The sequence below is a fragment of the Sphingobacterium arenae genome, assembly GCF_014692505.1.
GTDB classification, from domain to species: domain Bacteria; phylum Bacteroidota; class Bacteroidia; order Sphingobacteriales; family Sphingobacteriaceae; genus Sphingobacterium; species Sphingobacterium arenae.
Window position 1 is genome coordinate 57,672 of the sequence record NZ_JACNYK010000002.1, and the last position, 115,343, is coordinate 173,014.

At 40.7% G+C, this 115,343-nt stretch carries 103 protein-coding genes, 3 tRNA genes and 1 other RNA gene (1 of these 107 only partly in view); 49 read left to right on the forward strand and 58 right to left on the reverse strand.

Annotated features, from left to right (window positions below; translation table 11 throughout):
- The 5 genes in view from cysD to H8B17_RS06685 are tightly spaced (at most 26 nt apart) and all read right to left on the reverse strand, a layout consistent with a single transcriptional unit that may run on beyond the window.
- Positions 1–626: the 5' portion of a sulfate adenylyltransferase subunit CysD gene (cysD, locus tag H8B17_RS06665; protein WP_190308436.1), read on the reverse strand. The gene continues 265 nt to the left of window position 1, outside the view; only the first 626 of its 891 coding nucleotides appear in the window; it begins with the start codon at positions 624–626; its stop codon lies off the left edge, out of view.
- A 26-nt stretch (positions 627–652) separates the two neighbouring features.
- Positions 653–1,348 carry a phosphoadenylyl-sulfate reductase gene (locus H8B17_RS06670; RefSeq protein ID WP_190308437.1) on the reverse strand — a complete coding sequence of 232 codons (696 nt, stop codon included), beginning with the start codon at positions 1,346–1,348 and terminating at the stop codon, positions 653–655.
- Positions 1,332–1,925: a precorrin-2 dehydrogenase/sirohydrochlorin ferrochelatase family protein gene (locus H8B17_RS06675; RefSeq protein ID WP_190308438.1), complete on the reverse strand. Its 594-nt coding sequence runs from the start codon at positions 1,923–1,925 to the stop codon at positions 1,332–1,334. Before H8B17_RS06675 ends, H8B17_RS06670 begins: the two co-directional genes overlap by 17 nt.
- Position 1,926: 1 nt before the next feature.
- The gene (cobA, locus tag H8B17_RS06680; protein WP_190308439.1) at positions 1,927–2,706 is read right to left on the reverse strand and encodes a uroporphyrinogen-III C-methyltransferase; all 780 of its coding nucleotides are present in this window, start codon (positions 2,704–2,706) and stop codon (positions 1,927–1,929) included.
- A 2-nt stretch (positions 2,707–2,708) separates the two neighbouring features.
- A complete protein-coding gene (locus H8B17_RS06685) occupies positions 2,709–4,817 on the reverse strand; it encodes a HEPN domain-containing protein (protein ID WP_190308440.1) in 2,109 nt (702 codons plus the stop codon).
- A gap of 173 nt (positions 4,818–4,990) precedes the next feature.
- Here H8B17_RS06685 and H8B17_RS06690 point away from each other — a divergent pair, with 173 nt between their 5' ends.
- From H8B17_RS06690 to H8B17_RS06705, 4 genes are read left to right on the forward strand one after another with little or no spacing between them, the layout of a single operon-like run.
- The gene (locus H8B17_RS06690) at positions 4,991–5,959 is read left to right on the forward strand and encodes a PstS family phosphate ABC transporter substrate-binding protein (RefSeq protein ID WP_190308441.1); all 969 of its coding nucleotides are present in this window, start codon (positions 4,991–4,993) and stop codon (positions 5,957–5,959) included.
- The gene (pstC, locus tag H8B17_RS06695; protein ID WP_190308442.1) at positions 5,956–6,843 is read left to right on the forward strand and encodes a phosphate ABC transporter permease subunit PstC; all 888 of its coding nucleotides are present in this window, start codon (positions 5,956–5,958) and stop codon (positions 6,841–6,843) included. Before H8B17_RS06690 ends, pstC begins: the two co-directional genes overlap by 4 nt.
- Positions 6,843–7,697, forward strand: a complete 855-nt coding sequence (locus H8B17_RS06700; protein WP_190308443.1) for a PstA family ABC transporter permease — start codon at positions 6,843–6,845, stop codon at positions 7,695–7,697. The genes pstC and H8B17_RS06700 overlap by 1 nt, the downstream gene beginning before the upstream one ends.
- A complete protein-coding gene (locus H8B17_RS06705) occupies positions 7,652–8,461 on the forward strand; it encodes a phosphate ABC transporter ATP-binding protein (protein ID WP_190308444.1) in 810 nt (269 codons plus the stop codon). Before H8B17_RS06700 ends, H8B17_RS06705 begins: the two co-directional genes overlap by 46 nt.
- A gap of 61 nt (positions 8,462–8,522) precedes the next feature.
- On the opposite strand, the gene H8B17_RS06710 is transcribed toward H8B17_RS06705, so the two are convergent.
- Positions 8,523–8,822, reverse strand: a complete 300-nt coding sequence (locus H8B17_RS06710; RefSeq protein WP_190308445.1) for a YgaP family membrane protein — start codon at positions 8,820–8,822, stop codon at positions 8,523–8,525.
- Positions 8,823–8,913: 91 nt separating this feature from the next.
- On the opposite strand from H8B17_RS06710, the gene H8B17_RS06715 reads away from it, so the two are divergent.
- Positions 8,914–9,765: an ATP cone domain-containing protein gene (locus H8B17_RS06715; RefSeq protein ID WP_223816410.1), complete on the forward strand. Its 852-nt coding sequence runs from the start codon at positions 8,914–8,916 to the stop codon at positions 9,763–9,765.
- 157 nt (positions 9,766–9,922) lie between these two features.
- Positions 9,923–10,069, forward strand: a complete 147-nt coding sequence (locus H8B17_RS06720) for an LPXTG cell wall anchor domain-containing protein (protein WP_190308446.1) — start codon at positions 9,923–9,925, stop codon at positions 10,067–10,069.
- A 37-nt stretch (positions 10,070–10,106) separates the two neighbouring features.
- On the opposite strand, the gene H8B17_RS06725 is transcribed toward H8B17_RS06720, so the two are convergent.
- From H8B17_RS06725 to argS, 5 genes are all read right to left on the reverse strand, one after another.
- Positions 10,107–11,492, reverse strand: a complete 1,386-nt coding sequence (locus tag H8B17_RS06725; protein WP_190308447.1) for a sigma-54-dependent transcriptional regulator — start codon at positions 11,490–11,492, stop codon at positions 10,107–10,109.
- A 49-nt stretch (positions 11,493–11,541) separates the two neighbouring features.
- An RNA gene (gene rnpB, locus H8B17_RS06730) (RNase P RNA component class A) lies at positions 11,542–11,931 on the reverse strand.
- Positions 11,932–11,950: 19 nt separating this feature from the next.
- Positions 11,951–13,144: a BaiN/RdsA family NAD(P)/FAD-dependent oxidoreductase gene (locus H8B17_RS06735; RefSeq protein WP_190308448.1), complete on the reverse strand. Its 1,194-nt coding sequence runs from the start codon at positions 13,142–13,144 to the stop codon at positions 11,951–11,953.
- A complete protein-coding gene (locus tag H8B17_RS06740; protein WP_190308449.1) occupies positions 13,145–14,224 on the reverse strand; it encodes a Gfo/Idh/MocA family oxidoreductase in 1,080 nt (359 codons plus the stop codon).
- A 200-nt stretch (positions 14,225–14,424) separates the two neighbouring features.
- Complete coding sequence (gene argS, locus H8B17_RS06745; RefSeq protein ID WP_190308450.1) at positions 14,425–16,209, reverse strand: arginine--tRNA ligase; 1,785 nt, start codon at positions 16,207–16,209, stop codon at positions 14,425–14,427.
- A 109-nt stretch (positions 16,210–16,318) separates the two neighbouring features.
- Between argS and H8B17_RS06750 the strand changes: the two genes are divergently transcribed.
- On the forward strand, positions 16,319–17,710 hold the full coding sequence (locus H8B17_RS06750; RefSeq protein WP_190308451.1) for a type III PLP-dependent enzyme domain-containing protein: 1,392 nt from the start codon (positions 16,319–16,321) through the stop codon (positions 17,708–17,710).
- Between the two features lie 366 nt (positions 17,711–18,076).
- Here the strand turns inward: H8B17_RS06750 and H8B17_RS06755 are convergent.
- Positions 18,077–18,150: transfer RNA gene (locus tag H8B17_RS06755), tRNA-Arg, on the reverse strand.
- Positions 18,151–18,319: 169 nt separating this feature from the next.
- Between H8B17_RS06755 and H8B17_RS06760 the strand changes: the two genes are divergently transcribed.
- Positions 18,320–19,144 carry an alpha/beta fold hydrolase gene (locus H8B17_RS06760; RefSeq protein ID WP_190308452.1) on the forward strand — a complete coding sequence of 275 codons (825 nt, stop codon included), beginning with the start codon at positions 18,320–18,322 and terminating at the stop codon, positions 19,142–19,144.
- On the opposite strand, the gene H8B17_RS06765 is transcribed toward H8B17_RS06760, so the two are convergent.
- Together H8B17_RS06765 and H8B17_RS06770 are read right to left on the reverse strand one after the other, a co-directional pair.
- Positions 19,134–19,919: a patatin-like phospholipase family protein gene (locus H8B17_RS06765; RefSeq protein WP_190308453.1), complete on the reverse strand. Its 786-nt coding sequence runs from the start codon at positions 19,917–19,919 to the stop codon at positions 19,134–19,136. The genes H8B17_RS06760 and H8B17_RS06765 overlap by 11 nt on opposite strands.
- Positions 19,920–19,952: 33 nt before the next feature.
- Entirely contained in the window at positions 19,953–21,410 is a 1,458-nt protein-coding gene (locus tag H8B17_RS06770) for an aminoacyl-histidine dipeptidase (protein WP_190308454.1), read from the reverse strand.
- Between the two features lie 170 nt (positions 21,411–21,580).
- Between H8B17_RS06770 and H8B17_RS06775 the strand changes: the two genes are divergently transcribed.
- The gene (locus H8B17_RS06775; protein ID WP_190308455.1) at positions 21,581–22,162 is read left to right on the forward strand and encodes a sugar O-acetyltransferase; all 582 of its coding nucleotides are present in this window, start codon (positions 21,581–21,583) and stop codon (positions 22,160–22,162) included.
- 1 nt (position 22,163) lies between these two features.
- On the opposite strand, the gene H8B17_RS06780 is transcribed toward H8B17_RS06775, so the two are convergent.
- From H8B17_RS06780 to H8B17_RS06795, 4 genes are read right to left on the reverse strand one after another with little or no spacing between them, the layout of a single operon-like run.
- Positions 22,164–22,979 (reverse strand): alpha/beta hydrolase, encoded by an 816-nt coding sequence (locus H8B17_RS06780; RefSeq protein ID WP_190308456.1) that lies wholly within the window; start codon positions 22,977–22,979, stop codon positions 22,164–22,166.
- Positions 22,980–22,984: 5 nt separating this feature from the next.
- Positions 22,985–24,640 carry an ABC1 kinase family protein gene (locus H8B17_RS06785; RefSeq protein ID WP_190308457.1) on the reverse strand — a complete coding sequence of 552 codons (1,656 nt, stop codon included), beginning with the start codon at positions 24,638–24,640 and terminating at the stop codon, positions 22,985–22,987.
- A gap of 3 nt (positions 24,641–24,643) precedes the next feature.
- Positions 24,644–25,306 (reverse strand): hypothetical protein, encoded by a 663-nt coding sequence (locus H8B17_RS06790; RefSeq protein ID WP_190308458.1) that lies wholly within the window; start codon positions 25,304–25,306, stop codon positions 24,644–24,646.
- 58 nt (positions 25,307–25,364) lie between these two features.
- Positions 25,365–25,973: a WbqC family protein gene (locus H8B17_RS06795; protein ID WP_190308459.1), complete on the reverse strand. Its 609-nt coding sequence runs from the start codon at positions 25,971–25,973 to the stop codon at positions 25,365–25,367.
- 205 nt (positions 25,974–26,178) lie between these two features.
- On the opposite strand from H8B17_RS06795, the gene H8B17_RS06800 reads away from it, so the two are divergent.
- The 7 genes from H8B17_RS06800 to H8B17_RS06830 all read left to right on the forward strand — a co-directional run bounded on the left by H8B17_RS06800 (position 26,179) and on the right by H8B17_RS06830 (position 35,281).
- On the forward strand, positions 26,179–27,045 hold the full coding sequence (locus tag H8B17_RS06800) for a lysophospholipid acyltransferase family protein (protein ID WP_190308460.1): 867 nt from the start codon (positions 26,179–26,181) through the stop codon (positions 27,043–27,045).
- On the forward strand, positions 27,042–28,073 hold the full coding sequence (locus H8B17_RS06805; protein ID WP_190308461.1) for a glycosyltransferase family 2 protein: 1,032 nt from the start codon (positions 27,042–27,044) through the stop codon (positions 28,071–28,073). Before H8B17_RS06800 ends, H8B17_RS06805 begins: the two co-directional genes overlap by 4 nt.
- Before the next feature lie 170 nt (positions 28,074–28,243).
- Positions 28,244–30,268: an NAD-dependent DNA ligase LigA gene (ligA, locus tag H8B17_RS06810; protein ID WP_190308462.1), complete on the forward strand. Its 2,025-nt coding sequence runs from the start codon at positions 28,244–28,246 to the stop codon at positions 30,266–30,268.
- Positions 30,269–30,288: 20 nt separating this feature from the next.
- Positions 30,289–31,173, forward strand: a complete 885-nt coding sequence (dapA, locus tag H8B17_RS06815) for a 4-hydroxy-tetrahydrodipicolinate synthase (protein ID WP_190308463.1) — start codon at positions 30,289–30,291, stop codon at positions 31,171–31,173.
- A 117-nt stretch (positions 31,174–31,290) separates the two neighbouring features.
- A complete protein-coding gene (locus H8B17_RS06820) occupies positions 31,291–31,989 on the forward strand; it encodes a hypothetical protein (protein WP_190308464.1) in 699 nt (232 codons plus the stop codon).
- A gap of 12 nt (positions 31,990–32,001) precedes the next feature.
- Positions 32,002–33,969, forward strand: a complete 1,968-nt coding sequence (locus tag H8B17_RS06825; protein WP_190308465.1) for a hypothetical protein — start codon at positions 32,002–32,004, stop codon at positions 33,967–33,969.
- 16 nt (positions 33,970–33,985) lie between these two features.
- The gene (locus H8B17_RS06830) at positions 33,986–35,281 is read left to right on the forward strand and encodes a hypothetical protein (RefSeq protein WP_190308466.1); all 1,296 of its coding nucleotides are present in this window, start codon (positions 33,986–33,988) and stop codon (positions 35,279–35,281) included.
- Here the strand turns inward: H8B17_RS06830 and H8B17_RS06835 are convergent.
- Positions 35,199–35,705, reverse strand: coding sequence for a hypothetical protein (locus tag H8B17_RS06835; RefSeq protein ID WP_190308467.1), 507 nt, complete (start codon positions 35,703–35,705; stop codon positions 35,199–35,201). The genes H8B17_RS06830 and H8B17_RS06835 overlap by 83 nt on opposite strands.
- A 239-nt stretch (positions 35,706–35,944) precedes the next feature.
- Between H8B17_RS06835 and H8B17_RS06840 the strand changes: the two genes are divergently transcribed.
- A complete protein-coding gene (locus tag H8B17_RS06840) occupies positions 35,945–37,222 on the forward strand; it encodes a DEAD/DEAH box helicase (protein WP_317171018.1) in 1,278 nt (425 codons plus the stop codon).
- 7 nt (positions 37,223–37,229) lie between these two features.
- On the opposite strand, the gene H8B17_RS06845 is transcribed toward H8B17_RS06840, so the two are convergent.
- Genes H8B17_RS06845 through H8B17_RS06860 form a run of 4 tightly spaced genes read right to left on the reverse strand, consistent with a single transcriptional unit; the run spans position 37,230 to position 39,423 of the window.
- The gene (locus tag H8B17_RS06845; RefSeq protein ID WP_190308469.1) at positions 37,230–37,589 is read right to left on the reverse strand and encodes a DUF4180 domain-containing protein; all 360 of its coding nucleotides are present in this window, start codon (positions 37,587–37,589) and stop codon (positions 37,230–37,232) included.
- A gap of 22 nt (positions 37,590–37,611) precedes the next feature.
- Entirely contained in the window at positions 37,612–38,079 is a 468-nt protein-coding gene (gene coaD / locus H8B17_RS06850; protein WP_190308470.1) for a pantetheine-phosphate adenylyltransferase, read from the reverse strand.
- 19 nt (positions 38,080–38,098) lie between these two features.
- Positions 38,099–38,638: a 16S rRNA (guanine(966)-N(2))-methyltransferase RsmD gene (gene rsmD / locus H8B17_RS06855; RefSeq protein WP_190308471.1), complete on the reverse strand. Its 540-nt coding sequence runs from the start codon at positions 38,636–38,638 to the stop codon at positions 38,099–38,101.
- Positions 38,626–39,423 (reverse strand): DUF3822 family protein, encoded by a 798-nt coding sequence (locus H8B17_RS06860; protein ID WP_190308472.1) that lies wholly within the window; start codon positions 39,421–39,423, stop codon positions 38,626–38,628. Before H8B17_RS06860 ends, rsmD begins: the two co-directional genes overlap by 13 nt.
- Before the next feature lie 76 nt (positions 39,424–39,499).
- Between H8B17_RS06860 and H8B17_RS06865 the strand changes: the two genes are divergently transcribed.
- Both H8B17_RS06865 and H8B17_RS06870 read left to right on the forward strand, forming a co-directional pair.
- On the forward strand, positions 39,500–40,924 hold the full coding sequence (locus H8B17_RS06865) for an ATP-dependent DNA helicase (protein ID WP_190308473.1): 1,425 nt from the start codon (positions 39,500–39,502) through the stop codon (positions 40,922–40,924).
- The gene (locus H8B17_RS06870; protein ID WP_190308474.1) at positions 40,914–41,468 is read left to right on the forward strand and encodes a hypothetical protein; all 555 of its coding nucleotides are present in this window, start codon (positions 40,914–40,916) and stop codon (positions 41,466–41,468) included. The genes H8B17_RS06865 and H8B17_RS06870 overlap by 11 nt, the downstream gene beginning before the upstream one ends.
- On the opposite strand, the gene H8B17_RS06875 is transcribed toward H8B17_RS06870, so the two are convergent.
- The 11 genes from H8B17_RS06875 to H8B17_RS06925 all read right to left on the reverse strand — a co-directional run bounded on the left by H8B17_RS06875 (position 41,465) and on the right by H8B17_RS06925 (position 52,412).
- Complete coding sequence (locus H8B17_RS06875) at positions 41,465–42,526, reverse strand: AI-2E family transporter (protein WP_190308475.1); 1,062 nt, start codon at positions 42,524–42,526, stop codon at positions 41,465–41,467. The genes H8B17_RS06870 and H8B17_RS06875 overlap by 4 nt on opposite strands.
- A 60-nt stretch (positions 42,527–42,586) precedes the next feature.
- Entirely contained in the window at positions 42,587–43,609 is a 1,023-nt protein-coding gene (gene ruvB, locus H8B17_RS06880) for a Holliday junction branch migration DNA helicase RuvB (protein WP_190308476.1), read from the reverse strand.
- 16 nt (positions 43,610–43,625) lie between these two features.
- Positions 43,626–44,351, reverse strand: coding sequence for a polyprenol monophosphomannose synthase (locus H8B17_RS06885; RefSeq protein ID WP_190308477.1), 726 nt, complete (start codon positions 44,349–44,351; stop codon positions 43,626–43,628).
- A gap of 27 nt (positions 44,352–44,378) precedes the next feature.
- Positions 44,379–45,962: a peptide MFS transporter gene (locus tag H8B17_RS06890; protein WP_190308478.1), complete on the reverse strand. Its 1,584-nt coding sequence runs from the start codon at positions 45,960–45,962 to the stop codon at positions 44,379–44,381.
- A 150-nt stretch (positions 45,963–46,112) separates the two neighbouring features.
- Positions 46,113–46,997: a sugar phosphate isomerase/epimerase family protein gene (locus tag H8B17_RS06895; RefSeq protein WP_190308479.1), complete on the reverse strand. Its 885-nt coding sequence runs from the start codon at positions 46,995–46,997 to the stop codon at positions 46,113–46,115.
- Between the two features lie 17 nt (positions 46,998–47,014).
- Positions 47,015–47,743, reverse strand: coding sequence for a (Fe-S)-binding protein (locus tag H8B17_RS06900; protein ID WP_190308480.1), 729 nt, complete (start codon positions 47,741–47,743; stop codon positions 47,015–47,017).
- On the reverse strand, positions 47,740–49,047 hold the full coding sequence (locus H8B17_RS06905; protein WP_190308481.1) for an MFS transporter: 1,308 nt from the start codon (positions 49,045–49,047) through the stop codon (positions 47,740–47,742). Before H8B17_RS06905 ends, H8B17_RS06900 begins: the two co-directional genes overlap by 4 nt.
- A gap of 35 nt (positions 49,048–49,082) precedes the next feature.
- Positions 49,083–50,387, reverse strand: a complete 1,305-nt coding sequence (locus tag H8B17_RS06910; protein ID WP_190308482.1) for a D-alanyl-D-alanine carboxypeptidase/D-alanyl-D-alanine-endopeptidase — start codon at positions 50,385–50,387, stop codon at positions 49,083–49,085.
- The gene (locus H8B17_RS06915; protein WP_190308483.1) at positions 50,380–51,105 is read right to left on the reverse strand and encodes a ThuA domain-containing protein; all 726 of its coding nucleotides are present in this window, start codon (positions 51,103–51,105) and stop codon (positions 50,380–50,382) included. The genes H8B17_RS06910 and H8B17_RS06915 overlap by 8 nt, the downstream gene beginning before the upstream one ends.
- Entirely contained in the window at positions 51,102–52,172 is a 1,071-nt protein-coding gene (gene aroB / locus H8B17_RS06920; RefSeq protein WP_190308484.1) for a 3-dehydroquinate synthase, read from the reverse strand. The genes H8B17_RS06915 and aroB overlap by 4 nt, the downstream gene beginning before the upstream one ends.
- A gap of 33 nt (positions 52,173–52,205) precedes the next feature.
- The gene (locus H8B17_RS06925) at positions 52,206–52,412 is read right to left on the reverse strand and encodes an RNA-binding S4 domain-containing protein (protein WP_190308485.1); all 207 of its coding nucleotides are present in this window, start codon (positions 52,410–52,412) and stop codon (positions 52,206–52,208) included.
- 259 nt (positions 52,413–52,671) lie between these two features.
- Here H8B17_RS06925 and H8B17_RS06930 point away from each other — a divergent pair, with 259 nt between their 5' ends.
- Positions 52,672–53,859: a proline dehydrogenase family protein gene (locus H8B17_RS06930; RefSeq protein ID WP_190308486.1), complete on the forward strand. Its 1,188-nt coding sequence runs from the start codon at positions 52,672–52,674 to the stop codon at positions 53,857–53,859.
- A 9-nt stretch (positions 53,860–53,868) separates the two neighbouring features.
- A complete protein-coding gene (locus tag H8B17_RS06935; RefSeq protein WP_190308487.1) occupies positions 53,869–54,480 on the forward strand; it encodes an HAD family hydrolase in 612 nt (203 codons plus the stop codon).
- A gap of 19 nt (positions 54,481–54,499) precedes the next feature.
- On the opposite strand, the gene H8B17_RS06940 is transcribed toward H8B17_RS06935, so the two are convergent.
- Positions 54,500–55,801: an outer membrane beta-barrel protein gene (locus H8B17_RS06940; protein WP_190308488.1), complete on the reverse strand. Its 1,302-nt coding sequence runs from the start codon at positions 55,799–55,801 to the stop codon at positions 54,500–54,502.
- A 14-nt stretch (positions 55,802–55,815) separates the two neighbouring features.
- Positions 55,816–56,427, reverse strand: a complete 612-nt coding sequence (locus H8B17_RS06945) for an RNA polymerase sigma factor (protein WP_190308489.1) — start codon at positions 56,425–56,427, stop codon at positions 55,816–55,818.
- Positions 56,428–56,622: 195 nt separating this feature from the next.
- Between H8B17_RS06945 and H8B17_RS06950 the strand changes: the two genes are divergently transcribed.
- On the forward strand, positions 56,623–57,483 hold the full coding sequence (locus tag H8B17_RS06950) for a universal stress protein (RefSeq protein ID WP_190308490.1): 861 nt from the start codon (positions 56,623–56,625) through the stop codon (positions 57,481–57,483).
- Here the strand turns inward: H8B17_RS06950 and cmk are convergent.
- The 3 genes from cmk to H8B17_RS06965 form a co-directional block, all read right to left on the reverse strand.
- Positions 57,480–58,163 carry a (d)CMP kinase gene (gene cmk / locus H8B17_RS06955; protein WP_190308491.1) on the reverse strand — a complete coding sequence of 228 codons (684 nt, stop codon included), beginning with the start codon at positions 58,161–58,163 and terminating at the stop codon, positions 57,480–57,482. The two genes, H8B17_RS06950 and cmk, sit on opposite strands and share 4 nt — an antisense overlap.
- Before the next feature lie 15 nt (positions 58,164–58,178).
- Positions 58,179–60,557 carry a type I DNA topoisomerase gene (gene topA, locus H8B17_RS06960; protein ID WP_190308492.1) on the reverse strand — a complete coding sequence of 793 codons (2,379 nt, stop codon included), beginning with the start codon at positions 60,555–60,557 and terminating at the stop codon, positions 58,179–58,181.
- Between the two features lie 116 nt (positions 60,558–60,673).
- Positions 60,674–62,011, reverse strand: coding sequence for a PDZ domain-containing protein (locus H8B17_RS06965; protein ID WP_190308493.1), 1,338 nt, complete (start codon positions 62,009–62,011; stop codon positions 60,674–60,676).
- Positions 62,012–62,123: 112 nt separating this feature from the next.
- Here H8B17_RS06965 and H8B17_RS06970 point away from each other — a divergent pair, with 112 nt between their 5' ends.
- On the forward strand, positions 62,124–63,158 hold the full coding sequence (locus tag H8B17_RS06970) for a L,D-transpeptidase (protein ID WP_190308494.1): 1,035 nt from the start codon (positions 62,124–62,126) through the stop codon (positions 63,156–63,158).
- Between the two features lie 73 nt (positions 63,159–63,231).
- On the forward strand, positions 63,232–64,005 hold the full coding sequence (locus tag H8B17_RS06975) for a murein L,D-transpeptidase catalytic domain family protein (RefSeq protein ID WP_223816411.1): 774 nt from the start codon (positions 63,232–63,234) through the stop codon (positions 64,003–64,005).
- 42 nt (positions 64,006–64,047) lie between these two features.
- Here the strand turns inward: H8B17_RS06975 and H8B17_RS06980 are convergent, their stop codons facing one another.
- The 3 genes from H8B17_RS06980 to H8B17_RS06990 all read right to left on the reverse strand — a co-directional run bounded on the left by H8B17_RS06980 (position 64,048) and on the right by H8B17_RS06990 (position 66,284).
- Positions 64,048–65,232, reverse strand: coding sequence for a calcium:proton antiporter (locus H8B17_RS06980; protein WP_190308495.1), 1,185 nt, complete (start codon positions 65,230–65,232; stop codon positions 64,048–64,050).
- 74 nt (positions 65,233–65,306) lie between these two features.
- Positions 65,307–65,879, reverse strand: a complete 573-nt coding sequence (locus H8B17_RS06985; protein WP_223816412.1) for a Crp/Fnr family transcriptional regulator — start codon at positions 65,877–65,879, stop codon at positions 65,307–65,309.
- Between the two features lie 331 nt (positions 65,880–66,210).
- Positions 66,211–66,284, reverse strand: a tRNA-Ile gene (locus H8B17_RS06990).
- Positions 66,285–66,670: 386 nt separating this feature from the next.
- On the opposite strand from H8B17_RS06990, the gene rpsU reads away from it, so the two are divergent.
- On the forward strand, positions 66,671–66,862 hold the full coding sequence (rpsU, locus tag H8B17_RS06995) for a 30S ribosomal protein S21 (RefSeq protein ID WP_190308496.1): 192 nt from the start codon (positions 66,671–66,673) through the stop codon (positions 66,860–66,862).
- Between the two features lie 49 nt (positions 66,863–66,911).
- On the opposite strand, the gene H8B17_RS07000 is transcribed toward rpsU, so the two are convergent.
- From H8B17_RS07000 to H8B17_RS07010, 3 genes are read right to left on the reverse strand one after another with little or no spacing between them, the layout of a single operon-like run.
- Positions 66,912–68,063 carry a glycosyltransferase family 4 protein gene (locus H8B17_RS07000; RefSeq protein WP_190308497.1) on the reverse strand — a complete coding sequence of 384 codons (1,152 nt, stop codon included), beginning with the start codon at positions 68,061–68,063 and terminating at the stop codon, positions 66,912–66,914.
- A complete protein-coding gene (locus H8B17_RS07005; protein WP_190308498.1) occupies positions 68,044–69,048 on the reverse strand; it encodes a flippase-like domain-containing protein in 1,005 nt (334 codons plus the stop codon). The genes H8B17_RS07000 and H8B17_RS07005 overlap by 20 nt, the downstream gene beginning before the upstream one ends.
- Positions 69,048–70,223: a glycosyltransferase family 4 protein gene (locus H8B17_RS07010; protein ID WP_190308499.1), complete on the reverse strand. Its 1,176-nt coding sequence runs from the start codon at positions 70,221–70,223 to the stop codon at positions 69,048–69,050. The genes H8B17_RS07005 and H8B17_RS07010 overlap by 1 nt, the downstream gene beginning before the upstream one ends.
- Positions 70,224–70,416: 193 nt before the next feature.
- Here H8B17_RS07010 and H8B17_RS07015 point away from each other — a divergent pair, with 193 nt between their 5' ends.
- Positions 70,417–71,376: an endonuclease/exonuclease/phosphatase family protein gene (locus H8B17_RS07015; protein WP_190308500.1), complete on the forward strand. Its 960-nt coding sequence runs from the start codon at positions 70,417–70,419 to the stop codon at positions 71,374–71,376.
- A 21-nt stretch (positions 71,377–71,397) separates the two neighbouring features.
- On the opposite strand, the gene H8B17_RS07020 is transcribed toward H8B17_RS07015, so the two are convergent.
- Complete coding sequence (locus tag H8B17_RS07020; protein ID WP_190308501.1) at positions 71,398–71,643, reverse strand: hypothetical protein; 246 nt, start codon at positions 71,641–71,643, stop codon at positions 71,398–71,400.
- Between the two features lie 105 nt (positions 71,644–71,748).
- On the opposite strand from H8B17_RS07020, the gene H8B17_RS07025 reads away from it, so the two are divergent.
- From H8B17_RS07025 to H8B17_RS07035, 3 genes are all read left to right on the forward strand, one after another.
- On the forward strand, positions 71,749–72,210 hold the full coding sequence (locus H8B17_RS07025) for a hypothetical protein (RefSeq protein ID WP_190308502.1): 462 nt from the start codon (positions 71,749–71,751) through the stop codon (positions 72,208–72,210).
- An 88-nt stretch (positions 72,211–72,298) separates the two neighbouring features.
- Entirely contained in the window at positions 72,299–72,676 is a 378-nt protein-coding gene (locus H8B17_RS07030; RefSeq protein WP_190308503.1) for a hypothetical protein, read from the forward strand.
- Positions 72,677–72,750: 74 nt separating this feature from the next.
- On the forward strand, positions 72,751–73,695 hold the full coding sequence (locus tag H8B17_RS07035) for a helix-turn-helix transcriptional regulator (RefSeq protein ID WP_190308504.1): 945 nt from the start codon (positions 72,751–72,753) through the stop codon (positions 73,693–73,695).
- 72 nt (positions 73,696–73,767) lie between these two features.
- Here the strand turns inward: H8B17_RS07035 and H8B17_RS07040 are convergent, their stop codons facing one another.
- Positions 73,768–74,244 (reverse strand): DinB family protein, encoded by a 477-nt coding sequence (locus H8B17_RS07040; protein ID WP_190308505.1) that lies wholly within the window; start codon positions 74,242–74,244, stop codon positions 73,768–73,770.
- 172 nt (positions 74,245–74,416) lie between these two features.
- Between H8B17_RS07040 and H8B17_RS07045 the strand changes: the two genes are divergently transcribed.
- Positions 74,417–74,504 (forward strand) — tRNA-Ser (locus H8B17_RS07045).
- Between the two features lie 118 nt (positions 74,505–74,622).
- Here H8B17_RS07045 and H8B17_RS07050 read toward each other — a convergent pair.
- Positions 74,623–75,156, reverse strand: a complete 534-nt coding sequence (locus H8B17_RS07050; RefSeq protein WP_190308506.1) for a lipocalin family protein — start codon at positions 75,154–75,156, stop codon at positions 74,623–74,625.
- A gap of 122 nt (positions 75,157–75,278) precedes the next feature.
- Between H8B17_RS07050 and H8B17_RS07055 the strand changes: the two genes are divergently transcribed.
- A complete protein-coding gene (locus H8B17_RS07055) occupies positions 75,279–75,743 on the forward strand; it encodes a DUF4268 domain-containing protein (protein WP_190308507.1) in 465 nt (154 codons plus the stop codon).
- Here the strand turns inward: H8B17_RS07055 and H8B17_RS07060 are convergent.
- Positions 75,736–76,704: a bile acid:sodium symporter family protein gene (locus tag H8B17_RS07060; RefSeq protein ID WP_190308508.1), complete on the reverse strand. Its 969-nt coding sequence runs from the start codon at positions 76,702–76,704 to the stop codon at positions 75,736–75,738. The genes H8B17_RS07055 and H8B17_RS07060 overlap by 8 nt on opposite strands.
- A 73-nt stretch (positions 76,705–76,777) precedes the next feature.
- Entirely contained in the window at positions 76,778–77,923 is a 1,146-nt protein-coding gene (locus H8B17_RS07065; protein ID WP_190308509.1) for a pyridoxal phosphate-dependent aminotransferase, read from the reverse strand.
- 273 nt (positions 77,924–78,196) lie between these two features.
- Here H8B17_RS07065 and H8B17_RS07070 point away from each other — a divergent pair, with 273 nt between their 5' ends.
- Together H8B17_RS07070 and H8B17_RS07075 are read left to right on the forward strand one after the other, a co-directional pair.
- Positions 78,197–79,183, forward strand: a complete 987-nt coding sequence (locus H8B17_RS07070) for an isoaspartyl peptidase/L-asparaginase family protein (RefSeq protein ID WP_190308510.1) — start codon at positions 78,197–78,199, stop codon at positions 79,181–79,183.
- A 2-nt stretch (positions 79,184–79,185) separates the two neighbouring features.
- A complete protein-coding gene (locus H8B17_RS07075) occupies positions 79,186–79,854 on the forward strand; it encodes a copper homeostasis protein CutC (RefSeq protein ID WP_190308511.1) in 669 nt (222 codons plus the stop codon).
- 26 nt (positions 79,855–79,880) lie between these two features.
- On the opposite strand, the gene H8B17_RS07080 is transcribed toward H8B17_RS07075, so the two are convergent.
- The 3 genes from H8B17_RS07080 to leuS all read right to left on the reverse strand — a co-directional run bounded on the left by H8B17_RS07080 (position 79,881) and on the right by leuS (position 84,154).
- Entirely contained in the window at positions 79,881–80,615 is a 735-nt protein-coding gene (locus H8B17_RS07080; protein WP_190308512.1) for a DUF3307 domain-containing protein, read from the reverse strand.
- On the reverse strand, positions 80,612–81,202 hold the full coding sequence (locus H8B17_RS07085; protein WP_190308513.1) for a hypothetical protein: 591 nt from the start codon (positions 81,200–81,202) through the stop codon (positions 80,612–80,614). Before H8B17_RS07085 ends, H8B17_RS07080 begins: the two co-directional genes overlap by 4 nt.
- 171 nt (positions 81,203–81,373) lie before the next feature.
- Positions 81,374–84,154, reverse strand: a complete 2,781-nt coding sequence (gene leuS, locus H8B17_RS07090; RefSeq protein ID WP_190308514.1) for a leucine--tRNA ligase — start codon at positions 84,152–84,154, stop codon at positions 81,374–81,376.
- A 201-nt stretch (positions 84,155–84,355) separates the two neighbouring features.
- Here leuS and H8B17_RS07095 point away from each other — a divergent pair, with 201 nt between their 5' ends.
- The 5 genes from H8B17_RS07095 (at position 84,356) to H8B17_RS07115 (ending at position 88,270) form a co-directional block, all read left to right on the forward strand.
- Complete coding sequence (locus H8B17_RS07095; RefSeq protein ID WP_190308515.1) at positions 84,356–85,234, forward strand: cell division protein FtsX; 879 nt, start codon at positions 84,356–84,358, stop codon at positions 85,232–85,234.
- A 110-nt stretch (positions 85,235–85,344) separates the two neighbouring features.
- Entirely contained in the window at positions 85,345–85,587 is a 243-nt protein-coding gene (locus H8B17_RS07100; protein WP_190308516.1) for a DUF3098 domain-containing protein, read from the forward strand.
- A 2-nt stretch (positions 85,588–85,589) separates the two neighbouring features.
- Positions 85,590–86,384, forward strand: coding sequence for an undecaprenyl-diphosphate phosphatase (locus H8B17_RS07105; protein WP_190308517.1), 795 nt, complete (start codon positions 85,590–85,592; stop codon positions 86,382–86,384).
- Positions 86,385–87,131 carry a tRNA pseudouridine(55) synthase TruB gene (gene truB, locus H8B17_RS07110; RefSeq protein ID WP_190308518.1) on the forward strand — a complete coding sequence of 249 codons (747 nt, stop codon included), beginning with the start codon at positions 86,385–86,387 and terminating at the stop codon, positions 87,129–87,131. It abuts the gene before it with no gap.
- Between the two features lie 155 nt (positions 87,132–87,286).
- Positions 87,287–88,270 carry a bifunctional riboflavin kinase/FAD synthetase gene (locus H8B17_RS07115; protein WP_190308519.1) on the forward strand — a complete coding sequence of 328 codons (984 nt, stop codon included), beginning with the start codon at positions 87,287–87,289 and terminating at the stop codon, positions 88,268–88,270.
- Here H8B17_RS07115 and ispE read toward each other — a convergent pair.
- Entirely contained in the window at positions 88,267–89,082 is an 816-nt protein-coding gene (gene ispE, locus H8B17_RS07120) for a 4-(cytidine 5'-diphospho)-2-C-methyl-D-erythritol kinase (protein ID WP_190308520.1), read from the reverse strand. The genes H8B17_RS07115 and ispE overlap by 4 nt on opposite strands.
- Positions 89,083–89,611: 529 nt before the next feature.
- On the opposite strand from ispE, the gene H8B17_RS07125 reads away from it, so the two are divergent.
- The 9 genes from H8B17_RS07125 to H8B17_RS07165 all read left to right on the forward strand — a co-directional run bounded on the left by H8B17_RS07125 (position 89,612) and on the right by H8B17_RS07165 (position 108,148).
- Entirely contained in the window at positions 89,612–92,464 is a 2,853-nt protein-coding gene (locus tag H8B17_RS07125) for a helix-turn-helix and ligand-binding sensor domain-containing protein (RefSeq protein WP_190308521.1), read from the forward strand.
- 274 nt (positions 92,465–92,738) lie between these two features.
- Positions 92,739–95,741, forward strand: coding sequence for a SusC/RagA family TonB-linked outer membrane protein (locus H8B17_RS07130; RefSeq protein WP_190308522.1), 3,003 nt, complete (start codon positions 92,739–92,741; stop codon positions 95,739–95,741).
- Positions 95,742–95,760: 19 nt separating this feature from the next.
- Positions 95,761–97,251 carry a RagB/SusD family nutrient uptake outer membrane protein gene (locus H8B17_RS07135; protein ID WP_190308523.1) on the forward strand — a complete coding sequence of 497 codons (1,491 nt, stop codon included), beginning with the start codon at positions 95,761–95,763 and terminating at the stop codon, positions 97,249–97,251.
- 33 nt (positions 97,252–97,284) lie between these two features.
- Positions 97,285–98,652, forward strand: coding sequence for a glucoamylase family protein (locus tag H8B17_RS07140; RefSeq protein ID WP_190308524.1), 1,368 nt, complete (start codon positions 97,285–97,287; stop codon positions 98,650–98,652).
- A 12-nt stretch (positions 98,653–98,664) separates the two neighbouring features.
- Positions 98,665–100,224, forward strand: coding sequence for a sulfatase family protein (locus H8B17_RS07145; RefSeq protein ID WP_190308525.1), 1,560 nt, complete (start codon positions 98,665–98,667; stop codon positions 100,222–100,224).
- Entirely contained in the window at positions 100,199–101,968 is a 1,770-nt protein-coding gene (locus H8B17_RS07150) for a family 43 glycosylhydrolase (RefSeq protein ID WP_223816413.1), read from the forward strand. The genes H8B17_RS07145 and H8B17_RS07150 overlap by 26 nt, the downstream gene beginning before the upstream one ends.
- Before the next feature lie 57 nt (positions 101,969–102,025).
- Positions 102,026–104,284, forward strand: coding sequence for a beta-glucosidase BglX (gene bglX / locus H8B17_RS07155; protein ID WP_223816519.1), 2,259 nt, complete (start codon positions 102,026–102,028; stop codon positions 104,282–104,284).
- A 473-nt stretch (positions 104,285–104,757) separates the two neighbouring features.
- Positions 104,758–107,532 carry a DNA gyrase/topoisomerase IV subunit A gene (locus H8B17_RS07160; protein WP_190308527.1) on the forward strand — a complete coding sequence of 925 codons (2,775 nt, stop codon included), beginning with the start codon at positions 104,758–104,760 and terminating at the stop codon, positions 107,530–107,532.
- 91 nt (positions 107,533–107,623) lie between these two features.
- Complete coding sequence (locus H8B17_RS07165) at positions 107,624–108,148, forward strand: YceI family protein (RefSeq protein ID WP_190308528.1); 525 nt, start codon at positions 107,624–107,626, stop codon at positions 108,146–108,148.
- Between the two features lie 49 nt (positions 108,149–108,197).
- On the opposite strand, the gene H8B17_RS07170 is transcribed toward H8B17_RS07165, so the two are convergent.
- From H8B17_RS07170 to H8B17_RS07180, 3 genes are read right to left on the reverse strand one after another with little or no spacing between them, the layout of a single operon-like run.
- Positions 108,198–109,103, reverse strand: a complete 906-nt coding sequence (locus tag H8B17_RS07170; protein ID WP_223816414.1) for an aldo/keto reductase — start codon at positions 109,101–109,103, stop codon at positions 108,198–108,200.
- 46 nt (positions 109,104–109,149) lie between these two features.
- Complete coding sequence (locus tag H8B17_RS07175) at positions 109,150–109,842, reverse strand: FKBP-type peptidyl-prolyl cis-trans isomerase (RefSeq protein WP_190308529.1); 693 nt, start codon at positions 109,840–109,842, stop codon at positions 109,150–109,152.
- Complete coding sequence (locus tag H8B17_RS07180) at positions 109,839–110,828, reverse strand: glycosyltransferase family protein (RefSeq protein WP_190308530.1); 990 nt, start codon at positions 110,826–110,828, stop codon at positions 109,839–109,841. Before H8B17_RS07180 ends, H8B17_RS07175 begins: the two co-directional genes overlap by 4 nt.
- A gap of 117 nt (positions 110,829–110,945) precedes the next feature.
- Here H8B17_RS07180 and H8B17_RS07185 point away from each other — a divergent pair, with 117 nt between their 5' ends.
- The gene (locus tag H8B17_RS07185) at positions 110,946–111,887 is read left to right on the forward strand and encodes a zinc dependent phospholipase C family protein (protein ID WP_190308531.1); all 942 of its coding nucleotides are present in this window, start codon (positions 110,946–110,948) and stop codon (positions 111,885–111,887) included.
- On the opposite strand, the gene H8B17_RS07190 is transcribed toward H8B17_RS07185, so the two are convergent.
- Entirely contained in the window at positions 111,884–113,371 is a 1,488-nt protein-coding gene (locus H8B17_RS07190) for an aminotransferase-like domain-containing protein (protein WP_190308532.1), read from the reverse strand. The genes H8B17_RS07185 and H8B17_RS07190 overlap by 4 nt on opposite strands.
- 52 nt (positions 113,372–113,423) lie before the next feature.
- Between H8B17_RS07190 and H8B17_RS07195 the strand changes: the two genes are divergently transcribed.
- Positions 113,424–115,292 (forward strand): TonB-dependent receptor plug domain-containing protein, encoded by a 1,869-nt coding sequence (locus tag H8B17_RS07195; protein ID WP_190308533.1) that lies wholly within the window; start codon positions 113,424–113,426, stop codon positions 115,290–115,292.
- The last annotated feature ends 51 nt before the right edge of the window (positions 115,293–115,343 follow it).

Consider the following 115,343-nt stretch of genomic DNA (forward strand, 5'->3'; position numbering starts at 1 on the left):
CGTTCGTGACTAAAATATATAGAAGGTAATGCTATATTTTCTCTTTTAATATAGTTCCAAACATCCAATTCTGTCCAGTTTGAAATCGGAAACACACGCACATTTTCTCCTTTATGAATTTTACCGTTTAGGATACTCCATAGTTCAGGACGTTGACGCTTTGGATCCCATTGTCCAAATTCGTCACGTACAGAAAAAATACGTTCTTTTGCTCTCGCTTTTTCCTCATCTCGACGAGCCCCTCCTATACATGCGTCAAAACCGTATTTCTCAATCGTATCCAAAAGTGTAACGGTCTGTAAAGGATTTCGACTTGCGTTTTTCCCCCTTTGCTCTACAGCTTTTCCTTGATCGATACTTTCTTGAACCAATCCGACAATGAGTTTCTCTCCTAACTGTTCAACCAACCAGTCTCTAAACTCTATTGTTTCTGGAAAGTTATGTCCGGTATCGATATGCACAAGCGGAAAGGGAAATTTACCTGGGCGAAATGCTTTTTTAGCCAAATGGACTAACGTTATTGAATCTTTTCCTCCTGAGAACAAAAGTGCAGGATTCTCAAATTGTCCGGCTACCTCACGCAGAATATATATTGCCTCCGCTTCTAAATGATCTAAATAATCCATTTTCTATTTATAATCTGTTGACTGTTTTATTGTGTAACATGTAGACCACATTCTTTTTTACTCTTATCTTCCCACCACCATCGACCAGCACGGAAATCCTCCCCTTCACGTATGGCCCGTGTACAAGGCTGACAGCCTATACTCGGAAAACCCTTGTCATGTAAAGGATTATAGGGTATGCCATTTTTTCTGAGAAAGTCTTCTACCTCTTTTAATGTCCAATGGAACAAAGGGTGTATTTTAATGATATTGTTCGCCGCATCCCACTCCACGTTTTCCATATCTTCTCGATTGGAAGACTGTTCGGCTCGGATGCCTGTAAGCCATATTTCAAACCCTTCTATAGCTCGACGTAAAGGCTCTATTTTACGGATATAGCAACATTCCTTTCTATTTTCTACTGATTCATAGAAACTGGATGGTCCCTTTTCTGTGACCATTTTCTCTACATTGGCGGTATTTGGATAGTAAGCTTGGATCGGAAGTTTGTATTTTTCCAACGTTCGGTTCCATACATAATATGTTTCGGGGAAAAGACGCCCAGTCTCCAATGTAAAAAGAGAAATTTCTTTACCTGACTGCGCAATGAGGTGTGTTACAACCTGATCTTCTATCCCGAAAGATGTAGAAAAAACTGTTCTTGAACCATATTTTCGTTGCACATGTTCAATGATTTCTGCGGCATTCAAACCCTGTATTTCTCGCTTAATTTGTGCTATCATACGATTTCTTAACTAAAACGTCCTTTGTATGCTCATTTAGGGCACGTACTTTTTCTTGGAAGTCCCCCTTTAAATTATCCCTTAACTGTCCCATTAATTCGAGTGTTTCATCGATTTCTTCGGGAAGTAGGTCGTAGAGAAACTCCTTGAGTCGCTTGGCCATTGTGGGGGATTTACCATTTGTGGATATTCCTATTTTTAGATTACCTTTTTGGACTACTGAACCTAGATAGAAATCGCATAGTGCAGGTTTATCCGCTACGTTCAATAAAATGTGATGTTTGCTAGCTATCCGACGGATTTGCGCGTTCAATCTCGTGTTGTTTGTTGCTAGCATGATTAAATCTACGTTTTCAACATCGCTTTCATCAAAAGCCCGCTCCGAGACTTGGATATTCAACTTCTCTTTAACGAGCGCATGCACCTCCGGACTCACTTCTGTTGCCACAATATGTATTTTCGCCGCAGGTGAATTTGCTAAAATTGCCTCTAATTTTTCCAATCCAACATTGCCAGCGCCCACCAATAACATTTTGATCTGATGAAGTTTTACATATATGGGAAACAAGTTGTTCATGCTAAACAGAAAGTGACGGAAGTTCTTTTTTTAAATTTTCAAATGCATGGTGTTTAGCTACGACCTCGCCCAAAACGATAATCGCCGGAACACCAACTAGACTCCGCTCGGCTTCTTGTAAGATATTATCTATTCGTCCTAAAGCAATTCGTTCGTTTGGTAATGATCCATTTTGTATTAGTGCTATCGGTAGTTGGCCTTTGTCATGTTGTTGATAAAAAGCAACAATCTGCGCTAATTTAGCATATCCCATAAGCACTACAACTGTAGCATTGGTGTGTACAGCCGATTGCAGATCGTCCGACAAACGTCCATCCGATGTAGCGCCCGTAATCACCCAAAAACTTTCACTGATTCCGCGATATGTTAAAGGAATCTGTTGTAATCCTGTCAAACCTACAGAAGAAGATATGCCCGGTATTACAGCTGTAGGGATGTCGAACCGTCTGACGTAATCTATCTCTTCTCCTCCCCGTCCAAATACAAATGGATCTCCCCCTTTTAAACGTACGACATGGCCATGAGTCAGTGCATAATCGACAAGAAGTTTATTAATGTAATCTTGCGACGTGGATATTCTTTCCGCTCTTTTTCCTACATAAATCAATGTACAAGATGACTTTGCATAAGATAATAGTTCTTCGTTCACCAAAGCATCATATAGGATAACATCAGCTTCTCGTATGGCCTTTATTCCCTTCAAGGTGATCAATTCTGGATCTCCCGGACCCGCTCCTACCAACGTCACTTTTGGTACTATATGTTTGTTTTCTTGTTGCATGACTATTTTTCCAACACAGCTTCTCGCTGTGATTTAGTTTGTTCTAAAAATTGTTGTGCTTGTATAAAATATGCTTGCGCAAATTCTAACGTCGGCTCGTTTTTGCTGATCTGAAGAACTACATCTGCAAAACTCTTTTGTTCAAAATCAAATTCTCCGGTTTCTACAAAATGGGTATCAAAGTCTTTGATAATACCAATCTGTGTGCTGCTGTGTATTTGTTTATCCAATAATAATGCTTTTGCGCTATTAATAAAGGAACTGTACGTATGGTAGATCCCATCAGCATATGCTCCCTCCTTTATGGATAAATCCGCATAATGCAATTTCTCTTGTGAGTCCACTAACAGGGCGGCAACAAGGTCGATAATCACACCGGCACATTCGCCTACACCTATCGCACGTATGAATTCTGAATCTTGTCCCCAGTCCACATACTCGTCGTCCACTACTGTACTTTGATCCGCCAATGGTTTCAAAAGCTGATAGAAATAATCTTTGCCTAAACCATCGTAATAGTCTAAGAAACTCTTATAATCATTTGCCTTGGCGCTATAATCATCAAGTACGGTTCGTAATACCTGCGGGGCACGTTTAGACGGAACTTTGATTACTTTATCGGCAGCGCGGCCCTCGCCATTGCCAACAGCGCCGCCTCCCAACAATACTTGTACTGTAGGCATAATCTTTCCGTTGACTTTCATAGAGCTACCATGAAATCCGATATGCGCAATACCGTGTTGGCCGCAACTGTTCATACAGCCCGAAATTTTTATCTTGATTTCTTTGTTGTGAATAAAATCGATATATTCTTCATAAATAACAGATTCCAGCACACGGGACAACTCCATAGAGTTCGATATACCTAGGTTACAGGTGTCGGTTCCCGGACAGGTGGTTACATCGGCAACGCTATCATGTCCAGGCTCTGTCAATCCTAATGTGTCTAATGCGAGAAACAATTCAGGAAGGTTGTCATATGGAACATATTTAAGCAACAATCCTTGGTTGATCGTAACCCGCATATCATCCGCGATAAGATGACGTACAGAGGCCACCAGCTTACGAGCGATATCGGTAGACATATCTCCAGTTTTAGCCTTTATGAATACGCCATAATATCCCGGCTGCTTCTGCTCAAAAATATTTGTTGTTCTCCATTGTTCATAGGCCAATTGTCTACTAGCAGGAATTTCTACTTTAATTACTGCAGGAGTAGGTGGAATAGGCTCTAGGACAGTATCTCGATCAATTTTATATGTCTTTACTTTATTCGCGACCTGTTCTTCGGCAGCCATTTTTACAAATTCATCAAAACCGACTTTATTCAATAAGAATTTTAAACGCGCCTTATTTCTGTTAGAACGCTCTCCATATATGCCAAATACACGTATAACCGACTCCGCGAAAGGAATAATATGATCCTCGTGCATAAATTCCGAAACCGCTTGTCCGATATAAGGTTGTGCCCCTAGACTTCCTCCAAGTACGACTTTGAACCCTCTAATTTCTTGGTCATTTTCGTATTGCACTTTTGGAATAAAGCCAATATCATGAATAAAAGAAAGTGCCGTATCCTCTTCACTGGACGAAAAACCAAATTTGAATTTTCTTCCTAACTCCGTACTAACGGGGTTGCCTAAGAAATACTTAAAGAAACCATGTGCATAGGGAGCGACATCAAACGGCTCATTGGGATCTATACCTGCTACACAGGAAGCAGTGACGTTTCGCACCGTATTACTACATGCCTCACGAATGGTGATATCATCTTCAGATAATTTAGCCCATAACTCTGGTGTTCTATCCAAACTCACATAGTGTATCTGAATATCTTGACGGGTCGTAAAATGCAGGTTTGAAGAAGCATATTCATCAGACACATCAGCAATCTTAAGCAGTTGCTTAAATGTCAACTTACCAAATGGAATTTTGATGCGTACCATCTGTACACCGGGTTGACGTTGTCCGTAGATACCACGTGCCAGTCTTAAAGATTTAAATTTATCTTCGACTATCTGCCCTTCCCTATAGGCACGAATATTCTTTTCTAAATCGATAATCTCTTGTGGAACAACCGGATTTTCTAACTCTGTTCGGAAACTTTGCATGAACCTAAACTCTTTTCTATTTACGAATTCTCTAATTTACTCCTCAATATGGCTACATTTTATCAATAGCACATGGGCAAAGTTATAAAATTTTTATCTATTAATAATACAAAATCTACCAATTTAGTATATATTTGTGTGAAGTTTTCTGAAGCGATTCAAATGCAAGTTCAGTGAAAATACATAATTATTTAATATACAGCATTTTATATATATTTCTATTCATTTCATGCGCCCCCAAAATTAAAGAAGGGTACGACGAAAAAAAAGGTTATATCGGGAATATATCTATTTCGGGAGCATTTGCTCTATATCCTATCGCGGTATTATGGAGTGAAGATTTTAAAAAGGAGAACCCGCACGTACGGTTTAATATTTCGGCAGGTGGTGCTGGCAAGGGTATTTCCGACGTATTATCCAATATGGTGGATATCGGTCTGGTATCCCGCGATTTACATAAACAGGAACTTGAACGCGGTGCTTATCCTATACAGGTAGCGAAAGATGCTGTAGTAGGTTCTTTTAATTGCAATCATCCGAATTATGCTCTTCTTAAGGAACGTGGGTTGACACGAGCGGAATTAGAAGGGGTTTTTGTACATCGTCGATATAAGCTTTGGAGCGACATCGATGATCGTTTCATCAATAAACCGATCGAAGTTTATGTACGTTCGGATGCTGCGGGAGCTGCGGAAACTTGGGCAAAGTTTCTCGGCGTACACCAAGAGGGGTTAAAAGGTGTGGGAATATTCGGAGATCCCGGCTTGGTACAGGCGATTAAGGATAAGCCTCTTTCGATCGGCTTCAGCAATGTCAATTTTGTTTATAACCTCAAAACAAAGAAAACAGTCGAAAATATAGCTGTTCTCCCACTGGACCTGAATGGTAATGGGTATGTTGATAAAGAAGAATATTTCTATGATCACCTAGATTCCTTAACGCAAGCTGTTGCCACCAATCATTACCCTTCGCCCCCCTCCCGGGATCTGACATTTGTCATCCGGGCTGATAACAAGACAAAATTATTGGCTGCTTTTATACGATTTGTCCTCGAAAAGGAGCAACAGGGCTACTTACTCGAAAATGGATACGTTCCTTTGAACGATGAGATAAAGAATAATGAATTAACTAAATTAAAGTGAGCTGGAGATTATTAAAAGATAAGCTTATACGACAGAGTTTTGCTGCGATGTTGATTTTATCCCTCGTCGTTATCGCCGTTATACTTATCGGGCTGGGATTAAAATCAATACCGTTGCTGCGTGCGGAAGATTTAGGAACTATACTTACAGAAAGTGTATGGTCGCCATTGAATGGCAGTTTTGGTTTTTTCCCTTTCATTATGGGGACGGTATGGGTAACTTTTATTTCGCTCATTATTGCCGTACCGCTTTGTATTTTGGCCTCGACTTATCTGGTAGAGTATGCTGATGATGCACTGCGGAAGATGGTTTTACCTTTAGTGAATGTTTTGGCGGCCATTCCGCCTGTGCTATATGGCGTTTGGGGGGTATTGTTTGTCGTGCCTTTTTTGAGCGAATATATTGCTCCTATTGTGGGGGCTGAAACTACAGGCTATACCGTATTCGCCGGCGGAATTGTTTTGGCCGTAATGATTTTCCCCATCATGGTGAGCATTATGGTGGAAGTACTCCAAACTATTCCTTATGAACTGAAAGCTGCCTCGCTATCATTAGGCGCAACCAAATGGGAAACGATCGTCAAAGTAATCTTGGTGAAATCAAGACCGGGATTAGTTGCGGCGGTTGTTTTAGGGATTTCTCGTGCCTTTGGCGAAACAATAGCCGTTCTCATGGTCTGCGGAAATATCCCGCAGGTTCCGAAATCGTTCTTCGATGCTGGCTATCCATTACCGGCTTTAATCGCGAATAACTTCGGGGAGATGATGTCTATACCCTTGTATGATTCTGCATTGATGTTTGCAGCTTTATTGTTATTTACACTCATTTTTGGATTCAATTTAATATCGCGCATAATTCTCAATAGACTGGAGGGAAAAGCATAATGTCAAATGTAAATAAACGACTATTTAAAGAAAAAATAGCGAAGGTAGCTATGCAGGTTTCGGGTATAACTATTACGGGCTCTCTTTTCTTTATCATAGGTACAATTCTTTACAAGGGAATTCCGTATCTGTCTTGGGATATCATTAGCCAGGTGCCAAAAGGGGGATTTTATATGGGTAAAGAAGGCGGTATTCTAAATGCTATTTTAGGTTCGTTATATTTGGCAACCTCTTCTACTATACTCGCGACGCTTCTCGGAGTTCCCATTTCGGTGTTTCTGAACGTTTATGTAAAGAGTGGCTCTTTTCTAGAACGTTCATGCAAATTATTATTTGATGTGCTTTTTGGCATCCCTTCTATTGTATATGGCGCCATCGCCTTCAGTATCATGGTTTGGGTGGGTATCCGAGCCTCCTTACTGGGTGGAATAATTACGATTACCTTATTAACTATCCCTATTGTCGTTCGAACCATAGATGAGTTGCTAAGAACGATTCCGATCGATTTGAAACACGTGACCTTTTCGTTAGGTGCAACCCGATGGGAAACGGCAAAAATATGTCTAAAATACATCAAGCCCGGTGTTTTCACCGCTATACTACTAGCTTTTGGACGTGCTATTGGGGATGTTGCCGGTGTTTTGTTAACCACCGGATTTAGTGATAACTTGCCCAAATATATAGACGAACCCGCTGCCACCTTACCCTTAGCTATTTTCTTTCAATTGAGCAGCCCCATTCCGGAAGTACAAGGACGCGCCTATGCTTCCGCTCTAGTTTTAACATTTATTATATTAGTTATCGTCATATGCACACACCTGCTGGCATCCAAGCAACGGAAACACAAGATTTAATGAACGCTTCCCGTCCTCATATTCAAATTAAAGATCTAAATGTTACCATTGAAGGTAAACGTATTTTAAAGAATATAAACTTATCTATCCCCAATAATTCGATTACCTCTATTATTGGCCCGTCTGGCTGTGGAAAAACTACCCTACTTAAGACCTTAAATCGTCTTGTAGACGATACAAAGGGACTGGAGATCAGTGGGTCTGTTCTGGTGAATGGGGAGGATCTCTATGCAGATGGCGCAGAGGTTATCCATATACGAAAAAAAATGGGACTACTTTCGCAAAAACCTTTCCCGTTGCCGATGTCCATTTTTGACAATGTGGCATATGGACCGCGGATACATGGCGAAAAAAACAAGCGTGTATTAGCGCAACTAGTGGAAACTCAATTGCGGAATGTCGGTTTGTGGGAGGAGGTCAAAGATCGTTTGGATGCCTCAGCAACTCGACTTTCGATAGGGCAGCAACAACGTTTATGCTTAGCTCGCGGATTAGCCGTAAAACCAGAAATTATTCTAGGAGATGAATCGACTTCGGCGTTGGATCCGGTGTCTACCCAAACCATAGAAAATTTATTGATTGAGCTCAAACAAGACTATACGATTGTGCTGGTGACTCACATTCTCCGCCAAGCCCGACGGGTATCTGATTATATCATATTTGTGTATGATGGAGAAATAATCGAATTTGGCAAAACAGACGAAATATTGTTGAATCCAAAGCAAGAAATCACACAACAATATGTAAAAGGTTTTATCAGTTGATAAAAAAAGCCAAACTATCATTTGATAATCTGACTTGAATTAGTATTAAATACGATATCTGTTATTTCTCAAAATATCGACGTTCGATTAATGTAAGATTACGTTCTTCCTCTTCCGCATGGTCTATTGCCCCCACTACCGGACATTTACCAGTTACTCCCCGAACGATCAAAGCTCCTCCCAACGTAACACCCGATAACGCTCTCAGCGGCTTTTTGATTATTTTCTTTAGACTATATCCCAGGATAAAGCCACCCGCAATAACAGAAAGCATACGTTCTGAACGCCCTATCGTACCATGTTCACAGGCATCATCCAGTTTAGTTTTCATTTTGTCTACCGCTTGATCTATAATTCCCATAACGTATTTTTTAATTAGAACAGTTTATTTGTCAAAAATGTTTTGTTGTCTATGTTAAAAGTTGTACTTTTTGGCATCCAAACAGATACAAATGAATATTCATGTAAAAAAACATTCCGGAGAATTGGTGCCTTTTGAACCGAAAAAATTGAGGCACTCTCTTTCCAAATCAGAGGCATCGGAAGAAGAAGTTGAAAAGGTCTTCCGAAGCATCCAGCCCCGCCTCTATCACGGTATAACCACACGCGAACTTTATGAATTGGCTTTTGATTTACTAAGAAATCACCGCGATTCCTATGCTGCCAGATATTCTTTGAAAAAAGCCCTACGCGATCTAGGGCCTGAAGGCTTTTATTTTGAAAAATGGATCGGTAAATTGTTTGCCAATGCAGGCTACCAAACGACTACGGGAAAAACTGTACAAGGTCATGCCGTGACACACGAAATCGATGTAATTGCCACAAAAGGAACAACGATGTTAGCCATAGAATGTAAATTCCGAAACGATGTAGATGCAAAAATATCCGTCACTACGCCTATGTACTTCCTTTCGAGAGTAAAAGATATTAAAGAGCTATCCTTTTCTTTTTTTGAAACTTCTCAACAATTTACGGATGGTTGGTTAGTGACGAACGCCTATCTTACAACAGATTCTATTCGTTTTGGCGAATATTATAATCTGAACATGTTAGCCTGGGATTATCCCGCACAGAATAGTATTAAGAACCAAGCAGACGATTTAGCGCTTTATCCTATAACCTGTTTAACGAACTTAAGTAACGCAGAGAAGTCGGCCTTACTCAAAAATGGTTGTATCCTTGTCCGCGACCTGGTGGAAAACCCCGAATATCTACAGTCCTTGCAAACCGCATCTTCTCAAAAAAAGCGAATTTTAATCGAAGCTCAAGAATTAATTCACCAACCGGTTGAGAGCGAGAAATAGTTTCTTGTCAACGTTATTTTCTTCTAAAAATAAAATAATTTTAACACATATTTAACATTATTTAACGAAAAAGACGCCATATTTGTACTAATATATTTGGTTTTTCAGAATAAAAACATTACATTAACTCAAGTGTATTATTTAAAATAATGAAGTTATGAGAACGATGGGGTTTGTTATTCAAGATATCCCGGCAGAAGGGAAAGAAACATCGCCTACGGCAGCGATTATTGTAGGAGCTATCATACTGCTTGTTATTATTATTGTGCTGTATAGGAGACAAAAGCGAAGATTTAATGATTAAAAAAGCGGTAGAAAGTTGTCTACCGCTTTTTTAATCATTAGTCTGCTCGTTTTAAACCAAACTTTTCAATTTTATGATATAAGTGACTACGTTGTATCCCGATATCATCGGCAGTTTTTGAAACATTCCATCCATTTTTATCTAATTTAAAGTTGATAAACTCTTTTTCCGCATAATCTTTAAAGTCTTGAAAAGATTCAAATTTATCAAAATGTAGCGTTTGATCTGTCTTACGATTCGGGCTTTCCACCACCGCTATATGGTTATTTGACGGATTAGCATACAATGCCACTTCCTTTTCCGTAATTTTTTTATCACTTAGGATAATCAACCGTTCAATCATATTCCGTAATTCACGGATATTTCCTGTCCAAGGCAATTCTTGTAAGGCTTGCATTGCTCCTTCTGTGATCTCTTTTGTAGGCGTATTATACCCTCCACATATTTCTTCACAGAAACTGGACGCTATAATCGGAATATCTACGGTACGTTGCTGCAGGGATGGCACATGAATTAAGATAACACTTAAACGATGGTAAAGGTCCATCCGGAAATTGCCATTCTCGATTTCTTTTAGGAGGTCTTTGTTCGTCGCGGCAATGACCCGAACATTCACGTCAATTTCCTTTTCTCCACCTACACGTGTTATTTTGTTTTCTTGCAATGCACGCAATACCTTCGCTTGTGCCGAAAGGCTCATATCACCAATTTCATCTAGAAATAACGTACCACCATTGGCTTGCTCAAACTTTCCGATACGTTGCTTTACGGCAGAGGTAAACGACCCTTTTTCATGACCAAATAATTCAGATTCGATTAATTCGGAGGGAATTGCGGCACAGTTGACCTCGATTAAAGGTGAACTTGCTCGAGCAGACTTCTCATGAAGCCAGTGTGCTACCAGTTCCTTTCCAGACCCGTTTTCTCCAGTTATCAAAACACGTGCTTCTGTTGGCGCTACGCGATCTATTGTTTCCTTTATAATACTGATTGTTGGCGATTCACCTAGTATCTCCTTGGTTTTGGAAACTTTTTTCTTTAACACTTTGGTTTCTTTGACCAAGACACCTTTTTCAAGGGCATTACGCACGGTAATCAACAGTCTGTTGAGATCGAGTGGTTTTTCCAAAAAGTCGAAAGCCCCTTTTCGGGCGGCTTCCACCGCTGTCTCGATGGTACCGTGACCGGAAATCATGATAAAGGGTGTATCACTGATATTTTGCGCCTCTGTCAGGACTTCCATGCCGTCCATCTTATTCATTTTGATATCACATAGAACGAGATCTATTTTTTCCTTTTTCAGAATATCCAATCCATCAAACCCGTTATCGACGTCTAGCACTTTGTAATCTTCGTATTCCAATATATCGCGTAACGAGCTCCTTATAGGTCGTTCATCGTCGATGATTAAGATTGTGGTCATTTATATGTTCAACTTGGTGAATAACTAATATAAGTATCTTTATTAAAAAAAAGAAGCAAACCTTGTAAGCCGGGTTCTGTATCCGTATTTTTTGGACTTCTATCATTTATCTAGGCCTGCATTCGCACACAGGCTCCATCAACCTACCCATTACGAATCTCGACAGGTCGAGAGAAGACGAGCAGCCTTCGAATTTCGTAATCTATTTGGTCTTTCAACACACGAGGTTTACCGTAATGCATGTCACCATACAATACCGTGAGCTCTTACCTCACGCTTTCACCCTTACCTCGAACGTGTCGAGGCGGTATCCTTTCTGTGGCACTTTCTGTCTCTTATTTACATAAGAGCCTTCCCGTTAGGAAGCGTGTTGCTCTATGTTGCCCGGACTTTCCTCTCTCCTGCCCAAGGGCAAGACAGCGATAGAACCAGTTTGCTTCGCCACAAAGTTAAGAAAATTATAAATCTTGCGCAATTAGGTAACCGGAAGCCCAAGCCCATTGAAAATTATAACCACCGAGCCATCCGGTAATGTCCACAGCTTCTCCTCCAAAATAAAGCCCGGGATGCTTTTGAACCTCTAGTGTACGCTGATGAAGTTCTTTCGTCGAGATTCCACCCCGCATCACCTCCGCTTTATCATAACCTTTATCCCCGGCCGGTTTCACCTCAAACTTATGTATAGTGTCACACACAGATTTGGCATCCGCTTTACTAAGCGATGCAATCTTCAGGTCAAGAGGGAGGTATTTTCTCAAAGCTTCCACCATCTTTTTTGTAAAATAGTTGTTCAACAGTTGTCCTACAGTGCGTTTTCCTCCCGTTGCCCGTTCGTTTTTGATTATTTCATCCAGATTGAAATTGGGCAGTAGGTCTATCGTGAAGGTCTCGCCGGCACGCCAATAAGATGATATTTGTAAAATGGCCGGACCACTCAGCCCCCAATGGGTGAACAGGATATTTTCTTCAAAACTGATTCTATCGTTATAAACACGAGCAAAAACACTGTTCCCTGCCAACGACGCATACCATATCGCATCTTTTCCCGTTATGGTTAATGGCACCAGTGCTGGTGCGGTATCCACCACAGACAAACCGAATTGACGAGCCGCTTGCAACGCAAAATCGGAAGCACCTAATTTGGAAACAGGCAAACCTCCTGAAGCAAAAACTACTTTCTTACAAAAAAGTTGTTGCTCCGTTCCTTCCCGTACAAAAGATACTGTGTATCCTTCTCCGTCCTTTAAAACAGATTTCACCTCGGTGTGCATCCAAATATCTTGTGCAGTTTCATAGAGCAATTTCATAAATACAGCGACGATATCTTTGGCCTTATTTGATCTCGGAAAAAGTTGTCCGAGTGTCTTTTCCTCCCCTTGAATCCCACCGAAGGTGTCAAAGAAGGAAATGGTGTTCTCCACTGTCCATCGGGAGAATACCGTGTGTAAAAAATGTTGGTTTTCTGTTACAAAGTTCTCAGATGACGTATAGAGGTTGGTGAAATTACAGCGCCCTCCTCCCGAGATTAAAATTTTGGCACCGGGTTTATCATTTTTTTCCAGTACCAACGTACGTTTACCTAATAATCCGGCCTGCGCTGCACACATCAGTCCGCAAGCGCCCCCTCCGATGATGATTGCGTCGTATTTCATTTAATAAGCGATCAATTCGTCTTTAAGCGAAATAACACGTTGTTCTGTCCAAGATTGTTCTGCTGCCTCTAAGATACGGATAACGTCTCGGGCCTGTTGCGGTGTTATCAGGAGTTCTGCATCACCATTTAATACATCTACTAAGTTTTGGTAAAAGTCTTGTCCCGCCCCTATTTCACTGGGTATTGTCTCACGTATATCCTGTCTATTTTCCAGTATGTTCAGCACACCATGTAGGTGTTCCGATTCCACTCCCCATTTGGGATGCTCGTGTGGAAAAGCCCCCTTGCGTAGTAACTCTTCCTGCGGATCTACGCCTCGTTTCACGAACGAGCCTTTCAGGCCATAAAGTGAAAATCGTGGTGTAGGCTCCTTTGCCAACATGTGTCCGAACAAAGAAACCTTGCGCGTAGGATAACTTAAAATAATCTCAAAATCATCAACTGCTTTGGCATGTTCGCGTTGTTTTCGCAAATCGGCAAAGACAGTCTCAGGCTTCCCAAACAGTTGCAACGCTTGGTCTATTAAATGTGCCCCCAAGTCGTAATGAATACCGGAACCCGGCAAATCTTGTTCTCGCCAAGCCCCCTCTCGTAGGTAGTTTCTAAAGCGGTCAAAACGTGCTTGATAATTCACAACCGAACCTAATCTTTTCCTTTCTATTATTCGTTTAACTGTTTTGAAATCAGAATGAAATCTGGCATTATGATGAACAGTTAGTATTCGTCCTTTCTGTTTAGCCAGGGCAATCAACTCATCTGCTTCGGCCGTGGTGTTAGTAAACGGTTTTTCGACAACAACGTGCTTTCCCGCATTCAGTGCTTGCTTCGTTAAAGAGAAATGTACATCATTGGATGTGGCAATGACCACGATATCCACTAGCGGATCATCGATGATTTCATCCGGCGTTTGTACAGCAACAGCTGTTGGGTATTTATTAGCCAAAATCTGCTGTTGCTCCGGTTTTCTCGCCGTTACTTTATACAATTCCAACGACGTGTTACCGATAATGAAGGGCGCATGGAACACCTGTCCTCCTATCGAAAATCCGATTAATCCTATTTTATATTTTTTTTGCATCGTTTCCATATTGTACTATCCATCCGTTAACACTACATGTCGCCTCTGGATCTTTAACAACTGTAGAAATACATCCTTAGTATTATCCCTGATGGCAAAGATCCGAAGCGACGATTTTTTATCAACATGTGTTTATTTTAGTGTTCATGAGCTCACTTCGTTTTGTTTCTTTTCTTGAGGTAAAAAAAGAAGAGAAAAACCTACATCCTCTCTGGCACCTGGATACCTAATAACCGCATACTTTCCGAAATAACCCGTGCCGCTATCGCCGACAAGTGTAAACGGAAATTCTTCACCGTTTCGTCCTCGGTTTTTAAGATGCTTTCTTCGTGATAAAATTTATTGTAAGATTTCGCTACTTCATATACGTAATTCGCGAGCTGCGCAGGCGAGAACTCTTTTGCCGAGGCTTCCAATACGTCCGGATATCTGCTTAACGATTGTATTAAGTCTTGTTCATAAACAGATAATTCAGACGGTGTCCCTAAGGTAACAGAAGAGTCGAACGGTGCTTTGCGTAAGACGGACTTAATACGTGCATGGGTGTATTGGATAAAAGGCCCTGTATGCCCCTGAAAGTCAACAGACTCATTGGGATCGAACAACAACCGTTTCTTGGGATCTACCTTGAGCAAGAAGTATTTTAAAGCGCCCATGCCGATGGTATTATACAACGAAGATTTTTCCTCTTCCCCTAATCCTTCGGTTTTTCCTAGTTCTTCCGTACGCGTTTTGGCCGTTTCTAGCATTTCGTCCATCAAATCGTCTGCATCAACCACCGTTCCTTCCCTCGATTTCATCTTTCCTGAAGGTAAATCCACCATTCCGTAAGACAAATGGTATAATCCTTCTGCCCAAGATTTTCCTAATTTCTTTAAGATGAGAAATAAGACCTTAAAGTGGTAATCCTGTTCATTACCCACGACATAGATCGATTCATCCATTCGAAATTCGTCGTATTTGAGTTGGGCAGTACCTAAATCTTGGGTTATATATACCGAGGTACCATCTCCCCGTAAAACCAGTTTCTCATCCAATCCTTCATCCGCTAAATCAATCCACACCGAATTGTCCTCTTTTCGAAAGAATACGCCTTTGTCTAATCCTTCTTGGATAATATCCTTGCCCAGCAGATAAGTGTCCGATTCATAATAAAACTTATCAAAATCAACCCCCAACTTATTGTAAGTTTGCTCGAACCCCTCGTATACCCACCCGTTCATCGTTTTCCACAACTGGATGACCTCCTTCTCACCAGCTTCCCATTGTTGCAACATCGCCTGCGCTTCTTTTATCAAAGGAGCATTCTTTTTCGCTTCCTCTTCTGTCTGCCCCTGCTCTTTCAGTAAGTGGATCTCTTTTTTGTATTCCTGATCAAAGATAACATAGTATTTGCCAACCAAATGATCGCCCTTCAATCCAGAAGAGGTTGGCGTTTCCCCATTTCCATATTTCTGCCAGGCGAGCATCGACTTACATATATGGATGCCACGATCATTGACTAGGTTGGCTTTCACAACATCATACCCATAAGCTTTTAATATTTCTGCAACCGAGTAGCCTAATAAGTTATTTCGTATGTGGCCTAAGTGAAGCGGTTTATTGGTATTGGGGGAACTGTATTCCACCATGAGTTTCTTCCCATTCGACGGAAAAGAACCGAAAGTAGGACTCGCTAATGTCGTGTTGACCAGTGTTACCCAGTGTTGATCCGAAAGACTAATATTTAAAAAGCCTTTTATCACATTGAAATCCGATATCTCGTGCACAGAGGCCTTTAACCACTTTCCGATATCTTCACCTGTCTGCTCAGGCGATTTCTTGGAGAAGCGTGTTATCGGGAAAACGACCACTGTAATATGCCCTTCAAACTCCTTCCGGGTTTCCTGTAAAGTCACCTGCGATTCGGGAATATCCGCGTTATAAAGCTCCCGCACTGCTTGAATTGTCTGTGCAATTAAAGTCTGTTGAATAGAATTAGCCATGTAATTATTTCGTAATTTTTATAACTTTCTGATAATGAGATAGAAAAATATACCCCTATATAGCAGGGTATTCATCATGAAAGTATATCTTTGCCAAAAATAATAAAAAATGCAGAGCTATCAGGAATTTCTTGACTTAAGTGTTGGTTTTCCACAAGACGGGTTCGAGGTTATCGACGACGAATTGTATTTCCATGATTTGAATTTGATGGAGATGATAGAGACGTATGGCACGCCATTGCGTTTTACCTATTTACCTATCGTCAGCAAAAAAATCCAACAGGCAAAAATTTTGTTCCAAACAGCCATTTTAAAAAATGACTACAGAGGAAGTTATAAATATTGTTATTGTACCAAATCATCCCATTTCAAGCATATTGTAGAGGAAGCGCTTAAAAACGACATCCACTTGGAAACATCGTCTGCTTTTGATATGCCGATGATTGATTCCTTAGAGCGTGCTGGCACGGTGACCAAGGACATTACAGTGATTTGTAACGGGTTTAAAACTTACCAATATAAGCAATACATTGTCGATATGATTCATGATGGGTATACGAATATCATTCCCGTTTTGGATAATAAAGAGGAATTTAATCTTTATGACGATGAGATTGAGTTGGATGAACCCTGTGCATTGGGTATCCGCATAGCATCCGAAGAGCAGCCTGATTCTCAGTTTTATACTTCGCGCTTGGGTATCCGTTCAGAGGATGTTATTGATTTCTATAACAGTAAAATCGCTGCTAATCCTAATTTCAAAGTTAAGCTGCTACACTTTTTCATTAATTCGGGTATATCTGATACCCCTTATTATTGGAACGAGCTGGAGAAATATGTTACCCTTTATTGTAAGTTTAAGAAAGTAAATCCGGAACTCGACACCTTAGATATCGGTGGTGGTATGCCATTCAAAGATTCTTTGGAGCACAATTTTGACTATGAATATATGGTGAATGAAATCGTTAACCGTATCAAGCAAATCTGTGCACACCATGAGGTGATGGAACCGGATATCATCACCGAATTTGGAAAATATACCGTTGCTGAAGCATCGGGTATCCTGTATAAAGTTCTAGGTCGTAAACAACAGAACGACCGAGAGAAGTGGTTTATGATCGATGGATCGTTTATCACCAACCTGCCTGACGTATGGGCGTTGAACCAAAAGTATATCCTATTACCGATAAACAATTGGGATTTTGAGTATGAAAAAGTGAATTTAGGCGGTATTACCTGTGATGGTCAAGACTATTATAGCCAAGAAGCCCACATGGATTCTATCTTTATGCCCAAAACACGTAAGGTGCAATATCTAGGGTTCTTTCATACAGGCGCCTATCAAGATGTTTTGAGTGGTTATGGTGGCATCCACCATTGTTTGCTACCTTCTCCTAAGCACGTCCTTATCCGTAGAAACCGGGATGAGACTTTTAATTTCGAAGTATTCGGAGAGGAACAAAACTCCAAACAGGTAATGAAATTGCTGGGGTATCAGTAAGGAATTAAGAAAAGCATCGGTCACCCCGATGCTTTTCGCTTTTTGTTCCTTTTTCCGATTTATCGGGCGGTTAGTCATTGCAAAAAAAATCGCGACAACTAATTCTGTTGTCGCGATAAAAGTCTTTTTGCTGCACCGGCCAGCCTAGGGTCAGTTTTCTTTCGGTTTTCAAGCTATTTCAGGAAACGAATCATGTCCGCTACAAGCATCCCCGTACAGGCTGAAGCTTGGTAGATCGTTACGTACCGTCGCTTTTCCAGTCCAAACAAATCGCGGATTTTTGTTGATTTGTGCCAGGAACTGAATGACTCCAGGATAGATAAAAAAAGTATGTCAAAATGTAATTAAGATTCGGTAAGAAAAAAGTGCGCTTGAAGGGAGTCGAACCCCTAACCTCCTGATCCGTAGTCAGGTGCTCTATCCAGTTAAGCTACAAGCGCGGACTTTTACGTCAATAGCAACGATGATTTATCGTTGTATTTAGTGATGCAAATATCGCCACTTTTTCCGTCTTTCCAAATTAATTTTAAAAAAAAGATACATTAAACACAGCTATGGTATGTATATTGTTGATTAAAAAATAATTACATTCGTATTAAATTTATAAACATGACCGAAAGCTTAATTAAAAGCAATAAAATACGTATTGGAGATATTAGTATCTCCTATTATATAAAAAAATCAGTAGTTACATCATCCAAAACCATTATATTTTTACACGGCTTTCCTTTTAATAAAAATATGTGGCGCGACCAATTACAGGTCTTGCCGGATGATGTTACTGGAATCGCGCTGGATATTCGTGGGCATGGTCTATCGACCAGCGGACATGGCTTTTTTTCCATTGATGTTTTTACAAAGGATATTCGAGTGTTTATGGAAAAACTGGATATCCAACAAGCGATATTCTGTGGAATTTCGATGGGGGGATATATTGCCTTGCGCGCCTATCAATTATTCCCGGAAAAGATATCAGGTCTTATCCTAGCCGATACACACAGCAAAGCAGATACCAATGCAGGAAAACAGAAGCGATTTGATAGTATCCAGGCCATCCTGAACCACGGACGCCGACCATTTTCTATTGGCTTCGTGGAAAATGTATTTTCGGCTCATAGCATACAAGAAAACCCAGAAGCGGTGGAGTATATCAAAAGCGCCATTCGCAGAAATAGCATACGTAGCATCTGTTCCACCTTATTGGCATTGGCAGCAAGAACAGATACGAGCGATACCTTGGGTGCTATTCGTGTACCTGTACTCCTAATTCGTGGTAGCGACGACCGGATTACCGCTGCACAGGATATGCGGGATCTAGAAGAAGCTATTTCGGATGCGCAGTTTGTAGAGATTGCTAGATGTGGTCATTTACCGAACATGGAAGCACCAGCAGAATTCAATGCGTTATTAGCGGATTTTTTGGTTAGGTTGTAAATGTTCTGCTTGCTATGTTATATCCCAAATCGATCAATTCCGAAGCCCGATGAAAATCCCAGATTTCCGCCGCGTTATGAGGAACGTCTACCACGTAATCAGGCGGGTACAGCTCGATCGTCAGCGCGGCTAACCGTCGGCGCATGGCGAAGTACGACTCTACCAATAGCGCCCGTGCGGTAAAGTTTGGAGCAGCATTCGTTTTGTCCTTAATGGGCATCCCGTCTAAATTTACGGCGATGACCAGATTTCTTTTTTTTGACACATAATTAAGAGGCAACGGATTTAAAACACCGCCGTCCACTAAAAAACGATCGTCGACAGATACGCCTGTAAAAACACCTGGAATAGCGATGGAAGCACGTATAGCGGCATATATGCTCCCTTTGCGAAACACCATTTCTTGCTCATTTTCCATATCTGTGGCTATCGCCGTATAAGTCAGGGGTAAGTCCTCAATGTTGATATCTTCAAACACCTCATGCAGGTTATTTAGTACGCGCTCACCTTTTAACAAGCCATAGCGGGGATTTGAAAAATCCATTAGTTTAAAGACTTGTCCTCTTGTCAAGGTTTTCATCCACTCCCCTAGTTCGTGCAAGCGCTTATTCGCATAGGCACCCCCAACGAGGGCGCCTATCGAACAACCAACAATCTCGTCGATCTCATAGCCCTGTTCTTCCAAGTATTGGATGACACCGATGTGTGCAAGACCTCGGGCGCCACCACCGCCAAGTACTAGGGATATTCTTTTTCGTTTTTTAAAACTCCTCATTTATGCAGTGGTATTATCCGGTCCTACTTAAAATCATTTTACGGGGATCTGTCGTAAGATTTCCAACAAGAATCTCCAGAACTTCTGTACAGAAGATATCGATACGCGTTCCTGTGGAGAATGTGCTCCTAAAATGGTCGGACCAAACGAAATCATATCCATTTCCGGGTAATGACTGCCCAATATACCGCATTCCAACCCAGCATGACAGGCGACAACATGTGGTTTTTCGTCAAACAGATTCGTATAGACTGATCGTAGGACCTCGAGAATATCTGAATCTGGATTTGGCGTCCAGCCCGGATAATCCCCGGAAAAGGTAACTTCTGCATCCATTAATTCGAAGCAACATTTTAGGGCATTTGCTAAATCTACTTTAGACGATTCTACTGAAGAACGCGTCAGACACTTAACTGTAATCTTTCCTTTCCCTACCTTGACACGTGCTATATTGTTCGATGTCTCCACAAGATCATCAAAATTGGCACTCATCCGGTAAACGCCGTTTGGTGCTGTATAGAGCGTCTGTATCAATTTCGTCTGTACCGCTAGCGGCAGTACGTCATCACTTGGCACTTCACAACGCTCCAATACGATTTCAAGATATTCATCGACTCCTGCCAACTCTTGTTTTATCGCCGCACTCTCTTGTGCTACAACTGATAGGAGCAGTTCTGCCGTTGTTTTCTCAGCAGCGAAAATTGCTACACTCTCTCTTGGAATAGCATTCCGTAGCCCTCCACCATCGATATTGGACAATCGAATGTCTAGCGGTAATAAACTATACAATAAGCGGTTGATTATTTTATTGGCATTGCCCAAGCCTTTGTGAATTTCCATCCCTGAATGTCCTCCATGCAAGCCTTTCACGGTTAATCTAAAACACACAGCGTCGTCGCCAATGGTTTCCGGGAGGTATGTGCGACGGGCTGTGACATCCACGCCTCCCGCACAGCCAACATCGATTTCTGTATCGTCTTCGGTATCGAGATTTAATAGAATTTCACCTTGTAGCAAATTGGGCTGTAACCCCTTTGCACCAGTCATACCGGTTTCTTCATCTATGGTAAACAACGCTTCAATAGCAGGATGTGCGATATCTTCCGATGCCAGTATGGCCATGATAGCGGCTACGCCCATCCCGTTGTCGGCTCCCAACGTGGTTCCTTTCGCCTTGACCCAGTCGCCGTCGACAAACATCGAAATGCCTTGAATGTCAAAATCAAATACAGTATCGTTGTTCTTCTGATGGACCATATCTAAATGGGATTGAAGGACAACTGTTTTTCGATTTTCCATTCCAGGGGTAGCGGCCTTTCGGATAATCACATTACCGACCCTATCCTGTATCGACTCCAACCCTAAACGGGCTGCGAAATCAAGCATAAACTGAATGACCTGTTCTTCTTTCTTTGAAGCACGGGGAACGGCGTTTAACGCTTTAAAATAAGTCCATACCGACTTTGGTTCTATTTGTTGTTCTAACATCATGTGTATTCTGTTATCGTTTTGTTCAAAAATAACGATTTTATCAGGATTATGGAACTCGCTAGTTTCGCCTATCTTTACTGAACGAAAAAATACTAGATTTAAAACATAATTTATAATCACGAAGAAAAGTGGCGACGATAATGGAGTAACGCGCACAAAAGAATAACAACATGAAAAAAACAGAAAAAGAAAAAATGATTACCGGGGAGTTATACCAAGCAATGGGAAAAGAGTTGATGGAAGAACGACAATACGCCAAAGAACAACTCTTTCAATATAATAATCTCGAACCGTCCAAAATAAAAGCACGAAATCAAATATTAAAAAAGCTATTCGGCGAGACCACCAGTCGCTTTTTTATCGAACCTCCGTTTCGTTGTGATTATGGATATAATATCTTTTTGGGAGATAACTTCTATGCGAATTACAATTTAATCGTCTTGGATTGCGCTCCGGTTATCATCGGCGACAACGTCATGATAGGCCCAAATGTTTCCCTTTTTACAGCTGGCCATCCTGTGCACCACGAACCTCGCATAGCCGGCTGGGAATTTGCAAAGCCTATCAATATCGGTGATAATGTTTGGATCGGTGGTCATACGGTAATAAATCCCGGCGTGACCATTGGGAAAAACACGGTAATTGGCTCTGGATCGGTGGTAACGAAAAATATCCCAGAAAATGTGGTTGCGGCAGGAAATCCCTGTCGGGTGCTTCGTGAAATCACCGACAAGGATAAAATAAACCGCTAAACTATTTTTTTCTTTTTTCGGATAGGCGTTTGACCTCCTGCAATAAAATTGGAAGACCTGGGTACACCATGCCGTGATTATAGCCTTGAAATTCGAAGAGGGTAACGTTTTCGTGCCCTACAATGGATAACATCCGTTTCAGATACGCATTTTCTTCATAACGCCCTAACATCTCCAGTTCACGGTCGCCTGTCAACAACGTAATGGGTGGGGCGTCTTTCCGTACCCAAAACAAGGGAGCTAACGCATCAATCGTCGGTTGTTCCTCTTTAATACCCTGTTCGTTACGCGCGGTAAAATGCGTAATGGTCTGTGCGCTGAACGGGATAATGCCCGCTAGTTGATCTGCATCCATTCCTTCTGTCGCTAAATACGTCTTGTTCAACGCGAGCATCAGTGCCAGATAGCCTCCTGCCGAATGACCAGAAATAAACATTTTTTCGGTATCGCCCTGGTATTTCCCGATATTTTTCATCACAAAGGATGTTGCCTTTGCGGCATCGCGAATGATATCTTCTACCTTCACCTTTGGGGAAAATCGATAACCTACACCGACGATCACAAGACCCTTTTCTTTTAAAAAAGCAGGTATTTCTTTTCCACCGCCCGTCAATCCGCCACCATGAAACCAGAGTACAACGGGCACATTACTGCCCGACGTAGGATAATGTATATCCAATTTACATTGTTCTTTTGCATAATCGGAGGCAGTTTCACCAACATAGCTTATATTTTCAACCGTTTCATAACGAATTTCCTGTGTATAACCGATAGATCCAATCCCGAGCGATATAAAAAGTAAAATTAAAAGTCTCATAACATTTATTTACTGCGTAATAGATAGATAATCAAAATAGTAGATAAGACAAAGCTAGTAATAAATCCCAACCAAGAAAGAATGGGCATTCCCCAAAGTAGGTATCCTACCCTGCCATGGGCCAAAATACTCGCGCCCACGCCAAATGTCATGGCGAGTATGGATAATAGAAATTTGTTGCCTATACGATGTAGAATCAATTGCATACGATCAAAATCGTGAATCTTATGGTTTAGTGTCAATTTATCTGCTTTCGTTTTTTCCAATAACGTAAGCAGATCTTGCGGAACTTCGGTAAGGAGCTCTTTCGCAAATTTTCCTTTTTCAAAGAGTTGTTTCCTCAGATAGTCGATTGACGTTTTTTCCTTTGCTATTTTCTTCGCGAAAGGCTTGATACTTTCCGGAATATTCAGCTGTGCATCAAGTTGTCTTCCCGTACCTTCCAACAAAGACACACCGCGCAATAACACATAGACAAAATCCGGTAGTAAAATGCTATTATACTGCAACACCTTATTTAGCTTCCGAAGCATCACCGAGATATCAATATCCTCCAACGAATTCTCTTCGATCATCTGAAATATTTCGTAGGCATCTCGTTCCAGCTGACGCTCGTCTTCAATATGATGGACCACAGCCAATTTTTTCACATTTCGGATAAGGTCCTTCGCGTCATTTGTCAAAAAATTGATAACCATTGCTTCGATAATATCACGATCGCGTGGTATCATAAACCCCATAGATCCAAAATCGATGAATGCAACCTGTCCACGTTTATTTATAAAGACGTTGCCCGGGTGTGGATCAGCATGAAAAAAACCGTGTTGAAGGACCTGCTCTAAATATAAATCCAAACAATTCTGTAAAATTGTTTTTGGCGAAATACCCAACGAATATAGTCCGTCGATATCATTGATTTTAACCCCTTCCACGAATTGCATGCATAATACCTCGTCGTTGGAATATGCCCGATAGGTTTGAGGTACGTATATATTCGCATCTCCTCTAAAATTTCGTCGAAAACGTTCGATATTATGTAGTTCGTTTGTAAAAGACAACTCACTGAGTAACGAATTGGCAAAAGATTGTACTATTTCATAAAGATTAATTTTCTGAATAACTTCATATTTATCGCGAAGTAGTTTTACCAGATCACGGATAAAATCTAAATCGGCATGTACAATGTCATTTATTCCTTCTCTTTTTACTTTTAAGACGACTACCGTCCCGTCTTTTAATATGGCACGATACACTTGTGCAATAGAGGCTGCAGCAAGCGGTTCTTCATCGATGTGACTAAAATGTGCATCTACATCTATGTCAAAAGCAGTACGAAGTTTAGCCCTTATGTCAATGGCATCCGTTGGTACGTCATCTTGTAACCTAATGAGCTCTTGTCTTAAATCTCGGGGAACGATATCTGCCCTATTACTAAGGAGTTGCCCGAGTTTGATGAAAGTAGGACCTAGCTCTTCTATAGCAGCACGGACACGGACGTTAAAATCATCTTCGAAAATTCGTCGTGTATGGGTGTTCCAAAGGAGAAAGCTATCCGGAATAATACGGTCAATATTAGAGCGAGATACGACTTCCGCCAATCCATGCTTAGATAATATACGAAGAATATGTCCTATACGCTTGAATTTATAGATACCATACATATGCTAATCTTTATAGGTGTCTATGCCGATAACTTCTGTAACCTTTTCACTTAAACGCGTAATATCCGATTTGAGTCCTACCATAATGGTTAGAAACTGTATAGGGTTACCTTCAATTTTTTTAAAACTATGCATATACCCTATTTCTCCACCGATAAAAAAGCCAGGAAACTTATAGTCTGCACCCGTTCCTATCTTGGCTGCCACCGTCAATGAATTTTTGTTAGCCATTCTTAATTTCTCTCCCACAATATTTCCTCTGGGCTCTACTACCAACCCAGCCACCGGTCCAAAATAGGCATACGTATTTAGTCGGCGGAATTGGTGTCTTCTCCCTGCCGCTAGACTAAGCATATAAAAGTTCGTGCGGCCATTCTCTATCATATAGTTATACTTCGGATCTTCTTGTTGCTGATCATAACGAAATGTTAGCATGTACAGTGTAGGGCTCAAGAAATAGCGTCTATCTTTCAAAGCTATATCCAAACCAGCACTGCCCGAAAACAACTTTGTCCCCAGTACATTCTTTGATTTTCCCAACGGAAATGAAAGACCGGTTCCACCCATATAGTAAATCTTACGATAATGTAAGCTATCTGCTTCTGTTTGGGCAGACACCATACAACCGACAGCACATAACAAAAGTAGAATAAATAAGACTCTCATGAAACGGATACATTTGTTTGTAAAACAATCAACGACTCAGAAATGTTTTACCGCGAGATTATAAGTAACTTTTACTCTGGGGTCCTTGATTAAACAATAGATCAACTACACTGAGATCAGGTAAAAAACCGTGCTTGTCTTCAAATACTTGATAATAAGGTTTTGGGCTTTTCAATATACTTGCTTTCTTTGGGTGAATAGTTTCCCGATAGTCCAGTCGTTCTACCCTGGGGGTATACGTTTCCGTGAATGTCAAGGAACGTTGTATTTTTAAGGATTTCAGGAGTAGTTGTAGCTGTTCTATATTGAAATCGAGAAGATAATCATACCGTTGTTCATAAAAGCGCACAAAATCGTCTTCATAATATTCAAAATACGCCGAACTACGATAAGCCGTCTGTATACTAAGCCAATGCAAACGTTGCCAGTTAAAATCATAATTAATTCGAATATCTTTCATACGAACATGGTCTTTTCTACCATGTAAAATCGGAACGATAAGATCTAAAACACCATTTGCCGTTGCTATCTTTGTACGTGTTCTATACGTCTGTTTGGGATAGTGTTCGTAACGCTCCATGACAAGTGGCTGTTCATTTTGCTGTATGGTATGAAAATAACTGATAGGAGGTAAATAAAATGCAGGTAAAAGCAACAGTGATTCCATGTATTTTAACTAATTTAGGCAAATTTAAACTTATTTTAGGAATTTCCTCTAAGAATAGGTTCTTAATGGAGAGGAGATTTATCTAAATTTGTAACTTATTCCGGAGGAATGACCGTATTTATGAGACCATCCTGATTTATTCGCGTTTAGTAATAGGACGGATAAATGGGATAGCTTCATCACATATAAAAGCAAAATGCTAAAAATGAAAAAAAGAAGTATAGATGTATTCCTATATGTGCTCTCGCTGCTGCCTTTTTGGGTATTGTACGGGATATCCAACGGAATGTATTATCTTCTTTTTTATATTATTCGATATCGCAGGGAGGTTGTATTACATAATTTAAAAAATTCGTTTCCTGAAAAATCCGTAAAGGAGCGAAATCAAATAACGAAAAAATTCTATCGTTTCTTTCCTGATCTAGTAGTCGAGTCAATTAAAATGCGGACCATGTCAGCAGAGCAGGTACAACGACGCATAGAGCTTCTTAACCCCGAAGAGGTGTATCGACATTTTGAGCAAAATAAAGGCGTTATTGGTGTAACGGCACATTACGGAAATTGGGAATTAGGCATTTACCGCTTATCGTTGATGACAGATCATCCCCGGTTGGTAATTTATAAACCGCTTAATGATAAAGCTTTTAATAAGGTTTACAACGGTTTACGTAGCCGTTTCGGAGCTACTATGGTACCGATGAAACAAATTTTGCGGCATATCGTTCGGTTGAAAAATACGGCTCATATCAGTATGTTTGTCGCCGATCAAACCCCAACCTATCAAGACTCCGACTATTTTATGGAATTCTTGAACCAAGAAACATTGGTATACACGGGTACAGAGCGTATTGCCCGACTGACCAATAACCCGATTGTTTATTGCCATATAGGGCGCAAGGAAAAGCGTGGGCATTACTTTTGTAAATTCACCACTTTGGTTGAGAATCCCAGCGATTATCCACCCTATGAAATCACGCAATTGCATAACCGTTTTACGGAAAAAATAATTAAAGAACAGCCGGAATACTGGCTGTGGACACATAGACGTTGGAAAAGAAAACGCAGAATATGACAAATTACCCCAAAGTCGCCGTTGTTATCTTAAATTGGAACGGGGAATTTTTTTTAGAAAAATTTCTCCCCTATGTATATAATAGCACTTATCCTAATATTGAATTTATCGTAGGCGACAATGGTTCTACCGACAATTCGGTAGCCTTTGTCCAAGAGACATATCCCTCTATTAAAATTATCAAAAACGATCAAAATTACGGTTTCGCTGGTGGGTATAATGAGATACTCAAAAAGGTGGATGCGGATTACTATATTCTTTTAAATTCCGATGTAGAAGTCACCCCTAGCTGGATAGAACCAGTTATTCGTTATTTGCAAACAGAACCCGGAATGGTAGCTGCACAACCCAAAATTCTCGCTTATCATGACAAGAGTCTTTTCGAACATGCTGGTGCCGCCGGAGGGTATATCGACGCACTAGGTTATCCTTTTTGTCGGGGCAGAATACTCCATGAGGTCGAAACAGACCGACAACAGTACGATGATAACCGGGAAATTTTCTGGGCAACGGGTGCCGCGTTGTTTATCCGAGCTGATATATGGCGGGAAGCTGGTGGATTCGACGACGATTTTTTCGCTCACATGGAAGAAATCGATTTATGTTGGCGACTGAAACGGATGGGCTACCGCATAGGATACGTAGCGGATTCTACCGTGTACCATGTTGGCGGTGGAACACTAAAAACAAGTAATCCCAAAAAAACCTACCTTAATTTCCGAAATAATCTGCTCATGGTGCAAAAGAATACTGGTTTTTTTGCTTGCTGGTGGATTATATTCGCACGTTTATGGTTGGATTTATTTGCCTTGATTAAATTTTTGATTGACGGTAAACCGCGTGATGCGTGGGCCATTAGCAAAGCGCACCAATATCTTTTCATTAATCTCTTCAAAAATGCTAAGAAGAGAAAACGATATGCAGCAAAGGAAAACCGAACGGGATTGTATAAGAAATCTATTATATGGGATTTTTATGTAAATAAAATACGGAAATTCTCTCAATTGAAAAACAGAAATTTTCATTAGGTTGATATGGTTATATGCTCTCTCTTGCTAACCTTGATCATATTTATTATCGCCAAATTCCGCAGCGTAGGGATGTAAACTTGCTGTCTTTTGTTTATGAATTTCCAGTGGTCGGTTTTTTTTGTTTACTTTTTTTGAGAGAAAAAAAGTAATAGCTAAGTTTGTCCACTATGTTTGCAGATATTCAGGAAAAAATAACGCAGCTAACAAAAGAGCTAAACGAATACAATTATCAATATTATGTATTGGCTCATTCTGCCATATCAGACTATGATTTTGACATCAAGCTGAAAGAGTTAGAGGCGCTAGAAAAACAGTATCCGCAATTTAAAGATCCCAATTCGCCTACCCAAAAAGTGGGTGGGGATATTACGCATAAATTCAATACTGTAAAACATCGCTGGCCGATGTTATCATTAGGGAATACCTATAATGAGCAGGAGTTACGTGATTTTGACGAACGTGTACGCAAGATTGTAGGAGATCAGGTACAATATGTCTGTGAACTAAAGTTTGATGGTCTTTCGATTTCTATCACCTATGAACAAGGTAAACTTGTTCGTGCTGTAACGCGTGGTGATGGAACACAGGGAGACGACGTGACCAATAATGTCAAAACAATCCGGAGTATTCCGCATTCCTTGAAAAAGAATAGCTATCCCGATATCTTTGAAATACGTGGCGAAATCTTTATGCATCACGCAGCTTTTGAAAGACTGAATAAGAAACGAGAGGAAAACGGTGAACAAATTTACGCGAATCCACGTAATTTTGCATCAGGCACCGTAAAATTACAAGATCCGAAAGAAGTTGCTAAACGTCCGCTAGATTGTTTTCTTTATTTTTTGTATACAGACCGGAGAAACCGGCTTTTCGACAGCCATTGGGATAGTATACAAGCGATTAAAAGCTGGGGATTTCCCATATCTGAACACACGAAGTTGTGCCAGAATATAGAAGAAATATGGGCTTTTATTAATTTTTGGGAAGAGATGCGTCATCAATTGACATACGATATCGATGGTATTGTGATCAAAGTGAACGATTACGCCCAACAAGAAGAGCTCGGTTTTACAGCAAAATCCCCGCGTTGGGCAATTTCCTATAAGTATAAAGCCGAACGAGTAGAAACGTTATTGAAAAGCATTACTTACCAGGTCGGACGTACAGGCGCGGTTACGCCGGTAGCTAATCTAGAGCCCGTGTTATTGGCGGGAACTACGGTGAAGAGGGCTTCTCTCCATAATGCGAATGAAATAGCGCGGTTAGACTTACATGTTAACGATACGGTATATGTAGAAAAAGGTGGTGAAATCATACCAAAAATCATAGGCGTCAACAATGAAAAACGTGCCGTAGGTACTTCTCCTTTCGTGTACCCAACGTTATGTCCAGAGTGCCATGAGCCACTTGTCAGGCAAGAAGGAGAAGCTGTGCATTATTGTCTCAACGAAGCGGGGTGTAAACCGCAGATCGTCGGTAAGTTACAACACTTTATCGGCCGGAAAATGATGGATATACAGGGTTTGGGAAATGAAACGATAGAGACTTTCTATTCTCTTGGGCTGCTACATAATATCAGTGATATTTATTCTTTGAAGGAACATCGGGAGGAATTGAAAACGCTTGATAGATTTGGGGAAAAATCTATCGAAAATATGCTGACGGGTATTGAAAACTCAAAGAGCAAGCCTTTTGAAAAGGTGCTTTTTGCTTTAGGCATTCGCCATGTTGGCGAAACTATTGCAAAAAAATTAGCGTTGCATTTCAAAAGTTTAGATAACTTAGCGCAAGCTAATGTTGACGAAATCGCTGATGTACCAGATATTGGGATACGGATTGCAGAAAGCGTTTATCACTATCTCCGAGACGAACGGCATGTGCAGGAACTCAACAGACTAAAGTTAGCAGGTCTGCGGTTTGAAATGGAGGAACAGGAAGTTGTAGCTGCCGGTAGCAATTTAACAGGCAAGACTTTTCTTATTTCTGGTGTATTTGCAGATTTTTCTAGGGAGGAATTGGCACAGCTTATCGAGTCTCACGGTGGAAAAATGGTATCTTCAATCTCGGCAAAACTGAATTATTTGGTAGCGGGTGATAAAATGGGACCTTCGAAATTGGCGAAAGCAGAAAAATTGAAAATACCGATTATTTCGGATAAGGAAATATTGGAAATGATTATTCAGAATACATAAATAATATATATCATAATACGATGAATGAGCTTCGAGGAGCGGGTGTCGCACTGATTACACCTTTTAATATGGATGGAACGGTTGATTATGGATCATTAGGCAATCTAATTGACTACCAAATCAAAGAGGGTATGGACTATTTGGTTGTTTTAGGTACTACAGGGGAAACAGCTACACTGACGGCCGACGAGCGAAAACAGGTTTGGGAATATACGGCTGAGCGTGTTTCAGGGCGACTGCCCTTAATTGCCGGCATTGGAGGCAATAATACACAGGAAATTGTAAAGCAAGTCGATCAATTTAATCATCACGGCTACTGTGCAATTCTTTCCGTGTCTCCTTATTATAACAAGCCTACACAAGAAGGTATTTATCAACACTATAAAGCTATTTCAGCGGTATCTAAATTACCGATCATTTTGTATAATGTACCCGGTAGAACAGGGAGCAATATCTTACCGAGCACTGCTATCCGTTTGGCTAAAGACTGTTCTAATATTATTGGAATTAAAGAAGCTTCCGGAAATTTTGCACAATTCAGTGAAATTATACGTGACAAACCGAACGAATTTTTATTGATTTCGGGAGATGACCCAGCTACTTTGCCTATGATGGCCTTAGGAGCAGTAGGTGTTATCTCCGTCGTTGGAAATGCCTATCCTAAGAATGTAGCGACCTTAGTCAAGTTATGTGCAGATGGGAACTACGTGACAGCACGCAAAATACATGGAACTTTATTAAAAATTACTGATTTATGCTTTGTGGAAAGCAATCCCTGCGGTGTTAAATATGTTCTAAAAAAACAAGGTATTATTGAGTCGGACGCTGTCCGTTTACCATTGGTACCAGTTGGTTCACAAACGCGTGAAGCAATTGAAAAAGAGATGGAGATAATCCCTAACTAGCATAGCCGCAAGAAAAACGAACGGTAATCTACATTGTATATACATCGAAAAAATAGCTGATTCTAGGGGTTTTTCCCCGCCAGCTAATTTATTACCTTTGCTCGACAAAAAATAAACATGAGCAAAAACACGGGTGTATATACACACAGATTCTTCTTCTTCCTATGCATGGTAGCTGGTTGTTTATTATGGAGTAGCTGTTTCGATTTGGTCGAAGAGATTGACATGAACCATCAAGGGGCCGGTACCATCAAAGCAACGTTGAATCTAAGTAAAAGTCGTACACAAGTTGCATCCCTTTTAAAGATGAAACGGGTCAACGGTATCGACATACCTTCAGAGGCTAAGATTAAACAGGAAATGGAAAAAACCGTTCGTACGTTGAAATCCACCCCGGGAATCAGCCACGTGCAGTATAATTTAGACTTCCATAATTATATCGCGAGTTTGTCCTGTCATTTCGATAATGTGCAGGCGCTAAATGAATTTAGTCAGACCTTGTCTGACCAATTCAAAATACAGATTACAAGTTACAACAGTTACCGATACGATCCCCCTTCCCACACATTTAAACGCTCATACAGCTACACAGACAACCTAGCAAAGGAATTTAATAAGATATCTTCGGAGGATCAAAACCTGTTTAACGAAGCCTATTATACCAATATAATGCGTTTCGATAAAAAAATTCAATCCCAAAGTCATAAACTCGCAAAGATATCTGCGAATAAACAAGCCGTTCTTTTAAAGATAAAAGCGATTGATCTGATTAAAGGCACAACTAGCTTAGCCAACAGAATTATCCTTGTAAAATAAGAAAATAGATAGATGAAATTGAAAAAAAAATATATCGGTACATTATTGGGGCTGTTTAGTGCTGTTAGTGGTTACAGCCAGCAAGATCTTATACAGCAGGTACCCGAAGAAGCATCGTTTGTAGTCGTCGTGAATAATCAGGCTATTGTGAAACATAGCTCTTTCGAAAAAATAAACCAAGTTTTGGATAAAGCCGGCTTATTCAAAGAAATCAACAAGGAGACCCTACAATTAGAAAGTATATCGGATTTGGATCTATCCTATGACAGAAATGCTTACGTTTATAAAACCGATACCGATAGCTCCTATTACATAGGTATTCTGCTACCACTAAAAGCCAACCATCAGATAGGCCAAAACCTATTCGGCAAGTTGCAGCCGCTTCCGGTATCACAAGGATATGAACGTCGTGTTAGTACCGACGGAAAAACACAGGTTGCTTGGAATAAGCATAGCCTTCTGATTTTAACTGGAGATGCACACCGTTATTATTTCGATAATGATTCCGTGGCACAACGATACGGTTTGGAAATCCCAGACTATGGCTATGCTTCGCCGACCACGTATGATTATGACTATGTATCTCCAGATACTATCGACGAAACCTATGCTTTAGCTGACAGCGTCGAGACGACTTGGGATGCCTATAATTTTGAAGAGGATACAATCCCTGATGGTGGGCACACTGTTGATAGCATCTTAATACCTCCTCCTGTAAAGATTGATACCGGATATACGGATTACCTCGCTTATGATACCTACTCCGATTCTACGTATCAAAATGAAATGGCTCGAAACGCTAAAAATGACTCCTTGCGTAACGCCGCTTTCGTGTCGTGGCTGGCACAGGATCTCGATCGTTATCTCTACCCTAACAAAAATGCCTCTTCGCATAGGTTTTTAAATAAGTTTGACAAAAAAAATACGTTAGTACATGTTTGGGTAAGAGACCTCGTTGGATTTTATAAAGAGGCGATGCCCTACTACATGTCGAGTATGCAGCTGGGCTATGGTATGGAAAACTTAATCTACGCATATCAAGATATAGTGTTCGATCTGGTACAAGATAAACATACATTAAAAATAACAGGCTCCATGGCGTTGAATGAGGAAATGGATAAGTTAGTCAGGCCGATATACAAAAATAAGATGAACCGTAAATTTGCGAAATATATTCCTGAAAATCACATTGGATATTTTTCTGCCAATTTTAACATGGAATCCTACCTTAAAAGTTTCCCCATCATGATGGAACGTTGGGGGGGATATTCATTGTATGCCTATCAGGATATTGCTGGTATTGTAGCAACAGCTTTTGATGTTATTTTGGACGAGAAGGCAATTGCAAATGTAATCGGTGGCGATCATCTTGTTTTTATAAATGAATTAAAAAAGGTAAAGAAAGAATATATTGATTACGAATACGATAACGACAGTTTTGATTATAAAGAGATTAAAAAAACGAAAGATGATTACATACCGACTTTTCTATGGATGTTCACGTCCAAAGATCAGCGGATTTATCAGAAAATATTATCTCTAGGCGAGTCTAAAGAAAAAGTTATGCAAACGAATGGCATTTATAAGATCGTAGACACGCCAAAGTCGGAAATTATCTATGTCTTATTTAAGAACGATATCGTATTTGTCAGTAATGATGCGGATCAACTTTCGGCAATCCGTACAAATAAATTTCGAGCATCGAAAGATAGAAATATTAAAAAACAAATTTTTTCCCATAACATGACGGCGGTTACCCATCTTTCCGAAATTCCGAAAACGATTAATAGGTTAGAGATTCCGGTTATTAAACGTTGGGACAATACCGTTAAAAATCTTTCTCAATATGGGGATGTGACCATTACTGCCGGGGCTGCAAAGAAAGGAAGAATAACGGGAGAGATTGCTGTTGACTTCCCTAAAAAAGAAGCGAATGCACTACAGTATCTTTTACAAGAATTGCTTCATATAGTAGATTAGCGATATAGCGATTCTGATGAAAAAAATTATATGGCTTTTGATCGCAATTTTACTATTGCTGGGAATTATCTTACTGACATGCTACTTTGTCAGAAAAAATGAAGCGCGGAATCAGTATGTGCACTCCAACAGTGAAGCGGTAGCAACTATCGCCTTCGACGATTTGCTATTCGATAACGTGGGACAGCTTTTTAAACGACATGCACCGGATACTGAAGCATCAAAACTCGATTGGTTAGACATGAAAAATTGGTGGCGTGCGGGGGTACACATACCCGCGCAAATCCATTTTTTCAGCATGAAAGATAAACCCCTTACATTTTTCACCATCCAAAAAATCACGAATGTTGAAAAATGGAATGCATTTTTAAAAGAACAACATATCGATTCCATAACGCATATTTCTCCACATGTTTCGATTTTATACGATGATAAATTTTTGTTGATCGGTTTGACGGCTTTTCCACAGAGCTTGAATACGGAAATACAAGCGATTTGGGACAGAAAGGACGAATGGATATATGTACGGGACCTTTCATTTCCTTCTTTCATAAATCAAAATGTTCATCACTTCTCTTACCGGCATACTGACGGAACTTTTCAGCTTTTTGCTGATAAATCTGGCAATGAAATTAGCCTAAACGGTGAATGGCATTTGACTACAGCCTTACCGCCTAATTTACAAATGCGGCAGCGAGAAACAAGTAATGCCTTTATTTGGCTACAAAGTAGTCTTCCCATCACTGAAACACCCTTTATCCTAAAAACCTTATCGATTTTTTCAACGATCGAACCCGATAGATGTGCAGCTAGCACGTATAGCTATACAGATTTACTAGTAAGTTCAGAAAGTACGCTTCAACATGATACGGTGATCATGTACGATTATGATATAAATTTTAATCGTATCGAGAAAACGGAAATACAGGAAATAACAGTACCTATTATCGAAAACACCTGGAAAGGAAATCAGCAATTCGCCACGTCTCTACCGAATAAATTATTTTACCGGTTTCATAAACAGATGACAGATAGTCTGATTTTATTGTCTACAAAAACAGACACGGAACTTCCTTCATCATTCGTGACGGCACCTGGTCCATTCTATGTTACAGTAGATTTTCGCCATCTCCCCCCTTCTTGGAAACGTGGCAGATTGCACACGCTACAAGAACAAGGTCTGCAAATCAATATAAAAACATCCGTTATCGATGAAAACAGGTTGGGAATTACGGGAACGATCTCCGGCTATAAACACCCGGTACAGCATGGTCGCCTTCTTCAAAATCAAAAGCAACATAACGGACATTAGACAACTCTGTAAAGGAATAAGTAGTAGAGGCCAAAAATTGTTTGGCTCCTGCGGTTCCCATTTGTTGTGTTAACACAGCACTTTCCGGAATTTCGATAAAAAGGGTATCACCGGAGATCTTTTGATACCGAACCTGCACATTAGGCCAGGTATTATTAACTATACTCTCCACACTTTCAGCGGTTAAGCTATCTGTCGTAACTTCCTTTATTTTCACCGGTTTGAAATCGTGAATGATTGTATCATATTGGTATTCCCAAAAGGCATCTTCCGGGATATAGATAAACGGGTTTTCTGTACGCCGACCCGTATCTAGCGATGTGGTATCATCCGCTTTACTAGATTGTTCGCTATCTTGCTGTGTTGATTGGTTACACCCCGTACTCAGCAGCAGTAATCCGATAAATATCACCTTGATACGCATATAAATGCCCTCTTTCTTTGTTGAAATAAACGTATCAAGCGTAAATATGTTTAGGAAAAAATTAAAAAGCTTCAACCGGGGAGATTGAAGCTTTTACTAACTAACCAATTATTAACCTAAATTATGAATTGTATATATCTACACAACCATCATGCCAAGATTTACATTTTTTAATACGGGTATTGTCCATTTTTAATCCGTAAATTTGACCCATGGAGCCTCAACAGATTTTAAGTAGAATGCAAATTGCCGCATTAAATCCAATGCAAACAGCCGTCCTAAACAGCTATGACCATACAAAAGACTTCGTTTTGCATTCGCCTACCGGAAGTGGTAAAACACTTGCTTTTGGTTTGTTGCTGGCGGAACATCTAAAGAAGGATAAGCAGGGTATACAAGCCTTGATATTGGTACCTACCCGTGAATTGGCACTTCAGATAGAACAAGTGATGCGTAAAGTGCTTACGGGCCATAAGATAACTTGTGTATATGGTGGAAATGACACAAAGACGGAACGTAATAAACTTCGTGAAGCTCCAAACTTGTTAATAGGTACTCCCGGGCGAGTAATGTACCACATCGAAAGGGCATATATCGATACGTCCTCTATAGAGACACTCGTCCTGGATGAATTTGACAAATCGTTGGAATTCGGGTTCCAAGGTCAAATGGAATATATCATCGAACAGCTACCCCGACTGCAGCATCGCATACTCACTTCGGCAACGAAAATGACCGACATTCCAACCTTTACAGGAATCGGTGATTTTGTTACGGTCGATTTTTCTGCTGACGCCGACACTGCCCCGAAACTCACCATCAAAAAGGTAATCACCCCAGCACAGTATAAATTGAGTGCTTTATTTAAATTGTTGTGTCGGAATGGAGAAAAGAAAACACTTATCTTCTGTAATCATCGGGAGGCCGTGGATCATATCAGCGAGTTGCTCGAAAACCGGGAAATTATACACGATATGTTTCATGGTGGTTTAGAACAAGAAGACCGTGAACTTGCCTTATTAAAATTCCGTAATAACTCCAATCGTATCTTAATCACGACGGATTTAGCGGCACGTGGGTTGGATATTCCCGAAGTAGATGTAATTATCCATTACCAGTTACCTTATAAAGAAGACGCTTTCATTCATCGTAACGGTCGAACAGCACGTATGCAAGCGAGTGGCGAAGTATACGTTATTTTGAAGCCAGAAGAGGAATACCCATACGTTCCTGAAAATAGTGAAACTGTAGCCTTAGAAGAGGAATATCCTCTTCCGCCCAATTCACCTTTCGCTACACTCTATGTTACCGGAGGTCGAAAAGACAAAATCAATAAGATAGATATTGTCGGTTTTCTGTTAAATCTAAACGGGATATCGAAAGAACAGGTTGGGATTATCGAAGTTAAAGATAAGGAATCTTATGTCGCGGTGGAACGTGCCACAGCAGCTCGTATTATCAAACAAGCGAATAATCAAAAAATCAAAGGCCGGAAGATACGCGTTGGAAGGACATAATTTTTATCTATCTGCTCAAGGCTTCTATAGCATCTTCAAAAGAAGCCACAAAATTAACATGTTTTCCCTTGTTACTTTCACGGATAAAATCGCTTAAGCTTTTACTCTCAAATCGTGCGAAGTCGCCTACAATAACCAGAGAGATACGATAATTGGAAAATTTCTGAAGAATTTCTCCAGCCATCTTGTTTTTTAAATCGAAAAAGTCGGACGTTATATTTTTTTGATGTATAATCATTTTATCGAAACCTTGATAATACACATTACCCATTAGATCTAACGCGTCTTCGGCATTCTGAATAAAGATTTCGTCTGCTATTATTTCCGCAATTTCGATATTATTTATTTTGTGGGGTTGGATGTCCATTGTTTTTTCTAAATTATATTATTCAATCTTCGATATACTTCATAACCTCCTTTGGTACCAACGCTGAAACGTCACCTTTATGAAGTAATATATCCCGAACAATTGTCGAGGAAATATGCGCCAGCCCAGATTTTGCCATTAAAAAATAGGTCTCAATTTCCGAAGCGAGTATAAGATTGTTCTGCGCTATCGCGTTTTCAAATTCGAAATCAGCGGTATTACGCAAACCACGAAGCAGATATTTTGCGCCTATTTCCTTGCAAAAGTCAATCGTGAGGCCCGAAAACTGCGTCACTTCTACCCTTTCATTCGATTGGAAAAGATCCGAAATCGCTTTAACGCGATCTTCAAAAGACATCAACCCTTTTTTCGTACTATTCACGCCAACTGCAATCACAATCTTATCAAATAACGATAATCCCCTTTCAACTATATTTTGGTGGGCGTACGTAAAAGGATCAAACGATCCAGCAAAAACGGCTGTTTTCATATCCGATAAGCTTAAAGGTTTACGAATCTAGTTTATAAAAGCTAAACGAAGAATAACCATATTTCCTTGTTTCTATGTGAAACGGCGATTCATCCATTTTCCGAGTAGAAGGGTGTTCAATAACCATCACTCCTTCTGGTTTCAAAAGCTTATTCTCCATAATGCGGTTAGCTAATTGTGGTAAAGCTGGCAAATCATATGGTGGATCGACAAAAATAAAATCATACTGATTTTTACGGGCAACAATAAACTTCAGCACATCCGCTTTCTTTGTTTCAATAATATCTGTTTGCAATTTCTTCGCTGTTTCCCTAATAAATTGTAAGCATTTAAAATGGATGTCAACTGCTTCTACCGATAGCGCCCCCCTGGAGGCCAGTTCAAAACTGATATTCCCCGTTCCGGCAAAAAGATCAAGACAGTCACATTCGTCTAGCGAAATTCGATTATCCAATATATTGAACAGCGCTTCTTTGGCGATATCCGTCGTGGGGCGTACCGGTAAGTTAGCTGGTGGAGATAACCGAAGTCCTCCATATTTTCCACCTATGATACGCATAGCGGAGCATCTGCTATGAAATTCAACTTACCGACTTCCTGCTGTACACCTTCATCATCGGTGTACAAATCTATACGGCCCTGGATAAACTCTACACGATTGGCAAAGTGAGTAAGTGCGGCACTATAAGCATGTTGGGCATCGACACCAGAGATCAATATTTTATGTAGTTTGATATGTAAATCAAAGGCTTGGCAAGTGGTCAATACAAAATAATTTAAATCGTCTACATGTTGTATATCGAACACATTATAAAATAAGATTTTCCCATTTTTGAAAGCAAACAGTTCTGCCTGCGTATTATTGAAATGTGCACCCAATACTTCGCCCTGCATGGGAATATAAGCTTGTACTTCATCTAGAAGAAGTTGAAAATCAGCCACAAATTTCGCTTGGGGAAAGATAGCACGCCAGCGGTTGTGCAAGAGTAAATCAAATTGATAACAAGCTGTTATGGCTAGGTTATCTAAGCTATGAATTTGTGTACGATGGGCGTGATCGTCTAGCAAAAACTCCTGATATAACGGACGGTTTTCTGCCTGATATACTTCGGTAGGGATGAATACTAGACTTTGCGCGGGCAGACTAATGAACACGTATTTAAATGGCAAACCCAACAATTTAATAGCTTCTGTATCAGGTTCATTCGACGGGTAACGAAACATGGCTTGAACCTGATTGGATTCGTCGACAACGATTAACGTATCTTCTAAAAAATCCGCTCTTACGAACAGCTTATACTGTGGTATATAATGTAAATGAAAATTCTTCGATGTGTATTTCATACGCTGGGTTGTTGAAGTCCCTCAACAAAATTAGCTTTTCCAATCGATATGACCAACCTTTTGCATAACTTTGATTATGCATATTCAGAACCTGCTTACTCAACAGTTTGTGTGGAAGCCTACGCAGCAGCAGCAGGAATCGTTTTTGCTGTTGGACGAGTTCTTGACGACCTTCCTACCGAGTACATGTTTCCTTTTGAAGGGTTATGCTGGCACGGGAAAGACCACGATTATCAGCGCGTTAGTAAAGGTTTTGCCGACGCTTCAGAAACGATCGGTATTACTGGCCCCTACCGGACGTGCTGCAAAAGTCATGCGTCACTATTCCGGAAGAAAAGCGTTTACCATCCATAAAAAGATATACCGAAAAAAATCTGCAGCTACCTTGGAGCTGGATTTTACCTTATCGGAAAATCTACATGAAGACACTTTATTTATTGTAGATGAATCATCTATGATATCAGATTCCGGTGAACAATTTTTTTCCCGGAGTTTATTAGATGACCTGATCCGTTATGTGCGATCGGGCCAAAACTGTTGCTTAATGTTCGTTGGCGATACGGCGCAGCTTCCGCCCGTTGGTATGCAGGAAAGCCCAGCTCTGGATCCGAATTACCTCGAAGCAAACTACCATCTAAGGGTCTTTCATTATGAACTTCGGGAAGTTGTTCGACAGGAAAAAGCATCAGGTATACTCTATAATGCTACCAAAGTGCGAAACGATATCCATTTGGAAAATCAGCGTGGTGGACTCCCCTTTCCACAATTCCATACCAAGGGATTTACGGATATCTTCCGTATGAATGGCGATCGGCTATTGGAAGGACTACATTATAGCTATGACCACTTTGATATTGAAAATACCATCGTGCTTTGCCGCTCCAATAAATCTGCTAATTTATATAACCAGCATATCCGAAATCAGATTCTCTTTCGCGACGAAGAAATTACTGGAGGCGATCTAATAATGGTAGTACGGAACAATTACTATTGGCTCCAGCAACATGACGAAAAAAACACGGGATTCATTGCTAATGGCGATCTGTCGAAAGTTCGGAAGGTCAGCAATATACACGATCAACATGGCTTCCGCTTTGCAGATGTCTCGCTGGAGTTTATAGATGATGACGAATTAGAACCGATAGTATGTCGTGTTCTACTTGATAGTTTGCACGTGGATGCGCCCAACCTGCCTCGTGAACAGCAGCTGCAGCTATATGAATCGATTGCGTTGGACTATGCAGACATACCGACCAAAAAAGATCGCTTGGAGGCCATAAAAAAAGACCCTTATTATAATGCCTTACAGATTAAGTTTGCTTACGCGATCACGTGCCATAAAGCACAGGGCGGACAATGGCCCTGTGTGTTTGTAGATCAGGGATATTTAAATGACGAGATGCTCAATATGGAGTTTTTACGTTGGCTCTACACCGCTATCACCCGGGCCACAGCACAATTATTTTTGGTTAACTTTAATCCTAAATTTTATGGAGAATAAGGTTTTTGAGCCCCAACTTGTCCAATTTCTGAAAGTCGATATCCGACAATACCCGGCAAAATCATTTAATCTGGATTTTATTCAGAAACATGGTTTTACAGTAGCTGGTTTGCTTGCGTATTCTTATCATCCCGACAACCAGGTTTCTTTTCGGGCGGCGTGGCTTCTGGAACATATCTGTATAAAAGACCCTGCTATCATCGCACCGATTTACAATACATTTATTAATCGGCTAGCAGCGCAAAAGCATTGGGGAACAATCCGCAGCTATACCAAAATAGCGATGCTGGCCACAAAGCGTAAAACAGCGATACCCCATACCAAAGAACAGGAAGAAATAGTAATTGAGCAGTGCTTTAATTGGTTAATTAACATAAGTTGTCCGGTGGCGGTGGTTGTCAACTGTCTCGACATATTGTATAACCTGCGTAAGAAAAATCCGTGGCTAGAAGAGGAATTAAAAGCACAGATTCAGCATTTGCTCAAAAATCCGACACCTGCATTGGCGAGCAGAGCAAATAAAATATTAAAACGAATTTCCTAGTCGCCTATCAAATGTCCATAAGGCTTAAGCAAATCCACATTATCAAAAATCACTTTACAAATACCCAATATGGGTATAAATAAAATCATGCCTGCCGCACCCCATACCATCCCTCCTAATAATAACCCCATAATGGTAAACAGCGGACTAAGTTTTACGTTTCCACCGGTAATTTTTGGCGTCAGCACATAGCTATCCAATTGTTGGACGGCTGCAAAAAAAATCGCGACGATGATCGATGTCGTCAACGAATCTCCGGTTATCAAGGTATATAAAACGACAATAGCGCCACCTAATACCGAACCTATATAAGGGATGACATTTATCAATGCCGCTAAAAGCGCAAAAAATAAGGCGTTTTTTACCCCAATGAGAGTCAACCCCGTGAAGTAGATAACCGATAGTATCAATACAACCAAAAAAATACCGCCAACGTACAGACTGGAAACCTTTGTTATTTTTCCTACGATTGTCTTCGCATGACCTACTTCATCATACCCAGCATGACGTTTGACCAATTGAAGGACAAACCATTTTATACGTTTTCTGTATATCAGCATCATAATCGTATAGATGGTGACAATTAAAATGTTACCCGCTAAGGAAACAATAGAGAAAACCGTACCACCCACAACTTCACCAGCCGCATTAGACCACTCCGATAATTGTTTCTGAAGATATTCTTTTTGTTTTATTCTGGATACATTAAAATGTTCAGTAATGAAGGCATGTGTTTCATCCAATACTACGTTTATCCGCTTCCCAATAACAACAATATCACCACCAAGACCTACAAGTTCACTGAATAATACATACAGCACGGCCATTATAATCAATATACTAACTAACACGACCAAAACTGCAGCCCAGCCTCGCTTCATGCCCCAGTGTTCTAATTTTTGACAAATAGGTACCAGTAACATAGCAAACAACGCGCTGGTAACGACAGGTACAAGAAAGCTTTTCGCATAATATAGGATTGCGAAAAGTAAAACAAAAAAAAGTAAAACTTGGTTAAAGATCCTTAATGTCGTAAACTTTCTATTTGTAGAATTCATCACGTTTGAAAAACAAGCAACTACATAAAAAGTTGTGGAGGAAAAGAAAATATACAATATTTAGAACAACGTATTCCCTCGGTGGAAGGTATTTTTCCCTAAGTGTTTGAAGGCCATCTCCGTACACTCACGACCGCGAGAAGTACGCATGAGGTAACCTTCTTGGATCAAAAACGGTTCATATACCTCCTCAATCGTTCCTTCATCTTCTCCTACAGCTGTAGCGATCGTTTTCAGTCCGACGGGCCCGCCTTTGAATTTATCGATGATGGTGGTCAGAATCCGATTATCCATCTCATCTAATCCATTTTCGTCTACATTCAGCGCATTCAGTGCATACTGTGCAATGGCCTTATCAATGGATCCGTTGCCTTTGATCTGCGCGAAATCCCGTGTCCTTCGGAGCAAAGCATTGGCAATACGAGGTGTTCCTCGGCTTCTCCTTGCGATTTCATAGGCTCCCTCTTCGGTAATGGGTGTATTTAAGATATGCGCCGATCTTAGCACGATAGTAGTCAATAACTTCGCGTCGTAATACTGAAGTCGTGAGTTAATTCCAAAACGAGCACGCAATGGAGCAGTTAACAGCCCCGATCGGGTGGTTGCGCCGATCAATGTAAACGGATTTAAGGAAATCTGTACCGATCGAGCGTTAGGACCGGTTTCTAACATAATGTCAATCTTGAAATCCTCCATCGCGGAATAGAGATATTCTTCTACCAAGGGACTTAAACGGTGGATTTCGTCGATAAACAAAACATCTCCTTCCTCCAGATTTGTCAGAAGACCAGCTAAATCTCCCGGCTTGTCCAATACTGGTCCAGAGGTAATTTTGATGTTTACACCCATTTCATTTGCAATAATATGGGATAATGTGGTCTTTCCTAGTCCGGGAGGACCATGTAACAACACGTGATCCAGTGCCTCGCTACGTAGTTTCGCAGCTTTGACAAAAATAGAAAGGTTTTCTAGTATTTTCTCTTGCCCCGTGAAATCCTCGAAGACTTGCGGACGCAATGCCCTTTCTATATCCCTATCAATGGAATTCAATCTTTCTGGATTCGGATCAAGATATTCATTCATATATACGCGAAGTTAACTATTTATATTTCTTAAACCAACTCTCTACTTTTAGTTGGATAACCCCAAAAAAAGCTTCACGGAATATGCGTGTACTCATCTTCGAGATCCCCTCTGTGCGATCGGTAAATATAATAGGTACTTCTACGAGTTTGAAACCATATTGGATGGATGTAAATTTCATTTCAATCTGGAAAGCATAACCGATAAACTTAATGTTGTCTAGTGGAATTTTTTCTAACACCTTCCTGGAAAAGCAGACAAAACCAGCTGTAGCGTCCTGGATAGGGATACGCATAATAAGTCGTACATACGCTGATGCAAAATAGGACATCAATACCCTGCTCATAGGCCAATTCACGACATTGACACCTTTTATATAGCGGGACCCAATGGCCATATCGGCTCCATCCAGACACGCTTGACGCAGGCGTATTAGATCGTCCGGATTATGGCTAAAATCTGCATCCATCTCATATATATAAGTGTAGTGGCGTTGCAAAGCCCATCGAAATCCGTGGATATAAGCAGTCCCCAATCCCAACTTCCCTACTCTTTCCTCGATAAACAGACGATCGGGATATTCCTGTTGCATAGCTTTGACAATAGATGCTGTTCCATCCGGAGAACCATCATCTACAACCAAAACATGAAACGGAATCTGTAAAGAAAAAACCTTCCGAATAATTTTCGCTATATTTTCTTTTTCGTTGTATGTCGGAATAATGACTAAACTATCTACCACGTTCGCTGAAATATGAGGTAATTTTTCTTAATCAATGCCATGCGTCATTTTCCGCAACTTACCGCTGAAGACCAACAATAACAAAGCTGCTACAATGGGAATGGATGCAATGATGTAAAAGAATATCGACATGGAATATTCTTCAGAAATCTTATCAATATACGATCCGGTCATTCCGGCAATAAAATTCGCGATAGCAGATGCCGTAAACCAAAGTCCGAAAAGCAAGCCCACAAATTTCTTTGGTGAAAGCTTACTGATATACGATAAGCCTACCGGCGATAAACAAAGTTCGCCTGTCGTATGGAAGAAGTATGCAAGTATCAGCCATACCATACTAACCGTAGCCGTTGTTGCTCCCTTCGGAATGGAGCTGGCTCCAAAAGCTAGGGCAACAAAACCTACGCCTACCAGCAAAAGCCCCATAGCAAATTTTACAGCCCCCGAAGGGTTCCATATTCTCTCCCACATTTTACTGAAAGAAGAAGCTAATGTAATGATAAAGAAGGAGTTTAAGATCTGAAACCAGGAGACCGTCACTTCTGTTTGTTCAGCACTGAATTCTCTGTATACCTTCCAGATGCCTAGTCCCCAAATAATCGCAAACGACAACGCCGTAAACATAATCGTTAACGGATAAGCAGAAGCAATTTTTTTAGAGAGACCATATAATACCCATGTGACGATTATGATTGGGAAAATGGTCAATGCCGCATCGACCCATTTAAAAGTTAGTCCGGCACTACCCTCCAAAACCCGTTGTGTATAATCTTTGGCAAAGATTGACATAGAACCTCCGGCCTGTTCAAAAGCGAAGAAGAAAAACACGCTGGCCAACATCAAAACCCCGGCGACGATAAGGCGATCCCGAACGACATGTTTAGGGGTCTCTTCGTCTGTAATCTTCTCTACGTGCTCTTCGGGTTTATGTTTTGTATCGGGCTTCTCTCCAATAATACCAAAAATCTTTTGTGCAAAAAAGAATTGTAGCATACCAAAAAACATGAATACGCCTGCCAGACCGAAACCGTAATGCCAACCAATTTTCTCCCCAATATAACCACATAACAACATGCCCAAAAAGGCTCCCGCATTGATGCCCATATAGAAAATGGTATAACCAGCATCTTTTTTTGTACTGGTGTCGGGATACAATTGTCCCACCATAGAAGAGATATTGGGTTTGAACAAACCATTTCCGAGAATCATTAAAACTAACCCCAGGTAAAAAAAGTGATCTCCAAATGTTTCAAAGGCCATAGACAAGTGACCCAAGGTCATGGTCAAAGCTCCAAGTAGAATTGCTTTCCGATAACCTGTGAGCTTGTCCGCGATCATCCCACCAATCAACGGCGTGAGATAGACCAATCCGGTATACCATGCGTAAAGTTGCATAGCGTCGGCATTTGTCCACCCCCATCCGCCTTTCACAATTTCTGTGATAAGAAAGACCGTCAATAGAGCGCGCATCCCATAGTAGCTAAAGCGTTCCCACATTTCTGTAAAAAACAGCACAAACAAACTAGCGGGATGTCCCATCACCATTTTATGGTCAATGCCCTGCGTTGCTAGGTGATTTATCAGGACTTGGTCTTCTTTTTCTTGATTCATCTCTTAAATTTTTCTTATAAAAATCAAAAATCCTTAGGTTTTTTCCTAATTGATTTTGGTTACTTCGCTACAAAGAAAATAAAAATTCTGGTTTTTCCCGTAATCTCCATTTTTTATTTTGTAAAATTTCAATTACGGGATAACCGATTTTTATAAAGTTTTAAATCTCTCCAAAAGTTTTTTAGTTGCCAAGACACCTTCTACTTCGGGCAACTTTTTACCTTCATATTCAATTCCGACATAGCCCTTAAACCCAGCGTCTTTCACAATTTGCATCATGCGGTGATAATCGATGCCCGTTTCGTTGCCATTTGCATCAAAATCATGAGATTTAGCACTTACTCCTTTGGCATAAGGCATCAAATCCTCGACCCCCTGATAACGGTCATATTCATAAAAATTACCAAAATCAGGTAAACTTCCGCAGTTTTTCTTCCCCACTTCTTTCAATACACCTGCCAACCAATCACCATGCGAGGAAATACCACCATGGTTTTCTACGACAACATTAATCTTTGCTTTTTTTCCGTAGTCCGCCAAGGTACCCAAGCTGTTCACGACACGTTGCGCAACCTCTTCTGGCGTTCCTTTTCCTGCTGCATTTACACGAATGGCCTTACATCCTAAAAAAGCGGCTGCATCGATCCACTTATAATGATTGTCAACGGCTTGCAGTCGCTTCGTATCATCTTCATCGCCTAGATTTCCTTCTCCATCAACCATAATTAAGACATTCTTCACACCGTTGTCCTTAGCACGGTGATTTAAATCTTTAAGGTAAGTCATATCTTTCGCTTTGTCCTTAAAAAATTGGTTTACGTATTCTACTCCGTAAATATTAAATTTCTTGGCAGCAAATTCCGGAAAATCGATGTTTTTTAAATCTCCAGCAAATAATGTTTTGTGCAATGACCATTGCGCTAATGAAATGTCAAACCACGATTTTTTTGCGGCAAAAACGTCCAACGACGGAGCTATCATTACACCTGCTGTGGCTAATCCTAGGTTTTTTAAAAAAGTTCTTCTTGAGTTCATGAATTTTAAAGGTTTAATTAAATATTAGCCCATCCAGATGTTAACACATCGGCAATGTGCTTCGTCTTGACGGGGAGTTGATGCTTATCAATGTAAGCCTGTATCTGTAATAAACAAGAGCTATCTGTTGAAATAATGTAGTCAGCTTTTACGGCCATCGCATTTTGCACTTTCTGCTCAGCCATCGCTGCCGATATGCCTTCAAATTTCACAGCGAAAGTCCCCCCGAATCCACAACATGTTTCTTGATCGCGCATGGGAACAACCTCAAGACCACCTACTTGGGCAAGCAATTGTCGCGGCTCATCTTTAATTTTACACTCTCTTAATGCGGCGCAAGAATCATGATAAACTGCCGTCCCCACTAACTCAGCACCAAAATAATCTTTTTTTAACACATTTACCAAAAAGTCGCTCAGTTCGTAAATATTCGATTGGATATTACGACAGCGGTTATGTACCGTAGTATTCGTAAAAAGGTCGTCGTATCCATTTTTAATCATACCTGTACAAGAGGCCGATGGGGATACGATGTAATGATCTTCAGAAAAATCGTCCAGAAATTTTAGTCCAACTTTCTTAGCCTCATCCCAGAATCCTGCATTATATGCAGGTTGCCCACAACACGTTTGTTTCGGGTTGTAGATTACTTCGCAACCTGCCTTTTGAAGCAATTTCAATGTGCTGAAAGCAGTCTCTGGGTAAACTTGATCTACAAAACAGGGTATAAATAATTCTACTTTCATAACGTCATTGCTTTATTAAATCGCAGCAAGCGAAAGAGTAGACCACATCCAATGATAAAAAATACAGAAAGAAATAAAGCAGAGTAACGTATGTTGTGGGTAAACTGCTCTATCAATCCGAACGAAAATAAACCTAACACAATAGCCAATTTTTCCGTAATGTCGTAAAAACTAAAAAAAGATGTCGTATCCTTGATGTTTTCTGGAAGAAATTTAGAATAGGTAGAACGTGATAGAGACTGAACTCCGCCCATTACTAGTCCAACCAAACACGCTAAAACGTAAAACTCTGTTTCGGTTTTTATAAAAAATGCGGACACACAGACACCGATCCAAACAAACACCACAGCAATCAAAACCTTAATATTGCCAAATTTTGTAGAGAGCTTGGACATTAAATAAGCACCGAATATAGCTACTAATTGAATTAACAATATGGTAATAATGAGTTTAGAGCTTTCGAGTTGAAGTTCTTTAGCACCAAACGCAGCCGCTACGATCATTAACGTCTGAACACCGGCAGCATAAAAGAAGTATGCTGGTAAAAATCGGCGAATACGCTGCATTTTTTGAATGCGGCGCAGCACAATACGATACTCTATAATAACCGTACGAAAAACTTTTTTCGAAGCCAAGATTGCGGACTTTTGGTTATTCGGGAGCACAAAAAATGGAATTGTCGAAAAACCAGCCCACCACAGCCCCACAAGTAAAAAGGATAATCGTGGTCCAAAGGTCGAATCTGTTATACCAAACCAATCGGGCTTTAAAATAAACACCAAACAGATTAGTTGTAAGGTCACGCAACCAACATAACCATAAGCAAAGCCCTGTGCACTCACACTGTCCTGCTTATCTACCGTCGCGATTTGCGGTAAATAAGAATTGTTAAATAAAACACCTCCAATATAGCCCATAGCCGCTAAGCCAAACAATACTACCCCTAACTCTAATGTTTCCAGCTTAAAAAAGAAAAGTCCCATACAAGCTATGGCACCAAAATAGGTGAAGAACATCATCATAGTCTTCTTTTTCCCTTGTACATCCGCATAAGACGAGAGAAAAGGTAATACACAAGCCATGAAAAGATAAGAAAAAGCCAACGCAAAGTTGGAAAGAGCGGTATTGACTACCTCAAACCCAAAAAAACTAACCACATCACCCTTTTCCGCAGTCTGCGTGATCGCTGTGTAATAAGCAGGAAAGATGGTCGATGTAATGACCAGATTATAAGCCGAGTTCGCCCAGTCAAACATGGACCAAGACCGAATCAAGCGTCTGTTGTTTTTTTCAATGACACGCATAAATCAAAGCGAAGATACTATATGTTAACAGAAAATTAAAAATTCTTCCGTATAAAAGTTATAATCCGGGAAACTTCCTGACGAACTGGCATTGGAGATCCAATAAAATTATTATGAAGAAAAGAAAACGCTAAATTACGCCCGCTACGGGCTTGAATATAACCGCTCTGACAATATACACCCTTAAGCGTTCCTGTTTTTGCCCAAACAAAGGGCATCCCGCCGTCTAATTGATAGGTGTTTCGCAAAGTGCCTTCCAATCCGCCAGCAGCAAATAGATAATGAAGCTCATCGACATCATTAACCTCTCGCGCTATCATCAGTAGTAGGTCAACTAAAGCCCTCGGTGTAACCTTATTATAAGGTGATAAACCACTACCGTCGTAAAGATCAATTTTATCCATAAGATAAGCAGGATAAAAAGTAGCCATATCTTTTCTTAATCGAGCAGTGAGGAATGCATGGTATCGATTTAAAGCGACAACCATCATTAACTGTTCTGCTAAAAAATTATCGCTGGTCAACATCATTTCCCGCAAAACATCTCGTGTAACAGCAGAATACAGGGTGTCCACCTTTATAGGTTTAGGGTAGCTAATGAAATTCACCTGTTTATGTAAGGTGTCCTGCAATAATTGTACAAATAGCTTATCAGAATATTTGAAGGGTTTTTGGGTTATATAACTGTTTGGAATGTTGGTATTATTAATCAAAAATGTATTATCGTTCCAATCTCGGCGAATCCAGAAACGATCAGTAGCCACCCCATCGCTAGCAATATCAACCTGAAAACGCGCTGGGGAAACTCGAAGTTTATGCCCTACACTTCGGAAGGTAGCCACATTGCCATAAATGGGAAATGCAGTTATTTCTGGCTGATAATATTCGTCGTAATCTTCCATGGCCCATCCCATCCGGTAAAATGGCTCGTCTGCAGTCAGGTCGCCTACATAAAACAGCTTTTTATCTGTCTCGGCTAAGAAATTATAGACTTTGCGTGTATCCAATTTCGGATGTAGAAAGGTAGGGTCACCTGTCCCCCAAAACAACAACGAGTCTCCCTTTTCAATATAATGGAGAGCGGGAATCGAATCTTCTAAATTTTTCAGTGCGGTAAACAAGGTGAATATCTTCGTGTTGGAAGCTGGAGTAAAATACTTATCTTCATTCGTTCCCAGCAGAAATTGATGCTGGTCCATATCATAAAGGCTAAAGCCAAATATATGATCTTTAAATATAGGTGATTGGTATAAACGACTACTTATTAAGGAAGTATCTTGTGAAAACGTAATGTAAGTAGAAAAGAAAAATATAGATAGGACAAGTAACAATTTAGTCATGAGCGCACTTTAATACATACTTGATCCCACCGATAATATGCTTTTGAAATGAAACTTCATCAAAAGACTTCTCCGTATGTCCAAGTCCCGTATAGAATGTACGTCCGCCATCGAACTCTCTAAACCAAGCTATTGGATGAAACTTTCCCATGGTGCCACCTTTATAGCTTTGCTCATCGAGGGTCATCAGGACATGCAAGCCGGGCTGTATATCTCTAAAATCGTACCATTCATCTTTATGCCACCAAACTTCAGACAAGTGTCTTGTTGCTAGATGTGTACGATCTATAACATCAATTTTAGCTTCTTGTACAGGCGGATGTTGTGTAAAATAGCCACCAACTAATTCACCATACCAAGGCCATTCAAACTCCGTATCGGATGCTGCATGTATACCAACAAACCCCTTACCTGCGCGGATAAAGCGTTGAAATGCCGTCTTTTGTTCGTCATTAAATAGATTTCCGGTTGTACTTAAAAAAATGACAGCAGCAAATTGCTGCAGGCTATCTGCACAAAAATAGCGTGCATCTTCCGTATGCACCGTAACAATCCCCTCTGATTGCAGTATTTTTTTCACTGTTTCCACACCTTTTGGAATACTTTTATGCCTAAAACCCGTTGTTTTGGTGAAAATCAGAACCCGCTCCTGACTATAGGCAGTAACCATCTGCCCAAAAAGAAGGAGGCTTATAAAAAGTAGAACGTGTTTCATCATACATTTTTATTTTTATAAAAGTTTAAACTCTCTATAATCAACTCTTCTTTTACGTATCTATCGTAATCGCATTTTCCAATTTCAGACAGCAAAGCAAAACCAAGTCTCTTGCCGTCATTCTTTTTATCATTTTGCATCAAAGCAATGAGTTCTGAATATATCTCTTCAGTAAAGGAATAAGGTTCAAAACGATTATCGAATGCTGTCTCTATTTGAGCCAAATCTTCTCCCGAAAGGCCGTTTATTTTATGCGCAATATAGGCTTCACAAATCATACCCAATGCAATCGCTTCACCATGTAAAAGGGGGTTCGCATCGTGTATAAGGGAATATGCCTCTACTGCATGCCCAATCGTGTGGCCAAAGTTTAAGATTTTCCGAAGTCCATTTTCGGTCGGATCTTGTGTAATTACTTCATTTTTTATTTCCACCGACCGGAAAATGATACTATCTAAATTATTACTGCTTAATTCGATATCTTTTACACTGAAAAACAAATCTTTATCATAAATCAATCCATGTTTAATAACTTCTGCAAACCCCGAGCGCATTTGACGATCATCCAGGGTTTCAAGAAATTTCCCGCTAATAAAAACAGCTTGGGGTTGCGTGAATGTACCAACGATATTTTTTATATGATCTAAATCGATTCCCGTTTTCCCGCCAACAGAAGCATCTACCTGCGAAAGCAGGGTCGTCGGAATCTGGATAAAGTCAATTCCTCGTTTAAACGTGGAAGCGGCAAATCCACCCATATCGGTCACCACCCCTCCTCCCAAATTTATCATGAGCGCCTTTCGATCAGCGCCGAAATCAAGCATAGTCTTCCAGACGCCTATACAAAAATCAATATTCTTATTTTCTTCTCCCGGATCAATTTCAATAATATCGTAATCCGTTATCTCAGAAAGTGCAGATTGTAATATCGGTAAACAGTGATCGTTGGTATTGCGATCAACTAAAACCAAAATTTGGGAATAGCTGCGCGAGGTAATGAATGTCGCTAGAGATTCGAGGTTGTTTTCGAAAAATACCGAATAGCCGAGACTGGCGATTTGTTTTGTCATGTATTGCGATGTTTGAAATATGAAAGCACTAAATTAAACAATTTTTACTTGCTGTCCATCAAATTCAATGATGTCTCCCACTTTTACTTTTAATCTTTTTCTAAAGTCTACCTGACCGTTATATTTAACCAAGCCCTCCTCAACAACAAGTTGTGCCATGGCCCCATGTTCCACCCAATTCATCACCTTTAATAACTGGATTAATTGGATATATTCACCCCTTAACGAAAATGTTTGCATAATTCTTTTCCTATATTATTTTTCATCCGTATTTGTTCAATATGCTCGAGAGCTTGCAAGCTCAGTTTATTCACGCCATGCGGTTTGAATAAATCATAATCACACGGTTCGGTAAAGATACATGATCGAAAATTAACGGATCAATAATATCCGTAAAAAAAAGGATAATTCCTGTTAATTATAAAAGGCTTGTTGCCCATCGAAAATAGATAAAGAGATGAAATAATTAATTAATTTTGGCCGTTATTATTTTACACATATGATACCTGTTCATAATTTGGTTAAACTGGATTTTAACAACACCGAAATTGCCTTTCGGAATAAATCTGATAAAGATTTGGAAAAAGCATACTGGCTTTTTAAAATAGTCGCCAGTAATAGCCTTATTAAGATAGGCACTCCTCTTACAAACTTCGCTTTAAAAATTGGATTACCTATTCAGGGTCTCATTCGAAACACCATTTATAAGCAATTTTGTGGTGGAGAGTCCATTGAAGGGTGCCAACAGGCTATAGCCGAACTAGGGCGAGCTAAGGTAACGACCATTCTAGATTATTCGGTCGAAGGGGAAGAATCGGAAGAGAGTTTTGACCAAACTTGTTCGGAAATTTTACGTACAGTAGATTATTCTCAAAAGAACAAATTGATATCGTTTTGTGTTTTCAAGCCTACGGGTTTGGGACGATTTGACCTGTTGGCCAAAGTGGATGCACAGCTACCGCTGTCTGATCAGGAAAAACTGGAGTTTACCAGAATATACGATCGTATTGATACCATTTGTAGCGCCTGTCATGCCGCAGATATACGTGTATTAATAGATGCAGAGCATTCCTGGATACAGGATACGATCGATGACTTTGCCCGAGAAATGATGGGAAAGTACAACAAAGAACGTGTAATCGTGTATAATACCTATCAGTTGTACCGTCAGGATAAGCTAGCATCTCTGCAAGCTGACTTCGCTTATGCGCAAACCCAGAACTTCTATTTGGGTGCGAAAATTGTCCGGGGTGCCTATATGGAAATCGAACGCGATCGTGCTGTCAAACTTGGCTACCCCTCGCCTATTCAACCCAATAAGGAAGCAAGCGACCAAGACTATAATCAATCCATCCGGTTTTGTCTAAGCCACATCAACCGTATAGGTCTGATGGCTGGAACACACAATGAAGAGAGTGCCAGGTTGTTGGTAGATGAAATGGCCTTACGCGGTATATCTCCCGCCAATGATCATATCTTCTTTGCGCAGCTATTAGGGATGTCTGATAATCTATCATTCAATTTAGCAGAAGCGGGTTTCCATGTTGCGAAGTACATGCCTTACGGGCCTGTAAAAGCTGTAATGCCTTATTTATTCCGTCGCGCACAGGAAAATACGTCTGTAGGAGGCCAGACGAGTCGGGAGCTGAGTTTGATTTTAAAGGAAAAAGCTAGAAGAAAATCGTAGTTTTGCGGCATGAATGCTGAATCAAAGAAGAAATTTAACATCTTACAAGAAAAGTCCAAATCATTTAAAGCGCTACTGTATGATGTAGACGGTACGCTGGCTGATAATATGCCCGCTCATAAGGCGGCTTATGTCGCGGCGGCAACTCGATATGGAATTGAATTAGATGATAATATTGTAGAGGAATTGGCAGGCTGGCCGACAGTAGATGTCGCAGCTGAAATTGGCAGACGGTACCAGCGAGATATAGACACATTGGATTTTGCTAAAACAAAATCCGGTATTTTCATGGAACAATTTATCCGGCAGACAAAACCGGTAGATTATGTGTTGCAGCACCTCTTGGAAAATGTAGGACAAAAGAAAATTGGACTTGTCTCCGGCGGGTCGCGCTCGACCTTAAATGTTACTTTGGAGGTGATTAACATCATTGGAAAATTCGAAACACTAGTATGTGCCGGTGATACCCCCGAAGGTAAACCCTCCCCACAACCCTTTCTCTTAGCGGCTAAACAACTTGGTGTAGCTCCTACGGATTGTCTTGTTTTTGAAGACGGTGATCCAGGTGTTCAAGGTGCGATCGCTGCGGGTATGAGTTGGGTGCGCATCGATAAAATATAGAATATGACGAGCTTTTATACTAAAAGCTTGTCATAATTCGTATTCCACCGTTTGTGTAATTCATGTCAGCACGCTTAAATTGACCTACTGGGAGTTTCACAAACGGTTCGATCGAAACCTTTAATGTTCTACCCATATTTACTCGACGGCCGACAGAAAAATTAACAAAGCCTCCAAAACCGTTGGTATTTATATTTTCTTCGCTACTAATTTGAGTTGTTTCTACAGTCGTCACCGGATTCGCAACAGGCTTTTCTGAATCGGATGCGCTGGAATAGGTCGGTATCCCTGCAGATTCTTCATAATGGGCAAAACGCTCTTGAGATAAGACAGCTGCATAAGAAACACCTCCAGTAGCATAAAACTCTTTCGTCACATTATATCGGATCTCTAGTGGAATATCCAAGGTTTGCACCTTACCAGTTACCGCATTTAAATTAGGAATGAAAAAACTGTTGGTCCGAAGGGACGACGCTTCTTTAGAAATCAAATTGTCCGTATTTTTAATAGGGGCAGCTGCTTGCTTCATCTCTGCTCCTACTTCCTGTACCTGAGATTTTAACATACTAACTTCATATTGATTAAACGAGGCCCCTGTACGGATAGCGATTTTATCATTCAATCTGTAAGCAAAAACAAGCCCCCCACCCAAATCAAAACTTTGATCGGTCGTCGAGGGGCTTACGAAAGCACCTAACTCAAATCGATCGGTAAGACGCAATTTCTTTGGAGATAGATGACGCGCCGATTCATGCTGATGGGCAAAGTTAGGGTCAAGGGTTTCCCCTGCTATTAAATTATCATCCCACGACCATACGTTGACTGGTTTACTTCCCTGATAGGACGGCAAGCGGTCAGGCGTATGGATTTTCGCGATTAGCGCCGACTTGTTCGTCAAACGTGGTGACTCCATTGCCTGTAGGTCTATTTCATTCACCATTCTCCTATCTTGCCTCATCTCTTTATCACCGTTCATATTGTTCGAAGACAAGCGTCCCTGTCCTTCTATCGCCGTCACCCGCGTATTGGATTCCTCCTGCACTGGTAAGGGTGCTGTTGGGGCAGACCACTTCATTTCCTGTTTGGTTTCAACAAGCTTTACAGGTCCTGTTGATCCCTTCCAATCATGAAACAAGAAAGTAAGACCGACCAAAACCACTGCAGCCGCAGCCACCCAAGGTAATGAAAAGTAGGTAACCTTTCCAGCTGACTCATATTTTGCTTTATATGCTTCCCAAGCCCCCTCTTTATAAGGAAGTTCCTCTGCATTTTTTAGCCCTTCTTTGATGAGCTCTATAAGTTCCTTATTACGATCTTTCATGTTTCTCTTCGCATTTATGAATGTATATTGTGCGAAACACTAAATTCTTCTATATATAATTTTCGTAAGCGCTGTTTAGCTCGCGTCAAATATGTTCTGGATGTACTTTCCGGAATGTGGAGCATAGTTCCTATTTCTTCGTGCGAATATCCCTCAATTTCAAATAGATTAAAAATAGAGCGTTGAATATCGGGTAGTCGTGTCAACAGTTTCATAATATCTTCCACACCCAATCTATCTGTCATTACTACGGTATGGGATTTCATCTCCTCGTCCGAGGTATCTTCTAAAAAACTGGTGGGTTTTCTCGTCCTTAACAAATCGATTGACGTATTCACCGCAATACGTGCTAGCCAAGACCGAAATGTTTTCTCTAACGCCTCCTCATCTGCGTGCATTTCGAAAGCTTCGATCTTCCTAAATGCTTTTACAAAGCTCTCATTAACGGCTTCTTCTGCTTCCATTTCTGAAGTAATATAACGAAGTACTACAGCCATCACATATCCGTAATATTTTTTATAAACAAACGATTTTCCTCGCTCACTTTTGTCCACAACACAGCTTTCCAAGGCCTCTCTTAAGGTCAATGGTCTCGTCCTCTTCCAATATTGCTGAACAATTTTCACTTAAAACCGTCTGTTCGGGTATGCCAATTTAACGAATTAATCCTTATTTACCAGAACAGCGTCCTAACATTCTGTCATATATCTCTATTTTTTATACTTAAACGTAGCATCGCTGCAAAATGCTACAGATAAAAATGATGCTTGTAAAAATCAAGGAAATACGTTAACTTGCTATATCATATAAATCTTAGAGTTATGAGAAAGATATTATTCCCAACAGATTTCTCCAATGCCGCAAATAATGCGTTTGTATACGCTTTACATTTGGCAAAGGAAATGGACGCCAGTTTATATGTCGTCAATACGTATATGCAACCCGTGTTATCTGCCACACATGCCGGACAGCCAGAGCTTGTGCCTGAGGTATACGAGAACTATGAATTGCATCAATTTGAAAATTTCAAGAAACACACTGCGGATCTTCATAAGATGGCCGAGGATTACAACCTATCGGATGTTCCACTGACTTTTCTTTTTGAAGAGGGCACCGTTGTAGCTAATGCCCAACGTATTATTGAAAGCGAGGGTATCCATTTGATCGTGATGGGTACAAATCGCGCGGATGGTGTCATTGATAAAATTTTTGGATCGAACACGTTGGGTGTTATTCGAGGTGTTAGCGTACCAGTTCTGTCAGTTCCAAAAGAGGCAAAATATGATGGTATTAAGGAAATTTTGTTTACCACACTTTTTAGAGAAAAAGACGAAGCCGCCCTACGTCATATCATGGAAATCGCTAATAAATTTGGAGTAAAGGTTAAGTGTGTCCATGTATTGAAGGAAAAAAACACCGATATTATTGCTATGACCGATCGTTGGCAGAAAGTATTTCCGCATGATAATCTTGAATTCGTATTATTAGATATAGAGCAATCTATCGAACATACACTAAACCAATATATCGAACAGCATCGCGTCGACCTTCTTTGTGTGGTAAAGAGAAACAAAAGTCTACTGGAGCGGTTGTTCAAATCCAGCATGAGCAATCGGCTTCGCATGCACGCAAATACGGCAACATTGGTATTACATGAAGGAGATGATCCTGGGGCTTTTTAGCGCCCCTCCATTCTGGCTCTATATTCTTCCAGAACGATTTCTAGCTGTTCTTCTTGTGTTAGATCCGAGTTATCCAGAATAATAGCATCCGTTGCCTGTCGTAACGGACTTTCTTCGCGTGTACTGTCCATATGGTCTCGATGGGCTAAATTTTGCTTTACCCCCTCTATCGAAACGACTTCACCTTTAGCCAACAACTCTGCCAATCGTCTCTGTGCACGAACCTCTGAATTCGCCGTCATAAATATTTTCAGGTCTGCATCGGGAAATACCGTGGTACCGATATCTCGTCCATCCATTACAATATTTCGACGTTTTCCCAAGGCCTGTTGTTGTTTGACTAGCGCATGCCGTACTTCCTTTATTGCACTTATCTCACTCACTTTCTCAGAAACATGCATTTGACGAATTTCTCTCGATACATCTTCCCCATTTAGAAATATATGTACAGTATCTCCCTGGGGTACAAAATCGATATGAATCTCTTCCAAAGCAGCCCGAATTTCGTCCGGATTTGTCAGATTGATATGCTGTCTCAAAAAATACAAAGTTACGGCACGATACATTGCACCACTGTCTATGAATACAAACTGAAGCTTCTTTGCCAGCGCTTTCGCAACAGTACTTTTCCCACAAGACGAAAACCCATCAATTGCGATGATAAAATTCTCCCGTTCCATGATTTGCTGCTTCGTTTACTTTTTTGCTTTACTTGTACTCTTTTTTTTCGTTGTTTTTTTTGCCGTAGCAGTTTTTGCGGCAGCCTTAGCTTTGCCTTTCGGATCTGCTTCTGCCCACTTCAACACATCTTCGTAGGTAATTTTCTCTATTTCCGTACCTTTCGGAATTTTTACATTTTGTTTACCAAAGCGGATAAAAGGCCCCCAACGACCATTTTCAATTTGCGCCTCTGCATTTTCAGCAAACACACGAATAACCTTTTCCTTATCTTTCTGCCGTTTTTCCTGAATAATCTGAATAGCTTCTTCTTCCGTCACATCCATGGGATCCAATCCTTTAGGCAGAGAATAAAAAGCGCTGGCATGGCGGATATAGGGACCAAACCGTCCGATAGCAACGGTCATCTCTTTTTCTTCAAACACGCCTACCTTCTTAGGAAGCTTGAATAAGTCCATAGCTTCTTCAAAGGTAATCGTTTCGATCATTTGCCCTTTACGCAAAGAGGCAAAGCGCGGTTTTTCTTCATCGTCAGCAGAACCAATCTGTACCAACGGACCGAATCGTCCAACCCGTACGCTCACTGGTTTTCCGCTTACTGGGTCCGTTCCCAACTGCCGTTCGTGACTTGCGCGATCAGCATGTTCCAGTGTATCTTGAATTCCTTGATGAAATGGTCCGTAAAAGTTGTTCAACATGGCTGTCCATTCTTTACTACCGTGGGCAATCTCGTCAAATTCTTTTTCTACTTTTGCGGTAAAATTATAGTCAATAATATCATGAAAATGTTCTACGAGAAAGTCATTTACCAAAACGCCGATATCGGTTGGGAACATTTTTGATCGCTCCGCACCCGTCATTTCTGTCTTGACTTCCTCTATAACCTTATTATCGGCTATCTGCAATACGATGTATTGTCTTTCTTTACCGTCCCGGTCTTCCTTAACAACATACCCCCTATTTTGTATGGTAGAGATGGTGGGGGCATAGGTAGAGGGACGCCCTATACCCAATTCTTCCAGTTTCTTTACCAACGAGGCTTCTGTATAGCGGGCCGGTGGGCGAGAAAATCGCTCTGTAGCATGCATAGCCTGCAAGTTCAACTGCTGATCTTTTTCTAGTGGTGGCAAAAGTGTATTTCCGTCATTCCGCTCTTGGATGTTATCCGAATCTTCATCAGTAGATTCCATATAGACTTTAAGAAAACCGTCGAATCGCATCACTTCTCCTGTAGCTACGAGTTCCTCTTGACGGGTAGATATAGAAATCTTCGCTGTTGTTTTCTCAAATTCCGCTTCGCTCATCTGAGACGCGATAGCCCGCTTCCATATTAATTCGTATAGACGACGTTCCGCATGGTCCCCTTCAATGGTATGTTGCGAAAAATAAGTTGGACGAATTGCTTCGTGCGCTTCCTGTGCACCAGCAGATTTGGTTTTATAACGACGTAATTTATGGTATTTTTCACCATAAGCATTTACAATTTCCTGCTGTGCGGCCTGGATAGCCGTATCGCTCAAATTCACGGAGTCGGTACGCATGTAGGTTATCCGTCCTGCTTCGTATAACCTCTGCGCCACCTGCATAGTACGCGCGACAGAGAACCCCAACTTTCTACTGGCCTCTTGTTGCAATGTAGACGTTGTGAACGGAGCCGCGGGCGAACGTTTTGCAGGCTTCTTTTCCAACGAACTAACTGCAAAAGCAGCCGGAATGCTATCTTTCAAGAACGTTTCAGCATCACTTTTACGCTCAAAGCGCTGCGGCAGCTCCGATTTAAATTGTTCTTTTCCCTTCTCTGTTGTGAATTGCGCAACAATCTTAAAGGAAGCATCTGCAGTAAATTTATTGATTTCTCGTTCACGTTCTACTATAAGGCGCACAGCAACCGATTGTACGCGCCCTGCCGATAAGGACGGTTTAACTTTTTTCCACAGTACCGGAGAAAGCTCAAACCCCACCAACCGGTCTAATACCCGACGCGCTTGTTGGGCATTCACCAAATTATAGTCAATTTTTCGAGGCGTTTCAATGGCTTTCACAATCGCCGGTTTCGTGATTTCATGGAAAACAATACGTTTTGTTTTGTCCTCTTTCAACGATAGCGTTTCATATAAATGCCAAGAGATCGCTTCTCCCTCCCGGTCTTCATCGGACGCCAACCAGACTGTTTCGGCATCTTTTGCTAGTTTCTTTAATTCGCTGACAACTGCCTTCTTATCTGAAGGGACTTCATATTTTTGTTTAAAGTTATTTTCTACGTCAATGGCATCATCCGTTTTTACTAAATCACGGATATGACCATAACTGGATTTCACCAAAAAATCCTTTCCCAAATATCCTTCTATTGTTTTTGCTTTCGCCGGTGACTCTACAATCAGTAAATTTTTCGCCATTTATAATGAATGATTTTTGCAAATAAAGGGATTTCAAAATGGAATGCCAATAATTTTCATTTATTTTTCTTTCTTATGGTTAGTGATAGCTTGATAAAATGACCGAGCTTGCAAATTCAAAAGGGTATAGGATCGACAAGAGGGAAACGTGTTTGGTATTGCTCATCACCTCGTAGCAATATGAGTCGCAGGGTTTCTCCGGGGCGAGACTGCAATGCCGACATAATCTTCGACAAAGTTAATCGCCCTACTGATTTCCCGTTTACTTTTAGCAGCTTATCACCCGCCTGTATTCCCGCGGCGGCCGCAGGAGAATTTTTCCGGACTCCCGCTATACGAAAAGTAGGTTGTAGTACAAACGCATATTGTAATGCATCATTTGCAAAATTAATTGTTATCCCCTGATCGGGCATCTTTTGACGTTCCTGTTTTTTGGGTAATCTCGCTTTCACCAATTCTTTTTTCCAGATCATCCCGTCATGCCGCACTTCTAGTCCGGCCATATTGATTAAAAATGGTTTGGTAAATATTTTATTTTTACGGAGGTATAATGCTTTTTTACGGTAATCGATCAACAAATGGAATCGTTGTAATACTTGATTTCCCACCGAACCAATCCTGTTTTGTGCAAGCTTACTCATAAATAAGGCGTTCGAATCTGGGTAGGCTACTATAGGATATTCTAGCATAAAATCTGCTATTGTGACTTTCCGTATACGATTTCTCTTTCCATAAACCGCACCATTAAATCCTCGTCCAATATACTCTTCTACATAGGGTGCTTTAATATGGAATTCGGGCAGCAAGAAAGCAAACAGCATCAACGGCGTGGTATTCCCCATATCCAGCAACATCTTTCCGCTGACCCACAAGCTGTCGACCAACATATTGGCCACTATATACGGCCTGGCGTTTTCTATAGCTATGGGAATATAACTATATTTCCGAATGGATTTCTCATAATCATAATCAGGTGGAAATAGCGTTATACGTTGTTTTTGATAGTCAAGTTGTACCGCGAAGCTATCAAAAAATTTAGACCCCAGTATACCGTTAATGGCCACACCAACATCACTAGAGATATCCAATTCGGTACCCTGTATGACATAAAGCCAATGAAGAGAGTCTACTGCGACCCCTCCTACCTCAACCACGTTGTCGGTAGACAAAATCCCCTCAACGCCATCTTCTATACCAATACCACGAAACGTCATTTTGCTTTGGTTCTTCAGATAAAGCGAATCTTCGGTGTTGATAAATAATATTGTTTCTTTTACACCGGTATCAAGCAAAAAGGAGAAGGGAATGCCATTTATGGTCAATGGCACCAACACGATATTGTTTACTAATTCAAACTTGAAAGATGCCGGTTTGTGGTCAGGAAGTTGAAATATTCCTTGTGATTTTGCGACACAAGATATACAGAAAATTGCTATGCAGGCAAACCATCTCATTTTTTTCAAATACTTCCATTCCTTCATACGAAGATAGAAGATTGTCCGTATAAAATAAACATTTTATATATCTTTGGAGCAATCACTTATCAGCAAACTGTTAACGCTACACATGAGAATATATTTTAGGTTATCGCTATTAATCATCACGACAACAGTGTGGTCGTGTAACCGCAAGCAGGCAACAACAGCAATTGATCCCGCAGAACAACAAAGGACAGACTCCATCGAGTTGGTTCGGAAAGCGGAAGAAGAAGCGAAAAAAAGACCAAAAACAGCAGAGGATATGGAGCTGACCAAAGATTTTTCTTATGATAAGCATACTTTGGAGGACACCTATCCATATAAGGACACTACTCGACATTTTCAATTGAATAAAATCAAAGAAAAACTTGCATTTGTAGAAAATTTCCAACGTACCCCCGCTTCTTACGGAATCTTACAAAATCGAAAAAATAAAAATCAAGAAGCCCCGTTAGTAAAGAATTATCACCGCAATGAATATAAGCTTATTTCCGATTCGCTGGGTACGGAACGCTATCAGGCTGCCCCTCTATATACCGTGGGTGAGAACGACGCTCCCACCATTTATGGTCGAGATGGTGCATTAGTAAAATTGCTTACCAGCGATACATTGGATATGATTAGACTGGAAGGTGTTTCTTTTCCGGGAACTTGGGAAACGCCAAAGCGGTACGTAAAAGCGATCGGTGATTCCGTTACTTTCCACCATATAGCATTTGTAGACGTAACCAACCAGAATATCCTCACCGCTGAACGTACTGGTGATTGTAGATGGGTAATCCGAAGCATGAACCCTGCAACTTCTGGCGTTCACAAACCTCCGTATGCCCATGAAACGCCATTGGGAATATTTGTCATCCAGGAAAAAAAAGCTAAAATGTTTTATTTAAAAGACGGAACAAACACCATTCATGGTTATGCGCCATATGCGAGTCGATTCACCAACGGCGCCTATATACATGGGATACCGACACAAAGTGTTAATGCCGGTATTATAGAACATAGTTGGTCATTGGGAACCACCCCTCGCTCACATATGTGCGTACGTAACGCCTCCTCCCACGCTAAATTTGTATATGATTGGGCGAAAACATTTAATGCATTGGTTATCGTCATTGACTGATATTTATATTAATTTAACATTTTGAAAATCAAATTAATACTACCTTTGCAACTGGAATAAATATTTTTTGCCTATGCGTAGTTTAATATTAGTGCTGTTGACGTCGTTTTTAGTGAGTTATATACCGACTAGGCTATCAGAACATCCCTCAAAAGTAAAAGCAGTTGATACTGTAGTAAAAAAAGAACCTCTTCCAAAAATTGATCAAACCAAACTTCTTTACCGCAAAATGAATTTGGAGTTTGTTTTACAATATGACGCCTTTGAGCAAGCGATACAGGGTTATAAAACGCTACGGCCCAGACGGGATCAAATTCTAACTGTTATCGATTTTACATTGCCCTCGACAGAAAAAAGAATGGTTGTATTGGATATGAAAAACGAAAAGGTATTATACCATACCATTGTATCTCATGGACGGAATTCTGGTGATAAATATGCGCGTGCTTTTTCGAACAGGCATGGATCTTATCAAAGTTCACTAGGTTTTTATGAAACCGAAGGTACTTATCAAGGAGGGAATGGCTACTCCTTAGTGCTTAACGGGCTTGAAAAGGGTATCAATGATCAAGCTAAAGCAAGAGCGGTAGTCATGCATGGAGCAGATTATTGTAGCGAATCGTTTATTAAGTCGACCGGTCGCTTGGGCCGAAGCTATGGATGCCCAGCGCTACCACGAGAAATAAATAAGCCAGTTATCAACACAATAAAGAACGGCACACTACTCTATATCTATGCCGATAATCCCGAATATATGGCAAGCACAAAAATTATTCATGCCATACCTGACCGGACCCTTCTAGCTCAACACGATATAGGTACGGATACGCTCAGTTCGTTAAATTAAATCCATTATTTGATGATAAAATCCTCTAGAATGCATATGTATTTAAGGATTAAATATGAGCAACATAAACATCACAAATAAAACCAAATGCATTATCCCAACGAAAGGTGTTGTTCGTTTTCCTAAAAACGTCATCAGGCTTAAAAGCAGCGTAATAAAGAAGAGAATCATCTCCGTAGCAGTAAGTCCGAAACGAACCACCTTTCCCGAAATTAAACCAATCGTTAATACTGCAGGAACAGTAAGCCCTACCGTGGAAACAAACGCACCATGGCAAAGATTAATAGCTCGTTGAAATTCATTATTTAATGCCGCTTTTACTGCTGTCATGGACTCGGGGGTAAATACAATAATCGCAATAAGCACCCCTCCCAACTGAAGAGGAAGATTCGCTGCCTCGATACCAAAATCGACAACGGTCGCCATATTGTGAGACAATAGCACGATGGGCAATATCATAGCTAAGAGGACAATGGAACGAATCAGCATTTCTCTTTTATTGTTAGGTTTTCCGTTTGTATGACCATCGAGATTATTTACGGAGAACAGTTTACGGTCTTTGAATGGAATCTCCATGGAGCCTTCGTTTGGCTGTACGTATAAATGACTGTAAGTTTTCGTCTGAAAAGCAAGGAAAAAACCGTACAGGATTACGATCAATACAGAAAGACTAATAGCCTGAACATTCGTGAACATCCCATTCCCAGCTCCTTCAATAAAGTTGGGCAACAGCATGGAAAGCCCTCCGAGCATGATAATCATAGCTATATAAGACATTGTACCCTGTGCATTATACTCTTGCTCACCGTATTTTAAACCGCCCAGAAGAATACATAAACCAATAACGAGATTCATAATAATCATCATTACCGAAAAAATGGAATCTTTTCCAATAGTAGGGAATTCACCTGGCCCGAGCATAACGGCTGAAATCAAAATGACTTCGATCGAAACAATGGAAAGAGTAAGTATTAATGTGCCATAAGGTTCTCCCAATTTATGGGCAAGTTCATCCGCTTCTTTTACCACTCCAAAAGCGGCTCCAATGATTGTAGTCAGGAGTACTACAAAAATCCCCGCTGCCGCGGCATAGGTCATTCCTTCACCCATCAAAGAATTTCCCCATACAGAGAACAATACCACGACGGTCCAAACGATTAAGAGTCGAATCCAAGTCTTGGCGGGGATCATATCCCTAAACGATATGTTATTTGTTTTCAATGACATCACTCTTATATTTTTTTTATCCAAAATTAGCCATAGGAAACAAAAAGATATTTATCCTATGATAAAAAATTAAATTATTTTTCTCTGCGTATTCTGCTCAAGCTCACTTGCGTTATCCCCAAATAGGACGCAATGTGTTTCAACGGCACTCTTTTCAGAAGCCCCGGTCTATTTTTTATTAAATCATTATATCGTTGTTTAGCTGACAATAATTCGCGTGAAATAACGCGATGCTCGATTTTTAGCAATTCTTTTTCGGCTAACTTCCTTGCCCAATTTGCAACATCGATATCTTCTCTAAAAAGTTGTTTTAATTTAACTATTTCTATCCGGTAAAGACTGCAATTCACTAGTAATTCGATATTTTCATACCCCCTCTCCCCATCTACATAGCTCTTCATGGACAGTAGAACCTCCCCCTCCTCTCCAAACCAAAAAGTGATTTCTCCCTTTTCATGTTCGGAATAAGCTCGTACAACACCATTTTTAATAAAATAAATATATTTTTCTACTTTGTCCGCTTCAATAATGATCGTTTTTTTGGGTAAACCAATTTCCCTTACTAATTCTCTTATCTTTCCTTTAGCTTCTTCTCGTATTGGATAAATATCGTCTATAATCTGATTAATGTCTATGTAATGAGTCATTCTTGTCTTTATAAATATAATTCTTGAACGGACGTAAAGAGTTTACAACATGCTGGTATATTTTAGAGATGCCGTGTTCTGATTCAGCTCAAGGTTTTGATCACCCATGATCGGACAATATTACTTCTTTTTTCTTAAAGTGTCTTCTTTTACTGATAAACGGTTCATTTTGAGCGACGGAAATAACATAGCGAGGAACTTCCTTGCCTTAACGTCTTCTTTATCACGTAACGATGCGAACTTCTAATCCAACGTGGAGCAAATAATCTTAAAGTGTCCTCATAAACGAAAAAAGCCGTTTTCCATTGCGGGAAAACGACTTTTCGATTTGTGCGCCCACCTGGGCTCGAACCAGGGACCAAAAGATTATGAGTCTTCTACTCTAACCAACTGAGCTATAGGCGCAGATTTTGAAAATAATCAAAACAGATATTGTCGTTCCGTTTTGACGATGCAATTATCGATATTTGTGAGGAGAAAACAAAATTTTATAGACAAAAAATTAAAAATATTATGGTTGATTACCGTAACGTTATTTTTATGGTGAATTTTGTTCCTGTCCTTTAAACTTTTATATCCTTGGATATCAAAAAAGTAAATGGTTTTTTACGTTTTTAAAGAATAGAATTTTTCAAATGCTACGCATTTCATAGACCCTAAGTACAAATAGAAGAAATAGTAGAAAAAGGAGGCAACAATATTTATAGAATAATTTCTTTTAACATACGAATCATTTATTTATCTTTGCACACACAAAAAACAAAAGGACACGAAAGGAGGTATTTAACAACATGATTATCGTAAATGTAAAAGAAGGAGAATCTTTAGACAGAGCGTTGAAACGTTTCAAGAAGAAGTTTGAAAAAACAGGTGTACTACGTGAGCTTCGTTCTCGTCAAGCATACGAGAAAAGATCAGTGACCCGTCGTATCCAGCGTAAAAAAGCAATCTACAAACAGCAATTAAATCAAGAGGTTATTTAATCTTGTTTGATACGATAAAAATAAAGAGGCAAATTGTTTGCCTCTTTTTTTATACGATTAAGCCTTTAAGTAAAGAAGCATAATCATGCACCATTTTGTCCCACCCAAAGTGATTTAAGGTGTATGCACGAAAAGAATATCGCTGCGATCGTCCAGCGTCTTTCCGATCTTGAATCGCTTGTGACCAAGCCTTTGCATTTTCTGGTTCCACCTGTATTCCGTTTTTCCTGTGTACGATTGCGTCCGTAATTCCTTCCAATGCCGAAGCTAGAACCAACGCGCCGCATGCACTAGCTTCAAGACATACCAACCCAAATCCCTCCATGTCACCTTCCACCTTAATATTAGGCATTAAAAACGCTTCCGTATGACTCAAAAGAATAGCCAATTCTTCCAAAGGTAGTTTTCCTAAATGTGTAACCTTTTCTCCGTATATCGGGTGATTTAACAAATTACAAAGCTCTGCCTGATCTGAAGGGTATCCCATAAATAGCATATACAAGGTACGCCATCGCTCGGGCAAACGCGACAATAATTTGTCCATCTTTGACGATTCTCTAGAAAAAGGTCCTGCCATGACCAAATGGTATTCGTCTGGAAGCAACGGAAGCACTTCTCGGATAAACCACGAAAAACCTTTACGCTTGACGGGTCTACCTAATGTGACCAATATCTTTTGATGAGCCGATAAATGATATTTCTGTTGAAAATTCGCCCAAGCTTCCACATTAACTTTAGGCTTCAACTGTTGGTCAATACCGTTTAGTATCACCGAAACCTTTTTTTTATCTATTCCACGTCTAATTGCCGCTGCTGCGGTCGCATGGCTTACCGCTACAATGTGGTCGTATTTATTAAAACGCGGTAAAATAAGACGCTGATAGATCTTGAGCGGAAAAACTACATCTAGACCGTGAAGTGTAACCACCCTACGTAAATGGCTGTAACCAACGTGCCAAAGACTAATAGCTGCTATCAAACCGTCGTTAAAATGTATTATACCGATCTTCGGATATCGATGTATCATCGATAATATACGTCCATTTAATTTACGAAAAAATTGAAAGTAACTTTCTTCTCGTGTATAGACGATCTTTCGCACAGTGGCATACGCCCGCATCCCTTCAATCAGTTCGTAACTTTGTTTTTCCATACCTCCTGTAGCCGGTGGATATTTGTGACTAACGAACAGTATTTCCATCTCTCAAAATTTTAAATGAATCGATTTTACGGATAAAAATGTAACAAATTGCCCCGACTATAATCCAACATAACTGGCGTGCACGACGTAATATCGAGACGGTCACCCATACGCTCGCGGCTTGGATGCTAATAGTTGTTAAAAGTAACTTATTACCTAATTCCTCTATTCCAAGCTGTCCCGGAATAAATGCGCCGACACTTTTGAATAGTATAACGCCCATATCCATCCATACACTGTCCATTAACTCGATATCATAATTCAGAAAACGAAGGATAAGATAAAATTCTAAGCCTCCAACCACCCAATGGAGAAAAAAGAAAAAATAAGACCACCAAAATAACTTTTTTTTATACTGGAAAAAGTATTGAGTCTGCGTAGTTAATTTATAAAGTATCCTGCGAAAACGTTGCCATATTGTAGAGGAATCTTCGAGGTTCGGCAACATCTGATTACGCTTTCGATTAAGCAAATAAAAAAAAAAGATTTTAAACAAAAGTAACAATCCAATCAATAACGCTATGCCGTATCGCGCAAAGTCGTGCAGTGAAGTTGTTATAGTGGCTAACCAACAAAGGGAAACTGCTAAAAGTAACTGTTGTGATAATAATGCGGTAACGCGCGACGCGACGACCGACTCTAACGCTCTGTCATTTGGGATCGAATAGGATTTCAGTAATTCATTTTTAAGCATATCCCCTCCCACTACACTCGACGGGTTGTAAAGCGCCACCGTTTCTCCAACTTGGCGTATTCCAAAGAGTTGCCATAAAGAAATGCTAGAGCGTTCCGATCCCAGACAGATCCACCAACCCATCGTGCCAAGTGTATACGCCACAAAAGTAACCAGCAAGATAACAAAAAATCCAGATCCGATTCTACGAAGCCCCTCCCAAACAAGTGCAAAATCAACTTGGAGGACAAATATCGCTATAGGAACCACGATAGAAGCTAAGATTAAAATTCTAAAACCTTTTCTATACATCAGCAGGCTGCCCAAACTATACTTCTATTTGATTGCAATCCCAATCTAGTAACTTCGTCAAAATAACGATCTACTAAGTTGTTCCAATCTAATTTTTGTGCATAGGAAATGCCCGTATCACGAATAAACTTATGGAGTGTCGGGTCCTTCAGTAACATCTGGATATAAATAAGAAAATCTTCGGCCGATCTGGGTAGACACTTATAACCTGTTTGTCCATGACGCACTAAATCCGCACTTCCCCCGCCATCGGCGATAACACACGGTAGACCTGAAGCCATAGCTTCTACGATCACATTTCCATAGGTTTCTGAAATTGAAGGAAAAACAAAAATATCTGATGAGGCGTATAATTTTGAAAGATCATTATGGGATAGCTTTCCTAAAAACACAGCCTTTGGCATCTGCCGTTTCATCTCCTCACCTGCTGCTCCATCGCCGGCTACAATGAAATTATGTGGTAGACGCGATCTTTGAAGCCGTTTATAGATCTCTATCAACGTTTGTATATTTTTTTCCCAGACCAATCTACTGGCAAACAGTATGTTTGGCATATCGTTGCCAGTTAGATTTCGTATATAGGCAATGTCTCTTTTTTGAGGATTGAAGAGCGTTAGATCAATGCCACGCTGCCATAAAGTCATTTTATCTTTTTCTACACCTAAATCTTCCAGTTGTTTTTGCATCGAACACGATGGCACATACACGACGTCACAATTATTGTAAAACCGTCGCGTGGCTGATGTCATCCAGCGCTGTACAGGCTTAATAAGTGTAGGTATCTTTCGAAAATAATAAGGTACATAAGAAAGAAAATTAGTATGATATAGACTAATAACCGGAATATTTCGTGACCGAGCATAACGCAAAGCAAAAAATCCCAGCAAAGAGGGCGTCGCAATATGGATAACATCTGGTTGAAAACGATCCAATTGTTGCTTAATCTGTCCTCTTACCAACGCGGGTAAACTAATACTGTAATCTACGTTTAAACCTGTATTGAGTGTAGGTATACGAATTGAAGCGTGCCCTTCCATCTCCTCGGGGCCTGTTCCATAAATAAAAAAGAAAGAAAAGCGCTTTGGATCTATTCGATTGATGATTTGAAACATGGTCCGAACAGCACCATCATACTCTTCGAACAAGATCTCCGCAAAAAAAGCTACCCTTATCATATACTTTGCTGTTTGTTTTCACGAAAATAAACATGTCATATTTTCTTAATAGAAACTGAATATTAATGATTTATGAAATTTTCACTACTTATTTACCTCTCATACATCATTTTCATACAGAAGCATAATAGATGATTTACGAATACCTAACACAGGTCCCTTAATTTTGATATATAAAAAATATACACTCGATATGACCTCGCACAAACAGAAATATTGGCGAAAAGTTTTATCCGTTTCGTTCCTCCCCATTGTTTGTGGACTTTATTTCACGAAAACCACACACTCCCATACGAATACGACCTCCTATATCGACGGAAACATAATAACGCTAGCGGAACTTAATAATGGTCAGCTATCATTACTAACTTACAATGTCGCAGGTCTGCCCGATTTCCTATCTGCTGCTGTAAATTCACGGGCAAAAAGCATGAAAGAAATTTCTCAAAAAATCAATCATTTTGATATCGTCAACGTACAAGAAGATTTTCATTATCATCATGAACTTTATGAAAGCGGGAATAATCATCGATATCGAACCGAACATAAAGTGGCAGTCCCCTATGGCGATGGTCTCAATACCTTTTCGAAATATCCGATTCAAGAAACGCGACGCATTCCTTGGCAACATTGTAATGGTTCCGATTGTTTGGCGGCCAAAGGGTTTTCATTTTCCCGTATTGTTGTAGCCAAAGATGTCAGCATTGATGTCTACAATATTCATGCAACAGCCCAGGATGATAACAAAGCTGCTCATGCTCGCAAGAGGAATATTGAACAATTGGCCGACTATATCAACACACATTCTACCGAAAACGCCGTTATCGTTATGGGTGATTTTAACGCACATTTTGCAGCTGCTTGGGATAATCTACCATGGTTTGTTGATCAGACTCAGGTAAAGGATGTTTGGGTCACTCTTATGAAGAACGGAACAAGTCCGCTGCCCTACCAAACTTTCGTTCCAAACGATAAGCTGACATTAACAGATACTTGTGAAAGTATCGACAAAATCTTTTTTCGGAATAGTGCCGTTATCAAATTCACCCCCAAAAAATACAAAGTTGAAAAACAATATTTTACAGACAGAGACAATATACCGCTTTCTGACCACTATGCAATATCCTGCGTATTACAATGGGAAATAAAATAATCCATTTCATTTAGATACGCATCAATCTACCTTCGTAAAATCGGCAATCAATTCATGTGTTTCTGCTTGGATCTCCTTCGGGAGTTGTTGAAATATTTCTTGGTCCAAGCTTAACAAATTCTCTTTTTTATATATTTCCGGCATAAAAAAACAATCGCGCAGAGAATTTACTTTTGATTCCTCTGAAGTGAAATACGTCTTAAATTTTTCTTCTATTCTCTCAACGATCTTGTCAAGTTGTTCTCGTGTAATTAGACTGGTCTCCATATTCGAATTTTATATCATTACGAAACTAAAATACTAAAGCTTCTTCTATTAGAAACTGAATGCAAATGAAATTGTTCATTCAATAGACAACATCTTATTCATTTTATGGAAAACAACACAAATACACATGCGGGCCAGCTGCACGATCTTATCCAGATCCTAACAGAACGTCTTCAAATTTACAGTGCGGCTATTTCTTGTGCAGACGCCGACAAGGATATAAGTTTGATTGCATTCTTAGAAAAATGTATGCAACTAACACAGCAATTCAAATCAGAGCTAAATGGCATTTTAGCAAAAGAAGACAGTCCATTCGCTAAACAGCAGTGGGTTTCTGGTAGTCTGTATGCCCGTTGGCGAGAAGAAAGATCATCCTTGAAACCAATCGGACGTCATCAAGTTATGGAAGTGTGTGAAAAAATGGAAAGCGTGCTACTTCATATTTTTCAGAATATTCTTGCCGCCCCCAGCAGCTTTACACAAAGCACGACGGAAATGCTAAAAAGTCAAGCAATGCTTCAACAAGAGATATTCGAACAAATAAAAGATGCAAAAAATAGATCATAAAAAGACGTTAATTTTTGTTAAGAGGAGGTTAACTGGCATTTCAATTGTAACGTATCTGAAACAGTTAAGATTTACTAAATTAAATGGTATGAAAACGAGTATTAAAATTTTGAGTTTGTTGCTTATTTCATTTATTACATTCAGTTCTTGTAGCAAAGACGATGACCCAGCGGACAACGACTTGTTTTTAGGAAAATACGAGGGATCTGTATCCTTTAATGGCCCTGACGATGATGATGTGTCGGAGTCCAACGGTTCGGTTACAGTTACCAAGGTCGGTAATAACTATACATTCAATTTTTCGGATGGTATTCCGACTTTAGGCGACATTACAATGGAAAAGGGAGACAACAGTACCCTCGTATTTAACGACGGAGAGCTCGGAACTATACGAATTACAGCTTCCAGCTTGAACATTGCGTATGCTAGAGATAATCGCGTATGGACAGCAGAATGTTCTAGATAAAATAGTCCCACCAAACGAAAGAAAGCCAATCTATGATTGGCTTTCTTTCGTTTGAAAATGTTTACTTTTACGAAATGGATGTTACGAAACGGTTTAATAGAATCGTTGCTATTTATTTTCAACTACAGGCAAAGCCTGTTATAAGAGCAAAGGATCTTGCCGAACAATTTGACGTTAGCCAGCGGACAATTTACCGTGATATAAAAGCTTTAGAGCACGCTGGTATTCCCATTTATGGTGAAGCAGGTACAGGCTACGGGTTGGTCGAGGGCTATCGCCTCCCACCTACTAAATTTTCTAAGGAAGAAATATTAACCCTTGCTGCTGCAGAAAAGTTGATGCAGAAATTTGTTGACCCTGATTTATTCCGACATTTTAGTTCCGCCCTGAATAAAATCAAAGCTTATCTTCGCTACAATGATAAGTTAAATGTGACGTTCTTGGAAGAGAACATGCTAATGGGTTCTCTAGCCCATCGATTTAACGAAAATGTCCCATCTGCCCTATCGATACTATTTGAAAGTATTGCCCAACAGCAAATGGTAGATATGAAATATCGAAACAGTTTGTCTGCGGGGGCTGTACATCGGGAAATCGAGCCCGTGGGCGTGTTTCATCAAGGAAACTATTGGTATTTTATGGCGTATTGCCATCTGCGGAAAGATTATCGTCAATTTCGCATTGATCGGATTCATCAAATCCAATTAACGTCTACGGCTTTCACCAAAGAACATAACCCACTATCGCATTATCTGAAGAAAGAGGAGTCAATACCAGCAGTAACTATACGGATTGCCCTCCCACTAGCATATGCTCGTTATACGGAATGGGAACGTTCGTATTACGGATTCGTATCGGAAGAAATAACCGACTCAGAGGTTATTATGACCTTTGCCAGTAAAAACATGGAACAGGAATTTGCGCGCTGGTATCTAATGTTTGCTGACCAAGCTCGGATTTTAGAGCCTGATAGCCTAAAAGAATATGTTAGAGCGCTACTGACGAGTATTCAGATTTAATGTATTTCACAAAAAATGCCCCACGTTTTTCATGACGTAGAGCATATTGCTAAATGATAATACGGTGCTATTTTATTTTGTTCTTTCCCAGAAAAATGGAGGCTCAATACCTAACGCACGGAGATAGACAAAACCTTGTCCACGGTGATGAATTTCATTGTCAATAAAATACAACAGATTACTGTAAATAGGGTATTTATATTCTCCGAATAAATTATGCTCCAAATGAAAATCTTCTTCGGGGATCTGATTGAATAATTCTATAATTTTTGGCGTGTCTGCATCCCACCTCGCCAAAAGCTCCGCTTTAGAATTCAATGCCAATTTATGACTATATGGCTTATCGTTTCTTTCGACCGTCCCTCGCAATCCAGGTTCTGCAATAGACAGTAACTCCATAATTAATTCTGAAAAAGGACGCATACCGCCAATTGAAAATTCAAAAAGTTCTTTTTCCGGAAATTTCTCCAATGTCCGACGAGTTAAATCGCGATGACCCAACCAATGTTTTAAAAATTCTTCTTTCGTTAAAATTGCTGTGGTTTCCATATTATTATATAATTAAAAAATAAATAATCGCTTTATCAATACGTTTCGTCAACAAAAGTATATACAGTTTTGACAGCAGTTTGTCAGTAGCGCCCACATCCTTTCGATTTATCGATAAAAAAGATTAAAAATTAGTTTTAAAGCATAAATATTGTATATTTGCACTCCGAAAAGAGAGGTGTCTGAGTGGTTGAAAGAGCAGACCTGGAAAGTCTGTATACGGGATGACTGTATCGAGGGTTCGAATCCCTTCCTCTCTGCTAACCCAAATAAATTAAGCCCATCCTTTACGGTGGGCTTTATTTTTGATCATACCAAAATACGCACAGAGTTCAATCCGTGTGCTATAAGGACAAGATTACGTCCATTATTACTTATTTACTCCTGTATCGTCCACACCAATTTATCTGTAGCATATCCCGAACGTTTGGCATACGATAGATACTTTTGCTTGATATCTTCCGGTATTGTTTTATCACGCGAGAGTATCCACATATAGTCAAGATTTTCACCGAACACCAACGCGTAGCGATAATCATCATCCACCATCACAACATTATATCCCGAATAGAACGGGCCAAAAAAGGAAACTTTTAGAGCTCCCTCCTCTTCGCTTCTTACGAAGGTTGCCTTGCCAACACTCTGCTTATACTTTTCTTTTACCATGTCGTATCCTTGATTATTGACTCGAATGCTGCCATCGTCGTTCAATGTATAGGACGCGATTACATTTTTAAGGTTCTTTTCCCAATAAAAATCTATTCGCGCAATCTCGTACCATTCGCCCAAATATTTATCTTTTTGAAAACCCTGCACTACTGTTACGTTAGATTTGACAGGTTTCAACAAATTATATAGTGTCGTGCCAGCAGCTACAGCAGCGAGCAACAATAATGATTTTTTTCTGTCCATATACACTAAACCCAAAAGCATTATAAAAGTTTGGCTATTAATTGATAGTTTTGAAAAACCTCCTTGATACACCCAAGAAGGTTTTTAGTGAATATTAGCAGTAACATTTTCAGCAAAGAACATTGTATTCAAAAGAAGAAGCAAAGAAATTAAAAGAACAATTTTGGACAAACTTTGGTCGGTTTATGTCCCCGATTCCAAATGAAGAGGGATTAAAGGTCAATTGGATCAACTATAAAACGGGGATTAAGCATCTTTATTTTCGTATGGAGGTGGATAATAAAACCGCATGCATCTACATTGAAATCAGCCATCCGGATCAAGGAATAAGGGAACTGATGTTTACCCAATTCCAGGAATACAAAAACATACTGCGTGCTGAACTCATGGAAGAATGGATATGGAATGAAAACCATGATGATGAATACGGTAAAAACACCGCTCGTATCGGAATAGAACTCAACAAAAAAGCTTCGATTTTTAAAGCGGAAGACTGGCCTGCATTAATCAGTTTTTTCAAGCCTCGTATTATTGCCTTAGACCGCTTTTGGAGTAACGCAAAATATGGATTTGAACTATTTAAATAGCACCTTTATTATGATATCGTTGTGCTATCACCGTAACGACCAGTATTTGGAACGCATGAAAAATCATCAACGGAAGAAAATATAAGCCTGCACTCGCGGAATGGGCAAACAGAAATTTGCCGAATACCGAACCGTGGGTCAGTGATTTTTTAGACCCGCAGAATAACGCTACTATAAGGTCTTCCCTATTGAATTTAAAGACAAACCTACTTAATACATATATCAATCCGTAAACGAGGACAAACAGCAACACAACGCCGACAAAAATCCACAATAAGTACAACTTCCCCGTGCTTTCGAACACCCCGCTAACAAATGACTCGGCAAAGCTATCATATACAATAAGTAAGATGATTGATTTGTCGAAAAGCGTTAACTCCCGATTATATTTTGAAACCCATTTCCCTAAATACGGTTGCAAGAGTAATCCCCCAACGACAGGGATAATAATCTCCTTGATCAGCCCCCAATACACGTCGCCCAAAACATCAATCTCACCGAAGTCGAGAAAAAATTGCATCCATAACGGTGTGATGATTACACCTATTAACCCCGATATACTCGCATTAAAAATTGCTGCAGGGATATTTCCGCGGGCAATGGAAACCATGACTACGGAAGAGGATACCGTAGATGGCAAGGCCGCCAGAAAGAAAAACGAGAGCCAAAAATCCCGCTGCAATTCACTGTGAACAAACGAATAAAATGGTAACAATAACAGCGGAAATAAGACAAAGGTAGCTCCTTGTACCAACAGATGAAGTTTCCAATTGCTTAACCCCGCTCTCAACTGTTGAAAACTCAACTTTAATCCATAAAAAAAGAAAATAAGTGACACACCAACACTCGTAATCCAATTTAGTATTTGCCCATCACGCCATGAGTAAAGCTGTGGAAAAAAATAAGCTAATACAATGAAGCAGAGCAAAGCCAAAATAAAGCCGTCAAATTTCAGTTTCATTAATCATATAAATAAAGTAGAGACGCAACATGTTGCGTCTCTACCAATAATTCAATTATGTTCCAAAGAGTTACTAGGAAGACAACTTTCCTAAAGCCTCTTTTATCCGTCTTAATGCTTCTTTCAAAGAGTCATCTGAAGCAGCATACGAAAGACGGATGTAATTGTTATTTCCAAAAGAATCGCCGCCAACAGTGGCCACATGCCCCTCGTTGAGTAGATATAACGCCAGATCCGAAGAATCTTTAATTACATTCCCATGCGTATCTTTCTTACCAAAAAACGAACTGATTTCCGGGAAGAAATAAAAGGCTCCTTCTGGAAGATTCGTTTTCACGCCTGGTATATCATTTAATAAATCATATACCAGTTGACGTCTACGTAAAAATGCTTCTTTCATTTCATTAACACTTTCCAACCCACCATTATAGGCGATAATACCGGCACGTTGTGCAATGGAACAAGTACCTGAGGTCGTTTGTCCCTGCAATTTATCATTTGCAGCAGCAATTTCCTTATTGGCAGCTATATACCCTAAACGCCAACCTGTCATGGCGAAAGCTTTGGAAAAGCCATTTACAATAATGACACGGTCACGAATGGATTCAAATTGAGCAATGGATTCATGCTTGTCGATAAAGTTAATATGTTCATAAATCTCATCAGACAAGATGAAAATATTTGGGTGTTTCTCAAAAACCTTAGCTAACGCCACTAGTTCTTCCTTGCTATAAACAGAGCCTGTTGGATTACAGGGTGAAGAGAACATGAACAATTTAGTTTTGGGTGTAATAGCCGCCTCCAGCTGCTCGGGCGTAATTTTGAAATCCGAATCAATATCGGTATCGATAAATACGGATTTTCCCTCCGCCAATACAACCATTTCTGAATACGAAACCCAATATGGGGTAGGGATAATGACCTCGTCGCCAGGATTGATTAACGTTAAAATAACATTAGAAAGCGATTGTTTTGCACCCGTAGAAACCACAATTTGTGAAGGCTCATAATCCAAGCCATTTTCATTCTTTAGTTTATTTACAATGGCTTGCCGGAGTTCGGGATACCCCGGTACCGGAGAATAACGTGTATAGTTTTCGTCTAGCGCTTTCTTTGCTGCATCCTTTACATTATTGGGTGTATTAAAGTCTGGTTCCCCTACACTTAAACTAATAACATTGATGCCTTTAGAAGCTAACTCGCGCCCTAATTTTGTCATTTTTAAGGTCGCCGATTCGGATAAATTGTTAATCCTATCTGATAAATATGATGTCGTATTCATGATAGTACAAACCTAAATAAAATGCTTTGCATTCACGAATGCCAATGGCAAAAAAATCATGAGTAATTCATTTTTAGATGCGCTATAATTGTGCATGATATAAAAGAAGTTTATTCTACTATGCCCTGTCTTTGGGGACTATTTCAATTTCAACAGACAATACATATACATACTCTCCATATATCAAAAGGAAATCATAAATTTGCCTCTATGGATTCGCGGAGACAATTTTTGAAGAAAATCGGAGCTGGTTCGCTCCTGCTTGGGTTAAATCCTACGTATGCCCAACAGGTAAAACCGCTACAGACCGAGGTTAACAAACCTATCGTTCTATCTACTTGGGATTTCGGGTTGAAAGCGAACATCGAAGCATGGAAAGTTCTTTCTACAGGAGGTCGCGCATTAGATGCTGTAGAACAAGGGGTGCGCTATACCGAGGCTGATCCTACCGAGCGCAGCGTGGGCTACGGTGGACGTCCCGACAGAGATGGTAAAGTGACGTTGGACGCCTGCATTATGGATGAAAGTGGAAATATCGGATCAGTGGCCGCTCTAGAACAGATTAAACATCCTATATCCGTCGCTCGGGCAGTAATGGAAAAAACACCCCACGTAATGCTAGTGGGGGATGGCGCATTACAGTTCGCACAAGAACAGGGGTTTCCACGCGAAAACCTGTTGACAGAAACTTCCGAAAAGGAATGGCGTGAATGGCTCAAAACAGCAAAATACGACCCCGTTGTTAATATCGAAAATCACGATACCATTGGTATGATTGCATTAGATACGCAAGGCAATCTTTCTGGAGCCTGTACAACCAGTGGTATGGCGTTTAAAATGCACGGACGGGTTGGTGACTCTCCTATTATCGGAGCGGGGCTATATGTTGACAACGAAGTGGGGGCTGCTACGGCCACTGGACATGGCGAAGAGGTCATCCGCACCGTAGGTTCGCATTTGGTTGTCGAATTGATGCGTCAAGGACACACTCCTCAAAATGCTTGTGAAGAGGCTGTCAATCGAATCATTAAATTTACGGAGAATCGCAAGAAAATGTTGGATAACATACAAGTGGGGTTTATTGCGTTGAACAAACAAGGAGAATATGGTGCGTATTGCATACATGGCGGTTTTAATTACGCGAAATATGATCATGCCGGAAACGAACTTATATCTTCTCCCCACTATCTCAAATAAAGATGTCAAAAATAGAAATTGCCTGTTTTAATATAGAAGCAGCGCGTATAGCACAACAGCACGGCGCCGACCGCGTAGAGTTTTGCGCCGACATGCAAGTCGGCGGAACAACTCCCGATTTGCGAGAAACAGAAATCGTACGTCGTGAATTACATATCGCGCTTCATGTGATGATACGGCCTCGAGGTGGGAATTTTGTGTATTCAATGCAGGAATTTGCACAGATGAAAAACGACATCCTAACGTATAACGCATTGGGCGCGGATGGCTTTGTATTCGGTATCTTGGATGAGGCGGGAAACATAGATAAGCAAAAAAATAACGCTTTGGTCGAGCTAGCAGGAGGCAAACCTTGTACTTTCCATAGAGCATTTGATGAAGTTTCTGATAGTGTCCAAGCATTAGAAGATATTATTGCCTGTGGTTTTACTACTGTACTCACCTCGGGATGCGCACCGAATGTAGTTTCAGGACAAGAAGAACTGAAACGTCTGGTACAGCAAGCTCGTGATCGCATTACAATTATGCCTGGTGGTGGGTTGCGTTCCACCAATATTAAGCGTATCTGGCAAGATACAGATGCAGCGTATTTTCATTCGTCGGCCATTACGGATGGCTCGGAAACAGCTGTTGGTGAAGAAGTAAAGGCGCTGGTGAAAGCGGTTAACTAGGAAAATCGTTGGACTATCGCGGGCTTTTAGCATGATGCGATGTACTTCAAACCTAGCCGCAAACCATAACCGATTGCTATGCCAATCACGAAACTAGCCAAGGTACCTACGAGGATATATTCTGTAAACTTGGTGTCTTTTGCATTTGTTAAGTCTCCGAAACGAAAGATGGATTTTGCTCCCAAAAGAAATCCTATACCCGACAAAAAACCAACGTGTATAAAGAGGACGATAAGCAACCGTTCCATAATACCAATGAGCATACCGGCATCTACGAGCGAATTTTCAGGTTTCGTGACCACATCAGTTTCGGATGTCCATTTACTAAAGAAAACGCGCAACACAATCGGACTAACGAAAACGATCAGCACAAAAGTTAATACATATAGCAGGTTTTTTGTAGAAAGTAGCGCATCCCAATCGATCGGTAAACCATATTTATATAATACGACAACAATTAGAGATAAGATATGTAGCGTCTGATCTGCCATAAACAGTAAAAACGCGCGACGTGGATTTTTTTTTTCAAGATAAATCTTTCCACTGTCTATTAATAGGTGTGCGCAGCTTATAAACAATATAACTTGCCATTGATCAGAGATTTCGGGAAGAAAGAACACAACCAATAACGCGGTGTGTAGGGTAATATGTAATAATAAATAACCAATATGCTCTTGTCGTTTCTGTACCCATTTTTTGGGTTGTAGTACAAAATCACCTATAAAATGAGCTAGTAGCAGCTTTAAGAATAGAAGACTCATAATGCTAACATTTCTTTTGTACAATAATCTAACGCCCGTTGTATTTTCGCAAAGCTCGCTTTCTGCAATTCGGTACTTACTTGACTTTGATATTTCTTATCCAATATTTTGGCCAATTCCGCTTGGTTAGCTCCCTCATTCTGGAATGCCGCTTTCACCGTTTCGGCCATGTTAGGCGTCCATCGGGTAGTTAATTCTGCGACTAAAGGTAATATCACATTACATACGGCATCGAGTTTAGGATAAGCCGATTTAAAAAATATTGTTTCCTTTTTTAGTTCTTCAAAAGCTTCTCCAGAATAAATAAGTGCAGAACCAAACGAATTTTTGATATGCGGAGCATCATATTCCTTCGTTCCAATACCAATACCAATTCGTGCGTCTAAATCAAATGCCAGCATAGCAGCCTTAATATAGAAAGTAGCTGTTAATACATTTTGACATGTAAGTTCCGCTTGAAAACTATCTCCACGGAAGATATCAAATTTGTGTGAATATAGCCCTATAGCCTTCTCCAAAGCTGGCATCCACACTTTCGGCTCCAAGGAGCGCGATTTGATTATATCACCTGATATTACAGCTATCATATATCGTCTTTTACTCAAATATAGATATAGAATAGCATATCAGCAAAATTATCGACAAATCAAATTATCACTAAAAACAATGATAAACTAAATTATCACTAAAAACAATGATAAACTAAATTATCACTAAAAACAATGATAAACTAAATTATCATTAAAAACAGCCATATATTATACGACGATGTTGATGATCTTGCCCCTCACAAAAACAACCTTTTTTACAATTTTTCCGTCCAAATAGCGCTGCACATCCGCATTCGACAAAATAATTTCCTCTACCACTTTCGCATCTAAATCTAACGCCAATGACAGGTTCATTTTCATTTTTCCATTCACGGAAACCGGATAAGCAAATTCTGATTCCACCAAGTACTCCGAGCGGAAGACAGGATACGGTGCATACGATATTGTCCCTGCTTCATTCCCCAATAACGCCCATAACTCTTCGGTGATATGTGGAGCATAAGGCTCAAGAACAATAATAAGGTCTTGTAATATTTTACGTTTATTGCATTTCAAATCAGACAACTCGTTTACGCAAATCATAAATGCCGATACGGAAGTATTGAACGAGAAACGCTCTATATCCTCTTCTACCTTCTTGATAATTTTATGCAATGCCTTATATTCCGATTTGGTCGGCTCATCGTCTGAAATAAAAAGATTTCCTTCTGCATCATGGAATAAACGCCATACTTTACGTAAAAATTTATATACACCCTCTATACCATTTGTATTCCAAGGTTTTGATTGCTCTAGTGGACCTAAGAACATTTCGTAAAGACGGAGTGTATCTGCACCATATGTTTCTATAATGTCGTCAGGATTAACCACATTAAATTTAGATTTCGACATCTTCTCCACTTCGGTACCACATATATATTTGCCATTTTCCAAGACAAATTTTGCGTTCACAAAGTCTGGACGAAACGCCTTAAATTTCTCCGTATCCAGCACATCATTATAGACGATGTTAACATCCACGTGCAAGGGAACCGTATGGTATTGGTCTTTCAAGCCATAGGAAACAAAAACATTTGTTCCTTTACCCTCCTCATCAAGCACGCGGTATACAAAGTTAGAACGCCCTTGGATCATCCCTTGGTTGATTAACTTTTTAAAAGGTTCCTCCTCATTATGGTATCCAAGATCTTTCAGCACTTTATTCCAAAACCTGGAATAGAGCAAATGCCCTGTAGCATGCTCTGAGCCACCAATATATAAATCTACAGCTTTCCAATAATCTACAGCCTCTTTAGATGCAAAAGATTCATCATTGGTCGGATCCATATAACGAAACCAATACCACGAAGAGCCAGCCCAGCCCGGCATCGTACTCAACTCGTATTCGTATTTTCCTTGGTACTTCCACCCATCCGCTCTACCCAGTGGCGGTTCTCCTGTTTCTGTGGGTAAGTACTTATCTACCTCTGGTAGTAAAAGAGGTAACTCTTTCTCATCTATCAAATAAGGTAGTCCGTTTTTAAAGAATACCGGCACAGGTTCTCCCCAATAGCGCTGGCGACCAAAAATAGCATCGCGCATCCGATAATTTATCTTGGCCTTACCTAGACCAAGACCTTCAAGACGTTTGATCAACGCCGGGACAGCTTCTTCGTACGTCATGCCGTTAATGAAATCCGAATTGATATAGCGCCCCTCTTTTGTTGGGTCAGCATCCTCTTCTATATTTTGTGCATCAGAAATCGGAATAATCGGCAAATTAAAATGTTTTGCAAAAACATAATCCCGTTGATCTCCGGATGGGACGGCCATTACCGCACCCGTCCCATATCCCGCTAAAACATAATCTGCAATCCAAATAGGTACGTCAGCCCCAGTCAACGGATGCTTCGCATACGAGCCCGTAAAAGCCCCCGATACCGTTTTTGTATCCGCCATACGATCTAATTCGGATTTCTTTGCAGTCTTTTCTTTATAACCCTCAATTTCCACACGTTGTTTATCAGTAGTTAAAGCATCCACCAATTCATGTTCTGGCGCTAAAACTATAAAAGAAACGCCAAAAATTGTATCCACGCGCGTAGTAAACACTTCAATGTCATTCAACTGAGGCAGTAGGAATTTAACCGAGGCACCTACCGATTTCCCTATCCAGTTACGCTGCATTTCTACTAACGGTTCCGGCCAATCGACCGTATCCAATCCCCGCAACAAACGATCAGCATACGCCGTTATACGCATCGACCATTGCATCATTTTTTTCTGTTCTACAGGATAACCTCCTCGTTCTGACACCCCGTTAATAACTTCGTCATTCGCCAACACCGTCCCTAATGCAGCACACCAATTCACCGTGCTTTCTCGCAAGTAAGCCAAGCGATATTTTAACAATTCCCGTTGCTGCTCTTCTACCGAAAAGCTATTCCATTCGGTTGCTGTAAACGTTAAAACATCCTCGTCACAAACGGCATAAATACCTTCAGAGCCAGATGTTTCGAAACGATTTGTTAAACTATCAATTGATTCTGATTTATCAGCCTCCTTATTATACCAAGCATGGAACAACTGCATGAAAATCCACTGTGTCCATTTGTAATAATCGGGTTCCGACGTGCGCACCTCTCTTGACCAATCATAGGAAAAACCTATATTATCTAGTTGCTCCCGATAACGTTTAATATTTACTTCTGTTGTAACGGAAGGATGCTGTCCCGTTTGGATTGCATACTGTTCCGCAGGTAACCCAAAGGAGTCATATCCCATCGGATGCAACACGTTAAAACCTTTTAATCTCTTATATCTAGCGAAAATATCGGACGCAATGTAACCGAGCGGATGCCCAACATGCAGTCCAGCACCAGACGGATACGGAAACATGTCTAATACGTAATATTTGGGTTTATCTGTTGTCTCAGCAGGTCTAAAAGTACCATTTTCGGCCCAAAACTGTTGCCACTTCTTTTCTAACGATCGATGATTGTATTCCATAATGATTGCAGCTAATCTGAAAGAGATGCGAAAATAGCTATTTTACATCAATTTAGGTATAAAAGTTTTGAGAATGGGCAATAAAATCTGTCTATCGAATGTTAAATGTCTAGGTACTAAAGTAAATTATTCGGGCGAATTGTTTCTTAAATGCACATTATTATTTACTTTCGCATCATAATATTAGATTAAAAAGAGCGTATGTCGACTTACGAAGAAGGTTCACCAAGAAAGAAAACAAAATCTGTTTATGTATCCACGGTTATCAGTATAGCCTTGGTATTACTGATGACAGGATTGTTAGGTTTGATTTTGGTACATGCTAAAAACCTATCCAAATATGTCAAGGAAAATATCGTCCTCAATATCATTGTAAATGACAACGTAAACGAAGGCGATGTATTGGCTATGCAAAAAGATCTCGAAAAGGATCCTTATGTTTTGCGTACAGAATATATTAGCAAGGAACTCGCTGCTAAAAATCTAAAAGAAGATCTGGGTGAGGATTTTGTAGAATATTTGGGACATAACCCCCTATTGCCGTCCATTGACGTATACCTAAAAGAACAGTATGCTAATACAGATAGTATACAGACTTTTATCCAAAAATCGGCAAAAAACAGCCGTGTAAAAGAAGTTGTATTTCAAGAATCACTCATTGATATGGTCAATAAAAATATCCGTATCATTGGAATTGTTGTGTTAGGATTCACCATTGTATTGTTAGTCATCGCCGTCGCGTTGATTAATAACACCATCCGTTTAGCTATCTACTCGCAAAGGTTTCTTATTAAGAGTATGCAGCTTATCGGTGCAACGAAGAACTTTATTCGAAAGCCTTATTTACTATATGGTATATTCCATGGTTTGTTGGGTGCTTTGATTGCCATTTTGTTATTAATATTTACTTTGCAATTTGCGCAAAAACAGATTCCAGATTTGGTGTTTTTACGTAATTGGTACGAGTTTGGTGCAATATTCCTCATCGTAGTTGGTCTAGGCATTGTAATCTCTGGTTTCAGTACTTACTTCGCGGTAACAAAATATTTAAGAGCTAAATCACATAGCCTTTATAGATAATGTGATTAAGTAATACACACTAAGTGGCGAGCGGGTCAAACTTTAAATGTATAAAAAGTGAACTATAAGGTGCAATCGTATTGGACCATTTAAATCACCAAGAACGAAATATGTCGGAAAAAAAACAACATCATACTACACAGTCAAAATCGGGCTTTGTTTTTGAAAAAATAAACTATCAGCTGTTTGTTGCGAGTGCACTAGTGGTCATTCTGGGTTTCATCCTCATGATGGGTACAGAAGATATCTACAGCTTTACAAAAATAACGTTAGCTCCTTTCGTCGTTGTCCTCGGATTCGCTTTAGGATTCGTGGCTATTTTATACAAATCCAAAAACAAAAAAAATAATTAAGGATGACCTATTTTCAGGCGATTGTCTTGGCAATCATTGAAGGATTAACAGAATTTTTACCTGTTTCTTCGACAGGTCATATGATTATCGGGACCGCATTAATGGGGATGGAGCCTTCTCCTTTCGTCAAGCTATTCACCATCGTTATTCAGCTTGGTACAATTCTTTCCGTTTTGGTTTTATACTACCGAAGGTTCTTTAAATCGCTAGACTTCTATTACAAGTTGATGGTAGCGGCTATTCCCGCTTCCATACTCGGCTTAATACTCAACGACTTTATCGACTCTCTTCTCGAAAGTCCATTGATGGTAGCGGTGATGTTGGTTATTGGTGGTGTTATCTTATTATTCGTAGACAAATGGTTTAACAGACCGCAAGTCGATAATTCAGACGATATTTCCTACAAACAAGCGTTCATTATCGGATGGTATCAATGTTTGGCATTGATTCCGGGAACCTCACGTTCGGCGAGCACTATTGTTGGCGGCATGACGCAAAGCCTAACGCGTAAGGCCGCTGCCGAGTTTTCCTTTTTTCTAGCTATTCCAATGATGGCAGGCGCTTCAGTTGTTAAACTTTATAAGTTTCTTAAAGAAGGGCATGTTTTTACAGGAGAAGAAATAAACCTCCTTATCGTTGGTAACGTGATTGGTTTTGTTGTCGCAATTATCGCTATTAAAAGCTTTATTAGTGTATTAACAAAATACGGTTTTAAAGCGTTCGGATGGTATCGTATTATTGTAGGACTCGTAATTATTGGTTTATTATTGAGCGGACATAGCTTGGAAATTATATAAATGACAAACGTAGAAGAAACTGCCTCTTCCTTATTTGATTTTGCAGGAGGTGAGGTTCTATTGGTTGATAAACCTTTGGAGTGGACGAGTTTCGATGTGGTAGGGAAACTTCGCAATAGCATGAAACCCCAAAAGATTAAAGTGGGACATGCGGGCACGCTCGATCCCTTGGCAACCGGATTGCTGATTATCTGTACGGGTAAATTCACAAAAAGAATAGATTCTTTTCAGGCTGAAGATAAAGAGTATACGGGTGTTATTACATTAGGTGCAACCACACCCTCTTATGACTTGGAAACGGAGGTCGATCAAACGTTTGATTACACATCTATTACCGAAGCTGAAATTTACGATACAGCACAACAACAATTTATCGGCGAGCTTGAACAATATCCACCGGCTCATTCGGCTATAAAAATAAAAGGTGAGCGCGTGTACGAAAAGGCTCGTCGTGGAGAAGAAGTAGAATTGAAGGCGCGACGCATTGTAGTTAACAGTTTCGAAATAGTAAAAATTGAAATACCACATGTGTATTTCAGAATCACCTGTTCCAAAGGAACCTATATTCGCTCCATCGCGCATGATTTTGGAAAGGCGTTAGGAATCGGCGCACACCTTAGTCAGCTTAGGCGAACCAAAAGCGGCGATTTTCATGTTGAAAATGCTTGGAATTTGCAAGATTTGATCGAAAGAATTAAATTACACAAAACATCGTTTCAACAGCAACCAACAACGAATAATAAGTAGTGGTCCTTGCATGAGCTGCCTCCCAAACTACATGATTGATTCAACTCATGCAAGCTGAATTATAATTAAAAAGGAAATTGTTTTAAAAAAAACAAACCGAGTGTAACGAGCTCATCTAGACAATGGAGGTTTAACACTCATAGATAACTATTTTAATGAAAATATATAAAAGTTTAGATGAATTTGAACCATTATCGAATGCTATCGTAACCATCGGTACATTCGACGGCGTGCATATAGGTCATCAAAAAATCTTATCCAAATTAAGGGAATGCGCTGCAGAAAGAGATGGTGAAACGATCTTACTTACTTTTTTTCCACATCCTCGACTAATAATTAACCCAAACGATGATAACTTACGTCTTATCAACGATATAGAGGAAAAAACACATCGATTAGCGCTCTCTGGAATAGATCATTTAATCATTACGCCTTTTACACGGGATTTTTCCAATCAAACGGCGGAGGAGTACATTAGTAACGTCTTGGTTGGTCGGTTAGGCACCAAGCAGATTGTGATCGGCTATGACCACCATTTTGGCAAGGATAGACAAGGTTCCATCAAAGATTTGAAAGAGTTAGCAGAAATATATGATTATACAGTTGAGCAGATCCCGGAACAGGATATCGAGGATGTTGCTGTGTCGTCGACCAAAATAAGAGAATCCTTAATCAAAGGGGATATTGAAACAGCCAATAAATATCTCGGCTATCCATTTGAATTGACGGGGACAGTAGTCCGTGGAGATCAAATAGGACGGGAAATAGGGTTCCCTACTGCTAATCTCAATGTACATGAAACACATAAGCTCATACCTGCGTATGGTATATATGCTGTTGAGGTAGAAATATATTCAAACTTGTCCACCGTCCATACAGGAGAATACGTCGCCCCACAGCCCGACCGTATAGCCAAAGGAATGGCTTATATTGGTACCCGACCGACAGTAGATGGCATGAACCGAAAAATAGAAATTAATTTGCTGGATTTTACGGATGATATCTATTCAACAACATTACGGGTCAAGTTTCTAAAATTTATTCGACACGACCAATGGTTTGATTCGTTAGACGCGATGCGAAGCCAGATCAAGAAAGACGAAAAGAATATTCGGGAATACTTCGGTATAGCAAATTAAATCTCTATTGGATAAAAGACTTGACCGAGGTTATTTAGGTCTGTTAAATCAACAGGTTTTTGAAATATGCCAAATACCGCCGAGCCGGAGCCTGACATAGAAGCATAGATAGCCCCTTGGGCATATAGGGCCAATTTGATATCTTTCACAACTGGATGCTTTTCGACAACAAGTTCTTCAAAATCGTTTTTAACATAGAATTTCCAATCTTGTATAGGAAGTTGCAACACATCTCTCAAATCTTCCTCAGCAGCACGAGGCGTGATGCTTTGATAGGCCTCCGCGGTGGCGATATTTACCGCTGGTTTAACGAGTACTAAAAATTTATCCGATAGATCGAGCGAAACAGAAGATAAATCCGTTCCGATCCCTTGGGCATATAGCGGTTTGTTTTGAATAAAAAAAGGACAATCTGCTCCCAATTTGGCAGCCTCTTCTTCCAGCTGTAGATCAGAGAGTCCAATACCAAATTTTTCATTCAGCATTTTCAACACAAATGCGCCATCTGACGAGCCTCCCCCTAATCCCGCTCCATAGGGAATCTGTTTATGTAAATGGATATGTACCGATGGTAAACTAACTCTTTCGTCTAATAACCGGTAAGCCCTTAAACATAGATTATTATCCGCTGCCGGCAAATGCATTCCTGTAATTTCCAACGTCGTTTTCGCAGTAGATTCTTTCGTTGTGATTTCTATAATATCATATAATGGAAAAGGATAAAATACCGATTCCAACAGATGATAACCGTCCGCACGCTTGTCGACGATATTCAGTCCTATATTGATTTTAGCATTTGCAAATGAAATCATAATGCAATATTACTTAACTTTCGTTATAAAATATAACGTAGTTTAAGAATAAAGGAACGATGTCATTAATCAATTTTTTCATCTTCTTTTTCCCCGTGAAAAAGAAGCAAAAACCTCGTCGCTTCAGATATTTGAGATAATGGATAGTACGAAGGATGAGTTTCTACATACTCAAACATCTGGATGCGACAATTAAAGTTAAGGAGGGAATCATGCAATAGCACTCCCCCTTTTTTAACCTCTAATGCCACATATAAACTATTCTCGATGCGGGGAAAGTCCCGGGTAGTGGGACGCATCAAAATTTTGAAATATGTAGAAATATTATAGATGCACTATCTATCCCATCAAAATTTTAAAGTGTCGATTTTTTTGTTTACTTTTTTTAGGTAAAAAAAGTAAAAGCCATGTCGCGGTTTGAGCGACACAAAAATATTAATCGTTCGTTAAACCTTAACAACGAAGGTTTCAAGAAGCTTTTGCTAGAAAGCGCTTGAGTTTGTAACTTGCAGCATTCGAAAGGCATTGTATGGTGATTCGCACGATAAGTTTATTGTTTTCTTTACTCGTAGGCATTTGTTGCTATGGACAATCCATTTCGTCTATTGGAAGCCCGTATGTCCAGAATTATACCAAGTCACAATATAAGGCAGGAAACCAAAACTGGAGTATTGATCAGGGGGCGGACGGCGTCATATATGCGGCAAATAGTGACGGTTTAATGGTATACGATGGCGCATATTGGGAGATATATCCCTTAAAAAATAAAACGGGCGCACGCAGCGTACGAGTGGGACGGGACGAAAAGATATATGCGGGGGGTAAAGAAGAGTTTGGTTTTTTCGAAAAGAGGAAAGGTAAACTTCATTATCACTCCCTAACACACCTCGTCGAACCTGAGATCATCCAAAACGATGAAATATGGAAAATTCTCTTCACAGGTGATTCGGTTATTTTTCAATCGTTTTCCAAGTTTTATCTTCTACATCACGATAAAATAACAACACATTATGGAAATGGCGAACCATTCCTCTTTGCGCATCAAGCCAGAGAGCGTATATGGCTGGAAAAGATTCCCAGCGGATTAAGTATTTGGGGACGTAATGGTTTTATACCATTAGAGACACGACTGACCAACGTATTGGTGCTTCTCCCTTTTAACGAAAATGAAACATTAGTTGGAACAGCAAAAGATGGTCTCTTTTTGTTGAATGATAATGGGAAGGCCGCCCCATGGAACACGAATCCCCTATTAAATGAAATTCTTAAAGAAGCCCAAATAAACAATGGCATTCAAATAGACAATAATACATTCGCGCTCGGGACCATAAAGAACGGTATCCTCATCGTCGATAAAACCGGAACAATACGCCAACATATTCACAAGCGAAATGGCCTCCAAAATAATACTGTACTCAGCATGGTATTGGACAAACAAGGTAATATATGGGCAGGTTTGGATAATGGTATCGATCGTATTGAAATTAGCTCGCCATTTTATTACTACAAAGATATTTTTGGGGAGCTAGGCACAGTATATGCCATCAAGGTATTTCAAGATAAAATATATCTCGGAACGAATCAAGGTCTATTTTATAGCCACTGGGAAGCAGACAGCTATACCCAGCAACTTCAATTTCGGTTCATCCCGCATTCACAAGGACAAGTCTGGTCATTAGAGATATTCAATAATCAACTTATCTGTGGACACAACGATGGTACTTTTATAGTTCAAGGCAATCGGATGGAGCGAATATCAACGTGGACAGGTGGTTGGCAAAATATCCAACTTAGACCAAACGCGCCGTTTTTCATACAGGGTAATTACACGGGGCTAGCTTTATTTGAAGACCGCCAAGGATGGCAATTAAATCATAAATTTGACGAACCGAAACAAGCCGTTCTTCAGCTTTATCCTTGGGAGAATATGACCTTCTGGGCGGTTTTTAACAACAGTATTCAACTGGTAGAACTATCGACGGAAGATCCGTCGATCAAAACGCTAAAAACTTTCTCATTCGCGGAGGATTTTCCCAAGATCCAACGTGTTACGCCTACCAACATCCGAGGCAATACGGTTTTTGCGACCGATAAAGGCTTTTTCACGTACGACAGGGTATTGGCCAAGTTCGTTGCATATGACGACTTAAATAAATCGCTCGGTTCTTTTGCTCATTCCTCCGGCATTAGGGAGCGTGACAATACCACTTACATTTTCATCAACGACGGACGTTTTGCGTTAGTCGAGTGGAAAGAAAACACAATCCGTATTGATTCTGCAACATTTAATGTATTAGAAAACACGGTTATGAAAAACTACGAAAATGTCGAGTTTGCAGCAGATCGGTTTCTTTTTGCACTAGATAATGGCTTTGTTGCCTATAACCCAGATTTCAGTCATAGTATACCTATTGAAAGTCCGGTCATAAAGGGAATACAAGATATTTCGGTGACGAGCAATGATTCCATTCGCTATCTCGAAGTGGATAAGCCCTTTTCATACAATCATAACAATATACGCGTCTTATTTTCCTCCCCCTGGTATTCCAGTACACCGCTCAAATACCAATACCAACTAGAGGGACACCATAATAAGTGGTCTAGTCCGTCGGAAATACCCTATATTGATTTCACAAATCTTTCGTGGGGAACTTACACGTTTAAGATTAGGGCAATTTCCACCAACGGACAAATTTCAGAAGTCAGCCAAATTATATTCACCATTGCTCCCCCATTTTATCTCCAATGGCCAGCTCTTCTTCTATATCTCATTATTTTGGTATTGGTCATTATGATGATCCGACAACGTATTATTGAGAAAATAAAACAAGACAAGCTTCAATTAAGACAGAAACTTCGTCGTCGCCAGGAGGAGTTGTTACGCCGTGAAGCCGAACAAAATGAAAAGAAGCTCATGCAGCTAAAAAATGAACAGCTGGAGCAGGCATTAACCCAAAAAAGCCGGGAACTTACTAGTGTAGCGACTAATATCGTCTACAAAAACGAGTTATTGAGCAATTTGCAGGAAGAGCTTTTCAACGTTAAGGACAGAGCAGGCAATAAGCTATCTGCCGACCAGTTGCAAAAAATAAACAAACTGATGGACAACGCCCGGAGTGATGAACGAGATTGGGACATATTTGAAAAGAGTTTTAACGAGTCGCACGAAAATTTCTTCAAGAAATTGAAATCCGACTATCCAAGCTTGTCTCCAAATGATCTTAAACTGTGTGCCTACCTGCGCTTGAATATGTCGAGTAAAGATATTGCTTCCCTATTAAATATCACCACACGTGGTGTGGAGGTGCGTCGCTACCGCTTACGTAAGAAATTCAATCTGCCGACCGAGAAAAACCTTAGTGAATTTCTGTTAGAACGTTAAAACACTACATCAAAACTACTACATTCCAATAGTGTACATTTAACACGAACCAATACAATCTGTGCAAGCCATAAAATGCCACAAACCACTATTAACGAATGAACTACACAAACAAAACACAACGATATTAGCAGGATTTTACACATAGAGTAGTAATGTATAGGGCGATAATTTCCACTTAAAACCAATACATCACATCTTTGTTATCATTATAAACACGGTGTTACAATAACCCGTTATTGTGTCACGATTATAAACATAACAAACTAATTCTATGAGGAATTTATTTATACTTTTTTTGTTTTTAACCACTACCCTATCCTATGGATATGGACAGGTTAAGACCGTCACCGGCACAGTAAAAGACAGCCAGTCTTTGATAGGTCTTCCGGGGGTTACCATTTCTAAGTCGGATGGAACCGGAAGTCAAACCGATGCTGCTGGGCAGTTCTCTATTGAAGTCGGTCCAACAGATTCTTTGACATTTCGTTTCATCGGTTATACACCGCAGACAGTAACCGTAGGTGATCAAGAGCTGCTTGATGTCTTCTTGATCAGTGAAGATCAGGCGCTAGAGGAGGTTGTTGTTATTGGGTATGGTACGGCCCAAAAGCGTGATCTTACGGGTTCCATTACCCAAGTAAAAGGTAGTGAGATTGTCGATAGACCGGGTACCAATCCTGTTTCCAATCTTCAGGGTAAAGTTGCCGGTCTACAGGTAACGAACTCCGGTAGACCTGGGCAGGAACCTGATATCAGGATTCGAGGTACGAATTCCATCAACGGTGCTAAACCTTTATATGTTGTAGACGGATTATTGAACGACAATATCAATTTTCTTAACCCTTCAGATATAGAGAGTATCGAGGTGTTGAAGGATCCTTCGTCCTTAGCGATCTTTGGTGTCCGGGGAGCAAATGGCGTAATTGCTGTCACGACCAAACGAGCAAGAACAGGTCAATTGGACTTTGAGTTTAGTTCCAGAATCGGCGTTAAAAATGTCGCGCATAGAATGAAAATGGCGAATGCTGCACAATTCAGAGAATTATATGATGAGCAACGCGTCAATCAAGGCGATTCTCCTTTTGATTACACTCATTGGACGGGTGACACGGACTGGCAAGACGAGATTTTTCAAAATGGCATCATCAACTATAACAATTTAAGTGTTAGTGGTGCTACCGAAAGAAACAGTTTCCGAATGGGTATAGGCTATGCCCATGATGAAGGCGTTATCCACCATGAAAGACATAAACAGTTTACCTTCAATATCAGCGACGAGCTGAAAATAACCGACAATTTCCGAACTGGTGTCGTCTTAAATGCATACCGAGCCCAGCTACCACAGGAGCGTGATGTATTTGCTGCTATTTTAGCGTCTCCTATCGCCCCCGTTTTTAATACGGAATATGGCTTGCTTCATGCCATGCCTGAATTTCAAAGACCACAGGTAGACAATCCTCTCGTGAGCATAGAGGATCGAAAAAATACGCAGATTCGAATGAATTATCGTGTAGTCGCAAACGGATATGCGGAAGTTGACTTTCTGGAACACTTTTCGTTCCGTACCAATTTATCTGCGGATTACGGATTTAACCAATCACGATTATACCAGGGACTCGTAAATGTTTATAATCCAGATATGGAAGGCGACGATAAAACAGAGCGTATCGGCAACCAATTGACGAATATTCGCCAGGATCAGGATAAATATTATAAGTATCAAACCGACTGGCTATTGAACTACAGTAATAGTTTTGGTAAGCACAACCTAAATGCCATGGCAGGTTTCACTACCTATATGCAAGGAATTGAAGCGACATGGGCACGCCGCACGCAAGGCTCCGGCATGGAGATCCCTAATGATCCTTCTTATTGGTACGTAGGTATAGGAGATCCGAACACCACTACAGGTACTGGCACGGCGTCTGAATACCGCACTCTATCGTATATGGTCAGAGGTATATATAACTATGACAGAAAATACTTGTTGAACGCTTCCTTTAGAAGAGACGGTTCTTCTGCTTTTGCCAAAAACGGAAATGCATGGCAAAATTTTTATGCTATAGGTGGTGCATGGGTAGTAAGCGACGAAGGCTTTATGCAGGATCAAGACATCATCAATAATCTAAAAATACGGGGGTCTTGGGGTACTTTAGGTAATCAGGATGTTGGTGGAAATCGCTATCCTATGTACCCACAGTTGGTGGCCGGGAGTTCTGCCGTTTTCGGAAATACCTTGATCCCTGCCTACGGTCCGGAATATATTCCTGATCCCAATCTCCGTTGGGAGGTTGTAAAAAGCTGGGAAGCGGGTTTCGAGTTGGGAGCCTTCAATAACCGATTACAAGCAGAAGCTGTTTATTATCACAAAAACACAGACGGTGTATTGGTTAGAATCCCTGGCATCTTTGGTAGCCTTCCCGGGTTAGGTAATCTCGGAAACATCGAAAACAAAGGGATCGAAGCTTCTCTTCGTTGGAATCAACAAATTGATGAAGACTGGTCGTTCTCGATAGGCGGAAATATTACTACGGTGAAGAATATGGTCAACAACCTGTCAACGGAAGGATACCAGGTTATCGAAGGTCCTTCCCGCACTACTGCCGGCTATCCGATCGGATATTTTTTCGGCTATATTCATGATGGCATATTCCAAAATGAAGCCGAGGTAGAAGAATACGCAGAAAATGGTATCGTAGGTGGTGTGTTCCGTCCGGGAGATATTCGTCTCCGTGATACGGATAACAACGGCACTGTGGATGTAAATGACCGTACAATGATCGGTAATCCGACGCCTGATTTCTATTACGGCGCTTCCTTATCTACTTCCTATAAAAATTTTGATCTTGGACTCGAATTTCAAGGTGTCTATGGTAACGACATCATGCGTACTTGGAATCAAAACCAATTTGCCACCCTCAATTTCCTACAAGATCGTCTAGGCCGTTGGAATGGACCCGGAACAAGCAATTGGGAACCCATCATCGATGAAGGTCGTGCAATCAACAGACAGTACTCTTCCTATTTTATTGAAAGTGGTAGTTTCTTCCGGTTACGGGATGTAACATTAGCGTACCGCTTTCCACAGAAAATGCTACAGTCGATGAGACTGAAAAATTTACGTGTATTTTTAAATGCGCAAAATGTATTTACATTTTCCAACAATACCGGATTTACACCGGAAATCGGGGGTAGCGCCATATCCTTCGGAGTGGATAATGGCACGTATCCCGTTCCCGCTGTTTATACATTTGGTGTAAACTTAAATTTTTAACTCTAAATCCTGAACAGACATGAAAACAAGACATAGTAAAGCATTTTTATTAGTTATTACCCTGATAGGGTGCATATTAACGACAAGCTGTAGCACAGATTGGTTAGACATACAACCTCAGGGTCGCTTTACAGAAGACGATCTCCCTCCAGGTTCTTTAGAAGGGCAAGTTTTTGCTGCCTATGCAGGTTTGCGAAGTGAAGCCACAAGTGGTTTACCTTATGCAGCGGTGCACAATATCCGCTCCGATGATGCACATCTCGGTAGTAGTTCGGGAGATTACGCAGCTGCCGGCCCGATATATGACGAATTCAATTATCCGCTCGATCATTGGCTTACCAATGGCTATTGGACCGGTCATTACGGATTAATCAACTTAGCCAATAATGTGCTGGCCGCAGCAGATTCAATAGAAGAAATTACAGATCTTACCGTGATCAATATCGGAGAAGCCAGGTTTCTTCGTGGGTGGGCATATTTTAATCTTGTCCGGACATTTGGAGAAGTGCCGTTAATCGACTTTCGTATCACAGATCAAGCATCAGCTATACGACCGAAGTCTACTATTGCCGAGATCTATCAACTTATCGATGAGGACGTCCAAGCGGCTGTATCCGCTTTGCCTGAGGAATGGCCTGACCATCCTGGACGACTTACGAGAGGAGCTGCTTTATCACTGCAGACAAAAACTTATATGGCACGCCAGCGTTTCTCAGATGCGTTAGCTTCTGCCCAAGCGGTCATTAGTTCCGGCATATACGACTTGAACACGCCTTACCAGCTCATCTTTAGAGAGGAAGGAGAAAACAGTAGCGAATCTATATTTGAGATACAAGCGCTATTCGACGGTGTACAGGATTTCGGCGTAACATGGGCTAGCAGACAGGGTATTCGGGGGTCCGGACCATGGAACCTGGGATGGGGCTGGAATATTCCTCATCAGCGACTTATTGACGCTTTCGAACCGGACGATCCCCGCCATCACGCTACCGTACTGTATAGCGGTGGTACAACATACGACAATCAGATCGTACCGACTAATCTGCCCCGACCACAATGGAATTATAAAGTGTACACCAATAAAGCCCTTAGAGACCGTTACGGAAGCCTAGGCGGTGATTGGTTTAATGTACGTATCATCCGTTATGCAGATATTGTTTTATTAGCAGCGGAGGCGGCTAATGAGATCGGAGGAGAAGATAATATCGATCTCGCACTCGAATACTTAGAAGATGTAAGAGCAAGAGCACGTGGAGGCAACAACGATATATTACCAGCGGTAACGACACGTGACCAAGAAGAGCTTCGCCAGGCGATACGCCACGAGCGACAAGTGGAACTTGGGATGGAAAATGAACGTTTTTTTGATCTTATCCGTTGGGATATTGACGTGGAAACCATGCATTCAGCAGGCCATACACAGTATCAGATTCGTAATCGCTTCTTCCCTATCCCACAACCGGAAATTGACCGCGCAGGAGGGGTCCTAATCCAGAATCCCGACTATTAATCTATGAACAATTCGTCATCTTTAACTAAAAAAATGAAAAAACATATAATATATTTAAGTATTCTCGCCGGTATCCTGTCCTGTACCTCTCCAAGCAGGACAGAAAACGATACCGGCAAAGAAACTGAACCATCAGACACCACCCTTTCCGACGGTTCTTTAATAAATCTTGTCCAAGAACAAACCTTCCAATATTTCTGGGACGGTGCTGAACCCAATTCGGGATTGGCGAGAGAGCGTATTCACATCGACGGTGAATATCCTCAAGATGACGAAAATGTGATCACTATTGGCGGTAGCGGATTTGGTCTCCTAGCTGTCTTGGTGGGCATACACAACGAATACATTACTAAAGAAGAAGGACTTGCAAGATTTGACAAAGCATTAGCGTTTCTCGACACAATAGAACGTTTCCAAGGCGCTTGGTCGCACTGGTATTTCGGCGACACCGGAAAATCGAAGGCGTTCAGTGAAAACGATGATGGAGGCGATATCGTAGAGACCGCGTTTATGGCACAAGCCCTAATCGCCATTCGAGAGTACTACAAAAACGGCAACGATGCAGAGCAAGCGATCGCTGCTAAAGCCGACGAGCTATGGAAAGGTATCAACTGGGATTTTTACCGAAATGGGAAAAATGTGCTTTTTTGGCATTGGAGCCCGAAGCATGGCTGGGGTATGAACCATGCTATTCAAGGGTTCGATGAATGTATGATCGCTTACATTTTAGGTGCTTCCTCTCCTACACATGCTATTCCCGTAGACACCTATCATAAAGGCTGGGCACGCGATGGTGATATCCGTACGTCGATTACGAAATACGATATACCGACCGTTGTTAAACACAACGCTAAAGAAGGTGAAGTCGGCCCACTATTTTGGTCGCATTACTCCTTTTTGGGCTTAAACCCGAATGGACTATCTGATCAATATGCTAATTATCAAGAAGTAGTGACCAACCATGCTAAAATTCATATTGCCTACGCGGAGGAAAACCCTAAACAATTTAAGGGATACGGAGTGGATAAAGGTTGGGGATGGACGGCAAGTTATTCTACAAATGGTTATAATGCCCATCATCCAGACAACGACCCTACCGGTGTGATTTCTCCTACCGCAGCCATTTCATCTATTGCCTATACGCCGAAAGAAAGTATTAGTTTTATGCACTATTTAAAAGATAGTATCGGTGATAACATATGGGGTAAATACGGTTTTTACGACGCATACAGCGAATCCGAGAATTGGTACCCACAACGCTATCTCGCCATCGATCAAGGTCCGATAGTCGTGATGATTCAGAATTATAAAGATGGATTCATCTGGGACTTATTCATGGGCGCACCTGAAGTACAAGAAGGTTTAAAAAAATTAGGGTTTTCCATGCCCAAGTTTAGGTAATAAAACCAGTCTATGTTCACATACAAAATAAAATATCCCCTTTACGTCTACATAGCGTGTATAACTTCCCTTAGTTCATACGGTCAAACGGATGCCCAGCGCCCTAATGTAATATTTATTATGAGCGACGATCATGCTGAACAAGCCATCAGCGCATACGACCATCCTATTTCCCAAAAAGCGTCGACCCCCCATATTGACCGTATCGCCAGGGAAGGAGCACTATTTTTAAATAACTATTGCAGCAATTCCATTTGCGGGCCTAGCCGAGCAGCAATATTAACGGGTAAGCACAGCCATAAGAACGGATTTATGCGAAATGGGAATAAGGGTTTTGATGGCACCCAACAGACACTTCCCAAAATACTACAGCAAAACGGTTATGAAACAGCTATTATTGGGAAATGGCATCTCATTTCAAAACCAACGGGCTTCGACCACTGGGAAATTTTAAACGATCAGGGAGATTATTACAATCCCTATTTTATCACAGAACAGGATACGGTTCAGCATATGGGCTATGTCACCGATTTGATTACCGATCTCACCAAAGACTGGTTAGATAATCGGGATAAAAAAAGACCCTTTTTCTTGATGCTGCATCATAAAGCCCCCCACCGTAACTGGGTGCCTGCCGAACGGCATTACAAACTTTACGAACACACGACCTTCCCCCTACCCGAAACATATTTCGATGATTACGAAGGGCGATACGCGGCTTCGCAACAAGAAATGAACGTCTATAAAGACATGTACGAAGGCCACGATCTGAAGATGGTAACCGGTATCGACTCAGACACTTTATTGTACGACCCTTGGCCACACGCGTTCTTAGAAACCATGACGCCCGCAGAACAGGAACGCCTCTTCGCGGCTTATAGAGATCGTAACAACGATTTTTATACCACAGAACGTACGGAAAAAGAAAAAGCTATCTGGAAGTTCCAACGCTATATGCAGGATTACTTAGCCACCGTTAAATCGGTTGATGAAAGTGTCGGTGCGATTATGGACTATCTTGAAGCTACCGGATTGGACAAAAACACCATCGTTATCTACACCTCCGATCAAGGCTTTTACCTCGGTGAACATGGGTGGTTCGACAAACGATTTATGTACGAAGAATCTTTTGGTATGCCGCTGCTCATGTCCTATCCCGAACTTATCAAGCCGGGCATCACGGTAGATGGTTTAACACAGAATATCGATTTTGCCCCCACCCTATTGGATATGTGTCAGATTGCCATACCCGATGACATGCAAGGAAAATCTTTCAAAGCACTCGTACAACATGGAAAAACGCCAAAAGACTGGCGAAAATCACTATACTATCATTATTTTGAATTCCCCGGCTTTCATAGTGTTCGTGCCCATTATGGCGTAAAAATGGAGCGATATAAATTAATGCATTTTCCAAAAGAAAATATTTGGGAACTCTATGATATCGAAAACGATCCATCCGAGATCAACAATATATACGGTCAACAAGGAACCGAGAAAATAACGAAGGAACTCCAGCAAGAATTGCTGGAACTACAAGATAAATATGAAGTTGACGAAGAATATCGATAAAATAAAAAGCAAAACAACGTCTCTAAGGCTGGTTGGCATTTTCATGCTGTTCCTCTTTTTGACGATCACTGTCCATAGCCAAAGTATGCGCGCCGACACGTATTGTAATCCTCTTAATCTCGATTATACCTACATGATCTACAATGCGCATCGCGACATATCCTACCGCTCGGGAGCCGATCCGGCAGTTGTCGAATTCCGCGGTGAATACTATATGTTCGTTACCCGATCCATGGGCTATTGGCATTCTACCGACTTACAAAACTGGAACTTTATCACGCCCGAGAAATGGTATTTTGAAGGATCAAACGCGCCGGCAGCACATAACTACAAAGATTCTGTATTATATGTTACCGGTAATCCATCCGGGCACATGAGCGTTCTCTACACAGACGACCCTAAAAAAGGCGATTGGAAAGCCACTCCCTCCATCATTAACAACCTGCAAGATCCGGATTTATTTATCGACGACGACGGACAGGCGTATATGTTCTGGGGCTCATCCAACAAGTTTCCCATCCGCGGGCGTAAATTGGACAAAAACAAACGGTTTATCGCGGACTCCGTCATCGCGGAGCTCTTTAATCTAGAACCCGAAAAACATGGCTGGGAACGCTTCGGAGAAAACCATACGGATACCGTATTGGGCGGCTATATTGAAGGACCGTGGCTTACCAAACATAACAACAAATATTATATGCAATATGCCGCGCCCGGCACGCAATTCAATGTCTACGGCGACGGCGTATATATAGCCGACCATCCGCTAGGTCCGTATACCTATCAAGCTCACAATCCGGTTTCTTATAAACCTGGAGGCTATATGAATGGTGCGGGACATGGCAGTACCGTCATCGGTCCGGGCGGTCACTATTGGCACTTCGCCACGATGGACTATTCGGTCAACATGACCTGGGAACGGCGCCTGTGCATGTTCCCCACATTTTTTGACGACGATGGCATCATGTATACGGATACCTATTTCGGAGATTATCCGCGTTATGCCCCTTCTGTGCCGAATAAAAGAGGAGCATTTAGAGGTTGGATGTTGCTGTCTTATAATAAACCCGTCCGTGTATCATCAGCACAAGATGGCTATGATGCCTCGGCATTGACCGATGAGATCGCAAAGACGTCTTGGCTAGCCGAAAACAATGATGCTAGTCAATGGGTTATTGTCGATCTGGAAAAACCGGCAGATATTTATGCGATCCAAATCAATTATGCCGATTACCGGTCGGATATGTATGGACGCATCGAGGGATTAAGACATCGCTATACATTGGAAGGTTCCGCTGACGGCAAAAACTGGTTTAAGATGGTCGATAAGAGTAACAGTTTTAGGGATACACCCAACGACTATATCGAGTTGGAATCTGCCGTATCGACACGTTATATCCGTTACAAGAATATCGAAGTACCTACTCCTCACCTAGCGATGTCCGAGATCCGTATCTTCGGAATAGGAAACGGTAAAAAACCTGCTCCCGTTAAAAATTTTCAGCTTGAGAGGCAGATGGATAGACGTGATATTTCGCTACACTGGACAAAACAAAACAACGCACAAGGTTATAATGTGCGTTGGGGCATTGCTCCGGATAAATTGTATAGTTCCTGGATGGTTTATGGTGACAATGAACTCTTGTTAAAATCCTTGAACACCGATCAGACGTATTATTTCGCGATAGAGGCGTTTAATGAAAATGGTGTTTCCGAATTGTCCGCCATCACTAAAATAGAATAAAGATAGAGATAAACCCTATAAATAAGGATCACAATCATGAAAGGAATAACCATATGGATGCTCGGTCTTGCGCTCTCATGGAGCGTTAGTCTCAAGGCCCAAACCGATATTAAGATGGATCAGTTCATTTCGGACCTCATGGGTATGATGACGGTAGAAGAAAAAATAGGACAATTGAATCTCGTTACCGGAGGCGAAGCCGTTACCGGATCAGTAGTATCTACCGGTGTAGAAGCTAAAATAAAAGCAGGTGAAATCGGAGGTATCTTCAGTATGTCTTCGCCAGCTAGAATACGGGCTGCACAGGAGCTTGCAGTTAAACACTCCCGCCTGGGTATCCCCATTATTTTCGGCATGGATGTTATTCATGGATATAAAACCATGTTTCCTATTCCGCTCGGTTTGGCAGCCACGTGGGATATGGATCTTATTCGTGAATCAGCTCGTATAGCCGCGGTAGAGGCTAGTGCCGACGGTTTGAACTGGACCTTCTCCCCGATGGTTGATATCTCGCGAGATCCGCGTTGGGGGCGGATATCCGAAGGAAGTGGTGAAGACACTTACCTTAGTTCGCGCATCGCAGCCGAAATGGTGAAGGGATATCAAGGTGATAATCTCGCCGCAAACAATACGTTGATGGCCTGTGTGAAACACTTTGCGCTTTATGGTGCCGCTGAAGCTGGAAGAGATTATCATACAACAGATATGAGCTTACATCGTATGTATAATGAATACTTCCCTCCGTACAAAGCTGCACTTGATGCCGGTGCCGGAACGGTCATGACATCGTTTAACGATATCAATGGTGTGCCTGCTACGGCCAATAGATGGCTGATGACTGACGTCCTGCGCGAACAATGGGGTTTTAAGGGCATGGTCGTTACGGATTACACAGCAATCAACGAGCTGGTTGAGCACGGTTTGGGTGATCTGCAAACCGTATCTGCGCTGGCACTGAAAGCTGGTGTACACATGGATATGGTGGGCGAAGGCTATCTGACGACTTTAAAGAAATCGCTGGAAGAAGGTAAAGTGACGCAGGTCGATATTGACGAGGCCTGTCGCTTAGTGCTGGAAACCAAATATAAATTGGGACTTTTTGATGACCCATTCCGCTATTGTGATGAAGAACGGGCGAAAACCGATATCCTCACCACAGCCCACTTAGCGAAAGCTCGTGAAATTGCGGGTAAATCTTTTGTTCTTTTAAAAAATGAAAACAATACCCTACCTTTAAAGAAAGAAGGTACATTAGCACTTATCGGCCCACTAGCGAATACCGGTTCCAATATGCCGGGCACTTGGAGTGTGAGTGCCGATCTGGAAAACACCCCGAGTTTATTGGAAGGTATGCAAGACGCTTTGGGCGACAAGGTTAACATCGTGCAACATTTAGGCGCAAACCTACTATCGGATGCAGCCTACCAAGAACGCGCCACCATGTTCGGGCGCACCATACCTCGAGATGACCGACCAGAAGCCGAAATTATTGCGGAAGCCCTACAAGTAGCGGAATCGGCGGATGTTATCGTAGCCGCACTTGGCGAATCCTCCGAGATGAGTGGTGAAAGTTCTAGCCGTACCGATCTGGACATCCCGGATACCCAAAAGCGGTTATTGGAGGCATTACTAAAAACAGGTAAACCCGTCGTCCTGGTTTTGTTTGCCGGCCGACCATTGACATTAACCTGGGAGCATGAACACGTTCCCGCTATATTAAATGTGTGGTTTGGTGGGACTGAAACAGGTAAAGCGGTCGCCGACGTACTCTTTGGCGATGTGAATCCTTCGGGAAAACTTCCGGCTACCTTTCCACAAAACGTTGGACAGATTCCGCTTTATTATAGTTCTAAAAACACCGGACGCCCACTGGCTGATGGTGCATGGTTTGAAAAATTTCGCTCGAACTATCTTGACGTAACGAACGAACCCCTCTACCCTTTTGGGTATGGCCTAAGCTACACCACGTATACATACAGTAACATCCAGTTGGACAAAACCAACATGAAAGCCGATGAAAAGATTACCGCAACGGTTACGGTGACAAATAGTGGAAACTACGATGGCGAGGAAGTAGTTCAACTTTATATTCGTGATTTGGTAGGTTCTGTTACCCGTCCGGTAAAGGAGCTTAAGGGATTTCAAAAGATTTCTCTTAAAAAAGGCGAGAGCCAGAATGTGTTTTTTGAAATCGGGGTAGAAGATTTAAAATTCTACAACGATGCGCTCGAGTTTGTCGCAGAACCGGGAGATTTTAAGTTATTTATTGGCACAAATTCGAGCGATGTTAAAGAAGCTGATTTTTCGTTGCTCTAACACAAAGCCCCCATTACGTCAAGTGACATAGCGTCTACCTCCATGTACATAGCGTCTATGTACAGTGACATAATCAACAAGTCACTGTAGTTGTCGGCTATGTCACGTTACATAACGTACTTGTTGCTTGACATAACGGCCATGTCCCTGTAGTGAACGATTAGCTGGCGTAACATGACACGGTTGTACTCGTACTCATCATACATGTTCCGTGCGTTAGTGGCGATGTCTCTGTAGTTGATGACAAAGTCACGGGACATAACTTATAAGTCATTTGGCATCTTTGCTTTGTCCCGGGACAAAGCAAAGATGTACCATGCGCGCATCAACATGTACATGTACATAATGGTGGTGATTCTTCCATCTGCAACGAATAGTATGACTATTTCTTTTAGGATTCTTCGTTTTTTCGTACTTTTACTTACTTTCAAGGTAAAACAAACTGTATCAAAATAAAGGGCATTTTATTTTAAATGAGCGAAGAGACAAATTTTCCGAACGGAAATCCTGATCAGAACACAGACCATTCAGAACACGAGCTAAATTCGACCACCATACCCCTATCGGGCTTGTATGAAAACTGGTTTCTGGATTATGCTTCTTATGTTATCCTGGATCGTGCCGTACCACATATCAACGATGGTTTTAAACCTGTACAACGCCGCATCCTCCATTCCTTAAAGGAAATGGACGATGGACGCTATAATAAGGCGGCTAATGTGATTGGTAACACCATGAAATATCATCCGCATGGAGATGCGTCGATCGGCGACGCCATGGTACAACTGGGGCAAAAGGATTTACTAATTGACTGTCAAGGAAACTGGGGCGATCCGATTACGGGCGACTCCGCCGCTGCTCCTCGTTATATTGAAGGTCGTTTATCTAAATTTGCCAACGAGGTGACTTTTAATCCGGACACCACGGAATGGCAGTTAAGTTATGACGGACGAAATAAAGAGCCTGTTACCTTGCCGGTAAAATTCCCACTCCTACTGGCGCAAGGAGCGGAAGGTATCGCAGTAGGCTTGGCGACCAAGATCATGCCGCACAATTTTATAGAGCTGATTGATGGTTCAATACAGGTACTGAAAGGTGAACGCCCAAATTTATTCCCCGATTTTCCAACAGGTGGATTTGCCGATGTCTCTAATTATAATGAAGGGCGCCGGGGTGGAAAAATCCGTGTACGCGCGCGAATCGAAGAACGGGATAAAAAAACATTAGCTATTACCGAAATCCCGTTTGGGACAACAACAGGTGGACTAATCGAAAGTGTGGTTACTGCGAATGAAAAAGGTAAAATCAAGATTAAAAGAATCGAAGATAATACGGCAAAGAACGTCGAGATTATTGTGCATTTGGCACCGGGTATTTCGCCAGATGTAACTATAGACGCATTATACGCCTTTACTGCTTGTGAAACATCCATTTCACCAAATACCTGTGTCATCATTGAAAACAAGCCGCACTTTATGAGTGTGAACGACATCTTGATTGAGAACACAAAACAAACGAAGGCGCTTTTAAAACGGGAGCTTGAAATTAAACTCCACGAATTGCAGGAGAAAATATTTTTCAGCTCACTGCTTAAGATTTTCATTCAAGAAGGCATGTACAAACATTCCAATTATGAAAATGCAGGCGACTTCGATACCGTCGTAAAAGTTCTAAATAGTCTTTTTGAGCCGTTCTTTGATCAATTTTATCGCGCGATTACACCGGAGGATTATAAGAAGCTTATCGATAAACCGATGAGTAGTATTACCCGCTTTGACGTGAAGAAAGCTGACGAGCAGATGAAGTCGCAGGAAGATGATATAAAAGTAGTCAAGCGGAATCTACGAAACTTGACCGAGTTTGCCATTGACTGGTTTGAACACCTTCGTAACAAGTATAGTAAGGGGCGGGAACGTAAGACAGAAATTCGAGTTTTCGATAAGGTCGAAGCCTCCCAAGTTGCCCTTGCTAATGCCAAACTTTATGTAAACCGAGACGAGGGCTTCATCGGAACCGGCATGCGTAAAGATGAATTTGTATCGGAATGTTCGGACATTGACGATATCATCGTCTTCCGCGCCGATGGCAAGTATTCGGTAACGAAAGTGCAAGACAAGGTTTTCGTAGGAAAAGATATTATCCACGTCGCTGTTTTCAAAAAAGGCGATGACCGTACTATTTACAACACAATTTACAAAGATGGTACATCGGGTACAAGCTACGTCAAGCGATTCGCTGTTACAGCCGTAACCCGTGATAAAGAATATGATATTTCAAAAAGTACAAAAGGTTCGAAAGTACTTTATTTCACGGCCAACCCAAATGGGGAAGCAGAAATTGTAAATATACAGTTAAAACCGCATTCAAAGTTACGTAAACTCACCTTCGATATTGATTTTGCAGAAATTGCTATCAAAGGTAGAGCGTCTCAAGGCAACATTGTTTCCAAATATCCGGTTAAAAAGGTCTCGTTTAAAAATGCGGGCGTATCGACGCTCGCGGGTCGTAAAATATGGTTCGACGATGTGCTTCGCCGTCTTAATGCAGACGAACGTGGCCGTTACTTAGGTGAGTTTGACGGTGATGATAAAATCCTATTGGTATATCGAGATGGTTCCTACGAATTCTCCAGCTTCGATCTCAGCAATCATTTTGATAGCGAAGTTTTACGCATGGAGAAGTTTGCACCGCAACATGTGTATACCGCAGTTCATCAAGATGGTAAATCGGGAACGTACTATGTAAAACGTTTTAAGTTCGACGATCAACCCATAGGAAAGCGTGTTTCTCTAATCAACGAGACCCCAGGTTCTAAACTTATTGTACTGACAAACGGTACAACCCCCATCGTTCGCGTGAATCTATTAAAGGGAAAAACACAAACACCCGAGACATTAGAACAATCGCTAAACGAAATCATCGACGTCAAGGGTATGCGCGCTCAGGGCAATCGTCTGTCGTTTCATACTGTAAAGAAAGTTAAGTTGATTACAGCGGAAATCGATTTTACAGAAAAAACTGAAGAGCAAACTGGAAATGAAGTTCGACTCCAGGTTGATAACACGGAAAAAGAATTTTCCATGGAGCCGCAGAAACAAGACACAACAGACGACAATGACAAGGTTTCCGTGGAAAAAACGAAAGAAAACGCGGTCGTGCTAGATAACGGGAACGATGAGATCAGTCTGGAAATTACAAATCCTGACGACGTTAATCTCGATGATTCGGGGCAAACATCATTATTCTAGCTTTTTCTTTTCTTGATATACATCAATGCACGGCATTTATTTTTGCCTGATATTTGTAAGGTTCAAGAAAATTAAAAAAATAAATAAAATTATGGCAACATGGAATTTAGATAACGCGCATAGCGAGATCGAATTTAAAGTAAAACACATGATGATTTCAAATGTCAAAGGGTATTTTCACGACTTTGATGTTGCAGTGGACGGAAATGCAGAAGATTTGACACAGTCCACCGTCGACGTATCCATTAAAACTGCCTCTATTAATACCAAAAATGAGTCGCGAGACGAGCATTTAAGAGGTGGTGATTTCTTTGATACAGAGAAATACGCAAATATCCGTTTTAAAACAACAGAGATCAAAAAAATAAATGACGACGAGTATCAACTAATCGGTAATTTAACGATAAAAGATGTTACGAAGCCCGCGACTTTCGTGGCTGAATTTGGTGGTTTGGCTAAAGATCCGTGGGGTAACCAAAAAGTCGGATATACGGTAAATGGTAAAATTAACCGTCAGGATTTTGGGTTGACTTGGAACGCTGCTTTAGAAACAGGTGGTGTGATGGTTAGTGAAGACGTAAAATTTTATGCTGACCTACAGTTTATCCTTTCTTAAAAAAAATTAAAAGTAGAGATGCAATGCGTTGTGTCGCGTCTCTACTTTTTTATATATGTTCTTTATATATCAATTTGCGAATACCCTGCTCTAGTTCTGTACGGTCGTTTTCAGATAGCACAAACAGCTTTTCTACCATTTCTTTGAGTTCATTCAATTGCGCTAACGTCCGTACCCCGACTGCCGCGACGTCCACAACAGGATGACTTAAAACGTACGCCAATAAAAGATGGGGTTTACTGATACCCAACGACGCAGCTAGCTTTTCTACTTTGCGTTTTGCACGCCCCACTTCTCCAGAAGTTAACTGTAAATAGTCTGCTACCGGTTTGTCCATCAATAGTCCCTGTGTTAAGGCACCACGACTGATAACAGCAATATTCTTCGCCTCTAAGATCGGAAATACAATTTCCGGTCTGCGATCTAACAAATTATATTGCATCATGACGCTCACGATATTGGATTTCTTGGCATATTCCCGAATCACATTCGGCCGTATGGAAGAAAGCCCATAGTAACGGATTTTCCCTTGTTTTACTAATTGTTCAAAGCCTTCGATAATTTCGTCGATCGGATCGTCTATCGTTCCACCATGCAATTGGTATAAATCAATATAACTGGTATTCAGCCGGGCCAACGATGCATCCACCGCCTTGATAATATAGGCTTTCGAAGCTTTCCAATCCCATGTACTACCGTCAGAACGCCATTGATTACCGACTTTCGTAGCCAAAACTATTTTATCACGTTTCGGCGCCAAAGCCTGGCCAACCATATCCTCATTCATGCCCCGCTCATACAGATCAGCCGTATCAAAATAATTAATACCCAATTCCACTGCTCGGTGCAGAACGTCGACATTTTGTTTTGTTGCCCCCCCTTTCAAAGACATCGTTCCCAAGCCAATTGGCGCAACATATAATTCGGAATGTCCTAGTTTTTTCAATGTTATCATGGTTACTAGAATTAGTATGAAAGCAAGAGGCAATGATGTAAAATCTCTACAACGTGACGGGAGCTTCCTCTCCATGTATCTCGAGGAGCTCAATTTCAAAAATCAACGGACTATACGGTGGTATATCTGTCCCTCCACCGCGTTCACCATAACCTAATTTGGAAGGGATGTATAACTTGTACTTCGCTCCACTTGCCATTAATGGAATACCTAATTGCCAACCTCGAATCACACTTGATAAATCAATATTCAACGGTTCTCCTCGTTCGTATGAGTTATCAAAAACTTTCCCATTCGCCAATGAACCTTTATAATGTACAGTCACTTGCGAGTCACTGGTTGGTTTTGCTCCACTGCCCTCTTGGATTATCTCATAATAAAGTCCGTCTTGCAAATGTTGCACACCGGTCTTTTTCTGAATGGCATCAAAAAATGTCGTTTCTTCTTTTTTAAGTACATTGATTCTTTCCTCCGCAGCTTTTGCAAATGCTCCTTTAATAATTCGTATCCCCTCTTCTTCACCAATTAGTTCATCTTTTCCATGGATCGCATCGTTTACGCCTTGTAAGAAACTTTCTGTATTAATTGCAATACCGTTGCTTGCCAGCGAAGATCCCACATCCTTTCCTAACGCATAAGATACAGAGTCTGTATTTGATTTTAAAATTTGCGCCTGCGTTATGGACAAAGCCGTACATGTAAACGCCATCGCTAAGAATCCAACTTTATTTATATTCATTGTTTATGTTTTTCTACTATATTCGTCACAATTTCCCTTGTCATATTGGGATAATCAACCTTAACTTTACTTTTACTATTCAGCCATGCTTCGATAGCATAATCAAATTTCTTCTTCAAGCTACCAATTACCGGAACACCTATTTGCTCCAAAGCTGCGGCGTTCAAATGTTGTTCATACTGGTTTTTCATCGGAATGACCAGTAACTTCTTTTCTAAAAACAACGCTTCCGCAGGTGTTTCAAATCCTGCTCCACAGAGCACACCAGCTGCATTTGCCATACTTTTCACAAAGGTATCACTCTGTATAGGATTAATGGTTACATTTTTAACCGTAAACCTACTTTTATTATGTTTAGAATATACATCCCATTGGATATCTGGAAATTTCGAGAGATTTTTCAATAGATGTGCATCGTCATACGAAGGTAAATAGACTGTATAATGCCCGTGGTCTTTCGGGTCGAGCTGGCGGACAGACTCCCGAATAACGGGGGTATAAATATGTTCGTGATACGATTTAAAATGGAATCCGTACGACGTGCTGGAAGGTGCATAGTTTTTCATGATAAACTTGCCCAACATGTCTGTCTCCTCAGGTTTTGGACTAGCTGGGTGTAGCGCGGCAATCTGATGACTCAACCCTATACAGGGAGTTTCACGGGTTTGACAAGCCCATGCCGAAATTGGCTCAAAGTCATTGAGGATGAGATCGTATTTTTCTATAGGCAAACTATTGATCTCTTTAATAAACCTTCGAACGGTAGAACTCATAAAAGTGCGCCACAAATCAACGCCTCCTGATTTTCCAAAAATAAAACTCAATCCATGAAGACGATATTTAACCGGAAATGGAAGCTCTATATCTGCCTGGATACCACTGACCAACACATCTACTTCGCCCAAGGTCTGCAATATCGGAACAACGTCCAGCGCTCGACTTAGATGACCGTTTCCAGTGCCCTGCACAGCATACAATATCTTCATTATATTGCTTTTAATTTAAATGCCAAAGTACTAAATTTCCGCTAATTTAGGAACGGATAACCGATAATTTAATATAAATTTCTTACCTTTCGGACAGACCATATATACGAGTGAATTATGTACAGTAAATTTTGTTATCTCCTTGGTGTGATCCTGACCCTCCTATTCAGTTCATGGGGTTTCTATGCCCACAAAAAAATCAATCATTCTGCGGTATTCACATTGTCTATACCATTAGCTAAGTTCTACAAGCAACACATCGACATAATCTCTGAAAAAGCCGTAGACGCAGATAAAAGATGTTATGTTGATTCGTTGGAATCTCCTCGACATTTTATTGACGTAGAAGAGTACGAAGGTAGCCATGTGGATTCTATTCCCGTACATTGGAGTCAAGCTAAAGCCAAATTTCAGGAACGTAAATTACGCGCACGGGGTGTGGTGCCTTGGCAAATTTACTTCACATACCAGAAATTAGTAAGGGCATTTAGAGAAAAAAATATTAATGCCATTATACGGCATTCCGCCGACCTCGGTCATTATGTTTCCGACGCGCATGTGCCGCTCCACACAACAAGTAATTATAACGGACAGTTGACTGGACAAATCGGTATTCACGCATTCTGGGAAAGCAGATTACCAGAGATGTTTGCTGATGACTATAATTTATTCGTCGGAAAAGCCTATTACCTCGATAGTCCCCTCGATTCGGCTTGGACCATCGTACGAGAGAGTAACCTCTTGGTCGATTCCGTGTTACTATTGGAAAAAGAACTTTCCGAAACATTCCCTAAACATCTCCAACGAAGCTATATTACCCGAAATAATGTACTTATTTCAACCTACTCGGATGCGTACGCGAACGCTTATCATCAACGCATGCAGGGAATGGTCGAAGATCGTATGCGAAAATCGATTCTTCGGACAGGTTCCTTTTGGTTTTCTGCTTGGGTAGATGCAGGACAGCCTATTTTAGACAATAAAGATAGATCCGTTGAAAAGGTTGATCATATACCTGTCCAAAATCGGAATATTATCGGGCGCCCAGAGTGGCATTAGCCCATTTTTATTATTCCTTTATGCAATATCTCCAACGATTTGTCCATCTCGGATTCATTTAAATGGCCGAATCCTAACCGCATTGCAGATAAGACATTGTTCTGGAATAATAAATTCTTTGGAATAAATAAATCTTCTTTTTGACAGGAATTTGCTAACTGAAAGAGCGAAAGTCTTCTATCCCACGTTGTCCACAGCGCTAAGCCGCCAGAAGGTTTTTGGAACTCCACGACTTCTTTAAAGCGTGTTTCTAAAATTTCACAGAATAGATCTCTACGTTCACGGTATATTTTCAGGGATTTTTTGAGATGTCGATGAATCTCCCCCTCTTCTATCATTTCGCCTAACGCCTGTTCCATAATCACATCTCCTTGTCTATCGATAATTCCTAGATATTTGCGCATTTCCATAATAAGATTATCCGGAGCGACGACAAAACCTCTCCTAAAAGCGGGTGCGAGCGACTTTCCAAACGCCCCTATATAAACAACCATCCCGTTAATATCGCCGCTTGCCAATGGCATTACAGCCATCTGCTCGTATTGAAAATCATAATCATAATCATCCTCTACAATAACGAAACCATATTCCCTAGCCAACTCTAATAATGCAATTCGTTTTTGTGCAGATAAAGTTACCGTGGTCGGGTAATGGTGCTGAGGGGAGACATAAACCATTCGCACTTCACCGGGATTAAAATGTGTACGGATATAATCTACATCGATACCGCTTTCATCGACCGGCATTGTACGCACTCTTGCACCCATTTTTTGAAATACCATATTGGCAGAAAACATGCTCAAATCGCCGACTAGAACCTGATCACCTTTCGAAAGCAAGATTTGAGAAATAACATATAAACTCATTTCCACACTGCGCGTGATGAGTAAATTCTTTTTTGAAATGTGGAGACCTCGCGAAAAATTCAAATAGTTGCTCAGTTGTTCCCTAAAATATTCACTTCCTTCCAAATTATATCCCGTAAGACGTTTCAAGTTGTATTTCCGTTTCATCGAAGCACTGTACCAACGGGAAAGGTTCTGCATTTGTGTGAGCCTTATGTCTGGCTGTCCGTCATTAAAAAACAAATGGCTGTTGGAAAATTCAAAAGGATTATCCAGAATGGTAGATTGTCGAAATGTAAATCCCGTGCGGACAGGGTATTTTGCCAGCGAAACCAATTTTTCGTATGGTTTGTCAATCTTGATCTGATGAGATTGATTGATGACGAACGTACCCTTGTTCGGCCGCACCTCAACCCATCCCTGTGCTTCAAGCTCATCGTATACCGCAATCACCGTCTTGCGGTGCACGTGTAATACCTCGCTTAGTGCTCTCGTTCCAGGTAGTTTCGTACCCACCAATAAATACCCACGTTGTACAGCATTTATAATTTGTTGGCAAACTTGCAAATATATCGGCTGTACCGATGAACGGTCTATAAGCACCAAATTTGAAAGCAAATCTAAAACCGGACTACTCATCTTATTAAAATTGGAACCATATAACAATCCGGAAAGATAATACTTTTGCCGCATGAAATTCATAAATAATCACCAGATATTATTAGCCACAGCATTTTTGCCGTTGTGGGGACATGCACAAGAAACAAAACTAGACAGTATTCAAGAGGTGATCGTCCACGCAAACCGATTGCAAATTCCTTTTAATAAAGACAATAGAAATGTGGAAATTTTGAATGCCGAGCAAATTAAGCAGCTCCCGGTTAAAAATTTGAACGAAGTACTTGGGCTTTTAAATGGCGTTGACATACGACAGCGCGGCCCTTTCGGAACACAAGCAGATGTGAGCATCGATGGAGGAAGCTTTGAGCAAACATTGGTATTGGTCAATGGTGCAAAGGTGTCTGATTCACAGACCGCACACCATAATCTAAACCTACCTATTCCGTTAGATGCAATTGAAAGAATAGAGGTACTTCGTGGTGCAGCAGCGCGAATTTATGGCATCAATGCTTTAACTGGAGCAATCAATATCATCACCAAAACAGTTGATAAAACCTCGATCCAAGCCAATGTGTATACAGGGAGTTCATTTAAAAACAGAGATGAAGAGGACAAAGAGGGTATTTATTACCACGCCGGCACCCAAATTGGAGCTAGCTGGTTTGGCGACAACCACCAGCATCAACTGTATTATAACAAAGAAAAATCCAATGGCCAACGCTACAATACAGCGTCTCAAAACGATAAAATATTCTATCAAGGAAATCTGGCAATAGATGATCATAATGAAATGGAATGGCTAGGAAGTTATATGTATAATCATTTTGGAGCTAACGGTTTCTATGCTGCGCCCGGAGACAGAGAGTCTGAAGAAATTGTGGAAACCGTCTTTGCATCTATAGGCTCCAAACATCAGCTTTCCGAACGTTTCTATCTTAGTCCTCGCATAACCAATCGTTACAACGAAGATGATTACCGTTATTTTAAGCACAACCTTTCTTCAGCACGATCGCTTCATTATACCAATGCTTTTTCAATGGAGCTGAACAGCCGGTATCAAACCACATTTGGTGATTTCGGATTAGGATTGGAGTCACGCTTTGACCGTATAGCCAGTTCTAATATGGGTAACCATGATCGAAATAATCACGGTGCTTATGCCGAGTTTAGAACCGAGCAGATAAAAAAAATGACGGTCAATGTGGGAGCATATATGAATTATAACACGCAGTATGGTTGGCAAGTTTATCCGGGTATCGATTTAGGATATAGCATAACGTCAAATTGGAAAATTGTGTTCAATACCGGATCTAGCCAACGTATTCCCTCTTTTACGGATCTTTACTTAAACCAACGTCCGGGAAATATCGGTAATCCAGATTTGTACTCGGAGGATGCCTGGCAAACCGAAGGAGCCATCAAATTCCAAAGCGCTAATTTTATTGCTCATGGAGGGTATTTTTACCGGAACATCAGAGACTTTATAGATTGGATAAGAACAGATGTCAACGATCCCTTCCAACCATTTAATATAGGTAAAAACAAAGTACACGGGGTAAATACCAATTTTCTCTACACCTTTCAAGCAAACGACATCCGGTACAGGGTAAATCTGGGATACAACTATCTGCACGCTTCTCTGAAGCAAACAGACGGGGTTATATCTAAATACAGTCTGGAAAATCTAAAACATCAGGGAAAACTACTCTTCACGGCAAACAATAGAATTTGGAATGCCTCTATCGCCAATCGTTTCCAGCAGCGCATATCCGACAAATCCTACTTTTTAACAGATTTACGAATTGGATATAGCTTTCCATTTCTTTCGATATATGCCGATGCACAAAATATTTTTGACGTTACTTATATAGAAACAAGTGCTATCCCCATGCCTGGACGATGGTATAGTCTCGGCATAAAATACGAATGGGGCGGCTAATGCCCCACCTTTTACCGACAATATGATAGGTTTTACCTATTTTTTCGACTT

What these genes read in the sequence shown, in the direction of transcription:
- H8B17_RS06710 (WP_190308445.1), bottom strand. Translation starts at nt 8,822, where the DNA reads ATGGGAATTATAGATCAAGCGGTAGACAAAATGAAAACTAAACTGGAT.
- H8B17_RS06735 (WP_190308448.1), bottom strand. Translation starts at nt 13,144, where the DNA reads ATGAAATACGACGCAATCATCATCGGAGGGGGCGCTTGCGGACTGATG.
- H8B17_RS06675 (WP_190308438.1), bottom strand. Translation starts at nt 1,925, where the DNA reads ATGAACAACTTGTTTCCCATATATGTAAAACTTCATCAGATCAAAATG.
- H8B17_RS06820 (WP_190308464.1), top strand. Translation starts at nt 31,291, where the DNA reads ATGAGCAAAAACACGGGTGTATATACACACAGATTCTTCTTCTTCCTA.
- H8B17_RS06750 (WP_190308451.1), top strand. Translation starts at nt 16,319, where the DNA reads ATGCAGAGCTATCAGGAATTTCTTGACTTAAGTGTTGGTTTTCCACAA.
- H8B17_RS06760 (WP_190308452.1), top strand. Translation starts at nt 18,320, where the DNA reads ATGACCGAAAGCTTAATTAAAAGCAATAAAATACGTATTGGAGATATT.
- H8B17_RS06670 (WP_190308437.1), bottom strand. Translation starts at nt 1,348, where the DNA reads ATGATAGCACAAATTAAGCGAGAAATACAGGGTTTGAATGCCGCAGAA.
- H8B17_RS07035 (WP_190308504.1), top strand. Translation starts at nt 72,751, where the DNA reads ATGGATGTTACGAAACGGTTTAATAGAATCGTTGCTATTTATTTTCAA.
- H8B17_RS07075 (WP_190308511.1), top strand. Translation starts at nt 79,186, where the DNA reads ATGTCAAAAATAGAAATTGCCTGTTTTAATATAGAAGCAGCGCGTATA.
- H8B17_RS06725 (WP_190308447.1), bottom strand. Translation starts at nt 11,492, where the DNA reads ATGACCACAATCTTAATCATCGACGATGAACGACCTATAAGGAGCTCG.
- H8B17_RS07010 (WP_190308499.1), bottom strand. Translation starts at nt 70,223, where the DNA reads ATGATAAGGGTAGCTTTTTTTGCGGAGATCTTGTTCGAAGAGTATGAT.
- H8B17_RS06905 (WP_190308481.1), bottom strand. Translation starts at nt 49,047, where the DNA reads ATGCGTGTCATTGAAAAAAACAACAGACGCTTGATTCGGTCTTGGTCC.
- H8B17_RS06925 (WP_190308485.1), bottom strand. Translation starts at nt 52,412, where the DNA reads ATGCAAACATTTTCGTTAAGGGGTGAATATATCCAATTAATCCAGTTA.
- H8B17_RS06890 (WP_190308478.1), bottom strand. Translation starts at nt 45,962, where the DNA reads ATGAATCAAGAAAAAGAAGACCAAGTCCTGATAAATCACCTAGCAACG.
- H8B17_RS06770 (WP_190308454.1), bottom strand. Translation starts at nt 21,410, where the DNA reads ATGATGTTAGAACAACAAATAGAACCAAAGTCGGTATGGACTTATTTT.
- H8B17_RS06765 (WP_190308453.1), bottom strand. Translation starts at nt 19,919, where the DNA reads ATGAGGAGTTTTAAAAAACGAAAAAGAATATCCCTAGTACTTGGCGGT.
- dapA (WP_190308463.1), top strand. Translation starts at nt 30,289, where the DNA reads ATGAATGAGCTTCGAGGAGCGGGTGTCGCACTGATTACACCTTTTAAT.
- H8B17_RS07185 (WP_190308531.1), top strand. Translation starts at nt 110,946, where the DNA reads ATGTACAGTAAATTTTGTTATCTCCTTGGTGTGATCCTGACCCTCCTA.
- H8B17_RS06930 (WP_190308486.1), top strand. Translation starts at nt 52,672, where the DNA reads ATGATACCTGTTCATAATTTGGTTAAACTGGATTTTAACAACACCGAA.
- H8B17_RS07015 (WP_190308500.1), top strand. Translation starts at nt 70,417, where the DNA reads ATGACCTCGCACAAACAGAAATATTGGCGAAAAGTTTTATCCGTTTCG.
- ispE (WP_190308520.1), bottom strand. Translation starts at nt 89,082, where the DNA reads ATGATTTCATTTGCAAATGCTAAAATCAATATAGGACTGAATATCGTC.
- cobA (WP_190308439.1), bottom strand. Translation starts at nt 2,706, where the DNA reads ATGCAACAAGAAAACAAACATATAGTACCAAAAGTGACGTTGGTAGGA.
- H8B17_RS07160 (WP_190308527.1), top strand. Translation starts at nt 104,758, where the DNA reads ATGAGCGAAGAGACAAATTTTCCGAACGGAAATCCTGATCAGAACACA.
- ruvB (WP_190308476.1), bottom strand. Translation starts at nt 43,609, where the DNA reads ATGAATGAATATCTTGATCCGAATCCAGAAAGATTGAATTCCATTGAT.
- H8B17_RS06775 (WP_190308455.1), top strand. Translation starts at nt 21,581, where the DNA reads ATGAAAAAAACAGAAAAAGAAAAAATGATTACCGGGGAGTTATACCAA.
- topA (WP_190308492.1), bottom strand. Translation starts at nt 60,557, where the DNA reads ATGGCGAAAAATTTACTGATTGTAGAGTCACCGGCGAAAGCAAAAACA.
- H8B17_RS06870 (WP_190308474.1), top strand. Translation starts at nt 40,914, where the DNA reads ATGGAGAATAAGGTTTTTGAGCCCCAACTTGTCCAATTTCTGAAAGTC.
- H8B17_RS07030 (WP_190308503.1), top strand. Translation starts at nt 72,299, where the DNA reads ATGAAAACGAGTATTAAAATTTTGAGTTTGTTGCTTATTTCATTTATT.
- aroB (WP_190308484.1), bottom strand. Translation starts at nt 52,172, where the DNA reads ATGACAAAACAAATCGCCAGTCTCGGCTATTCGGTATTTTTCGAAAAC.
- H8B17_RS06985 (WP_223816412.1), bottom strand. Translation starts at nt 65,879, where the DNA reads ATGACTCATTACATAGACATTAATCAGATTATAGACGATATTTATCCA.
- H8B17_RS07135 (WP_190308523.1), top strand. Translation starts at nt 95,761, where the DNA reads ATGAAAACAAGACATAGTAAAGCATTTTTATTAGTTATTACCCTGATA.
- H8B17_RS06975 (WP_223816411.1), top strand. Translation starts at nt 63,232, where the DNA reads ATGCGTAGTTTAATATTAGTGCTGTTGACGTCGTTTTTAGTGAGTTAT.
- H8B17_RS06950 (WP_190308490.1), top strand. Translation starts at nt 56,623, where the DNA reads ATGAGAAAGATATTATTCCCAACAGATTTCTCCAATGCCGCAAATAAT.
- H8B17_RS07060 (WP_190308508.1), bottom strand. Translation starts at nt 76,704, where the DNA reads ATGAAACTGAAATTTGACGGCTTTATTTTGGCTTTGCTCTGCTTCATT.
- H8B17_RS06835 (WP_190308467.1), bottom strand. Translation starts at nt 35,705, where the DNA reads ATGCGTATCAAGGTGATATTTATCGGATTACTGCTGCTGAGTACGGGG.
- H8B17_RS07070 (WP_190308510.1), top strand. Translation starts at nt 78,197, where the DNA reads ATGGATTCGCGGAGACAATTTTTGAAGAAAATCGGAGCTGGTTCGCTC.
- H8B17_RS06795 (WP_190308459.1), bottom strand. Translation starts at nt 25,973, where the DNA reads ATGGAATCACTGTTGCTTTTACCTGCATTTTATTTACCTCCTATCAGT.
- H8B17_RS06780 (WP_190308456.1), bottom strand. Translation starts at nt 22,979, where the DNA reads ATGAGACTTTTAATTTTACTTTTTATATCGCTCGGGATTGGATCTATC.
- cmk (WP_190308491.1), bottom strand. Translation starts at nt 58,163, where the DNA reads ATGGAACGGGAGAATTTTATCATCGCAATTGATGGGTTTTCGTCTTGT.
- H8B17_RS07040 (WP_190308505.1), bottom strand. Translation starts at nt 74,244, where the DNA reads ATGGAAACCACAGCAATTTTAACGAAAGAAGAATTTTTAAAACATTGG.
- H8B17_RS07175 (WP_190308529.1), bottom strand. Translation starts at nt 109,842, where the DNA reads ATGAATATAAATAAAGTTGGATTCTTAGCGATGGCGTTTACATGTACG.
- H8B17_RS07105 (WP_190308517.1), top strand. Translation starts at nt 85,590, where the DNA reads ATGACCTATTTTCAGGCGATTGTCTTGGCAATCATTGAAGGATTAACA.
- H8B17_RS06800 (WP_190308460.1), top strand. Translation starts at nt 26,179, where the DNA reads ATGAAAAAAAGAAGTATAGATGTATTCCTATATGTGCTCTCGCTGCTG.
- coaD (WP_190308470.1), bottom strand. Translation starts at nt 38,079, where the DNA reads ATGAAAACAGCCGTTTTTGCTGGATCGTTTGATCCTTTTACGTACGCC.
- H8B17_RS06825 (WP_190308465.1), top strand. Translation starts at nt 32,002, where the DNA reads ATGAAATTGAAAAAAAAATATATCGGTACATTATTGGGGCTGTTTAGT.
- H8B17_RS06940 (WP_190308488.1), bottom strand. Translation starts at nt 55,801, where the DNA reads ATGAAAGATCGTAATAAGGAACTTATAGAGCTCATCAAAGAAGGGCTA.
- H8B17_RS07150 (WP_223816413.1), top strand. Translation starts at nt 100,199, where the DNA reads ATGAAGTTGACGAAGAATATCGATAAAATAAAAAGCAAAACAACGTCT.
- H8B17_RS06785 (WP_190308457.1), bottom strand. Translation starts at nt 24,640, where the DNA reads ATGTATGGTATCTATAAATTCAAGCGTATAGGACATATTCTTCGTATA.
- H8B17_RS06865 (WP_190308473.1), top strand. Translation starts at nt 39,500, where the DNA reads ATGCATATTCAGAACCTGCTTACTCAACAGTTTGTGTGGAAGCCTACG.
- leuS (WP_190308514.1), bottom strand. Translation starts at nt 84,154, where the DNA reads ATGGAATACAATCATCGATCGTTAGAAAAGAAGTGGCAACAGTTTTGG.
- H8B17_RS07145 (WP_190308525.1), top strand. Translation starts at nt 98,665, where the DNA reads ATGTTCACATACAAAATAAAATATCCCCTTTACGTCTACATAGCGTGT.
- H8B17_RS06685 (WP_190308440.1), bottom strand. Translation starts at nt 4,817, where the DNA reads ATGCAAAGTTTCCGAACAGAGTTAGAAAATCCGGTTGTTCCACAAGAG.
- H8B17_RS06900 (WP_190308480.1), bottom strand. Translation starts at nt 47,743, where the DNA reads ATGAAAGTAGAATTATTTATACCCTGTTTTGTAGATCAAGTTTACCCA.
- H8B17_RS06705 (WP_190308444.1), top strand. Translation starts at nt 7,652, where the DNA reads ATGCACACACCTGCTGGCATCCAAGCAACGGAAACACAAGATTTAATG.
- H8B17_RS06790 (WP_190308458.1), bottom strand. Translation starts at nt 25,306, where the DNA reads ATGAGAGTCTTATTTATTCTACTTTTGTTATGTGCTGTCGGTTGTATG.
- H8B17_RS07100 (WP_190308516.1), top strand. Translation starts at nt 85,345, where the DNA reads ATGTCGGAAAAAAAACAACATCATACTACACAGTCAAAATCGGGCTTT.
- H8B17_RS06740 (WP_190308449.1), bottom strand. Translation starts at nt 14,224, where the DNA reads ATGCAAAAAAAATATAAAATAGGATTAATCGGATTTTCGATAGGAGGA.
- H8B17_RS07005 (WP_190308498.1), bottom strand. Translation starts at nt 69,048, where the DNA reads ATGTATAGAAAAGGTTTTAGAATTTTAATCTTAGCTTCTATCGTGGTT.
- H8B17_RS07025 (WP_190308502.1), top strand. Translation starts at nt 71,749, where the DNA reads ATGGAAAACAACACAAATACACATGCGGGCCAGCTGCACGATCTTATC.
- H8B17_RS07085 (WP_190308513.1), bottom strand. Translation starts at nt 81,202, where the DNA reads ATGATAGCTGTAATATCAGGTGATATAATCAAATCGCGCTCCTTGGAG.
- ligA (WP_190308462.1), top strand. Translation starts at nt 28,244, where the DNA reads ATGTTTGCAGATATTCAGGAAAAAATAACGCAGCTAACAAAAGAGCTA.
- H8B17_RS07190 (WP_190308532.1), bottom strand. Translation starts at nt 113,371, where the DNA reads ATGAGTAGTCCGGTTTTAGATTTGCTTTCAAATTTGGTGCTTATAGAC.
- H8B17_RS07130 (WP_190308522.1), top strand. Translation starts at nt 92,739, where the DNA reads ATGAGGAATTTATTTATACTTTTTTTGTTTTTAACCACTACCCTATCC.
- H8B17_RS07195 (WP_190308533.1), top strand. Translation starts at nt 113,424, where the DNA reads ATGAAATTCATAAATAATCACCAGATATTATTAGCCACAGCATTTTTG.
- H8B17_RS07000 (WP_190308497.1), bottom strand. Translation starts at nt 68,063, where the DNA reads ATGGAAATACTGTTCGTTAGTCACAAATATCCACCGGCTACAGGAGGT.
- H8B17_RS07050 (WP_190308506.1), bottom strand. Translation starts at nt 75,156, where the DNA reads ATGGACAGAAAAAAATCATTATTGTTGCTCGCTGCTGTAGCTGCTGGC.
- H8B17_RS06720 (WP_190308446.1), top strand. Translation starts at nt 9,923, where the DNA reads ATGAGAACGATGGGGTTTGTTATTCAAGATATCCCGGCAGAAGGGAAA.
- H8B17_RS07095 (WP_190308515.1), top strand. Translation starts at nt 84,356, where the DNA reads ATGTCGACTTACGAAGAAGGTTCACCAAGAAAGAAAACAAAATCTGTT.
- H8B17_RS06840 (WP_317171018.1), top strand. Translation starts at nt 35,945, where the DNA reads ATGCAAATTGCCGCATTAAATCCAATGCAAACAGCCGTCCTAAACAGC.
- H8B17_RS06935 (WP_190308487.1), top strand. Translation starts at nt 53,869, where the DNA reads ATGAATGCTGAATCAAAGAAGAAATTTAACATCTTACAAGAAAAGTCC.
- H8B17_RS07080 (WP_190308512.1), bottom strand. Translation starts at nt 80,615, where the DNA reads ATGAGTCTTCTATTCTTAAAGCTGCTACTAGCTCATTTTATAGGTGAT.
- H8B17_RS06845 (WP_190308469.1), bottom strand. Translation starts at nt 37,589, where the DNA reads ATGGACATCCAACCCCACAAAATAAATAATATCGAAATTGCGGAAATA.
- H8B17_RS06715 (WP_223816410.1), top strand. Translation starts at nt 8,914, where the DNA reads ATGAATATTCATGTAAAAAAACATTCCGGAGAATTGGTGCCTTTTGAA.
- rpsU (WP_190308496.1), top strand. Translation starts at nt 66,671, where the DNA reads ATGATTATCGTAAATGTAAAAGAAGGAGAATCTTTAGACAGAGCGTTG.
- H8B17_RS06895 (WP_190308479.1), bottom strand. Translation starts at nt 46,997, where the DNA reads ATGAACTCAAGAAGAACTTTTTTAAAAAACCTAGGATTAGCCACAGCA.
- H8B17_RS07165 (WP_190308528.1), top strand. Translation starts at nt 107,624, where the DNA reads ATGGCAACATGGAATTTAGATAACGCGCATAGCGAGATCGAATTTAAA.
- bglX (WP_223816519.1), top strand. Translation starts at nt 102,026, where the DNA reads ATGCTCGGTCTTGCGCTCTCATGGAGCGTTAGTCTCAAGGCCCAAACC.
- H8B17_RS06875 (WP_190308475.1), bottom strand. Translation starts at nt 42,526, where the DNA reads ATGAATTCTACAAATAGAAAGTTTACGACATTAAGGATCTTTAACCAA.
- H8B17_RS06910 (WP_190308482.1), bottom strand. Translation starts at nt 50,387, where the DNA reads ATGACTAAATTGTTACTTGTCCTATCTATATTTTTCTTTTCTACTTAC.
- H8B17_RS07115 (WP_190308519.1), top strand. Translation starts at nt 87,287, where the DNA reads ATGAAAATATATAAAAGTTTAGATGAATTTGAACCATTATCGAATGCT.
- argS (WP_190308450.1), bottom strand. Translation starts at nt 16,209, where the DNA reads ATGGCTAATTCTATTCAACAGACTTTAATTGCACAGACAATTCAAGCA.
- H8B17_RS06700 (WP_190308443.1), top strand. Translation starts at nt 6,843, where the DNA reads ATGTCAAATGTAAATAAACGACTATTTAAAGAAAAAATAGCGAAGGTA.
- H8B17_RS06915 (WP_190308483.1), bottom strand. Translation starts at nt 51,105, where the DNA reads ATGATGAAACACGTTCTACTTTTTATAAGCCTCCTTCTTTTTGGGCAG.
- H8B17_RS07180 (WP_190308530.1), bottom strand. Translation starts at nt 110,828, where the DNA reads ATGAAGATATTGTATGCTGTGCAGGGCACTGGAAACGGTCATCTAAGT.
- truB (WP_190308518.1), top strand. Translation starts at nt 86,385, where the DNA reads ATGACAAACGTAGAAGAAACTGCCTCTTCCTTATTTGATTTTGCAGGA.
- rsmD (WP_190308471.1), bottom strand. Translation starts at nt 38,638, where the DNA reads ATGCGTATCATAGGTGGAAAATATGGAGGACTTCGGTTATCTCCACCA.
- H8B17_RS07140 (WP_190308524.1), top strand. Translation starts at nt 97,285, where the DNA reads ATGAAAAAACATATAATATATTTAAGTATTCTCGCCGGTATCCTGTCC.
- H8B17_RS07020 (WP_190308501.1), bottom strand. Translation starts at nt 71,643, where the DNA reads ATGGAGACCAGTCTAATTACACGAGAACAACTTGACAAGATCGTTGAG.
- H8B17_RS07125 (WP_190308521.1), top strand. Translation starts at nt 89,612, where the DNA reads ATGGTGATTCGCACGATAAGTTTATTGTTTTCTTTACTCGTAGGCATT.
- H8B17_RS06860 (WP_190308472.1), bottom strand. Translation starts at nt 39,423, where the DNA reads ATGAAATACACATCGAAGAATTTTCATTTACATTATATACCACAGTAT.
- H8B17_RS06965 (WP_190308493.1), bottom strand. Translation starts at nt 62,011, where the DNA reads ATGAGATGGTTTGCCTGCATAGCAATTTTCTGTATATCTTGTGTCGCA.
- H8B17_RS06970 (WP_190308494.1), top strand. Translation starts at nt 62,124, where the DNA reads ATGAGAATATATTTTAGGTTATCGCTATTAATCATCACGACAACAGTG.
- H8B17_RS06980 (WP_190308495.1), bottom strand. Translation starts at nt 65,232, where the DNA reads ATGTCATTGAAAACAAATAACATATCGTTTAGGGATATGATCCCCGCC.
- H8B17_RS07170 (WP_223816414.1), bottom strand. Translation starts at nt 109,103, where the DNA reads ATGATAACATTGAAAAAACTAGGACATTCCGAATTATATGTTGCGCCA.
- H8B17_RS07065 (WP_190308509.1), bottom strand. Translation starts at nt 77,923, where the DNA reads ATGACAAAATTAGGGCGCGAGTTAGCTTCTAAAGGCATCAATGTTATT.
- H8B17_RS06830 (WP_190308466.1), top strand. Translation starts at nt 33,986, where the DNA reads ATGAAAAAAATTATATGGCTTTTGATCGCAATTTTACTATTGCTGGGA.
- H8B17_RS06805 (WP_190308461.1), top strand. Translation starts at nt 27,042, where the DNA reads ATGACAAATTACCCCAAAGTCGCCGTTGTTATCTTAAATTGGAACGGG.